We start from the raw sequence: 111,604 nt of genomic DNA on the forward strand, positions 1-111,604 counted from the left end.
ATCCCCTCCGCCATCGGCGGCGCGGACTCGGCGTCGAGTTCGGTCACGGTCAGCCGGAACCGCCCGCCGCGCAGTGTTTGCAGCTGCCACCACTCCGCAAAGCCCCCGACCTCGCTCCTCACCGGATACCTCGACTGCGGCAAGGAGTACGGCACCTCGACCACGTAGGTGTCGCCGATCCGCACATCCCGCGTCCGCACGTCCTCCAGCATGCGCCGACCCCGCACCCCCGCACCAGCACGACCGCGGCCATCCCTGACCAGGAACAAACTCTTACTTTGCGGCTCGGGTCAGCTTCGGGAGTCCCGGGCCTAGACGGAGGATTCGTCGCGGCCGCCGATCTTGACGCTGGCGAATGTCACAGGTTGAGGCTTGCCGGTGGCGAAGGATGTCAGTTCGGCGACCGGGCGGACGTAGGTCGTCATCCACTCCCGAAGCGGCCGAGCCCTGCCGGTCACCGTGATGACTGGCGTCGTGGTGAACGAGAGTTTGTACAGCTGCGGTCCGGTGGACGACGCCAGGTAGTGCATCCTCAGTGTGTCGCCGTCTGCACCAGTCCATTCCTGAGCGGAATCAGCGTTCCATGTCCCGCCGAAGGATGCACCGTCGTCGAATTGCGTGATGTACCGGTAGGTCTTGAGCGGGGTTGTGCCGGACAGCTCGGTCAGGCCGCCTGCTTGAAAGGTGATCTCGTCGAAGACCAGGTCGGTATTCTCACGCAGTCTCGGCCCGACGACGGCGAGTTCGGCCAGCAGCAGGGACTGCCCCGGTGCCTGATGGGAAACGTGAGCCTCGGGAAACACGACGTCGAGGTTGTTGCGCAGTTCCCCGCGGACCACCCCGTACGGCTTGATGCTCGGCTCCCACACGGTCCACGACGGATCGATCTTCGCTGTGATGTCCGCCGAAGGCGGCTCGGCCGGCAAGCCGTAGGCCATGCCGGTGACGTTCTCCGCGCCTGCCAGCGTCAGCACGCCGGACACCGACGAGCCGTCGGCGAGTCGCCACTCAAGCGGATACTCACCGGCGGGCAGCAGCGGATGCCTGTTCACTGCGGCACCTCACTGCCAGCCGACAGCGCTTCGTCCGAGAAAAAAGACGAACGTCCACGAAGTGGCGTTTTCCCTTCCGCACGGCGTGTTTCGCCGGAGAGCGGACATCGGATCCGTTAGCGCCATCTCAAGCCTCCACTGCAGTGCGCTGGTCGTGGTCGCGCGCCGCCGCCTGGCCAGCGCGCACCTGACGACCCCGGCGCGGAGAGCGAGAAGTGCTTTGGTGGGCCGGTCGCTGGTTGCCTGAGGTGCAGGGACGGGCGACCGGCCTAGCCACCGCCAGCGAGGATGCGCGGCACAGCCACGGTCGCGCAGGCAGCACGACGACGCTAGCACAACGTGTCTCCGGGGCACCGGTTTCACGAGGCAGCGCAACCAGAACAGCGAACGAATCCCGCAGGGGCGTTCTTCTGTCCATTGAGGATGGCACGACCAGGCCGCCCGGGGGCCGTCGAGACCGCGAGCGCGTGAAACGCATGAGCCTTCCCGCCGACCTCGGCCTGCAATCGTCAGTAGGCGCGGGTCTCGGTCAGCTGCGCTGGTACAGCAGTGAGCCCATGACGGTGAGGGTGGTCGAGGTGAACTCGCCGGGCGGGTACAGACGCCCGCCGAGGACCGCGGTGTAGGCGGCCAAGGCGTGCAGGGCGACCAGATCGCCGTTCGCGCCGTCGCCGAACGCGTCGGCCGCCTGGCCGGGGTTGCCGTCGAGGAAGTGGTCCAGCGCGGCCACGACCGCGAGTTCGTGATGCGGCGGAAGGGCCATGCCCAGCTGGGACAGGACCTCGGCCCGGAGCTCGTCCACCCGCAGGCGAGCACCGACGGCTTCGCCCTGCTCGGTGAGGAACGCGGTGAACCGGATCGTCTCCTCGATCGCCTCGCCGACCAGGTCGGTCGCGGCGACCTGCCCTGCGATCCGTTCCACCCGGTCCCGCTCCTGGTCGAGGTAGCCGCCGATCAGGTCGAACACCAGCGCGCCGACCGACCCGCGCCGACCGGCACTGCGCTCGTCCGGCTCGGCACCGTCCCGCGCAACCTCGCCCTCCAGCAGGGATTCCGCGCCGACCTCGAAGTCGGCCTTCGCGTGCAGCGCCTCGATCGTGTCGCCGCGGCGCTGCGCGGCCAGCTCCAGCAGGCGTGTGTAGGCGGGTTCGAGCTCGGCGACCCTCGCGGCGAACTCGGCCACGCCGGGCGCACCGGGATGCGAGCGCTGCCAGCGGGCCGCTTGTTCGCGGCAGAAGCCGTGGTCGGCGGCACCGTCGCGGTAGACCTGCTCGACATGGTCGAGGGTGGCGCTATCGAGGCCGTACTGCGGCGCCCCGCGCAGCAGCCGTTCCTGCTCGGCGGCGCCGTCGAGCATCTCGGTCACCACGTTCGCCAGCACCGGCAGCATCTCGATCGGCTGCCAGGTCGGCTTGCCCCGCTCGCTCATGCCGCACAGCATTCCAGCCCCGTCGCCCTCGCAGGACCGTGGGCGGCGAGTGAGCCCTGGGCAAGCTTCCTCATCGAAGACGACGACCTCGACTGACCCGCCGTCACCGCGCCACAGCGGGGATTCCGAGGTCCAGTACCGCGTCCGGCGGCAGGCCGTGCTCGAGCAGGCGGAACCGGTCGGCTTCGTAGGCGTGGATCGCGGCCGCGCAGCGGGCCCGGCGCGTCACCAAGGCCCGAAACGCCTCGGTGATAGCGATCCCCAGGTAGGCCTTCCCTCCGCCGGCTCCCCAGGCCGGGTCGACCGCGACGCCGTCAGGAGTGGAACACCACGCGTGCTCCATCACCTGGAGACTCTCGCCCACTTCGGCCAGCGCGTAGCCCTCGACGTAGGCCAAGCCCCGGCGGCGGGCGAGGCGGGCGGACGCGGCGTAGCAGACCTGCATCGCGTCCGGGTCGGCTTCGCCGTCTGCGGGCGCGGCGAACCACCGGCCCTCCGCCAGCAGCAGGTCGAACAGCGTGGGGTGACGCCAGCCCCGTTGGATGCCAGCCGCACGGTACGGGGCGGCGTTGTCCTCCAGCCACGCGAGAAGACGCCGCTGGAACGGATCGGGCGTCGTCCCAGCCGTCATCGCCAGGTCGCTCCGAGCGCTGTCCATGTCCGGTGATGATCCGCCGTTGCGGGCAAATCCGCGACCTTCCCCCGGCGCCTGGCGGCCGGGGTCGGCGCGGACCGCTCAACGGCCTCCGGGCAGGTCCCGGGGATTGCCGGTGCCGCCGGGATCCTGTTCCGTCGCCGACGACGGCGCGCTCGGCCCGGCGGCGTCGGCGCGGGCGAGCACGTCGAACTCCTCGAGGAGGCGCGCGGCCTCGGCGACCCTGGCGCGGGTGGTCCGGGCCAGCTGGCGCAAGACGTCGCGTCCCGCGACCTCGGCGACGATGCCGTCCGGGGTGCAGGCCAGGCTCTCGGCTTCCCAGTTCTGGGTCGCGGTCTTCACCCCGGCGACGGTGCAGGCGGCGTGCAGTTCCCAGCGGCTGTCGTGGCGCTGGTTCGCGGTGACGGCGAAGCTCATCGGGCCGTGCGTGCAGGCGCCGCCGTAGCCGCCGAACCCTTTCCGCGATGGTCCCCACGTCCAGAACGCCGGCGGGGGAACGGGAACGGGCGGCAAACCGGGTTCGGTCATGGCGTGCGGGGCTCCTCTCCGGCGGCGGAGCCGACAGCCTGCCTCATGACGCGATCGCAACGCCACCGGCGTGCGGCGTGGCGCGTTGAAACCCGCTGTTCCGCGTGTCGTGTGTGCGGTTTGGCTTGCGGTGCAACGACAACGGGCGACACCCCCGTCGTGCGGGTCAGGACGGCGCGGGGTTCACTCGGTCGGGGAACCCGGTGGATGGTGCGTACTGTGGCCGCTCATGGACACGACCGAATCCGGCCGGTTGTCGGCGGCGCAGCTGATCGTCGGCATCGTGGGAGTGGTGCTGTCCGGCGGGGCCGCGAGCCTGTACATCGGCTGGCGGCTCACCCACGGGCAAGCGCCGATGACGCCGGTCATCGCCTACGCCGGGACGACGACGCTGCACCTGGCGTCGCTGGCGGGGTTGTGGACTCTGCGGGCGAAGGATTCGCAGCCTCCGTCGTCCCTGCGCCCGACGCTGCTGGTCGGCGCGGCGGTCATCGGCGTGTACGCGGCCCTCGGCTTCCATGCGATGCACCCGGCGAGTCCGGCGATCGGCCCGGTCTACGGCGGTGCTACCGCGGCGATCGGCCCGCTCTACGCAGGGATGCTCCTGCCCCGCGGGCACCGTCGGCCCGCCGCGCAATGACCGTTCGGCGTGCGGGAAGACACGCGCCGGTCTGCGGCGCGGGGGGTGCTGCCCGCAACGACGTCGTCTCCCGCGTCTCAACGCATCGCGGCCGCCCGCGAGGGTCAGCCGGCCCAGGTGAGGAACAGCATGGTCACTCGCACGATGTCCCGCTCGCCGATCACGTACTGGGCGTCGCCGAAGCGGCCGAAGCTCGCCCGCCACGAGCCGTCGGCCTTGTCTTCCCTGCCCGCGTTCCACGGGTTGTCGGCGAGCTGCTTCTCCAGCCCGGCCAGCGCACGCTGGCCTTCCGGGGGCAGGGTTTCCTTCTGCTCGGCGGCGCGGGTGGTGTAGCGGACTTCGTAGCTCATCGGTGCTCCGGCGCGAGATCGGACTCGTCGCCGGCGCGCAGGCGCTCGATGACGGGGCCGGTGTACTCGCCGATCTCCGGGTTGAGGTGGCGCAGCGCCTTCCCGTGCCAGAATCCGACGACCTTGTGCACGGGCTCCAGGTCGAAGCTGTCCTCGGCCTCGGTCATCGCGTTGATGAACTCGCGCTCGAACTCCGCGAGGTCGTCCGCGTCGGTGGCCCTCAGCGCCGCGCGGACCGCCGGGCCGGAGCGCTCGAACGTGACCCGGGGCCGGTGCGGGGGCCGGTCGGGCGAGTCGTCGACGACCAGGCCGGGGATGTCGCGGGCGGTGACGGTCATGGTTCCCGATTGTGCCGCACCCGCCGATGCCGGGTAAGGACCTGTCAGCGTGGTCGTGGCGGTCGCGGCGCACCGGGCGGGTAATCAGGTCCGCCAACATCCTCGCCGCGACCGACGCCGGGGGCACGGAGCAGGAGCGCCTGCTGATCGAATGGCCGCACAACACGCGGATTTGGAGCGATACCGCCGAGATCAGGCTGGCGGCAGTCTGACCACGCCGCCGAATCACAGAGGGAGAATCATTCCATGACGCAGCCTCACCCCGACTTCTTCGTCCTGCGCGGCCTGATCGCCGATCACGACAACTCGAGCGGAAACAGCCCCGACCAAGCCGGGAAGGTTGCCGGCTTCGACAATGTCGCCCTGCGGGCAGCGGCAGGCTCTCGTGCTCAGCAGATGATCGAGTGGTACGGAACGTTGAGGAAGACGCTGAAGGCGGAGCAGATCGACGAGCTGACAGAGTTTCTTACGGCGATGTGGAGGGACGGATTTGCGGTCGGTGCCCGTTCCCGGATGCCCTCCGCCTGAGCCCCCGAAGAGCACGGGATCGACGCCGTGCTCGACCTCGCGATCCCGGTCAACCTCCGCGTTGCGCACGTGCCGCTGTTCGGTCCCCGGCGGGGAACGGCGTACGGGATCCTCGAATGCGAACTGGCTGCGCTACGAGCCGGATTCCCTCTTCGTCCCCCAGGACCACGTCGAGTGCTACGCGTGCGCCTGCAGAAACTCGTCCCACGCGTCGGTCCCGTTGAGTTCGATCACGCGTCCCGCCATGTGCAGGAACGCCGCGATGACCAGCACCGTGCGCGCGTCGCAATCGGCGACCACCGCGGCCGCGGCCTGGTTGGTCGGCGAGGTGCTCAGGGGCGGAAGCGTCGGGTTGTCGGGGATCATCTGCACCTGGTCGTAGGCGTCGCCGGTTTTCGCCAGCTCCTCGTCCGCGAGCTTCCACAACTCGCGCGAGCGCTGGTCGCCAAGTATCCCCGCGACTTCCGCCCTGGTCTCGGGTGCGTCAGGCAAATACCGGCGCTGGATGGAAGCAAGCCACTGCGCGCCGAGAGTGAGGATGTCGCGCAACCCGCTGGGAGACAGCTCTTCCCACACGGTGATGTCGGCGTCGGCGGCAAGTTGCCGGGCGGTGCCGTCCAGCGACAGGTCAACGCCGCCGCCGTCGTCCGGCGGAGTTTCCGCGAGCTGCGCGGCGATCCGGCGGGCCAGGTAGACATCGGCGGCTTCGATCAACTGCTGCCGGTAGCCGACGATCGCGTTCACTGCCCCGAGGGTGTGCGCGGCCTTGCGCATTTCGGGCGGGAGCCCGCCCAGATCGGCGAAGTCGACCACGTGCACCCCCTCGTGCTCGTGTCCTGCGGCGATCTCTCGGATCAGCGCGTTCAGGTCGAAGTCGTCAGGCTCGGGCACGGAAAAGCTCCCCTGGGAGTGGTGACTCGGCGCGCCCATCCTGGCAGCCCGGTGCGATCCCGGGCCGGGAAGGTGGATCCTCCAACGCGCGCGACTCGAGAAGGGCGGCTGGATGCCCAGAACTCGTCGGCCGGGTCCGCGGCGGGCAGGGTCCAGGTTCGGGCGACGACCAGCAGCAGGGCGGCTTCAAACCTGTCCTGGCATGAACACGTCGCGCGCCGACTGCGTCCGCCGGATCCGTTGCGGCGAGGTCGCGGGTCGCCGCTGTCAGGCGTTCCACAATGGACGAAGCAGGAACCGGCGTATTCTCGCCGCCGAGCGGGTCCGGTGCCCCGGCGGCAACGCCCGCACACCGCCCTTCCCGGGCTCGGGATCGGGCAATCGCGAGCCTGGCGGCGGGGCGTGCGCTACCCGAGCGCGTCGGCGGTGGCCGGGTCGTAGGACCAGAACGTCTCGGGCGAGCGCATCCGGCGGTGCGGCGTCGGGGTTCCCGGCGGCAGCGCCCTGGTGGGCTTCGGATCGCACAGGACGGCGGCCGCAGTGGTCAGCAGCGGCGCGACCTGACGGAACGCCGCGGCGTCGAGCGGTTCGGCGGTGCCGATGCCCCGGAGCCGGACCAGGGCGTGCTCGGCATCCGCCGCCCGAGCAGCAACCCCGCCACGACCGCACCGGCACCGGCCAGCGCCCACGCCTGCCACATCACCCTGCCCCCTCGCCCCGCCGCGCACCTTGCCGCCGCGGTGATCAACCCGAACGTACCCGCGCCGCCCGACGACTCGCGGACGCAACGCCCGGGCACCTGGCGTGGGCGGAAGCCGTATGCAGTGAGCCGGACGAGACCGCTGGTTTCACAGTCCGATGTTCCTCAAACGCCGAATACGTCGCGTGAGTGTGCGCAACACCCTGACCCCTTGCCCGAGCCCGCCGGTTCCCCTCCGACCGGCCGCACCGTCGCCGACGCCGTCGACGACCTCGGCGTCACCCTGCACGAACGCTGGCCCCCGAAACGGCGGTGAGCCACCGTCGGACCGCAACGGCTCGGCCGGCCGAGCGCGGGCCGCTACAGATCCGGCTCCAAGTCGTCGTCCATACCGTTCTCCTCCTCGTCCTCCTCGCCGACGCTGGGACGCGGCCGGGGGCGCGACGGAGCCGTGTGGCCGCGGCGACGCGATCGGCTGGCGTTGCTGCGATCGCTGAAACCGGAGGTGCTGGCCGTGGAGGAAATCGTCGCTTCGGATCCGGACCCGCATGCGAACGCGCAGTTGTCCTGCGGCTGTCGTCTTCGGGCAAGACCGCCTGCTGATACTCGGAGTCCGATCATCGGAGCACCGCCAGCAGTGCGGCTGCCACGCCCAGCGCCAGGTGGTGCAGTGCCTGGTCGGCGACGTACATCCCGGAAACGCCGCCGGCGTCGAGCCGGGCGAACTGCCGTGACCCGGTCTGCTCCAGGATCCACCGCACCGGCCAGCGACGATCCAGCAGCGCATGCGTTGCGACCGACCATGCCAGCGCCGACGCTATGCTCGCCAGCGACCACTGCACCGGCAGCACCAGCCAGGCGAGAAGGCCCAGGACGAGCAGGGTGAGGTGGTACTGGCCCACGTGGGCCAGATTCGCCCGCCATCCCCGGCGTGGATTTGCTCCCGCAGCGACCTCCTCCGGGGTCGGAGCGCCCTTTTCCTTTGCCTGCCAATCGCACTGGCCGGTCACATGGTCGGCCACGTTGTGGCCCACCAGCAGCAGGAACCCGGTCGCCGCGAACGTGGTCAACGTCGTCAGCTCGTCGATGGTGGCCGTCACGCGCCGCACCGGCCTTCCGCGTCGGCCGCCACCGCGCACGGGCACTCAGGCCGCACGGCCTCCGCGGGGCCGCTCGAGTTTTCGGTCATGCGCATAACCGTGGCTCGCCGTCCGGTGCGGCACTGTCTTCGAGAAGACGTTCAGAAGTGAGGTGCCTCACGCGTCGATGCCGGCCGCGGACCGCGCCCCGGTCGGCCGGGGGCGTCGATCAGCGGGTGCCGGCCAGCACGGGGCTAGGGTCGTTGCGTCGGCGCGGTAGCCGTGCTGTCGGTAGGTCTCCGCAAGGCGTCGTTGAAGGTCGGCGGCTGCGCTCGCGCCGACGCCCGGGAGTTCGGCGTCCGGGTAGAATCCCAGCGTGCGGCAGGCGTGCAGCGCCAGCTCGCCGAAGTCCGGGAGGGGCCGGCGTTCGTAGTCTCGGATGTCCAGGGAGATGCGGGAGAGGCTGGTGGCTTCGATCGAGGAGACCAGCTCTCGCATCCGGGTCTCGTCGGGTCCCTCGGTCCAGGCCATCCGCCAGCCGCCGCCTGCGGCGGGAAGCACTTTCACCACGGTGTTGGCCTGTTGCTCGAGGTCGAGCCGCAAGAACACTGCGTGCCGTTCTGCGTCCAGTTTCGGTTCCCCGCCTCGCGTTCCGGTGGTCGTGCGGCCACTCCAGCGACAGAAGGCGTCCGCGCCGCCGGGCGCGAACGCGTCCCGGCGCGAGCCTGCGCCGAGAGCGGGAAGGGGGCGTTCAGCCGCCGAGGGATTCGAGTTGGGCGAGGCGCCGGTAGCCGTGCGCGGCGAAGTCGGACAGGTCCGTCGCGTGGGAGTACACCAGCACTCCGCAGGTGGTCCACAGCCGCACGGTCCGCATGGCCTCGGGCCAGGGAGCGATCGGCGCGGCGTGCCGTTCGTAGCCGGCGAAGAACGCGTCCCGCTGCCGCCGGTCGGGCAGCCCGTCGAGGTCGAGGAGCTTGCCGAAGTCGACGATCGGCTCTGCGGCCTGCACGTTTTCCAGGTCGAAGAGAACGGGAACGCCGCCGGTCTGCCCGACATTGCGCCAATGGAAGTCGCCGTGGATCAGCACCGGGTCGCCCGGCAGTTCGGCGGGGCCGAACCGCGCGTGCAGGGCACGGACGCGGTCGGCGGCCGCCGGGTCGGCGTCGGCGAGGTCGTCGGCGCGGCGGGCGATCTCGGCGTCGAGGTCGTGCTCGGCGAAACCCTCGGTGTCCCCGGCGGTTCCGGCGTGCAGACGGCCCAGCATCTCTCCGACGCAGGCTAGATTGCTCGCGGTCGGCGCGAACGGCTCCATGTCCAGCCATTCGTAGCTGATCCACCACCGGCCGGGCCCGAGCGATCCGTGGTCCAGCAGCCGCGGGGTGCGCACCAGCGGCTCGACCTTCGCCGACGCGGCGATCGCCCGGCTCCAGTAGCCCTTGTCGTCGAAGACTTTCACGAACAGCGGGTCGCCCGGCGGAGCCGCTGCCCGGAAGTGGACGTTGTGGTACGCGCGGGAGTCTCCGAGCAGCACGACGTCCCGGGCGAGGATCCGGCTCAGGGCGTCGGCGGCCGGCCGGTACTGCGCGGCCGGGTGCGCTTCGTCGTCGGGCACGCCAGGATTCTCTCAAGGCCGGCTTCTCCCCTTCGCCTGCCTGGCCGAGACCGACGAGCAGAACACGAGGAACCATGAACGACCCGAAGATCCAGGTCATCGATCTGAGCGGCGATCCCTGGGCACGCTGGCGCGAACCGGTGATCGCTCCCGGCCCGGCCGCACGTTTCCGCTCTGCCGCCTACCGGCTCGTGGACGCCTACCTGGACTTCCCCGACGGCATCCACGCCCGCATCCCGGAGCGGACCGCCGCCGTCATCGGCGAGGTCGACGCGCACCTCTACCGCGGCGTCATCGTCGCCGCGTCCGACCTGCTCCGCACCTGGCGCAGCATCGCCGTCGACCACGGCGGCTGGGAATTCGACGCCGAGGAGACCCACCGCGGCACCGCCGACGTGCTCGCCCGCAGCCAGCTCTCCCCGGTCCGCGAGTACGCGCTGGCCGTCCTGGAAGCCCAGCTCGCCACGGCCCGCGCGCCGCAGGACACACCTCCGGTGGTGCGCACCGCGGCCGGAGACCTCGTCGCAGACGGGGACGTGGACCTCGGCGAACTGCACACAGCCGCCGCGATGGCCGCCTGGCAAGGGTCGTGGACCCTGGTCGACCAGAACCAGCTGCGCTCGACCCTGCGCGACCAAATCCGGCTCGCCGACCAGGCCGCCAACGAGAAAGGCTGACCGCTCGCCCTTGCAAGGGCCGGCTGTCGATGTCCGAAGTGCACTGCACGGATGTCTGAATTCCCGTGCACGCCTCATGGTCTGCTTCTAGCGCACCGCATCGCAGTCGTCCGATAGCGTCATCCCGGCGTCGGTTTCGTGGCGTTCACGCGCTCGGGTCGGGGTCGACGGCGCGGATCCGGGCGACGACGCCGTTGACGATCGCCTTGAGCCGCGGCCGGCGGGCCGGGGCGATCGGGAACCACTTGCGGTCGGCTTCCAGTTGGACCTTTTCGCTGGCGCCGGTTTCGCCGTAGCGGCGGTTGGTGTAGGCCAGCAGTTGGCGGGCGACGTCGGACTCGTTCGCAACGGCGGCTGATGACAGCGTCCTTAACTCCAGGGCGTCTCCGTGGAGGTCCACAAAGGACCGGTGCGCCGGTGGAGTCGACGACGTACCCGGCCCTGGGCAGGCTCTGCGGCGTCGGAGTGCCGCGGCTGCCGGAGCGGCATCGCGCGCCTCATCGTTCGGGAGCGGCGGATTCCGAGCGCTCGAGCTGATACCCGATCTCGTAGCGGTCGGCCCGCACGATGGTTTCGTTGACCTCGCACACCTGCATGGCGGGGCTGCGGGCGATGCGGCGAAGCCGCAGCACCGGCGTGCCGGGCGGCATCGTCCGCCAGAGTTTGCGCTCCCGGTCCGACGGCGCACGGGCGCCGATGCGCTCTTCCCAGATCAGCGGGCCGTACCCGTTCTCTTCCATCCGGTCGTAGATCCCGCCCGGCCCGGTGTCGGCCTCGCCCAGCACCGGGATCCGCTCGACCAGCCACGGCGGCACGTAGCTGATCGACACGTGGTTGGGTTTTCGGGTCTCCTGGTCGCCCATCACCCGGTCGCGGTTCACCACGGGCTGTTCGGGTTCGGTGCCCAGCAGTCCGACGAGGTCGAGGGGCGGGGGCGCGGTGCGGACGAGCGGTTCCTCGACCGCTACCCAGTGCTCGGCGAGCGGGTCGAAGTAGTACCCGCGTTCGTCCCGGTAGACGAGGCGTTTGCGCACGATCAGTTTGCGGGGCAGCTGCGCGCGCACGACGGTGCCGCGCCTGCGGAACGACTCGACCAGGCCCTCGTCGGCCAGTACCTTGATCGCCTTCTGCACCGTCGCGACCGCCACGCCGAACTGCTCGGTGAGGTCGACCAGCCGCGGCAACGTGCTCCCGGGGGGATACGTGCCGTCGAGGATTCCGGTCCGCAGCACTCCCGCGATCGCTTCGTACGCAGGCTGGTCGGCCATCCACACGTCCCTTCCGAAACAAGTCCCGGCTATTTGTACTAGTAATATTGCGCACCGTCGCACATCGTGCAATCCTCGGATAGTACTAGTAATAACGTTGCGTAGTCACCGGCCGGTACGTCGCAGCTCACGTCGTGCATCACGTCTCGTGGGGAGTTTGCCGTGCGCACCATCGTGTCCTCCGGCTCCAAGCCGGCCACCGCCGTCCCTGTCCAGCGCGCCGCCGCGCGCCGGGCATGGACTCAGCCTCACCTCCGCCGGATCGGGCCCGGCACCCCGGACCCGGCCGCGCCGTCCGCGAAGTCCGACGCCGACCTGATCGCCGACGTGCGGGCCCGCGAACTCGGCTCCTACGGCGAGCTCTTCCTCCGGCACCGGAACGCGGCGGTCAACCTGGCGCGGCAGCTCGCCCGCGGCGACATCGAAGCCGACGAGCTGGTGTCCGAGGCGTTCGCCAAGGTGCTCGACGTCCTGCTCGCCGACAACGGACGGGGCCCGGACCGCGCCTTCCGCGCATACCTGCTGACCGTGCTGCGCCACATCGCCTACGACAAGACCCGCCTCGCCCGCAGGATCGAGCTCGCCGAGGACGTGGAGACCGCCGCGATCGAGTCCGGAAGCCCGGAAAGGATCTCCGAGCCGTTCCGCGACACCGCCGTCGAGGCGCTGGAGCGCACCCTGGCCGCCCGGGCGTTCGCCCGGCTGAGGGAGAGGTGGCAGGAAGTGCTGTGGCACACCGAAATCGAGAGCCTGGCCGCCAGCACGGTCGCTCCGCTGATGGACCTGTCCGCGAACGGGGTGTCCGCGCTCGCCCGCCGCGCCCGCGAAGGCCTGCGCCAGGCGTACCTCCAGGAGTGCCTCGCCGACCCGGAAGCCCGGCCGCGCGACTGTCGCCGGGCCGCGAGCAACCTCGGCGCCTGGACGCGCGACGGACTCTCGAACACGGAAACCGAGTGGATCGGCATTCATCTGGGCCACTGCCCGACGTGCCGCGGCGCGGCGGCCGAACTGCGCCAGGAGCTGCGGGCCTGACCACACGTGACCCGGGCGTCCGCCGGAGGTGTGCAGTCGTCGCTGCCCCCCGGATCCCGCCCTTGGTCACCACCTCTCGCCCGTCAGGAACACCACCGAGCCAGGGATGAATTCTGCACACAACCCATACGCCCGAAGGAGAAACGCCGGATGACAAGTCGAACTGAAGCCGTCGCCAACGCCCTGCGCTGGGCCGAGGCGGCCGAGGAACACGCCCTGCTGCAGAAGGATGCCAGCGATCTCGCCGACATTGCCCACAGGGAGAAGGAAAACTGGCTCCCTGCCGGAGTCGCTGCCGACAAGCACGGCAAGAGGAAAGACGGCGCACGCCAGATGGCAATGATGTGGGCCGCTGTCGCCCAAGCAATGGGGCCCGGCGCTGTCGAGCACGAGGAGGGTCTGCCGGAATGACCGCCGAACCGCTGCCGTACTGCGCGCGGATCGTGCGCCCCGGCCACGACACCCTGTACCTCGGGTTCGCGGACGCAACCCAGGCCAGAATGGCGGCCAACAGCCTGGACAGCCAGCTCGCGGACACCGCGCACATCCCGCACACCGCGACGGAGCACGGCCCGACCCCGGCCGGGGTCGAGGTGATTCCGCCCCTGTCCGGAGGAACGGCCGAGATCGCTGACGCGATCGTCCGGGAATCACACGTCGGCGACGTCCCGGCCCGCTTCCCGGACGTGTTTGCTCGACTGCGAGCCCAGTTCGGCTACGAGGAAGCGTGCGAAATGCAGCAGGCCGCGCTCGCCTTGCTCGACATGGAAGACGAGGAAGACGAGGAAGACAGCGAGGCGGAGCAGCTGCGCCGGCAGGTGGCGGAGCTGGACGCGCGGCTGCGGTCGGTCTATCTCGACCGGCTGGACCTCCTCGCGGTGCTCGCCGCCGACCCGGCCCTGCACCCGCGGCTCGCGCTCGACGCTGACGGCCAGCCCGGCTTCCGCACCGTGCTGTTCCTGACCGACCCCGACGTCGGCCAGATGTCGTTTCATATCGCCGACGTCGACCTCTCGCTGGTCCAGCACGTGCCCTGGGCAGCCGACGGCGACCCGTACGCGACCTGGGACGGCAGCGACAAAAACGCTGTGCGCGCCCGGCTTCGGGAGCTGGCCCAGCGCCGGGCCGTCGCCGCCTGCCTCGCGTTCCGGCGCACCGATACGACGCAGGCCGACGCTGACGCCGAAGAGACGCGTGCGTGAGCGCGGTTCACGAACTGCTGAGCCGACGCAGCGATCTCCAGCTGGAGTTCGTTCGACACCGTCGCCGCGGCCGCGTGCACGTGGTCGTCCCGCGCGACCCGGACACCAGGCAAGAACTGGTGCCGACGGCCGAGCTCGGCGAGGAGGAGAAGTTCCAGGGCGCCTTAGCCCTCGTGCGGAAGGCCACGCCGACACTCTGCGGCCGCACCGTGCTCGTGTACTTCGACGGCAAGACCGGCGACCACGAGATCGTCGACACCTTCGCCGACAACGACCTGTGCGGGAGCTGCCACCGCGTTCTCGGACCGGAGCACGCCGCCCGCGCCTTCGAACACCCGACACTGCTGCCATCCTGATGTCGGTTGGCCTGCGCAATGTTCCGGCTTTCCGCCGAAACCAACCCTCGTGGTGCTCTCGTCGGCGCCGACGGCGCGACGGCCGCCCCAAATCACCCCCGACTCGGCCCAGCGAAGAACGAGAATGCGAAAGGCAGGGAGCACGGTGACCGGCAAAGAAGGATGCTTCACTATCGTCGGACAGGACGGCGAGGTCCGCGCCGTCAAACCGATCCCGGGAGCTGAGGCGGCGGCAAACATGCAGACACCCGACCTGGACCCTGAGAGCGCGGCAGCGTTCGCGAATGTCACGCCGGCAGATCCGCCGAAGATGCTCGACGCCGCCCGACTGCTCGCTGAGCTGCGCACGCAGCACGGCATCGCAGACGACGTGCCGATCATCGTTGTCGAGGACGAGACCGCCGTGCTCCGGCGCGTCGGCCTTCCAGGCGAACGCGGCGGACCGGGCAAGGCCGCTCACGCCGCGCACGTCGACGTCCCCGACGGCGCGGTCGTCGTGGACGTCGATCCCGGCCCGCCGACCCTGCTGGTCACGTTCGCCGAGAAGACCGACAAGTCCGTGCCGAAGCCGTACTACGTGCTGCCCGGCGGCCGGATCGGGCGACAGGACAAATGGAAGGGCCGCCCGTCCCAGCTCGCGGGGTTCCAGCGCGACGCCAACGCCGCGCACGTCGACCTGACGATCGAGGACGTCTACGCCGACCTCGGCGCGGCCGCCGGCACGTACGCGGTGCTCGTCCACGCCGACGGCGAAACGGCCGTCCAGCCCGACCCGATCGAGTCCGTGCAGGTCCACAAAGGACCGGTGCAGCCGTGAGATCGGCTCTCGCCGCGGGCGTCTGCCTGCTCGCCACCTCGCCCGTCGACGTCACGTCCGACTGACCACGCTGCCCAACTCCGGCCGCCAAGGGAGCCTCCTGTGAACAAGAACAAGGCGCTGGCCAAGATCGGCGCCACGATGCTGCAGAACCCTGACGCGCGGCACTTCGGCTACCCGCTCCGCCGGGCATCCGGGGTGCGTTCCGCAGCCATGTACCGGACTTTGACGCGAATGCTCAACGACGGATGGGTCTCCGACGGCTGGGAAGACCCCCGGACCCTCGCCGAGGGGGAGAAACCGCGCCGCTACTACGTCCTGACGGCCGCAGGCCAGGAAGCGCTTGCCGACGTCGTGGCCCACCGCCTCCCCTCGTTTTGGGTTCAATTCGTCGCGGTGTTCCGCCGCCGCACTCCCGCCTTCTCCGGCGAGAGGACGCACACGGCCGACCTGATAGCACGCCGCTGGCGCGCCCTGCGCGACCGGAAACCGAGGCGGCGATAACGTCCTCTCCCCCACATCGAAACCGACGAGAAGAAGCCAGCCGCCATTCGAGCCCCCGGCCCCGCGCGCGTTGGCAGCGGCGAAGACAGCCGCCGACGGAATGCGCCGTGGTGAACCCGGCCTTCAAGAACGGAAAGGATCGTCGTGATGCAGAAACAGACCGCGCCGCGACGCTGGTGGAACGGGCTGCGGTCCCGCCAGCGCGAGGTGATCCGGGCCGGGGCGTTCTGCCTGGCATGCCTCGCGCTGTTCGCTGTCGGCCTGCTGCTGGCGCCCTTGCTCTGGCCGGGTGCGCTGCAGAACGAGGAAGCCCGCGGTGCGGCGGCGCTCGCGGGAATCGTGGTCGGCGTGGCCGCTGCCCTGGGAGGGACGCTGCTCAGCCACCGCGGCGAGAACCGCCACCAGCGCACGTACGGCACGACGTCTGTCGTCAGCCTCGCCCGCGGCGCCGATCGGAACGAGGCGCGGCATGACTGACGGACACTGACACAGCAGTACCGCGAAGTCCCGACGTCCACCGCGAACGCGCACCCCGGCTCCGAGGAGGAAGACCGTGAGCACCAGCCTCGTACTGGCCGAACCGGCGTTCGTGCAGGAATACCCGGAACTGCAGAACACCGGCGTGCCGGACTGGCTGCCATTCGCGCTGGAGCAGACCGTGAAGTGGCTGACCCTGAGCTACAAGGGCAGCCACAGCAAAGGCGGCAGCGAGAACACCACCAAGAACTACGCGATCGACCTGGGCGTGCCGCGGGCGATGCAGACTTGGCGCGAGCCGGTCACCGGCAACAAGCGCGGGCGCCCTTCACCCGGCCCGCGGCCCCAGTCGTTCCTGCGCTGGTGCGCGGCCGTCGACGTCAACCCGTTCACCGACGTCGACGTAGACCTCGCGCACGCATGGACGCGGTACAGCCGGTTCTGCGGCGACGCGGACACCACGCTGCACCGCCGGGTCGGCGCGATCAGCGCCTGGTACTCGGCCATGCGCCGCCGCGAGCACACCACGATCGTGTTCGCCGACCTGATCACCCGGCAGGACCGCGACAATCTCGGCGTCACCGCCGTCCCGGCCTCGCCGACCGTGGCCGCGCCGCTGGCCGTAGTGCAGGCAGTGCAGGTCGCCGCACTGCTGGACCCCTCGCCCCTGCGGACCCGCAACCGCGTGATCGCCGAGCTGCTGCCCGGCACCGGCCTGCGCGCGGCCGAGCTGTGCAACCTCGACCTCGACGACCTGCACCGCCCCGGACCCGGCGGCGTCCCCGCGCTCTACGTCCGCGGCAAGGGCGGCAAGTTCCGCTGGGTCGCGCTCGACGAGCACGAACTCGCGCTCATCGACGACTACCTGCCCGACCGGATTCCTCCGGACACCGGCACCGACGTCGCCCTCGCCGGACAGGTCGGCAACCGGCCCGCCGTGTCGCAGCCGCTGCTCACCTCGAGCACCGGACGGCGGCTGTCGACGCAGGCGATCACCCACCTCCTCAACCGGCTCAGCGGCCTGCTCGACCCCGCATCCGATCACCCCATCGTCGCCGAAGCCGCGCTCGTGCTGGCCGATGCCGGACGGCTGCACCCGCACCAGCTCCGGCATGCCCACGCCCAGGAGGCGAACGACGCCGGTGCCTCGCTCAACCAGATCCGGCTGCAGCTCGGGCACGCGTCGCTGGCCACGACACAGCTCTACCTCGACAACAGCATCAACCTGCGCAAATCGACCTCCGTGGTGGTCTCCCGCCTCATCCGCGAAGGGGTCGACCTCAGCACCCTTCCCGCCGACGGCATCCGGCTGCGCGACCTCCCCGACCTCGAACACCAAGAATCCTGACGAGTAGTGCTGCAAGTCGATCCGGAACGTGGAGCCCGGCATCCGTCGCGCGCGGCAGGCTCAACCGACGCAGCGCAGTACGCTGACGACAGACGACCGTGCGTCGGCTTCTGCGCACGCGCGTTCTCTTCAGGCACACCATGAACAGGAGCGTCAATGATCGACCCGATCAGCCTCGGCGTCGGGGGCGGCCTCCTCGCCGCCGGCTGGATCGTCGGCCGTTTCGCTCGTCTGCGCGCACGTCGGAACTCGCCGCAGAACACGCTCCCGACCTGCACCTGTTCCCACCCGCTGTCCAGCCACGGCAAGGACGGGCAATGCCGCGCCACCGTCACCCGTGCCAACCAGTGGAACAGTGTCGGAAAACCGGTCTCGTTCGAGCACGTGGTGTGCGACTGCCAGCAGTACGTCGGCCCGCCCTCCGAGGAAATACTGATGCTCCGACCCGCAGGCGGATGGCGTTGACAGAGGGACAACTCTCCCCGTTGCGATCATCATTGTCAGGAGGAAAGCATGGCCATGACGACCGTGGCGACACCGGCCATCTCGGTCCGGCTGGGCGAACGCCCCTGGCGTGATTCCGCATGGGTCCGGTGACTGCGGCGGTGTCGCTGATCGACGTCCGCACCGCCGAGCACGGCGACGTCCTGGACCACGTCGAACGGGCGCTGGGCGTGCGGCTGGTCCGCGATTCCGTGCGGTACGGCGAATCCGGCGCGTCCGAGGGGTTCGCGACCGACCACGGCCGGTGGGTGCGGATCGAGCGGAGGGGGATGCACCGCGAGGGCGGGCAGTCCTGGATCGGGCTGGAAGAGGCCGACACGATCAGCGGAGTCCGCAGGCCCGCGTGGTTCCAGTCCTGCACGTGGTGCGACCCCGCGCGCGGCGCGGTGTGGCGCGCGGACGAGGTCGAGCTGATCACCGCCCCGGCCGTGGCCGAGCCGCCGGCCGCGTTCGCGCTCCCCGCGCAGTGGTGGGCGGAGCTGCGCCTCTCGCTGAACGTCCTCGGCGTGCACCCCACGCGCCGGGTCGGCATGTCGCAGGAGCACGTCACACGTCGGATCGAGGAGGTGTTCGGGCGCGGCCTGGACACCGCGGTGCACGACTGGTCGACGGCGCACACCGATCTGCACTGGGGCAACGTGACGACGGACGGGACGATTCTCGACTGGGAGGACTGGGGGCGGGCTCCGCGCGGGCTGGACGCCGCGACGCTGTGGCAGTCCTCCCTGCCGGTGCCCGCGCTTGCCGACCGGGTGCGCGCCGAGTTCGCGTCCGATCTGGACACCCGGGCCGGGAAGCTGGCAATGCTTCTCCAGTGCGCGAACACGATCCGGGCCGCCACGCGGCGCGGCTCAGAGACGGCGCTGTCCGGCCCCGCGCGCGCTGCTGCCGAACGGCTACTCCCCGAGCTGCTCGAACCCGGCCCGTAGCTCGGGCGTGAGTTCCGCGCAGATTCCCCGGTCCACCAACCGCCGGGCGACGGCGCGGGCCGCACCCGTCTCGGCGTGCAACTGCTCGACGTTCACCGGGTTGCCGGACACGAGACGGCGCAGCGCGGGCTCGGCCTTCGGCTGGAAGTCGATCTGCCTCCCGGCCGCGTACACCGACACCATGTCCTCCTGGACCACGACCCTGGGCGGGAAGTCGGTCAGGCACACCACGTCGGGCACCTCCCCGAACAGCCCTCCGGTCACCACCCGCCGGCGGAGCGGTCGTTCGTCCTCGCGAGCTTGGAGGTAGACCTCCTGCGGGTACTGCGCCACCAGTTCGGCCGCGAGCGCTTCCAGCGCACCGGAATCGCCGTGCCGGTCGAGATCCTGCCGGAACCGGACGTCCTTTCTGGACTGATCGGCGATCCAGGCCAACCAGTCCGCGCCGGTCCGCTTCTGGAACCCGAACGTGGCGTGCAGCGAATACTCTGCCCCGTCGCCGGAACGGTCCGTGCGAGTCGCCTGGTGCCAGTAGCCGCGCGGGATGTGCATGACGTCGCCGGTGCGCATCGTGCCGGACCAGACGATCTCGCGCGGGCTGGCCTCGCGCCCGTCGCGATCGGCGTCGCGGTACATCGGCGCTTCCCGCGTCGGCGGCCGCACTTCCCAGGACTTCTCGCCGCCGAGCTGGACGATGATCACGTCGTGGTCGTCCCAGTGCAGGTCGAACCCGGCCGCCGTCGCCGTCGTGAGGTAGGTGTTGACCTGCACCAGCTCGCGGCTCCACCACTGCAGCGCCTGGCAGGCGATCTCCATGGCGGGATCGAACGAGTCCAGGGTGTCCAGGACGACCGTCGCGCCTTCCGTCATCAACGACGCGAGACGGTCCATGCGCGCCATCGTCCGCGCCGGCCCGCGCCGGCGCGGAACCGCCGCGGTGTAGCGGTCGGGGTGCAGTTCCTCGCCGTGCTGGAACACCCGAAGCTGGGGAAACTCCAGCGACCGGCGCATGACGAGATCCAGCAGCCTGGCCGGAGTCAGAATCCGTTGGCACAACGCGGGATCGCGCATCGCGCCGCGCGCGAACCCCGTGCCCATCGGGTCGGCGTCCTTCCATCCCAGGGCCTGTTCGACAGCGGAGACCAGAAGGTGATCCACCGGTCGCGCTCCTTTTCTCGCGTAGCAACGAAAACGGCGGCAGGCCTCCGCCTGCCGCCGTCCGATCGTCAGGCGGTCACTCCGGAATGTTCCGGCCGTCGCCGCCCTGATCGCCGTGGCCGTCGCCGCCGCCGCTTGTCGACGGGTCGCCGTGCGCCAGGTTCACCCGGTCCGACACGACCGGGAGCGGCCGATCGCCGATCACCAGTTCCTCGTCATCCATCGGGGTTTCGCTCCTTCGGATCGCGCGTTTTCCACCGCACCAGCCAGGCCATCACCCACGGTCACAGGTCAATCACCCGTCACGTACCGTACCGCGCCGAAGGGCGCCCTGAACGTGCTCGACGCAGGTTCATCCCCCTGGAGCAGCCCGCCCGGCTCAGCGCGTCATCACCGAGTCCGCCTCCGCGAACCGCGCCCTTCGGCCGGCTCGGCGGCAAGCAGGTCCAGCCCCGCGACGGTGAGGTCCCACGCGCCGTACAGTCCGTGCACGGCGAGGTGAGCCTGCACGCTGCAGCGCCAGTCCCTCTGCCCCGGCGTCGGCCGGGACGGATGTCGGGTCATGGTCCGACCCGTCCGCGCCCGGGTCCGTGACCGGGGCGGCTGTCCAGCCAGGCCAGGAGACTGCGGGGGTCGTACCAGCCTGTGCGGCCGACGTTCACCGGGACCGGCGGCTCGGGAAGCGGTCGAAGGTTGCGGGCGTTCCTCGCTATCTGTTCGGAGCGCGCTTTCCTGGCCCGGCTGAGGGCCTGGGCGACGGCGTCGCGGGTCATGCCCGCCCGCGCCGCGATCTCCTCGATGTTCTCCAGCGGGGGGAGGTCGTCGTCGGCCGCGTCGAAAGCGGCCCGGGCCGCTTCGGCGGTGGCGTGCATGGTCTGCCGCAGCGATTCGGCGATGGGGTCGGTCGACGTCCGCGAGCCCACGATCACTGTTGCTTCGCTGAGGTCCCAGACGCGGTGCTCACGCCCGTCGGAGTGGTGCACGGTGTGCTCGGTCAGGGCAAGGGTCCGCCGGGCCGTCCGGTCGGCCCCGATCGGGCGCTCGGCGCTCGCGGTCGCGACGACCTCGGCGTCGACGCGTTCGGCCCCGAGCCAGGGCATCCACACGTCCGCGCCGACGTCGTCCCGGTTGTCGGCCCTGAGGATGGAGCGCAGAAGGTGCTGCGTGGCCTCGAATTCGCGATGGCGGAACTGCCATTCGTTGACGGCGTCGCTTTTCGGGACCGAGGCCGGAGGGTCCACGCGGCCTTCGGCGAGCAGCCCGTCCGACCACGCCGCGAAGTGCATTCCGTCGCCGGCCCAGCGGGACGCGATGTGCAGCGGCCGCACTCCGGAGGCGACGCTGACCTCCCGCAGCCAATGCTCGGGGTTCCGGTCGAGGGTGTCGCGGGCCGCGACGGGGTCGACGTCGACCGACTCGGAATACACGATGCGGGTCGCGTCGTCGGGAATGACGGGCGGGCGCAGGGCGGCGATCCGGTCGATGTCGGTGATCCCGTGCCAGACGCAGCGCTGTGTCACGTCGGGCCGGACGCCGCGCGCGACGAGTTCGCCCAGTGCGCGGGCGGGCAGCGGGGGCGGCGGCTCGGGCGCGGTGAACATGAGCCATCCTCGGCTGCGCCACCAGTAGGGAGGGTGCGCGGCCAGCGCGGCGGCGTCCTCCCGCGTGGCGACGTCCCACCACAGCATCCGGAAATCGGCGGGAGCCCAGCCGCCGCGGCGCACGACCGAGGCCACCGCCCCGTCGAGCGGGTATTCGGCGGCGGGCGGCATCAGTTCCTCCAGCAGCGTTTCCGCCTCGCCGGGAGCCAGCGGGCGGCGCACGAGCAACGGCGGTTGCCGATCGGTGCTGCCGGGAGCGGCCGGGTGGTTGCGCGGCGCGGCGCGCACCCAGTCCGGGATCACGTCGGCATCGGCGGGTTCCGGAGACTCGCGGATCTGCTCGAACGTCAGCCATCCGTACTTGCGGGTCGGGACCTTCGCCCACAGCCAGCGTTCCTCGGGGTCGACGAGGACGCACAAGCCGTCGTGCGGGAGGACCCCGTGCACGTAGCGGTGAGGGATGCGGAATCCCTGAAGGCTGGGCGGGTTGTCCTCGAAGGCCCAGTAGGCGGTGACCTCCGTACGGGTCGGGACCTCCCAGCCCCGCAGGGCTTCCACGGTGATGTCCGCGAGTTGCACAGCACTCCTCCCTAAAACATGTCACAATAACTATGACATGTTTTAGGGAGGAGTGCCAGCCTGGTCGGGACACCGCGAACAGCCCCGGACAGTCCGGCAGCCCTGATGACCGGTGAACCGGCAGGCCTTCACCCGTCGCCAATCGACAGCGAGGAGAGCGCAGTGCTCAGCGACCCACAGCCCGGAGAGATCATCGTGAGCCGCGGATCGGGCCACGGCGGCAAGAAGTTCGTCGTCGGCCAGATCACCCGCGCCGCCTGGGATCCGGCCCGGCACCCGGAATTCGCAGCGCCGGAGCAAAAACCGTCCGGCGTGCGCGTGTCCGGCCTGGTGGTCCCGGTCGAAGTCGACCGGGAGCACTTCAGCGCGGACGGGCTGTCCTTCGGCGTGGGCGACGACCGCGGCCACGTCTACAGCGCACGCGTCAGGGCGGCCACGAAAGAAGAGCACGAGCAGGCCGTGCTCGCGTTGCGCGCACGCAACCAGGCGGAACTGGACCGGCGGCGCCGCAAGGCCCTCACCGACGCCCTGAGGGGGATGTGCAGCTTGCCGTGGAAGCTGCTGCCCAGCGACCGGTCCGTGCCCGAGATCCCGCAGTCCGCGACGCGCGAGCGGCTGGAGCTGGCACGCGGAGACGACACCCAGGTGTGGGTCGACGAGGCCGCCGGACTGCTGTGGACACGCGGGATCTCCAACACCCGCACGAACCGCGTCTCGATCCACGAATGCCCCCTCACCGACAGCAGGCGGGAGGCACTGGAAGAGCTGAGGGCCGCCTGGCAGTCCACGGCTCCGGACGGGGCCGCCGACGCGAACACGGTGTGAGCGCTCGAAGGCCGGGCGGGCACCGCAGCCGGACCGTCGGCGAGCCCGCCGCACGAGTGCTCACGGGAAATGGCCCAGGAACAGGGCATTGAGCCGACCGAGAGGGTCCCCGAACCGGGCTCGCAGAGTCCGCGCTTGTCCGTTGATGACGGTGCCGAGAGCGGGTAAGCTGCCAAGCGCACCGTTCCCCGCGCCAGCGGGGGTCTTTCAGCACATACTCTTGCGCGCAAGTTCGCGCGCGATTCCCCGCGCCGGCGGGGGTAGTGGCCGGAGAAGAAATCCCGGCCGGATCCGGCAACCCTCCTGGAGCGTTGATGGCCAAGCTTTCGCTGACCACCCGCTATCGCTACGGCAGCCGCACCCCTGCGCCGCGAGCGGCCCATTCGGCGAGCTCGAAACAGTGGCGCAGGAAGATCGCCGCCAGCCGGTTCGGTCCCCGCGACCAGCAGGCCCTGTTCGACGGCCTCCGCAAAGGGCTCTCGCTGGCCCAGGCCGCGAAGTCGGTCGACATGACCGCCAACGCCGTCTAGGCCGCGCGCGATGGGACGAGCAGTTCCGCGACCGCCTCGAAGCAGTCCTCGACGAGACCTGCCCCGGCGGCGACTGGTGCGGCACAGCGACCGGCGCGAAGCAAGGCGGCCACTGCCTCGCCTGCCGCCGCGCCCACCATCCTCCGCGACAGAAGCGCTGAAAAACACCCATTCCTTGCCAGAAGAGAAAGACGAAGGAGCCGCCATGCAGGGCATGAGCGTGGAAGAGGCGCTGAGCGCGCGGATCGAGGGCTGGACACGCAGCGTCGAGGTCTGCGTCGGCGACGACACGGTGACCGTCCGCTGGAACTGCCGGTGGTCCCGGCAGGACTCCCTCGACCCCAACGCCTGGCACATCCACCGCGGGACGTGCGCGTGGGCCGCGGTTCCGGGAGGCTTCCGCACGAAGGCGCCGGACGACGGGCCGGGGACCCAATGGTGGATGGCCTGGGTCGCGGACCGTGATCGCGTGCTGCGCATCGACGGGCTCGCCGACGACGATCTGGCCGCCGCCGTGACCATCCTCGCCGACACCGCACGCGCCGTCCGCATTCACGAGCGCCTGACCGCCCAGCGCCGGGAACAGACACTGCGCAGGCTCGCCGAGGCCGCGGACGCATGGGACGAAGCCGCAGGCAAGGGCCTCGTCGCCGAACACGCCTGGTCGCGCCGCGAAGCGAGGATCCGCACCGCCCTGGCGATCGGCGAATGCACACCCGAGGAGGTCCGCGACGCCGCCCGCGTCAACGCCGACCAGATCGAACTCGCCCAGGCATACGTGTTCGCCAACCCGGAGAGATTCCCGGTCCCGCCCCTCACCCCCGACGAACGGCCACCCGAACCCGCGCCAGAAGTGCCCGCTCCGGCCGGGTCGACTGCGTAGGACCGCACCGCCCTGGACCAGGGACCGACCGGCCCGGCTTGCCGAGCAGGTTGATGGAGCTCGGCGAGGTAGTCGGCCAGCAGCAGCACGGTTTCGTCGCGGTCGTGGCTCCACATCCACGCGACGATCCGGCCGAAGGTGTCGCCGGGGAGAACCTGCCGCGGTACGCCCGCAGCCACGTTGGCCTCGAGGAACCCGAGCAGGTTGCCGGCGTTTCCGGAGACGTCGGCGTGGGCACCTGCAGCTCCAGCGTCTCGATCTCCCGTTCCCATCGGTGGATCACGAAGTCGGGCTGGCGAGCTTCGGCGTTGCGCTGTACGTCGTCGACGCTGGCGTACTCCATGCTCGGCCACATCCCGTTTTGCTGCCGCCGGGTCGTGGCGATTCGCTCGCGCAGGTCGTTGACCATCGTGAGGATCTCGATGGTGCCCATGGCGGTGTTCCCCTTCCGCAGGTCGGTCAGTCCGTGCGGGCGATGCTGAGCACCGCGGCGGTGGCGTTGTCGGCTTGCTCGTCCGGGTCGCTGCGCGGCACGGCCACCGCCGCGTCGACGAGGGCGTCGGCGAGCCCCTGCGCGTCGCCGACGTGCCGCTCGGCGAATTCGGCAATCGTGTTGGCAGACAACGGTTTGTGGACGCCGTCGCTGGTCAGGATGATCGTGTCGACGTCGGCGAGTTCGCCGCGCAGCGGGGTCCAGGAGATCGTCGAGACAGTCGCGTAGACCAGGCCGTTGAGCACGTAGTCGTCCAGCGCCCTGACGACGTCGTCGCCGTGCTGGGCTAGGACGGCCCGGTCGGCGTCGGTGAGACCGGGGTTGCGCAGCATGTGCGCGACGTGCTGGCCGGCGGTTTCACCCGCGGTCCAGCGCCGCAGCCCGGCCGAACGCGACCAGGCCCAGACTGCGGCGTCGCCGACGTGGGCGATCTCGATGCGTCCGCCGCGCTCGATCGATGCGACCGCGCCGACCGCGTTCGGGCTCCCGGGGTAGTCGGGCATGGTGTCGGCCGCGGCCATGATCCCGGCTTGCGCGCCCCGGTGCGAGGCCACGACCGCGGCGGTGTCGGCGGCCCGCCGCGCGGCGGCGACCACGGCCGGGTTGGAGCCGATGCCGTCGATCACCGCCGCGCCGATCCCGAGCGGGTTGCCTTCGGTGCTGGCGGCGTCGGCGTTGGACTCGCGGCCGCCGATACGGGTCGCGCTGGCCAGCGCGACGGAGCGGGCGCCGCACTGGTGCGTGGAGGGCGCGCTGGTCTTGGTGCTGGTCACCGGGGTTCTCCTTGATCGGCCAGTAGAACGGGATCTCCGAGGGCGGCGTGCAGTGGCCGGTAGCCGGTGGGGCCGAGCTGGGCGAGCTCGCCTTCGTGACCTGACAACCTGTGGTCAGCGGCGCGGGCCGAATTCGCCAGGACGGTTCGTCGTCTGTTGATGCCGAGCTGCGGCCGTGCCCGGCAGCGCGCCCGTCATCTTGGCTTGCAACGCCGGTCCCGGGGACACCTCAACCGGAGGCAACGGAGGGAGACTCGCCAACAGATCCGCGCGAATCCGGGTGGCCACACCGTAGAACCGATCGGCACGTGCGCCCGCAGACTCCGCCGCGTCACGAAGAGTGGACGTGATGAGGCTTTCGCGGCCGGTTTCGATGCACGCCGGGTCGAGGGGGGCCAGGTCCCACCACCAGCGGTCCTGCGCGTTGACCTTCAGCTCGATCTTCAACTCATCGGGACTTCCCCGCCCGTCTGTGAATCGTCCGATCGAGAACTGCAAACCGTGCCAGTACAGAGGCCCCGAACCACCGTGACGCCCGTCAAGGATCGCGCGGACGAGCGGCGCCAGCGTCATCGCTGCGGTGTCGAACGGAATCGGCTCGGGTGCGTAGATCGCGTCGTCGGTGCTCCCGGCGTAGGCGCGCGCGATGTGTCGCAACGACCATGCCTTCTGCCGCGCCCACTCCAGGGTCTGTTGTAGCGGCGGCCCCCCGTGCGGCCCTTCCGGAATGGCAATTCTCCTGTCGTCCCCCATGGACCCAAGTATGCTCGCCACCGGTCGCGGAGTCGAAGCGCGCGGCCAGGCATGGGCCACCTCTCCCCCGGCCCGAGCGGAGAACGTCCATGCGCCGGAGCTCCGCGCAAACCGAAGGGGGAATCAGATATGCCGCAGATCGGACCGGACGAACCGGCACGGGCGACGACTGCACCGGGCTCTCGGTACAGGCGGCTGCTGGACGCGCGCGATCGCAACGACCGCCGAAGGCGGTGGGCCGTCGCGGGCTACGTGCTGGCGCAGCTCGCCGTGGTTGTCGTGGTCGTGGCCCATGGCTTGCCGCGCACCGTCGTGGTGTTCGTGGGCATAGCCGTAGTCGTCGGCCTCGCGCTGCTCGGCGCGATCGGTTTCGGGTACTTCCTCGGCGAACGAGCAGCAGTCCGCGAGTGGGATCGGTCGGAAGCTCTTGCCCTGGGCGGTGACGAGCGTTCAGGGGAGCTGACGACGTCCGCTGAGGCGGGCGGGCGGCAGCCCGAATGACCACCTGCACCGCCAAGGGGATGTCCCGCTCCCCGGACGTCCGGTGCCCGGAAGCCGGACTCACCCGGGCCAGCCCGCAACATCGTCCCCGCTAGCTGCGCCAACATCTCGACCAGGCCCGCGCCCGAGGGGCTCCTGACGGGTACGGTAGCGACTCGTCGGCACGGGGACGTTCTGTCTCCAGTGAACTCGGTTCACGATGGCGGAGGCGATTGCCACCGGGTCCGGGGGAGCCGTTCCGCTGCTACGTGTCGGCGGCGCGGTCGGGCGTGCGGATCAGCCACCCTCACCTCGAAATCGCGGCGGGGCGTTGCGGACAGCGGACCGGGCGACCTGCGCCGGGAACGCCGAGCACAGCCCGCAAAGAGGGAGGATCGACTGGTGGACACGGTGCCGATCGACTGCATTCACCCAGCCACGGCGCAGGCACGCGCGGAGCAGCTCGTCGCTGCGCTCGACCTGCCCTGGGACCAGGGTTTCTGGGCCGGAGGCGCTGAGCAGGTCCTGCGCTGCTACCTGATGGCGGCGGCGATCCGCGGCGTCGGCCTCGACGAGGTCAGGAAATGGGCCTCCGACCCGGGCGCCCGGGAACCGTTCGAGGCTCTGCGGAGCCGTCCGGACCAAGTCCCGCAGGACTGGATCTCCGGGCTCGACGCCGCACTGGGGCAAGCGCCCGCGATCGTCGAAGGGGCCATTGCCACGGTGCGCGCCGCCCTGGAGCAGGCGCCGAGCGACCCGGCCGCGCCCGGCGCTTAGAACTCATTACGGGCGGCTGGACAGTCAGTTCGCGGGCAATGTCAGCGCCGGGGCCGCGGTCGGGTCTGGTGCACCTGAGCCGGCTCGCGCACCGTGTCGGGCAGCAGGCCTTTGAGCAATTCGCCGGAGTCCATTCCCAATGCGTGCGCCGCGCCCAGCAGCTGGGGCAGTTCGGCCCGGGTGCGGGTGCCCCGCTCGAAGTCGCTCCACCAGGTGACCGACACACCCGCCTGGTAGGACGCGTCCTCCTGCGAGAGCCCGAGCAGCTCTCGTCGAGCGCGGGCTCGACGGCCGAGCTCGGCGGCGGCCCACTCGGCGGTCAAGACGATCCTCGGCACCTGGCGATGATCGAGCGGCAGGCCACGAAGAACCAGAGTTGTTCGCAGCAGGACGATCGTCTAGGTACGTACGTACTTCAACGAACGTGGTGATACTCGTCATGTCTGCGATGCTAAAGTGCTGTTCACCTACGACATTGAGGCAGACCGTGCGATTCCGTGAAGGTTTTCACATCGGCGTTGTTTCACCCCGTTCGGCGGATTGATCCTCGCTGAGCGGTCTACCACGATCGTTGGTGCCACCCAGGCGGCGAGTTCCCCCCCCCGCTCGTCTCCGACAGCCCCTCGGCCGCGTCCCCCGGCCGCCGAGGGGCTGTCCTGTCCCGGCAACGACTGGAGGCCGGCGATGACCACGGGCCAGGGTGGGCGACGCCGTCCCTGCGCATCCCGCCACGGTGCTCGCGCAGCGAGCTTCCCTGCCCGCCGGCGGGCGGAGCCGACGCTGTCGCCGCGGTTCGACCAGGTCGCAACTCCCGCCTGCGGCTGTCTGATCACCAGCACAAGCGGCGAGCCGGGCGACCAGAATCCGCAAGCGACGGCGACGATCGAGGAAGGAGATCCGTGGACATCGGCGAGGTGATCGCGCGGCTGCAAGCGAAGGCAGCGGAACTGCCGGACGGACTCAGGACCGAAGTCCGTGCGAGCATGTGCGACGGCGAGCGCATCGAAACCACCCGCGCGATCGAGGTCGACCACCTGGCCGAAACATCGCCGGACACCGGCCAGGCGGCCGTGTACTACGCGATCGTCCAGGGGCATCCCCACGACGACGACCAGTCCTTTCTCGCCACGGGTGCCGCGCATCAGGCCGACGACGCCCTGCGGCGCTGGACGGAAGACGACCGGACCTGAGACCGGGAGCCGTACGCCGCCGCAGCGGTGCTGCCGGCCTGTTGCATCGCAGGGGAAACCAGTGCGCACACGGGCTCAGACATCGTCGGCGCGGTCCCATTGCTCAAGCAGAGCGGCCCCGTGGTCGTTGAGCTGGGCTCCGAGGGAGACCACGGTCGTCGTCGCTCTCGCGAAATCGCGTTCGTCCAGTTCCTCCATGATCATGAACGCTCCTGACCACGTCGGCGGCGACGATGCGGTCGCCCGCAGGAACGCATGCCGCATTTCGGTCCGGGTCCACTCCCGGCCCGGCCGGTCCGGATCGGCAGCAGCGACGGCGGTCCTGATCGGCACAGCGCCATGATCGTGCATGCATCCGATCGGGCGGATCCCGGCTACGCCTACGTCGGTGACCATCGCCGGGCTTTTCCCCTCGCTGCCTACGCAACGCCGACCGGCGCGGTGTTCTGCCCGGTCCGGGCCCTGGACGACGAACTCCGAGAGCTGCGCGACCTTCGGCGCACAGCAGGGCAACGGTGAGAAACGGCCGTGCTTCTGCTGCGCTGGCGGACTCGGTGCCCGCGCGTGCCGGGGCGGCGCGCGTAGATCCCAGCACGGTTCCTCCGGCGAGTCGCCGGACGCGTGGCCGAGCGGCCGGTTCCGGTCAGATGTCGAGGTAGTTGGCCGCGTCTTCTTGCCGTCGTGTCATTTCCTTTCGCGCGCACTCGACATCTTCGGACTCGACCCGTTCGTCCGTTTCGGTTGCGACGGCGAGCTGTTCAAGGGAGTCGAACACGCTCAATTCGTTCGTGAGTTCGTAGTGATAGAGGACGAGTGCGAACCGCCCGCGCGCGGTTTCGGCAATCCCCACGGTCCAGGAGTCCGGGCCGCCGGGATCGAGGGCGTCGCGCGCCGCGTCGCGCGCGCTCCGCGGTTCGACCAGCCAGTGCCCGTTGAACCTCACCGTGCGCGGCCGGGGGTCCTCCACCTGGACGGAGATCAGGGTGTCCCCGCTTGCCATTTTCTGGGTCAACGCGGCGGTGGCGAACTTCGCGAGGGTCATCCCGGCGGCCTCGGCGGTCGCCGCGGCGCGTTGCCACGTCGGCAGGTCGCCGGACGCGGCGGGCACCAGCCAGTACGCGGGGAACGGATGGCCGGAAGCGGATGTGTTCGTCATGGTCTGTGCGCCTTTCGTCGACGGGGCCGGACTCGGGAGAGCGAGGACGGCTCATTCCCCCGCCGTCCCGCATCACCACGCTAGCATATTTGTCGCAGTACGCGACAAATCTGCTAAGCTCGCGGAGCGACAACGGAAAAGGAGCTTCGCATGAACGCGACGGAAATTGTGGAAAACGCCCTTCTGCTCACAGCGGACCTCGCCGGGCTGCGCGCCGGGCTGGTCGCCGGGCCGGATTCGCGCAAGGTGCTGGCCGAGCGGGTGCAGACAGGCGCCGCGCTGCTGGACCGGGCCTACTCCGGCTGGCGCGACGACCTGCGGTCCCGCCTCCTCGCCGACGGGCGCGCACTGGACTTCGGGGACCCGGACGACGGGGTACTGGCGGTGCTGTTCGGCAGCCACGAGCGCGGCGTCCGCGAGGTTTTCCGGGGCGTGCCGGTAGAAGCGGACCGCGCTGTGCTGTCGGCGGGCAGCGGGTTCGAGGGCTGCCCGATGGACATCGTCGGCGACTACGAAGAGCAGGTCGACACCCTGACGCAACTGTGGACATCGATCGCAGGGACGCGGATCCGGTGAGCTCCGGCGAAGGAAACGCCGACCGGACCGGACCGGGGCGGAGGCCGGAACCGGAAGAGAACAAGGGCTTCCGGCTGGATAGTGCAGTGAGATCGGAAATTCAGATGCGCGAAGCGCGCGAGATCCCTCCCGAAACTCTGTCGGCGGAAAACGCCTGTTACCTGGCGCTCTGGAAGTTGCCGAACGGGCGCGTCGCGGCATTCGGCAGCGGGCGGACGCCGAGCGAAGCGACGGCGCCGGGCGAGCGCGCGACAGGCGTCCCGGTCCGGCTCGCGGGCGTCGTGCCTGTGCTGCACACCCCGGAAGCGCTGCGGAGCGCGGCGGCATCCGACGCGGAAGGGGGATGACGGCCGGCCCGACACGGCGGCGGCCGACAACGAAAGGCGGCCGGGAGCCACGTGCGATGGCGCCCCGGCCGACTCCCGACAGCTCACATCTGCGACAACGGAACCCGTTCAGGAGCACACCATGTCTACCACGACACCACTCATCGACCGCGTGGCCGCGCGGGCGACGGACCAGGCGTTCTGCCTTGTCCGCAGGCGTCATCCAGACGCGATCGCGCTGCTGGCAGCGGCCCAGGCGACCGCGGCCAGCTTCGGCCCGCCGGTGATCCGGCGCAGCTGGCTCGCAGCCGCGCGCGCCACCAGCCGCTGCCTGGGCACGCGCTCGCCCGCCGCCCCGGAGCTTCGGGTGATGGGGTTCGCGCTGCAGCTTGCGGACCGGGCACTGCGGCGATCCCCGATCTGGTCGAGCACGCGCGGCACCGCCCTGGACGAGGTGGCCGACGCGCGAGCAGCCTGCGCGGCGGTGCTGAGGTGGACCGCCGTCCGCACGGCCGGACGAGGAATCGCGGCGGACGCCCCGGAGATCGCCTGGTTGCTGGCGGCGTCCGCGCTGTTCGCGGAAGCCGGTCGCCGAGCCCGCCGCGCGGCGACCACGGCAACGGTGACCGCGCAGGTCGCCGCATGGCCGACGCGAAAAGGGGCGTGAGCGTGAGCACCCTGCGCAGGGTCCACGTCCACACCCGGCCGGGCCCGCTCGTGCTCGGGGTGGTCTCGCTGGTGCCCGGGATGATCCGGGTGGAGACGATCGCCGAGACGGAGACGGCGTCAGTGGTGCTGGAGCCCCTGACGCCGGGGATCGACGAGGGCCTTGCCGACGTCATCGGCCAGGCGGAGACGACCTCCATGCCCGGACGAATGAACGTCATCGCCTCGGTGACCGACGCCCGGGGCGCGCGCGTGCAGACAGTCCTGGACGCGCTGACCTCGCCCGGCGCTCTCGACCAGGATCGGATCGCGCCGCTGCGGATCGCCGCGTTCGTGCCCGAGGGTTCGAGCATCGCCGTCGACACCGTGCACGCGTCCGTGCTGTGCACGGGAGCCGGTCTCGACATGGCGCAGGTGAGCACCATCGGCGGCGAGGTCGGCATCGAGGAGGCACAGCGGCCCGTGGTGACGACCGTGGCGGGACGAGTGACGGTGGGCGTCGCCGAGCAAGCGCGGCTCACCTCCTTTGCCAGCGACATCGTCGTCCGACAACCCCGACCACGGAAGAGGTGAGGGTCCGCAACCCGTGCGGTCGAGCGCATGGGACAACGCACCGGTCGATCTGAGACACGGAGTTCCCGGCCTCCGGGTCCGGGCGCGGGCGAGCCGCTATCGTCCGCACCCGGACCCGGCCGCCCAGGGCCCGGCGGCGAGGACGAGGACGAGGATGAGCAGTTCGGACACCGACCGGCCAGACGATCTCCGGACCGCGCTCGCCGTGGTGTGGCAGGCGATCCGGCAGAACGGCGCCGACGTGCCCGACGCCACCGTGGAGGTCGGCGCGAAGCGCACACCGGCCGAAGGCCGATACGACCCGGCCAGACGCGTGGTGTTCGTCCCGCGCGCAGCCGTGTCGGCAGGAGCCGCCGCGGTGCTCGGGGTTCTGCTGCACCAAGCAGCCCACGCGGTCGCGAAGCAACGAGGATTGCGCGACACGACCCGCGAAGGCCGCTATCACAACCACGTCTTCGTGACTCTGGCACAGGATTTGGGGTTGGACGTGGCGCAGCACGAACGGCTCGGCTTCTCCGAGACGAACCCCACGCCGAAAGCCCGGGCCAGGTACGAAACCGTCGTCGCCCGCCTCCGCGCCGCGATCGAGCACGCTGACGACGAGCACCAGCCCGAGACGCCCCGCACCGCGAAGCCCCAGCGCCAGACGATCGCCTGCGGCTGCACCCCGCCCCGCAAGGCGCTCATGTACCCGTCCGTTCTCGACGACGGACCGGTGATCTGCGGAGTGTGCCGCAAGCCGTTCGCCGCAGTCGACGGCTGAGCAGCGGCACCCGAACGCGAGACCGGCGGAGCCCCTCGGGCGCGGCCCCGGCTTCGCGTCACCCGATCCCTGATCTACCTAATCTAGATCACGTGGTTAAATAAGTCCGTGACCGACTCTTCGCCCGCCGACCCCGGAAGCCCCGACCTGCCGGTTCCGCAGCCGCCCATGTCGGCTACGGCCGCCACGATCGCCGCCGACCTGCTCGTGGCGATCCATCGCGGTTACCTGCGCTGGGGCGAAAAGGTGCCCACCCAGAAAGAGCTGATGTCCGCCTACGGCGTCTCGATGAACACCGCGGCGTCCGCGCTGTCCAAACTCGACGCAGTCGGCTTGACCCACGCCCGGCCCCGCGCGGGCCGACGCGTCGTCGACTCGCCCCCGCTGTCGCGCCGGCACGACGTGCTCGACATCCTCGACGCCGCCGCGATCTGCCGATCGCTGGCAGCCACCAGCGGCGGGTCGGCTCCGCACTACACCTACGTGGGCGGCGATCCGGACTGGGACGACCCGCATGCCGCCCCGGGGAGGAAAACGCCGCCGCGCCCCGTCGACGTGACCGTCCTGTACGGCCTGGACCGCAACTTGCTGCGGTGGCAGGCCGAGGCGTTCGTCGACGGGGCGCGGCGCATCGTCGGCCACGGCCCGACCGCCGCCGACCGGCACCTGGTGGCCGCCGCGCGCGCGATCCTGCGCGACGGCGCGACACGTCCGAAGGACCAGGCCCCCATCGCCCAGATCAGCGGGCCCGAACCGGCAGGCGAAGCCGTAGCCTCGCGCATCTGGCCCGACCGCGTGCACCCGGCCGGACCGGACGATCCGCCGTTCTAATAGGTCCGGAAGCCCGGGACACGCGCAGCGGCAAGCGACGAGGAACAGACCCCCACGACCGGAGGAGACGACGATGACCTCGCCGAGGGCTACCTCGCGGGAGGCGGGCCGCTCGGACCGGCCGCGTCCTCTGCCCCGAACGCGCCCCCGCCGCGTCCGGATCCTCGCAGGCTGGCTCATCGCGAAACCGGAGGGCACGACCCTCGGCAACGGGCAGGACCTGCACGCTCTCGCCCGAGCAGACGGAGTGAACGTGTGACCGCCCGTCGCGCCCGTCCCCCAATCCGACCGAACAGATTCCGAAGGAGCCCTTGATGAACCAGGACCAGGACGCGACCAGCCCCGTCCGCCCGCCGGGCGATCCGGAAGAATTCGCGTACCGGACGGCGCTCGCCGACTGCCAGGGCGCCGTCGAACGGGCGTGCCGTCTCGAAGACGCCCAGCACGGCCGCCCGCTGGAACTGCAAGACCCCAGCCTGTGGCCCGAGCAGGAACGAGCGCGGAAAGTCGTCGAGCAGCGGCGGCAGACCCTGATCGCGACCGCCCCGGAGGCCGCGACATCGTGGTGGCCCGGGGCCTGGCTCGGCGTATCCGACACCCGGCGGTTCGGCTACCGCGGACTGCCCGGCCAGATCGACGGCCTGAACGTCTGGCCCACGGAAAGCGCGGCCCGCGCCGGGCGGCCGGAGAAGGTGCCCGCCGAGAACTGGTCCGTCGCCTGGACACCGACCGCCCGCAACGACGTCCGCGAAGTTCCGCTGGACCAAACATTCTGGGCCGAACACCCCAAGGCACCGCGTAAGCCCGGGGACACCACGGCGACCGGATGACCAGCCCGCGAACTCGCCCGGCCTGATCGGCGGTCATCCTTTCCGCAGACCAGGTCGTCCGACCGCCCGTTCCATGAGGACTTCCCGACAAGAAAGCGTCCGATGACCATTCAGCTCACCACGTTCGTCGCCCAGACACGCTCCCTGGGCCTCGGCTACGACACTCCGACGCTGGTCGTGCACACCGATGCCGAACGCGAGATCGAGCACCTACCGTTCGTGGAACAGCTGCTGCGCGAAGGAACCGACGACATCACGCCGATCGCCCGCGGATACTCGCCGCTGGCCAACCACCGGCCTGCCGACGAGCCTCGCGACCACCGCCTCGCCCCCGTGCCGGTGGCACCGGAATGGCTGCAGGTCATGCGCGAGCAGTACGACCACCGCGCCAAAATCCTCATGGTGCTGCAACCGGTCACCGACACCGGCACGGCACCCGACGACGTTCAGGCGACCGCTCCCGCTCCGGGCCTCAGCCTGCCCAGCTGGCTGGAGCTGCTGTTCACCGAAGGCGCGCCCATCGCGTACCGCGACGTCCCCGTGCAGACCAAATTCCACATGACCATCGCAGCCTGGCCTCAGACCTTCCTCAGCGTCGAGGAATGGTCCGGTCAAGGCCAATGAACGCCCGCAGACCCGGGCGATCCCGCTCCCTGAGCCCGGCGCTCCGCGATGCCGGGACCGGTCGTCGGCGACCCGGTCGTGACGGTCAGCTCGGCGCGCGCATGTTCCGCCACGCGTCCTGGACGCGGTCGCGTTCGTCGCCGTCGAAGGCGGCGGCCAGGAGCCGCCGCTCGTTCTCGTGCATCAACGAACCCAGCAGGAGGGGGTTCGGCATGCCGCCGTGGCGGGTCAGTTCCTCCGTGTACTTCAAGCCCGCCAGGTGGAACGCGGCGACGACGTCCTCCGGTGTAAGTGTTCGGCCCGCGTGGTCGAGGATGCGGGGGTACAGCTTGTCGACCAGGTGCTGGGCGTCGTTGACGCCGCGCAGACGGTCGAGCAGTTCGTCCGCATCGGGCACGGCGATCAGCCCGCGCTCGCGTGCCGGCCGGGGTCGGCCAGTGCCTCCGATCCCGTCGCTGGTTCCGTGCTCGGGGCCGCCGAAGTCGCCACGCAGCACGCCGTCGAGGAACGCGAGAAACCCGTTCTTGTCGGAGGTCAGCGTGCCGGACCGTTCGTCTTCGGCGTTGCGGTAGGTGTAGGTGCCGTCCGGATCGCAGGCGATGGCCAGCGGCGTCTCGTTCGGACCGCCGTCGCGGGCGCTGAGTTGGTAGCGGTCGAACTGGTCCTCGGTGAACCGGATCGCGGTCGCGGCATAGGCCGGGGTGCCCTCCAGCGCGCTGGCGCGCACTTCGACATGGCCGTCGCGACGGGCCACGCGCAGGTGCTGCGAACTCGGGTAACGCTCGATCCGGCCGCCGACCCGGAAGTCGCTGTCCTGGAATGTTGCGGCGTGTTCGGCGTCCAGCCGTCGCAGCGCGGCGTCATAGGTGATGCTCTCGGCCGCGGCGAGGGCGCGGGCCGCGTCGACCGCGTGTTTGGCGGTGGTGTATTTGACCTCGTGCGCGGCCATGTACCGGCGGATGTCGGCGCGGTAGTCGCGCAGGCTGTGGTTGCCCATCTGGCGTTCCTTCTGCGGGGAGCCCACGTCGCCCCGCGAGGCTCGTCGGCAGATGGCCGTCCGATCGCAGGATGCTCTCGTGCGCTTGAAACCCGAAGGCCAGCTTGTCCTCAGCGCCGCGACCACGTGGGAGTCGATCGGCTCGGAGACGGGTCCGCGCGTTCCCCGCCGCGAATCTACCACCCTCCGGGCACGACTCCCCGATGCCTGCCTGGCCTGCTCGGCGGCGTTCGGCGCGCTCCGGCAATCGCTCGCCGGATCCGGCCGGCCTCCTCTCTCGGCTTTGGCCGGGAGACGGTCGGCGAGGCGGCGGTGGGGAAAATTCCTGTTATTGCATTTCGGATTGCGATAATCGGAACGCGTCGTGCGGATGCGGAATGCTCTATCGTGGGGAAGAGGCAGAACGTTGCCTTTCGTAGGGATTGGTCGGCCGGGCTGCGGATCGCTTCCCAGCACACACATTCGCAGCCCGGTTCCCTCCTCCGGGAGGACAGACTCGCCGGCGGCGCGGCCTCGGAAGACTGCGACCGGACCGGCCGTCCGGGAGATGTCGTCAGCCAGGGCGGTGGCATTTCCGTCGCATTCCCGTTCGGCCTCGGAATACTCGCTGGTCGGAGTTGAGGCGTCTCCGGCTCGGCGCCAGTTGTCGGCGGACATCGTGTGCGGGCCGGGTTCTCTGTCGGCGCGAAGGTCCTGCCTGCTGGCCGGAACTGTTGCGGAGGCGGGACCGGACTCCGCCGTGCTGGCGGCGACAGGGCTGAGCCGTGGCGTTCCGGGGTTGGGTTTACGCCGAAGTCCTCGTTCGCGCGAGGGTCGCGGGGCCGGTGGCATGGACGCTGGCCCATGGTCAGCGAGCCCTGGGAGCGCGCGATGGTGTCAGTGCGGACAGCCAGTCCTGTCGATTCTGCCGGTGCCGGTCGCCGGGCGCCCGCTGCCGTCTCGGTCGGCGAGACGGGGGACGCGGCATGACGGAGAAAGGGCCGACGGCCGCGCGAGACGTTGCGGTGCTTCGGGCGGACGACTACGAGGGGAATCTCCCCCCGGTGTTCTTTCTGGTCGATGCGACCGGCGATCCTTGCCCGGTGTATCTGGAGTTGCACTTGTGCCGCGGAGAGCTGCGGGTCGGCAGGGATGACGATTGCTGCCGGAATTCCTTGCAGTGGAAGCTTTCCGGCGTGCCGTCCCCGGCTGGAGCGAACCGCATCATGTCGGAGGTGCCGGCCGAGGCCGGGGAGATCTGCGCCGAGACCGGCCTCGACGCGGACGGGATCCGCAGCGGGAACGAGCTGAGCGAACGCGGACGCGAACTCGCGCATGACATGCAGATGACCGTCAACAGCCTCGACTACGAGCAGGCGGCCGACTGTTCCGCAGCGCAGTGGCTGGCCGAACGCGTCCCGAGGAGCTGACCGCGGCCAGCGGCGACCCCGAGGTCGCGCGGATCGCGGACGACTGTGTCGCGGCCGCGTTGCACGAGGTCGACGACGTGCTGGTCGTCCTGGACCGCGACGACGTCGTCGCATTCCTCGTGGAGGAGCGCGACAGGCTGCGCCGAGAACGGTGACCGGTGCCGGAAAGAACTCCGGCGAGGCGGAATCGGAGACGCCGAGTTCGGCCGATGCGGGGCGAGCGCGGTCTACTGGCGGCCTGCGGTGCCTTGCGGATGATCGTGCAGCGCTGCGCGCACGCTTTCGCCCGCCAGCCACAGCGTGACGCTGCTGCGTTGGTCCCAGCCGGAGAACTCGCTGCTGAGCTGCGCGATCAGGTCTCGGTGCCCGCCGTCGTCCGGATCGGTCCGCGCGAGTTCGGCCAGCAGCCGCCGGACCGCGGCCGCGGTCGCGGCGTCGGTCTGGCGGTAGGAGTTCAGGTGCCGCACCAGATTCCACAGGTGCTCGTCCATCCGCTCGCGGACGATGAACACCCGCCGCAGCGCGGGGTCCGGCCGGTCCGCCGGTCCGGCCCGCAGGCGGAGGAACGCCGTGGCCGCCCATCCCCGCGCCCGCTGGCACGACACCACCGCCACCGCCGTCGCCCCGGGCCGGACTGCGATCCGGATCGCGTGCGCGGACGGCACTCGCGTCGCCTGCGGCCAAGTGGTGCTCGCCGCCGGAACCGGGATCCCCGCTCTGGTGGGCGAACAAGCCCGCGACCTCGGGGTCCCGCCGGTGCTGGCCGGGCGCGGGGTCAGCCTGCTGCTGCGGACCCCGGTGCGGGTCGCGCACACCGTCCGCACCCCGAACGCCGCGTTCGCCTGCGGCACGCATCTCGTCCCCCGCGCCGACGGGACGGTGTACCTCGGCGCGACCAACCGGCTCGCCCTCGCCCCCGATCCCGCTGCCCCGGCGACGCTGGACGAGATCGCCACTCTCGCCGCCGACGCAGCCCGCGTCGTCGAGCACCGCCTCGCCGGCGCGCACCTGCTGCGCGCCCAGGTCGGCTACCGGCCCTACACCCTCGACCATCTCCCCTTGGCTGGTCCGACTGCCGACCCGCGGATCCTCCTCGCCACCGCGACCTACCGGTGCGGCGTCCTGCTTGCCCCGCTCATGGCCGATCTCGTCGCCGACGAGATCGCCGAACCGGGCTCGCTCGCCGCCCACCCCTACCGCCCCGGCCGCCCGATGCCCGCACCGCAGATCGCCGACCTGCTCACCCCCGCCGCCCTGGACGGCCTGGCCGACCACCTCGCCGCACCCGGCTCCGGACGACGGCAGCTGGCCGCGCTGCTGGCCGCCGCGCTGCCCGCCCTGCTCCACGGTTGCGACCCGGCCGGTCACGCGATGGCCCGGCTGTTCGCCGCCGCCCCCGTCGCCGAGGCGCTTCCCTCCCTGCTCGCCCTCGCCGAACGCCTGGAGACCCGCCCATGCCCGACCGACCCCTCGATCCCGAATCCGCGGTCCTCCTCGCCGCGGCCGACGCCTGCCGCCGCGACCCCGGCGACCTGACCCGCGACGACCGGCTGGACGCGCTCGGCATCGACTCCCTCGACCGCGTCGCCCTCGCCGTCGCCCTCGAACACGCCACCAGCAGGCCGCTGCCCGACCGCGTCCTCGCCACCGCCGCCACCCTCGGCCACCTCATCGACCACCTCGCCACCCCAGCGGAAGGCACCCCATGACCACCGACACCGCCGCCACCGACCCCGGAGCGGTCATCCACCCCAGCGCTCACGTCGACCCCGGCGCGCGAATCGGTGCCGGAACCCGTGTCTGGCGCCAGGCCGAGGTCGCCGACGACGTCGAGATCGGCGACGACTGCACGCTCGGCAAAGGCTGCTACATCGGACAACGGTCCCGGATCGGCGACCGCGTCAAGATCGGCAATCACGCCGACATCTTCGGCGCCCGGATCGAGGACGGCGTCATGATCTGCCCGCGGGCCGTGCTTACCGAAGACCGCGCGCCGCGCGCCATCCGCTCCGACGGACAACGCCAAGGCCCCGGCGACTGGACTCCCGCACCCGTGACCGTGCGGCACGGTGCGACTGTCGGCGCCGGGGCGGTCGTGGCCGGCGGCGTCGACATCGGGCAGTACGCCAAGATCGGGATCGGCGCCGTGGTCCACCGCGACGTCCCGCCCTACGCCGAGGTCCACGCCCACCCCGCCCGCGCCACCGGCTGGGCCTGCCACTGCGGCCACACCCTCGACAGCCAGCTGTACTGCCGCCGCTGCGCACTGGCCTACGAACTCGCCGACGACCAGCTGAGGGAGATCCCGCCCGCGTCGTAACCCGGCACTGGTCGACGCCCGGCCCGACGAGGTGAGTAGCCTCGCGGCGCATGACCGAGGAGCAGTTGCCGCCCGCCCAGCACTTCGCGCGGTTGCCCAAGCACATCGCCAGCGGTGGCGTCATCTTCCGCGACGCACGCGGCCGCGTGCTGCTCGTCGAGACCACCTACGGCACCGAGACATGGGAGATCCCCGGCGGCGGAGCGAACGAGGGCGAACCTCCTTTGGCGACCGCGTGCCGCGAGGTCAAGGAAGAACTGGGCATCGACGCGCCGCTCGTCCGGCTGCTGGCCGTCGACTGGCGACCGCCCCAGCCCAACGGCCAACCCGCGCTGCTCAACCACGTTTTCGACGGCGGCGTCCTCGACGACGCCCGGATCGCCGCGCTGCGCGTGACCGACCACCGCGAGCTCAAAAACTGGAGGCTCGCCGACCCCGACGAAGCCGCCGCCATGCTTCAATCCCAGCCGCACATGGCGCGCCGCGTCGCCGCGTGCCTCGACGCCGTGCGCACCGGCCAGACCGCCTACCTCCAGGACGGGTTCGACCCGTTCACCCGGCACACCGCCGCCTAGCGAAGCCCCCTTTGGCCGTGAGGGAGGTTCCGCCTGCCGGTGCGGTGCGCATGGAGCGGGCTTGACCATCCTGTGCTGTTCGCCCGGCAGCGGACGGGGCCCCGTGGTCCGTCAAGGAGTCATTGCGAGGAGGACCGTCCCCTCCGTGCCGGATCGGGCAGTCCTCGCGACGTCCCGCGCTCTGCATCCCGCGCGCCAGGCTGCACGACGCACGCTTTGAAAGGCAGGCTGACGATGATCGCCAACGAAACACCGGGCAGCGGCAGCGGCAACGACGACCGGCCGGGGCCGCCGCAGGCAAGCGCGGAGGTCTCCTGCATCCTTGGCTTCGTGACGGAGCTGGCCGCAGTCGTGCTGGCGGCCCGGGTGGCCAGGGCGATCTCAATCTCGGGGTGGCTGGCCCGGCCGGCGGCGCCTTTCACCAGTCGGCGGAGCCTTGATCCAATTCGGGGTTTCGTCCACCGGTGAACAGACTGGGCGTCCGTCCTCTGGTGGAGTAGTCCGCATGGGAAAGCAGACGCTGCGCGAGACCTGCAACGGTCCGGCGCTGGTGCGGAAGGTGAACGTCACGCAGGACGCGATCGTTCGAGCGGTGATGAGCTACAGCAGCACCAGGAGAATCAAGGACCCGGCCAAGCAAGTCCCGCTCAGGTACTCCGAGGTGATGCGCATGGTCGACAGCGCGTTGACGATGGCGACCTACGAGAGCCCTCATCCGATCCTGCGGAGGCTCGAGGCCGAGACCATGGACGGGGACGGCCCGGCGATCAGGCTGTATCTGTGGGTCGAAAGCGAGCTGAAGCGCCTCGGGATCTTCCCGCCGGACGCCGAATCGGCGCTGCCGGAAGCGGTCCGAGCCCACCTCGCCGCCGAAGCATCGCCGCAAGGATGACCTCGGCCCCACCAGGCGCGCGGCGTGTCCGGCTTTCGACGAGGTCCAGAGCCTCGGCCCCGCGCCGGTGACCGTAGGGCGGCACCGCCGACAACCAGGCGCGGCGCTCGAAACGATGCGCGATCCTTTCAACGCAACCTGCGCACGCGGACGCGGTCACTGTTCACGCCGCGCTCGCGAACTACGTTTCTCGCTGACCGTCCCGGCCCGCTGACTTTGCAGTCGGCGGGCCGTTCTGCGTTCGCGGCTCCGGCGGGCATCCCGGGGGACGGCATCGCCGGCCCGGATTCGCGGTGAAGTGCTGGGAGCGTCAGTCGTCGGGGTGCGGCTGAGCATCCGGAAGGCGAGTGTGGAGCGGGCCGAAACCCCGCCCGAAGACGGCGAAGGCTTGACAGGCCGATCCCGGGCCGCCCCACGCTCCAACAGATTGAACCATCCAAGGGCAGCGACCCCTGAAAGCTCAGCCCGCAGGATAGCACGGCGCCGGCCTCCCGAACCGCCCGCGCCCTCGCCCGCGGCATCGGCTCACCCGAATCCCGACGCTTTCGTTTTAGTCGGACTAAATCTGCATTCAAAAGAAAGCCGACACCTTCCTTTCCGTTGTTCTTGACGTATTTCCGCTAGATTTATTCATGTGAGGCCGGGGTGACGCCCGGCCGAGCGAAACAGATTGAATCCATTCAGCTCAAAGCGAAAGTGAGTACCCCTGTGCTCAGTTCGACCGACCTTTTCTGCGGTGCCGGTGGCGAAGCGCAAGGCGGAGCGGCGCATCCCTGGCTCCAGACCGTGTACGCCGCGAATCATTGGGAGCAGGCGATCGAGACGCATGCGGCCAATTTCCCGGACACCATTCACACCATTGTCAACATCTCCCAGGTCAATCCCCGGTTTTTCGCCACGACGGATCTGCTCTGGGCTTCTCCGGAGTGCACGAACCATTCGGGCGCCAAGGGCGTGAAACGCTCGCTGCAGCAAGACATGCTCCAGCCGGACATGTTCGGCGAGACGCTGCCGATCGAGGCCGCCGAGCGGTCGAGGGCGACGATGTGGGACGTCGTCCGGTTCACGGAATTCCACAGGTACCGGGCGATCGTCGTCGAAAACGTCGTCGAGGCCGTGCACTGGGTGATGTGGAAGGCGTGGATCTCCGCGATGCACGCCATGGGCTACAAGCACCACGTCGTCTACGCCAACAGCATGCACTTCCCGGGCGTGGTGACCGGCCGTGCGCCGCAGTCGCGGGACCGGATCTACGTCGTTTTCTGGCTCGCCGGGAACAACGCGCCGGACTTGCAGTTGCGCCCGCAGTCGTACTGCGGCTCGTGCGACGAGGTCGTGGAGGGCGTGCAGACCTTCAAGCGGCGCACGAAGGCGTGGCCGGAGGAGCGGTGGGGGCGCTTCGGCAAGCAGTACTACTACCGCTGCCCCAAGCGGTCCTGCCGCGGCGCCGAGGTGGCCCCGCTGGTCTCCCCCGCCGCCGCCGCGATCGACTGGTCGATGCCCGGCCAGCGCATCGGGGACCGGGACAAGCCGCTCAAGCCCGCGACCATGGCGCGCATCCGGCTCGGCCTGGAAAGGTTCGCCGTGGACCAGCTCGTCCCCGCCGGGGGCACCTGGAACAACGACCCGATGCCGGTCACCGACCCGATGCGGACCCGCACCACCCGCGACACCGAGGGCCTGCTCGGACTGCCCGACGGGGCCATGGTCGTCCCGACCGAAGGGCGCGAAGGCAAGCAGGCGGCGTCGGTGGGCTGGCCGATGCGCACGATGACCACCCGCGCCGAGACCGCGCTGCTGGTGCCCTACTACGGCACCGCCTCCAGCGCGACCCCGGCCAGCCAGCCGGTCGGCACTCTCACCACCCGCGACCGCTACGGCGTCGCGTTCGTGGCCACCCTGCGCGGCGGCGGCAGCAAGCGCGAGGTCCGGCCCGTGGACCATCCGCTCGCGGCGTTCTGCGCCAACGGATTCCATCACCTTTTGGTCCGCCACAACGGAACCCGAGGCGCCCGGGACGGCCAGATGTGCTCGCCGGTCTCCGAACCGGCCCGCACGCTGACCACCGGCGGCCACCAGAGCATCGTCGGGCACGAAATGCGTTCGAGGGTCGCGGTCGAGGACTGCACGTTCCGGATGCTCGAACCGCACGAGATCCAAGCCGCCATGGCTTTCCGCGAGGACTACGAGATGACCGGCAGCCGCCGCGCCAAGGCCAAACAGCTCGGGAACGCCGTCACTCCCCCGGCCGCCGAGTTCCTCTACGGCCGCATCGGCGAATCCCTGGGCTACCCGGTGTACGACCTCGCCGCGTAACCCGCCGCCCCGGGGGCGGCCGGAAACCCCGGCCGCCCCCGACTCCTATCCGCCCCCGAAAAAATGCGCACGAACAATTCCAGTGCGACGGAAAATCCCTATACAGCAACAGCTTCGCGTAAATTAATAGGTGTCGGAGCGGCCGGGAATGACACCCCAGAAATCTCCGGCGACAGATTGAACAATCCAGCAGAAAGGCCATTTACCGTGACCGTGCTCAATTTCCGCTCGTCCGCGATGGACGAGCGTCCCGACCCCGCCAACGCCGCCGTCGTACCCGGGGACGTTCCCGTCGCCCTGCTCGGCCTCCACGGCATCGAGCACCGCGCGGACGAGCCCCGGAACAGCACCGAAACCCCGGGCGACACGGTGATCCGCGACGTCCGGTTCGCACCCCGGAGCCTCACCAGGCTGCAGGTCGGCGTGGTCACCCACCCCGGCCTGGAAACGTCCCACGGGACCGGGCTGGTCGTGCTCAGCCCCGGCGAGCGCGAAACCCTGATCGCGAAACTGATCGAGCATCGAGAGTTCTGCGCAAACAAGGTGGCCGAGGGCGTGAACCGCTATCTGCCTGAGGGACCGTTGACCTGCGCGGAGGTCGCGCTCGCGCGCTACCTGGGCACGCGAGAGCTGCGGCAACACCGGGCCGCCGCTATCTACGCGGCCGGGCTGGTCTCCGGACAGGTCGAGCCCCTGACCGACTGGCTTCCCTACGAGCCGCTGGCCGCCGCGCTCGGCTGCCCCGTCGACGTCACCGTCGAGCTCGGCACCGACGAAGGCTGGGAACCCGAGTCCGGGCCGCGAGCCGCCCGGCCCGGCGCGCCCCGCGCCCTCGGCTACCACTGGTGGCGGCTGGGCATCGGCCTCGTGCACGGCCTGGCCGACGGCTTGATCTTCGACCCGACGACCGGAGCGTCCTTCGGCGAGAAGAGCACCGTGAACGAGCCCGTGGAAATTCCCGAGCGCCTGTTCGCCGACAGCGGGACGACGGTGTCGGAGTTCGCCCGCGCCTACAGCGGCGACGTGCTGGCCGCCGCCGCCGGGTTCGTGCGCGCCACCCGCGCGCGCGGACGCGCCTACCTCCCCGGCAGCTAGCCCCTCCCGGTGCTGGCCCGCCACGGCGGGCCAGCACCGGCCCCCGCTTTCTTCCCCGGCCGTGCGCGCGACGCGCCCGGCCCCCGACTCCCGCGAAGGACGACCAGCGTGACGACTGCACCCGCGACAACCTCCTGGCCCGTGACCAACGAGCACGGCGACGTGCTCGCCTTGCTGACCCGCGACGACGGAGACCTGGACGAGGCGTTCGTCTGGGCTCCGCCCGACGTCGAGCACCGCGACCCCTCGACGTTCGTCACCGTGACCCTCGACGACGGCGAACGGCGCGCCGCCCGATCCGGCAGCCTCGCGCTCTACGCCCCGCCGATCGGCGAGCACGACCGCCCGGCCGACCTGGACGAACTCGAACTGTGGGCGCCCGCCTGCGCCTACTGCGACGCCGCCCTCGACCCCGTACTGCGCTACCCCACCGCCATCGGCTCGGCCCGCGAGAGCCGGATCTGCCCGGCCCACCCGCTCGCCGACCGGCCGCGACCCCACCAGGCGAAGTTCCGGATCTGGAACGCGCGCACCGCGGCGACCCTCGCCGCGGATCCGGCCAGCGGCCTCGGCCGTCACCTGCGCTCCCGCGAACTCCGGATCGCCCGCGCAGGCGAGCACCCTGTGCCGAGCCAGGCAAGCACCACGGTTCCTGTCGCGGCCCTCTCCGCGCAGCAGCAGACGATCGCCGTGCAGCTGGCCAAGAAGAAGGTCGAGAACGCGGCCGCCGAACTCAACGGCGTCGCGGCCGCCGCGATCGCGGCGCGGCTGCGCACGATGTTCCCGCACGCCGCCACGGCCTACGTGGACCTGGGCGGCTGGTTCGAAGACCGCATGCCGGCCCTCCTGTACGCGGTCTACGGACCGGGCCGTGTTCCCGTTCCCCTGTGGCACGACCACATCCACGGCGCAGAAGCGCCGACCGGCCGGGAACCGCACGCGTGGCGGCGCTGCCGTGAGTCCGTCGAGTCCATCGTGGACCAGGTGCTTGCGGTGGCGAACCCCGAAACCGCCGGATGGCCCCACCGTGACAGGGTCGCCGACTACGCCGCCGCGTTCCCCGGCGACCGGATCTACGAGATCGCGTTCCCTCCGGAGCAGGACCGGCCGGGCCCGCAGACCTCGCCGGATCCGGTCTCCGATTCCGGCGGGCGGTACCGGTCGGCGGTCGAGCAGGCCCTGCGCGACGGGCGGCACGACCTCGCGCCCTACCTCACCGCCGTCTGCCCGGAATGCATGGACGGCAACCGTCTCACGCACGAATTCACCGACCCGGACGCCGATCCGATGGGCCGCAGCTACCTGGTGATCGGCTGCGAGGGCTACCGGGTGGTCGACCCCCGTCTCGTGGGCATCGACGCCCCCGGCTGGCACGACTGGACCACCGAACCCGGCACCTAGCACGCGTCCCCCGCGCCCGGTCGCAGCCGCCCCGGCCCGGCCGGGCGCCATCCCCGCAGCCGCATCCCGCTGGCCGAAGGAGATCGACCCATGCCCCAGCTCACTTTGCTCGACCCCGCCCGGCGGATGATCACGCCCGCCGACGAGCCGGACCTGTCCGACTACGACCTGATCCTGATAGGACTGTCCGGCAAGGACGCGCACGCCGCGATGGACGTCACCCTCGCCCGGGCGCGCGCGGCCGGGATCGGCGACCGCGTGTGGACCGTGCACGCCGACCTTGGACTGATGGAAGCCCCCGGCGCCTGGTTCGAGGGCCGCTACTACCCGAGCAACCGCGAACTGGTCGCCCGGCAGGCCGCCGCCTACGGTCTGCGCCCCGACCGGCACATCCAGACCCACCGCACCGTCCGCGACGGCGGAACCTGGCGCGAGCAGACCCTCATCGAGATGGTCGCGATGACCGGCAAGTTCCCCGACGCGGCCCGCCGCTGGTGCACCAGCGACCTGAAGTCGTCCAAGATCTCGGCCGCGCTCACCCCGCTGGTCCGCGCCCTGCGCCCCGCCCTCGGACGACCGGTGCGGATCCTCAACGTCCTGGGCATCCGCGCCGAGGAAAGCCCCCGCCGCGCGGGCCGACCGACCTACCGGTGCACCGCCTCGAACAGCCAGCGCCACGTCGACGAGCACCTCCCGGTGCACCACTTCAGCACCGCACAGGTCTGGCGGACCATCCTCGACAGCGGCGTGCCCTACCACTGGTGGTACGACAGCGCGCCCGGCCGCGGCGACCGCGCCGGCGCACGCCGCCTGTCCTGCTCCCTGTGCGTCCTGGGCAGCCGCCACGAATGCGTGCTCGCAGCGCGGCGGCGGCCGCGCCTGGCCGCGCTCTACGACGAAGTCGAACGGCGCACTGGGCACCGGTTCAAACTCGACCTGCCCATGTCGCGGGTGCTGGAACTGGCCGCAGCGCCCGGCGGACCGGAACCGGGCATCGTCCTGACCGAACAAACCCCCGAATTCGACGCGCTCGTCGCCCGCGTCCGCGCCAGCCTCGACCAGCCGGGACGGCGCCCGGGCGGCACCGCGCACACCGCCGACCCGGCCTGCCTGTCCTGCACCGGCTGCGGATAGCCGCCAGGACGCGTGCGGCCGGGCTCTGCGCCCGGAGCCCGGCCGCACGCGTGGTCGCCGCTCGTCCAGGATTCCCGGACGCTGCGGCAGCCCCAGAAACGCACACGAGAAGAACCCCGCTGGCCGTTCGCATTCCGGATCAGCTCGGGCCAATATAAATTTTGCGGAGAAATCCGTTCGGCGCATCGAAATGCGTCGCATGTCGACGTGAATAGTCCCGTCGGTGCGGACATCGAATGGCAGGGCGCGAAATCCCAGGCCGCCCAGCACGATCACAGGAGAACCTCATGGGAAGAGACATCGGATTTGCCAACCTCTCCTACGGCTACGACCTCGGCGGACAGAAATACGGCTGGCGGGTGAAGGAAGTCGAGGAGAAGAACCGGCTGACCGCAGAATGGTACGAGGAGGACCACGGCGAGGACGACGGATTCGCCACCCAGGTCGCGTGGCGCTTGCTCGCGAAGATGGCCGGGCTCGACGTCACAGGCGAGCAGACCGTCGACGAGCCGTTCGTTGCTCAGCTGTACCCCGACGGGCTGTACATGGACGAGGCACTGCAAGAGATCCTCGGCCTCGAGGTCGGCGAGTACGGCAGCGAGGCACGGCCCTCGTATGTGCTCACGGCGCGGTCGTCCCTCGCGGTCGCGCAGAACCCGGCCGTGGTGGAGCCCGCCGCTCTGGCCGACCGGGCCGACCTCGAACGCTGCGACCGCCGACTCGCGGACGCGCTGACCGCGCTGGGCCTCACCCCGCTCCAGGACCGGCCCCGCTGGCTGCTCCTGGCCAGCTGGGGCTGACCCCCGAGCCGCAGCCCGCACCCGCGCTCCGGGACGCGCTGCGCCGCAACACCGAACCCATCGATCACAAAAGGAGAACCCATGGGAAACAGAGCCAGTGCCCTGCTCGTCTACGGCTACAACCTCGGCGGCGGCGAAGACGGCTGGCAGGTGGAGCAGGTCGACGAGTACGAGGAACTGAGCATTCGCTGGCACGACGACGGAGGAGAGGACGACGGCTTCGTCGAAGCGGCCGAGAACCGCCTTCTCGCGGAACTGGCCGGGTTCACCGAAACCGACCCGCAGGCCGACGGGTACAGCGACCGCGAATGCGCGGCGCGAGAGTCCCTGAGGGTGGAGATCGAGATGCACGGGGACTACGCAGACACCGCCTATGCGCTCGCGGCGAAAGTCGTCAGGGTTGAGCCTGGCAAGGCGGTCGAACTCAGCCTCGCCGAGCTGGGCGGCCCGGCCGACCTCGCCGACTGGGACCGTCAGCTCGCCGCGGCCCTTGCCGCGCTGGGCCTGACGCCGCTCCAGGACCGGCCTCGCTGGCTGCTGCTGGCCTACTACGGCTGACAGGCGCAGGCGCCGCGGTGCTCGCGGCCGGGCTCCGCACGGCGGAGCCCGGCCGCGCATCGTTGCCGACCTTCCCTCCGGACGGGGACGGCAGCTCGCATTCCCGAAATGCTCGCGAAACAAGAAAACTCCTCTTTCTGCTTTTCCTGTTGCGTCCGGATTGTCTAAGTTGGTCTTGACGGCGAAATGAGGGTGACGCCTCGGACGCCGCGACAGATTGAGCCAATCCAGCAGTTCGGAAGGCGAACTCCAGTGAACGATGAACCAGGCCGCGCGCAGCGTCCGGCGCGGCTCTTGACCCAGAACAGCCAGCTGAAAGCCATCGGCGTGTGGAATTGGACGATTCCCGCGTGGGCCGGTCGTTTCGAGGACGGCCAAACCTACAACACGTGTCCCAGTGCGGGCATTTGCAGCAAGGTCTGCTACGCCCGTTCCGGGGCATATTTGTGGCCGCAAGTGCGCGCAAAACACCAGGCGAACCTGCGATTCGTTCTGGACGACCCGGACGGCTTCGAAGAAGCGATGATAGCCGAACTCGGCGCGCGCCGCTTCCACGGGAAATGGGTCCGCGTGCATGACGCGGGCGACTTTTTTTCCGACGGCTACACGCTCCGCTGGATGCGGATCATGCGCGCCCGCCCCGACACCTACTTCTATTGCTACACCAAGGAACTCGACCGGTTCCGGCGGCTCGTCGCCCCCGACCCGCCGCCGAATTTCCTGTGGACCTTCTCTCTCGGCGGCACCCAGGACGCCGACCTCGACCCGGAGACCGACCGGATGGCCGACGTCTTCCCCTCGGAGGAGGCGATCGCGGCGGCCGGGTGGCACTCGCAGCTCGGCGACGATCGCCTTGCCGTGCTCGGCGAGGCACCGGTGGGAATGTCTGCCAACCGGATCCCGAAATTCCTGAAACTCCTGGCCGGCCGCCGGTTCAGCGAATGGCAGGCACAAGAGAACGAACGCCGCGCGGCGAAGAAGAACCGAGGGCCCAAGATTGAGTAAGAAATCTGTTCCGGAATGGACATTTCCGCCCGGAGTCGTTTTTTTCTCGCGTACGCGACCGTACGGTAGGTGATGTCGGCGGAGCGAGGGTGACGCCCCGCTCCGCCGCACCGGATTGAACTTGTCCGCAATACCCGAAGGGTAATTCCTCATGACCTCGAACACCGCTGGCCCCTGGGCCGCTCCCAGGCACCTGACCGATCTGGAACGCCGAGTCGTCGCCGCGCAGGAGACGATCGACCAGGCCGGCGCCGAACGTGCCCACTGGATCCTCCAGCACGCCTACGCGACACTGCGCGAGCAGTTCCCCGCCGCGACCTCGGCGGTCGTGCACACCGGACTGCGGCGCACCCTCAGCGCCTGGATCGTCAGCGTGAACGCCGGGGCGGACCCGCTGTGGACCGCCGCCGAGGCCGCGTCCGCGATCGACGCCCCGAACGCGACCGACGAGGTCATGGAGGAGGTCGGCTGGCAGATCGACAACGCGCTCCAGTACCACGCGGCGGAAACCCTGCTCGGCTGGTCACCGAAGGCCGACGAGCCCGGGCGCTACGTCCTCGACCTGGCCGCCGTGCCGACCGTGCCCGCCCGGGACCGGCTGGACAGCATCCCCGCCGGGGTCCTCCGGGTGGTGCGGCAGACCGTGGACACGTGGCCGTGGCAGGTCGCCCTCGCAGCCCGCGAGTACTGCCGCGGCCTGGTCGAAGCCCGCTGCGTGCCGCTCGGCACGACCGCCGAGCGGGAAGAGGCGCCCGCGGTGCTCGCCAGCACCGTCGCCCCCGGCGACCGCGTCGAGTTCGCCACGCTGACCGCCGCACACTGGAAGGACGGCATCGCCTACGTGCACGGCCTCGCCTCCGGTGCGGTCGAGGACCGGGAAACCGGGGAAGGATACGGCCCCGCCTATTCCCTGGACAGTGTCGTCCCGATCCTCCCGTTTTCCCTGGAGCTGAACGGTGTCAGCCTGCACGAGGTTTCCGTGGCGTTCGGCGGCGACGTCCGCCTGGTCGCCCTGGCCATCGCGGACCCGCACGGCACCGTGTCGACGGCAGACCCCGACCGAGGACTGCCGGACTTCTATGGACTGCCGAACTTCTACGAGCGGCTCGGCCTGCCCCAATACCGCGTCCTGAACCGCGACGAGATCGACAGCGCGTACCGCGAGCTCGTGCGCTCCCTGCGCCCGGACCTCGACCCGACCGCCTGCGCCTGGCAGCACGCCGCCGTCAAGTACGACCTCGCGCAGACAGCCAAGGCGTACCAGGTCCTCAGCGATCCCGTCGCCCGCGCCCGCTACGACCGCGAAATCCGACCGTTCTGAGACCCGCGCGGCAGGTCGGACGTCGCCGACGTCCGACCTGCCGCGCAGCCGTTCCCGCCGCACGGTCCGTACCCGGGAAACGAACCGGCGATTCCTCGAAACGCGGTACGAGAATCTGCTTCCTTTTAAAATATGCGGTCCCGGAAAGCCGCTGATTCGCGGATACGGTCGTAATGTTCGAGGTGTCGGCGGGGCAGAGCGGAGACCCGCGCGATCCGGTCCCGATTCAAATCGACCCTTTTATCTCCGTCGCACAATCCGTTGGAGAACCGATGACTCACGTAATCCCGCACGAGCGGGCCGACGATTCCGATCAGCCGCCGGGCATCGACCAGTACTCGGACGACCTGCCGGACGAGGAGAGCGCCGCGCACAGGGTGAACGCCTTCATCGAGGCTTACGGCGACGGGTCCGTGCACCCGCACGTGATGCCTGAGCTCGAGGGCAAGATGCCGCCGCTGTTCACCCGCGACCTGGAGGCGCTGACCAAGGCGGTGCTGGAGTGAAGATCCGCGCCGGGCGGAGAACACGGCGCCGACGCCGCGGCGGGAAGGCCGGACCGGCGCTCTCCCGCGCGCCGAACTGTGCCGAGCGCTGGCGGCCCAAGCAGAATGATCCGTATATTCGAGAAGGGGGAAACCGCATGTCAACCACCACGATGGAACTGTCCGAAGCCGACATCGCCCTGGCAGCAGAGGCTCTGGGGGTCGCCGCCGCGATCAATGACTCCGGCGGCCGAGGCGAGGTTGCTCAGGCGATGAAGGCGCTGCGCGAGCGCTTCCTCGACCAGTCCGCCGGCAAGATCGCCCAGCACGGGAGCGGTGCCCCGGCCGACCGGTTCCCGCGCTCGTCGCCGCCCGGCGAGGTCGTCAACTACATCGGCGACGGCGTGAGCCCGGGGGCCAACGTGCTCCAGGGCCGCGACGTAAACGGCAACGTCTACTTGTAGCAGGCGAAACCAGAGTTCCGAGTTCGTCCCCGGGCCGGTGCCGCGTCGCGGCGCCGGCCCGCTGGCGTTCCCCGCAGGCGGCCGACGACGCACGCGCCCTCGGCCGCCCGGGCCGCATCGACGCGCATCCGCCATATGCGGCCGGGGGTGACGAGGCCAAAGACCGGCACATTCCCTGAAAAGGAAAATCTGTTTTCAGTTTTATTTTCTGCGCGCGGAATTTCGTTGAGTCGCGAGATCGAATGTAGAGTATGAGGTGTCGGCAGGGCGGGAGTGACGTCCCGTTTCGCCGAAACAGATTGAACCCATCCACGAGATCGAAGGAACCGTTTCCCGTGAATTCGCCAGATATCGCCGCCTGCCGCCCGCTGGAGTCCGTCGCGGTACTCGACCAGCGTTCCTCCAGCGCGCACGCCGCAGTCCAGCAAACGGTCAAGGAACACGCCCACTGGACGCTGCAACACGCCTACGCGCTGCTGCGCGCGGAGTTCCCCGCCGCGACCCACCTGCTGGTCGAAGCGATCGACGGAACCGCCGGACCTGACTGCCGGATCATTAGCGTGAGCGCGGGCGAAGACAGCCTGGGAGCCGACCTGTGGAGCTCCGACACCAGCACCGGCCGCGACGACGCGGACGGCACGATCGCCGAGATCGACTCGCTGTTCGACGAGGTGGCGCGGTACCAGGAGCCGGATCTTCTGCCCGGTTGGCGGCTCGAGAATCGCGATGCAGCGTTCTACGTCGCGGTGCTGGACGCCCTTCCTCCCGCGCTCAACACCAGCAACGACAACGGCCTGGCGTCTGAGGTCGCGCCAGGAATTCTAGGACTGCTCGTCGAGACGTCCGAGTTATGGAGCCGGGAAACCCGCCGCGCCGCGCGCGAGTACTCGCGCGGCCTGGTCGAAGGCCGCTACCCGCCGCTTGACTCCATCGCCGAGTGGGCAACGGTTCCCGCGCAGCTGGGCCATCCCGTTCCCCAGGAAGGCTTTTTCGACTACGGCGATTACGGCCAGCTCGGCGCCGAGGACTGGCGCAGCGGCATCACCACCGTGCACGGCCTGGCCGCAGGCGTGGTCAAGTGCTGGGGAATCCCGGAGAGCTACGGAACCCACGACGACCTCCGAGCCCGCGTCCGCTTCGTCCAAGCGTCCCTGCGCGCGCACGGCGTGAGCCTGCGCGACGTCGCCGAGGCGTTCGTCGGCGACGTTCGTTTCGCCGCGGCAGCCCTCACACACGGCGCTGCGACGACAGACGGCGAACGGCCTGCAGTTCCACAGGGCCAGATTCGCCCGGGGCGGCACTCCGAAACAGACCCGGCCCCCTTCACGCCGGACGAGTTCCGTGCGGAAGAGGCGCTCGACGCCTACCTGGCTGGTTGCCCGGACGCCTGACGGGGTGGCCGGCGGGTGCCGGGGATCAAGCCCCCGGCACCCGGCAAAAGCGAAGAAGGACCAGAGCACGGCGAACGCAAAGCGGCGCACCGCACCACCGACGAGCCCTGCCCCGGGGCCGCGTGGCCCGCCCCGCGAACGCGTGCGACTCGCTCGCCGTCGGTGGCCTGAGCCGGTTGTCGCCCACGGTCTGAGCATCCCCGTTCGACCCGATCCGTGGCGGGCCGGGCCGAGTGCTGGCCCGCCACGTTCCCCGAACACGATCCCGCGAGGAGAAAGTTCCATGTCCGAGACGCTGTCGCAGAACCTGATCGCCCGGTTCGCCGCCCCCGACTGCAATCTTCTCGATCTGCTTCTCGATCTCGACGACGCCGGATGGGAGGAGTACCTCCGCTACGTTTCTCCGCCCTGCGACGTCTTTTCGGGCGCAGGGGGCCACGACGCGGCCAACCACTGGGCTCTCGCCGTGCGCTCCGCGACGCCGCGCGAGGACACGCCGCGATGCCCGGCAGACGGCGCACCGCCGCGTCCGGCCGACGAGGACAGCCCTGCGGCCGCCGAAGTGCGGGCGCGGTGGCACAGGGTCACGACGAGGACGGCCCGGCGGGCCGGAGGGTGGACCGTCGCCCCGCGTCTGGCCGAATGGTTCGCCGCACTGGGGTTCGAGGACAAGCCGCTCGGTGGTGAGCGGGCGGCCCGCGTCGCGAACCTGTTCGACGCGCGGCCCGATGACCTGCTCTGGACCTCGCCCACGCTCTGAGCATCCCCCGCTCGACCCGCCTTTGTGGCGGGCCGGATCCGGCCCGCCACAAAGGCCGAAACCCCATCCAGCAAAGGAGAAGACCCATGTCCGAGACGCCGCTGCAGAAGCTGCTCGCACTGGCCGCCGAACTCGGCCTCGACCCGATCGACCTCGACATGATCGTCCACGAACTGCACAGCCTGCCCGCCAGCGACGTCAACAACGGCGGACTCGAAACGCAGATCCCCTACATCCTGACCTGCGTCGGCTACGCCGAAGCAGAACAGATGCTCCGCGACGCGGCCCCGGACAGCGCGGATCCGTCCCCGACGGCGGACCACGCGGCCGCCGATCGCGAGCCGGTCGCTGCGGACGCCACGCAGGTGCGCGACGCCGACACCGCAGTGCCGCGTCTGGCCGACGACCACAGCCCGGCGGCCGCCGAGGTGCAGGCGCTGTGGCGCGAGATCACGACGACAATGGCCGGACCGGACGGCCGGTGGCCCGCCCAGGACGTCACCCAGCGCCTCGCCGACTGGTTCGCCGGACACGGCTTCGAGGACCAGCCGCTCGGCGGTGAGCAGGAATGACCCGGCCCGCCAACGTGTGCATCAGCTTCGGCATGGGGCTGGACAGCGCCAAGATCATCCACGAGTACATGACCGTGCCCGGCGCACGCGACTTCGACTGGTCGAGCTGCGTGGCGGTGACGGCCATGACCGGAGACGAGTACGCGGCGACCGAGGACGCCATGAACCAGGTCGTGCTGCCGTGGTTCCGCGAAGTCGGGTTGCGCTACGTCCAGATCGCCCGAGCGGGGCAGCCCAAATCGGCCGGGTATGAAATTCTCGATGATTCGACCTCGCCCCGGCGGATGTTCATGCGCGGCAACCATTGGCGACTGTCGGACGAGCTGCTGCGCGCCGGGACCGTGCCGCAGGTCGCCCACGGCAAGCGGATCTGCTCCGCCCGCGCGAAAGGCGACTCGCTCGACGCGTTCATGGCCGACGAGATCGCCGCCGGTCGCCTCGCTCCCGATTTCCGGCACGTCATCGGGTTCTCGGCCGACGAGCAGGCGCGGGCGCTGCGGGATTCCACCTACGGCACCAATTCCCGCCGCCCCGAGTACCCGCTGATCACGTGGGACTACGACCGCCAGGGGTGCGACGCGCTGCTGGAGGAGGCCCTCGGGTTCCGGTACCCGCGAAGTTGCTGCGTGTGGTGTCCGTTTCAGTTTTCGGCGACGGACCGTGCCGAGCTGGTCGCTCGGTGGCGGGCCGAGCCGGACGCCGGCGCGCGAGCGTTGGCCGTCGCCCGGCACGGGCTCGCGCTCAACTCGAGGATGCTGCTGTTCGGGTCGGTCGGCGCGCACGAGGTGGCGTACCGGGAGAATCTGCACGACGTCGCCGACCTCTACGACGAGTGGGAGCGGGCCGTGCCCGCCTGGTCGGTCTACGAGGTCCGCCGCGGCATCGACGCCCGCAAGAACGGCGCAGGCCGCGACCCCGGGCTCAAGGGCAGCCCGTGGCGCAGCGTCAAGACCGTCGCGACGGCCGCCGAGTACGGCGAAGCCCGCGAGGCGCTCGCCGAGGTGGCGCGCGAGCGCCGCGTCGACGTCGAGCGGACCGGGAAAGAAGGCATCGAACGCGCGTGGCTGCGCCGATTCCCCACCGTCAAGCGCTACCCGATGACCGAGCATTTCTACGTCATCAGCGAAGCCGGAGCCGACGACAAAAAACGGCCCGGGTTCGAGACCAAGTGGCAGTCTTTCACCCAGCCGGAACTCGTCGCCGCATAAATGCTCACGAAATCTTTTTAATGTTTCCGGACGGCCTCGATTGCCGTTCGCTGGAATAGAGTCAAGGGCAGCGGCCGAGGCCGGGGGTGACGCCCCGGAAATCGCCGCGACAGATTGAACGCATTCACTTTAGGAGACACCCCGATGGTTGAGCACGAGGACGCACCTATCACCCGCGCCTGTACCTGCGGCGCCGAACCCGGCGAGCCGTGCACTCCGCTGTGCGACGAGGTCGTCAACGACTTCAGCGCGGCCGACCTGGTGCCGGTCGCGGACGCGCACCGGACGTACGCGGTGAAGCACTGCCCGCGCTGCCTCGGCGGCGGCCGGGATCGCGCCGAGCGCGACCCAGCCGTGTTCTGCCGGTGCGTGCGGGACTGGATCGACGTCCTGGACCTGCGCGCCGACGAACTGCTGGACAGCGCCGACGAGGCGTACGGGGAAGGAGGGTTGGTCGAGCACGTGCGGGTCACCAAACTGGCCGTGCGGTGGCGGACCCTCGGGCTGGCGGCCGCCTTGCGGGAGACCGGTCACAACGCCCGCGCCGACGTCCTGGCCGGGATCGTGCGCGTCACGACCGTGTTCGGCGCCGTGCGCATCGCGCTCACCGCCAGCGGGCTCCACGTCAAGCGCACCGACGGCACCGAATGGGACTGGCACCGGGGCTACGAAGACGGCAAGGCCCGCCCGCTGGCCATGGCTGCCCGCTCAGTGATCCCCGAACTCGCGGCCCGCTCCGGAAGGATGCTGTGGATCGCCGCCGCCGTCGCGAAGCCCGGCCACGTCTTCCGGCGGCCCGAGGTGCTCGACGTCTATCCGAGCGGCGAGGCCGACGGCTCGCTTTGCCGTCACACCGCGACCGTGCCGATCGGCGACTGCTGCTCCGAGGCCCGCGCGAAACGCGCAGCGCAACGTCTGGACATCCCGGGCGCCAGGGTCGTCGTCGGGGCTTTCCCCGTCCCGGCTGAAGTTCTCCAGAGCCGGGCGCGCGTTGAAAACGCGGCACAGCAAGCGATCGGCGCCATTGCCGTGCACCTCTGGGGCGGAGAACTAGCTATCCGCGTCTAGGCAGGCCCGCAGCGACCAAGCGGGGGTTCGGCGCAGAGCCCAACCCCCGCCCCCCGCGCGCAGACGTCCGGGCCCGGCAGGTCCGCCCCGCCCGAAAGACCGCCAGAGAAGGAACCGCGAATGTTCAAGCTGTACATCACCGAGGTCATCTGGAAGAAGAAGGATCCGGACGACGAGGTCGTCCGGATCACCGACGACTACCAGTCATCCGAGGACATGATCGAAGACCTCCTCGCCATGGGTTACACCGAAGAGGACGTCAAGACGATCCGCAGCGGATGCCCGCGCGGCCGGATCACGGCCGGAAACGGCGACGACATCGAATGGTCGGACACCGAATACCGGGGCGAGACAGCCGTTTCCGAACTGACCCTCCCGGCAGGACGGCTCGACCAGATCGCCGACGCAGCCAAGCGGGACGTCGCGAAATGGATCGAATCGGGCCAGTTGCCCGACACCGTCCTCTTCTGGGGCGACGTGTGCCTCGACTACAGCCTCGGCGGTCTGGACACAGTCGAGAACAACGACGTCGAAGGCGCTGACTACTTCTACATCCGAGACCAGGTCGAGAACTGGCTGTGGGACGGTCGCCCGTCGGTCCAGGACAAGTAGCACCACGGGCGCGTCCGGGCATCCGAGGCCCGGCGTCCGCCACTGCGAATGCAGCTCGCCACCCGAGCGGGGGCACGTCGCGTCCCTCGCCCTCCCCCCGCGGTTCTTCGCCATTCCCCATTTGTCGCCGACAAGGAGACGACCTGCCATGACCGGATCCACCCATGCCGCCGCCGCGATTCACGACTGCCCGCCCTATCGGGTGCCCGCCGTGCTCGCCGCCCTGCGCGATTTCGGCTACCTCTACGGCGGCGAGGACGCCTCCACCGACCTGCACCTGGGCATGTGGTTCAAAGCTCATCCCGAGTCCTGGCTCATGGGCCGCGACTTCGCGCACTCGCTCATGAAGTCCGCCCCGGAAGCGGCGTTCACGGCATACGACGCGCCCAGGGACGGCGAACCGGGAGAGATCAACACCTACGTCCACGGCCTCGGCTTGTTCAGCGCCCCCTGCGATCGCCTCGGAGAGCCGCAGATCGCCCGGTCCGTCTGGTTGAAGCTGGCGGCACAGCCCGCCGCCGACTGGGAGCGCGCTATCGGCCTGCCGTGGTTGAGCGCGACGTCCCGCTTCCGCAGTCGCACCGTCGCCGCACCGCCGCGGCTCGCCGCGCGCTGGTCCCGCCCCGGGCCTCTCGTCGTAGTCGACGACACCGGCGAAGACCTGACCGTCCCCGGACCGGTCGAGACGAAGGAAGACGCCGAAGACGCGTTCACGCGACTGGGCCTGCTGCAAGTCGGGGACTGGCGACCGCTCGACGACACCTGCCAGGTCCTGCTGGCCGACGTCTACCGCCGCTAGGCGCCCACCGCAGGCCCGCCGCCGACGACAGGGACCCGCGAGAGATCGACAGTTCCGGGAAATATGCGCACGAATCCGGAAAGCGGTCCCGATAATCGTTTTCTCCGCGTCAGTGCGGATATTGTTTTGGCAGTGGCACGGCCCGGGGTGACGACCCGGAATCCGCCGCAACAGATTGAACCCATTCAGCACAGGAGCGACAATGCGCATCCAGCCTTCTTACCTCTCGTCCTCGAACGCCAGTGCGCTGTTCAACTCCGCGTACGCGGACCTGCCCAAAAACACCCGGACGGTGTTGGCGCTCTACGTCGAGCGTTTCCCGGGCGAGCCAGACTTCCAGGAGCGGCCTTTCGAGGTGGTCTGGATGACCGACGCGACTGCGCTCGCGCCGTGCGACCGGTGCGCCGGGCGCACCGCGAGCGTCGACCCCGGCCGCTGCTGCCCCGGAATCGAAGTCAACTTGCAGCAAGCCCACCGGCTGCTCGGCGAGCTGCTCGGCCAGCCTGTGGCGCTGCGGGAGTTCGACGTCGACGACCGGATCATCGACAACGGCATCCACGACGACAGCGCCGCCCGCCACGTCGAGAACATGCTGCGCAGCGCCTGGAATGACGGGGCGATCGGCTTCGCCGAGGACGCGATCGACTTCGCCGACCTGATGGACCGGTGGGACGGGGACCACGATCCCCTCCACGAGCGGGCGGCCCTCACGGCTCACGCCGGGGACTTGCCCCGCGAGCTCCGCCGGGCCGCCTGACCGCACCGAACAGACGGGGTTGTCCCCGGCACGCGCCGGGGGCAACCCCGTTTCCGATGTCCGGGCCCCGTGGTCGAAACAGGCCAGGCCCGCTGCGATGAGCCTCGCTCACGCAGATCGGGGCAGCGGATCCTCCGACTCGGCACCGGACCGCGACCGCGTCCCCGGCTCGGGACCGGCCGTCGCGGACGCGGCGCCGGCGTCCGGTTTCGGCGCGGGCTGCTTGTGCGCCCCCGCGCGCGGCGGCGGAGGCTGCTCGGCCTTCCGCAGGTCCTTCGGCGTCCAGCCGACTTCTCTCGCCGCGCTGTACGCCGCGCGCCAGGCTTCGGCGCGCCGGACCATCTCGTCCCGCGCCTCTTCGCGGCGCAGGCCGATCTGTTCGTCGGCCTTGGCCTGGATCTTCGCGAGCCGTTTCCTCGTTCGTTCGCGGATTTTCGCGATTTCGTTGTCCGCCTTCGCCTGGACCGACTCGTGGTCGCGGGCGGCGTCGGCGGCTCTGGCCAGTGCCACGAGTGCGTTCCGGCGCGGCGCGAGCGCCTTGTCCGCCAGCGCTTCCGCGCGTTTCTTCCGTTGTGTTTCCCCCATGCGCCCGATCGTAGGCCGAAAGCGCGCACGCTTCACCGGAGAACTGCGCCGAGCAGGCCAAACACCACCGCGACCGGTATAGTTATTGGTGTCGGGGTCGGGGGTGACGCCCCGGTTCACCGGCCAGATTGAACCGGAATCCAGCACCTGAAAGCGAGCACCGAATCATGGAACCCATTGACATGTTCTGCGGCGAACGAGGCGGGTCGTCGGAACCCCTCTTCACGACGTGGCTCGACGACATGGCCTCGCTCGGCTACAGCGTCGCCACGACGCGGCGGGCCGCTTTGACGGCGCCGTCGCGGGTCCGCGTCTTGGAGGGGCGCGCGGTCGACGAGCGCTGCCTGCGCATCGTCCGGGAGGGCCTGCGATGAGCGAGTACGTTCTCGCCGCCGAGCGCGGCGTCGACCTCTACGCCCTCTGGTCCGGCAACGACGGCGTCCCGATCGCTGTCGGCACCCGCGCGCAGATCATCGACAGCCCGGCCGCCAGCGGCGTGCCGCGGCTCGGTATCGAGCACGCGCTCGACATCGCCGCGCAGCTCGGCTCCAGCAACCTCCGCGAAGCCGGCTTCTGGGACGGCGAGGCGATCGCGGCCGACCACAACCGCGCGCTGCTGCCCCGGGACCTGGTCGGCGACTACCTCCGGGCGTGGCTGATCGGAGACCGCGATCGATGCGCCGAGCTGCTGGACTACCCCGGCGGGCCGACAGCGCGCCAGGCCCCCGCCGACGACGAACCCGGAGAAGACGAGGAGGAGCCGAGCGCATTCGAGCCGATCGTCCTCAGCGGCCCGCCGACGACGATCTCCCTGCCGGGCGCCACTGTCGAAGCTGACCTCCGCGTGCTGCGCGGCTTCCGCGAGCACGGCACCATCAACGCGATCCGCGATGCCACCGACGGCGGCCGGGCATGCATCACCCGGCACGCCGTGACCGCGCCGGTCATAGACCTCACGACCGCGACCGGGTTGCGGCTGATCCTCCGCAGCAGCAGCAACCCCTACTACCCCGGCTACGAGCTCTGGCACGTCACCTCCGTGTTCGGCAAACACGTCCCTCTCGGCCGCACCGGCACCCTGCGCATCCACGACTACCGGGACCTGCCGCTGGACGAGGCCGACGCGGCTCGCCTCGACAGCGTCCTGGACCAGCTCTGGGCGGAAGTCGCCTACGCGTGGCAGGCGGTGCTCACCGCGACGGTCCCGACGCTCGCCGCCCAATTCACCGCCGCCGCCCGCCATGCCTGAACCGCCACGCGGGCCGTCCCCCCTCCCCCGACAAGACTGAGGAGAACTCCGAGGATGACCACCGCCGACGGAGAGGCGGCCGCACCGACGCGGCTGGCCGATTACGTGCCCTTGTTCGACGTCGCCTCTGCCCTGCCGCTCGACCACGACCCGTTCATGTTCGGGGAGTGCGGCGAACGGTGCCGTTGCGCGCCGGACAGCGCCGAGGGCGAATTCCTCGTGTCCAGCTCGCAGCGGCGCGACGAGATCCGCGCGCTTCTGGCCGCAGACGGGAAAACGGCCGAGGTGTGCGGCCCGTGCAACGCCCTCGTGTTCGCCGCCTCCGACGAAGACCGGGCACGCTTCCAGGCCGAGCACGCGGACTGCGCCTGGCACTCCGTGAAGTAGCGTCCGAGACCGCGTGAAGAAAGGCCCGGCACCCCGGCGCAACGGGGTGCCGGGCCTTTCTTCACGCTCCGGCGCCCGGAAATGCACACGACTCCGATGGGCGGCGTCCGGAACGCTCTCGCCGGTAAAACCTCGCGGTAGGGTTTCATCAACGGCGATTCCGGGACTGGCTTCCCGGCCCGTTCCGAGCATCGAATAGCGCCAGGCGGCAGTGTCCGCCTTTCCGCGTTCCCAGTCTGCGCAATCCTGCGCGACCGCACCGCTTCCGACAGGGCAAAGGCATCGGGGTCGCCTGGCGGCCCCGGACGGCAAAAGGAGAATCACGATGACATCCACTCTCGCAGAGAAGGTCGCGCACTTCGGCTCGACCTCCTATGTGCTGGACGTCCCCGAATCCGTCGAGTACACGCGGCGGATGGAAACCGCCTGCAACTACGACACCTTCATGATCGATGCCGGACGGTACCCGGTGACCCTGACCCGCAACGGCAGGCCCTGGAATCCCGACCCGGACGTGCCCACCCCGGGCTACCTCGCCAACGTCGGCCCGGAGTACGCCGTGGTGACGGCGGAGGCCACCCACACCTACCAGTACATCGTGAACCGACTGTTCACCGCCTCCAGCGTGGAGCAGTCCTACCCCGACGAGCGGACCACCGTGACCGATTCGGTTTATGCCTACCTGGTCAAGGACGGGCAGCCCGGCCCGTTCACCGGTTCGGTCTTCCGGCGGCAGGCGTAGCTTTCCCGCCCGCGTCAACGCCCGGCGCCCCGGCAGACGGGGCGCCGGGCTTTCTTCATGCAGCGCGGAGCCCGGAAATGCGCACGATTTCGATCCGCTACGGCAATACCGCTCTCGGCAGGCAATTGCCGCTGTAGGGTTTCATCAGCGGCCGATGCCGGGAGGGAAATCCTGGAATAACCGCCGCGCATCGAATCCCATTACTCCTGAAAGGTGTGACCGTTGGCCAGCGCGCCTGAAAAAATCCCCATTCGCGTCCGACCGAATGAAACGCTCGTCCAGTCGGGCGGTGCCCCGTTGTTCCCCGCCCAGACCGCAGACCCCGACAGATCCCCCGGGTTCCGGCGAGCGGTAGCCGAGTGGATCGCCATCCGCCTGAACGCCACGTGGCTGCACGGCAGCAACCCGCGGCGCCGGGCCGAGTGGCACGACGACGCGCTCCGGCTCGTCGAAACCGAGTACGAGCACGACGCGGGCTACCAACCCGAGCAGATCCGCCCCGACGGGCACGGCCTGTACCGCATCTCCCACCCGTGGGAATGGGCCGAGGCCGACCTGTCCGTCCCCGCCGGCGCGGCCGCTGTCCCGCTGCCCGCCTACACCGTCACCGCCCTCGCGGCGTTTGCGTCCGACCGGGAACCCGCCGACTACACCGACGCCGAGAAACGGGCGCTGCTCGATCACGTCGCGGACGGCGACCGGGACCTGCGCTGGCGCGCGCGGCTGGCCGCCGAGGCGACCGCCGAGCAGCTGGTGCGCATCGCCCACGGCGGCCCGGGCCCGGACATCTGTCCGCACGGGTGCGACGGCCTCTACTGCCGCCCGGACGCCCGGACCGACCGCTGCGGGCTCTGACCCCGGCCGTTCCCGCCTCCATTCCCGTCAACCACCGTTCTGCCAAGGAGCAACCAGCAATGTCGTTCGCGCACCCCGCCCGCGTGGCACTGCCGCCCCGGCCCGACACGGCCGACTACGAATTCGCCCCCAACGGAACCCTGCGGGCCGTAGGCCGGACAGCCCTGCTGCGAGGCCAGAAAATCAGCGTGAGGGCACGTCCTGCGCAACCCGGCGGCTGGCCGGTCGTGTTCACCGCGGCCAGCGCCCGCGCCGCGGCGGCGCAGCTTCTCGCCTGCGTCCACCGGCTTCGCGGCATCACCGCTCCGGCGGAGATCTGGATCGAGCCGCTCGCGCCCACTGCGCGCACCGCCACCGCCTCGCGCTGGTCGCCGGAGACCGGCGACCTGGGGCTGCACTACGTCGCGCCGTTCACCGGGTTTCTCGACTTCCCCGCGACCGGGACGCCGCGCCTCCTGAGCGAGCAGGACGCCGAATGGTGGGCGCGCGCCCTGCTCGGACTCGCCCGCGAACTCGACCACTCCCACACCATCGCCGCCCACGCCGTCCTCACCGACCGGGCAGACGAAGACGTCACCGCCATCCTCCGGCGCTCGATCCTCCACGAACGCGGCTTCCTCGCCGAGGACGTCCGCAGGTACGCCGGGGAGATCCTCGAAGAGCTCGACGACATCGACAGCCGCCGCGCCGAAGAACGGCGCGTGTCTGCCCTCGGCCGCGCCCACCTGGACCTGCGCGCCAGCCTCGACGCCGCCTACCTCTACGACGCCGACACCATCGGCCACCAGGACGTCGCCCACCTCATCTACGAACTGGGCCGACGGCACGGTGTGCCCGTCACCGCTCTCACCGCCCAGTCGTTGGTCGTGCTCGACGAACTCCCGCCCGGGACCGAGCTGACCGAGGACCAATGGATCCGGGTCGCCCGGACAACGGAAATGCTCGGGTTGATCGACCGAGCCAACGTCCTGATCCGCGACCTTGCGCTGGTCAACGTGAGCGTCGCGCTCCGCCAGGCCGGAATCCTCTGCCGGGGCAACGGGAACTGCTGCGACACCGTCCTCGCCGGACCTGTTTCCCAGACGTGGGGATTCTGCGCTGAATGCAGGCCCGCGACGCTGGCTGAGGCGTTGGAGATGGGCTGCATCGACCAGGCGACGCACGATCTCCCGAGCAGCCACGACGGCGGGTGCCGCCGCTGCCAGCTTCCGCTGCGGCCAGGCGAGCGAGCCGGGCGCGACACCGCCGGGGCGACCCGGTGAACCGCCGGGCCCGCAGCCCGCAGGAGCGAGCCAACCACCGGTTTCTGGTCGCCAACGCCGTGTTCGTTCCCGTCCAAATCCTGGCGACCGCCGCCGCGTTCACGACACGCGACCGGGGCGTCCTGATCGCCCTGGGCAGCATCATGGTCCTCGTCGCCGGCCCCACGTTCGTCCTCGCCGTCCTCGCGATCCGCGAAGACCTCCGCGCCCGCCGACGACGCCGCGACTGACGACGCCGCGACTGACGACGAACAGCCCGCCAGCCCCGTCCCGGCTGGCAGGCAATGCGCACAGGGACAGAACGGCGCAGGCCACGGGAGTGACGCCCCGCGACCGGCAACAGATTGAACGCATCCGCAGGAGACCCGATATGAACAGCAAGCCCCCGCCCGACCCCGACGAGCAAGAGCAGCTGGTCCACTGGTCGCACACCGGCATCCACGCCCCGACCGTCCTGAAAGTCCGGCGGTACACGGACCAGCGGCTCCCTCGCGGCGGTGTGTCCTTCACCGCCGAGATCCACCATCCCCGGCTGAAGTTCATCGGGAAGGTGTGGAACGACGGGGTCGGCGGTCCCACCCGCTTCGAGCCCAGCGACGGCGAGCGGTTCGGCTGGCGGGAAATGCGCGACTACGTCAGCCGCTGCCGCCGGGATGGCGAGCCGCTCCCCCGCGAGGTCTTGCTCGAGGCCGTGCTGGAAGAACACGACGTCGCGGAAATGGTCCGCGCCATGCGGCGGAACAACACCACGTTGGTCCGCGAGTTCAGGCCCGCGACCCCCGACGGCGGCAAGGCGCGGCGCGGCTTCCCGATCGAACTGCACCGGATCGCAGCCTTACGGGCAGACCGGGAGCTCCGGATCCAGATCCTCGCCGAGGATCCGGGCACCCGGCTTAAGTTCGGAGGCGACTGGCAGATGTTCAACGGACGCGAGTGGACGCCCCTCCTCGCCCCGCAAACCCTCACCCAGGATCAGATCCAGGCGAAGATGGAGACGATCCGCGGCTGGGCGGGCGAGCGAGGCGCCGCCGTGGACGGGCTCGACGGCAGCACCGTCGACTCGCATCCCCGCTTTCTCTACTACGTCCTCGCCAGCGACGGGCTTCCCGTCGACAGCCGTGCCTGGTGCGCCTGCCGGATCGGCCCCCGTGCCCCGCTGGCCAGGTTCGAGTACTGGTCCGACGACGGGCTGATCGCCTCCGGGCAGGCCCACGCGGTGGAGAAGTGCCGCAAGCTCGTGGCCCTCGACTAGCCGCCCGCCCCCTGCCGTGCCCGGGCCGGGCCGCCCGTTCCACCGGGGCGGCCCGGCCCTCTTCCGTTGCGCCCCAAGGACGACAGCGGCTGGATCCCGCGTCCGGGCGGGCCCGGGGAGACCGCCGGGGCGGGCATCCCGCACCGGGCAGCCGGAAACGCACACCGTTTCGATGCGCGCCCAGCACAGCCGCCCCTATACCCGTAGCCGGTATATGGTCGTGATGTCGAAGCGGGGCCCGGATTCCGCCGGGCGAAGGAAAATCCCTCACCCGCCGCGACTGACGCCGAACAAACCACAGCCCCGTCCCGGCTGGCACGCAACACCCTCAGGGACAGAACGGCCCCGGCCACGGGTGTGACGCCCCGCGATCGGCAACAGATTGAACACATCCGAAGGAGAAACGCGTGAGCAACACGACCGTGCCCGACCGGGCCGAACCGGCCCCGCTCGTGCACTGGCCGCACTCCGGCATCGACGCCCCGACCACCCTCGAATTCCGCAACTACAAGGAATTCGAGCACGGTGACGGGTGCGCATTCACTGCCGACGTCCTGCACCCCCAGCTCGGCCACATCGGCTCGATGTCCAACGACGGAGGTCGCCGGGGCACCGAGTTCGTGCCCAGCGACCCCGACCGGTTCGGCTGGCACGAGATGCGGGCCTACGTCAAGCAGTGCCGCGAGGACGGCCGGCCGCTGAGGGAGGAAGGTGACCTGCTCGACGCGGTGCTGTACGAGCAGAACGCCGAGGAAATGGTCGCTGCCATGCGGTGCAACAACACGACGGTGGTGCGCGAATTCGTCGAGTTCCCCGGCGGCGGGGCCATTCGCGGCGACGTGATCGAACTCCACCGGATCGCGATCATGCGCGAGGACAGGAAGCTCCGGGCCGAAATCCTCGACGAAAGTCCCCGCACCCGGCGTGCGTTCGGCGGTGACTGGCAGATCTACAACGGGCGCGAGTGGAAGCCCCTCCTCGTTCCGCAATCCCTCACCCAGGACGAGATCGCCGCGAAGCTCGACACCATCAGCGCCACGTTCTGGAAGCGGGAAGCCACCGTGGACGGCCTCTACGTCAACGGCGTGCAACAGCACGACCGCCATCCCTGCTACGTCCTCGCCAGCGACGAGCTTCCCGTCAACCACCGCGCCTGGTGCACGTGCCGGATCGACCCCCGCGCCCCGCTGACCAGGTTCGAGTACTGGTGCCAGCTCGGGCTGATCGCCTCCGGCCAGGTCCACCCGCTGGAGAGGTGCCGCAAGCTCGTGACCCTCGACTAGTCGCCTGCCGTGACCGGGCCGGGTCGCCCCTTCCACCGGGGCGGCCCGGCCGTTTTCCGTTGCGTTCCAAGGGCGGCAGCGGCCGGACCCCGCGTCCCGACGCGAAGGGACTGCACGGACTCCGATCCCGCAGCCGGGCCGACGACGCTCGCCCGGGGAGACCGCCGGGGCGGGCATCGCACGCCGGGCGGCCGGAAACGCACACTCTTTCGATCCGCTCGCAGCACAGCCCCGCATATACCCCTGGTCGGTATATGGTCATGGTGTAGGAGAGAGCGCCCCGGATCCCGCCGGGCGAAGGCAGCTCCTCCTCCGCCCGCCGTCGGCGGTGCGGCCAGCGCGGCACAAACCCGTGTGGACAGTGCTTCTTCCGTCGCGACCCGGCCCCTCCGAACCGGCGCTGATCGCGGCGTTCGTCCCCCGGCTTGACGCCCGCGCACCCCCTATTCATCCGTCTTCCCAGAAAGGACGACGCCCGATGCTGGGCTACGACCCCGAATCCGAACGACACCAGTTTCGCGACGACGTGCACTACCGCCTCTACTTCGGCCGCGACGGCCGTCCGACACCGATCTGCGTCCAGGACTTCGACTATCGCGACTACAACCCGAAGCGACTGCTGACCAACGAAGCGTTCGACAGCGAAGACGAGGCCGTCGACGCGCTCCGGTTGATGCGGGACGAGGCCCGCATCTTCCTCGGGCTCGCTCCCGCCCCTGAGGAGTGGTGGTGAATCGGATGCTGATTCTCAATGGCGGCGGTCTGCCCACCCTGAAACGGTGCCGCGCGCAGTACCGCGCCGGCGCGACGCACCTGGGCAGGCTCGCCCGCCCCCGCCACATCGGACAGTTGCGCGAGACCCTCGACGCCGGTTTCAAAGTCGGCATCGACAACGAAGCCTTCTGCGAATGGGACTTGCCCGCGTTCGTGCGGATGATCGGCCGGATCGAACGTGCCCTGTACGGGCGGGTCCTGCGGCAGTGGGAACGGGTCGCGCCGCTCGCCACGATGCCGCCTCAGGCATGGGCCGCGATCGGCAAGACGCCACCGGAGCCGTTGCCGGACTGGCATCCGAACCTGCTGTGGGTCACGGTCCCGGACGTCCCGTTCGACGCGCGCGCCACGCTGCGCAAGTTCGCCGACTGGGCCGCGTTGATCCCCCATCTGCCGCTCGCGTTCTGCGTCCAAGACGGTGCCGAAGCCGCCGGAATCCCCTTTGAGTTTCCCAATGTGGCCGGACTGTTCATGGCCGGGAGCACCGACTACAAGCTCTCTTCCGAGATGGCGGAGATCTGCCGCGAGGGCAAGCGCCGGGGCCTGCTGATCCACGGCGGACGCGTGAACACCCGCAAACGGATCCGCTACATGCTCTCCCTCGGCGTCGTCGACAGCATCGACGGCACGGCCTTCGACAAGTACCGCGATGCCAATCTCCCCTGGGGGCTGGAAGAAGCGTCGGCGACCAGGTACCAGCTGTCGTTCTAGCGCCGCGTCTCTCCGGTTCGCCGCGACGACCGGACGCCTGAGCCGAAACACCGCCCTGGCGCGGTGTCCCCGGGATCGAGACCGGGCTGACGATGGCTCCCGAGAAAGGAACCGACCTCCGATGAACGCTGTGATCGAGGCTAGTGCGCACGACCCCCTTCCGCCACCGAGCGTCGGCGACATCGCCGCACACCCTCACTACTGGATCTCCGGCGCCGGCCGGGACGCCGCGCACGCCGCCGAATGCCCGCACGGCTACCGGCTCACCGCGAGCTGCCCCTGCTGTGACGACGGCGAGGACCCGCAGGAGCGCCGGTTCACTGTCGTGCGCCTGTTCGACGCGCGGGTGATGTCCACCAGGCAGCCGTGGGGGACGGCTCTGCTGGAGCGGGGAAAACCGGTCGAGAACCGGCCGCGGGCGTGTACGTGGCGCGGTCTCGTCGTGATCCACTCCGGGAAGAAGTGGGACGACCGCGGCCGCGACATCGCCGCCGAGATGCGGGTGCCGGCCGTCCCCCGGGACGCGCCGACCGGCTACCTCGGCGTCATGGACCTGGTCGGCGTCCACCGCGACAACGGCTGCTGCCGTCCCTGGGGCGAGCCCGGGTTCTACCACTGGGAATTCGAGAACCCGCGTGTATTCGACCGGCCCATCCCGGGTCCCGGGAGCCTGGGGCTGTACCGCAAGGTCCCGCTTGCGGTCGCCCACGCCCTCGCCGCCGGTGCCTGGACGGCAGTCTGACGCGGACTCCCGAACACGTCCCCGGTGACAGCCCCTGCCGTCCCCGCCGAACGGCGGGGACGGCAGGGCCCCGATTCCGTCGCACGACACCGAAATTTCGTGCCAGGCCCCGCTGTGGAGGAGATCCCCTTGTCCCTGAACCTGTTCACCGTTCTGAGTCTCTCGGCCGGTCATCTGCGCAAGGAGACGCGCTACCGGCTCGACACCTTCGACGGGGTGGTCGCCTACGAGATGGAGTGCGGCTGGCTGATGTACGTCCCGAAGGAGCGCGAAGAAAGCGGCGCAGTCGACGGGTTCCCGCCGGAGCTCCCGCCGATCATCGAACTGGCGCAGGACAATGACTGCCGCTATGTCCTGTTCGATCTCGGTCTCGATACGACGGACCGACTCGAAGCCTTCGACATCTACCGCAACGGCATTTCCTGACCGGACGAGAACCGCCCGGCCAGAGGCGATCCCAGCCTGCCGACGCCCCAGAACGCCCCGCCCGCCGGAGACGGCGAGCGGGGCGTTGCCCGTACGGGTTCGCACGGCGCGGCACGGCAATCGGCGCGTTTGCTCCGCGTTCTAGCTGCCGTCGCCAGCACGGCCCCATCGATACCCATAGGGGGTATTGTAAAACCGTCGGACCGGCGAACAAGCCCGGTCAATTCGACGCCGAAGCCCAGTCGGAATTGACGATGATCGGAGAGATCATGGCTGCCCTCATCGAACCCATCCACCGCCGCGACGGCATGCGCGAAGTGCGACTGCCTTTCGTGCATTCCACGCACTACGCCCGGATGGCGGCCCAAGACCTGCGCGACGCGCACCGCATGTTCACCACCCTGGCCGAATGTCTGGACACCTTCAGGCACGTCCTCCGCCGGTGCAAGCTCGACCCGGACGAGCTGCTGGACATCGCCTGCCGCGCGAACAACCCGGTCCGCATGGGCCGCTGCGTCAACACTGTCGCGCAGCAGGTGCGCGGCCAGATCGTCCTGCTGAACTCGACCGTGCGGTGGCAGGAGAAGGCACCGCACTGGCTGCCCGAAGACGACGAGTTCTTCCGCCGCCCCGCCCGGAACCTGACAGCGGACGCCAAGTGGCTCGACGTGATCGCCTTTCTCATCGAGCGAGGCGCCAAGCGGCCGCCCAGGCCCGCCCGGCAGGCCCGCGAAGGAGAGTTCGCCGTGCACTTCCGCAACGCGATCAACGGCATCACCGTCCGGCGCTACCGCGACAACATCGAAGACGCCCGCCAGCTCGCCGCAACCTATCGGCCGTACAACAACACCGACCCGACGATCTACGCCACGGTCCGTAACCAGGACGGCGCTCTGGAGCTGAAGAAGGTGTCGGCCGCTGACGACGCAGCCGCAGGCGAGGTGGCGACGCGGTGAACCCGCGCGCCGTGATCGCGCCCCGGCGGTTTCTTTCGCCCGGATCGCCGAGGCGGCCCAGTCCGGGAGCGCGCGGGCACCAGGCCGTGGAGAACGACCCTGGATCACCGCCGACATGTCCGACCTGCTGGCCGTTCTGCGCGGCACTACCACGACCCCGCTGGCGCCATACGACGACCACCAGCACCGCACGCTGCCACGACGGCACCGACCTGAAAGAAGACACCGACCGATGATCGAACCCGTCTCCCTCGCGGTGGGACTTGGCCTGTTTGCCGGGGGCCTGTTGGCTGGCAAGCTGACTCGCCGTCGAGCCACTCCAAAACCGGTCTGCGGCTGCTCGCACGGACTGGAACAGCACGACCCCGGCACCAAGGAATGCCACGGCGAGATCCTGCGCAAGGACGCGCGCACAAAACACGGAGACTGGATCGGAAACCAGTGGGTGCCCTGTACCTGCCGCCAGTACGTCGGCCCGAAGCCGTTCGAGGAGATGTACCTCCCACCGTTGCTGCCGCCGCAGGACACGCCGTGACTGGGCGCCTACGGCGTTGACGCGCACCTTCCTGGGGAAGGGTGCCGACCAGTGCCGAAGCGGCCGGAAACGAGGCCGCGAGGCGGCCTAACTCCGCGCCCGGCAACCGGTGCCCCCGCGGCGCACGCGCGCGGCGGGGACACCCCGCGTCCGGCAACGGCGACGACCGCAGGCGCGGCCGCCGCTGACGAGCCCGAGACGAAACCGCCCGCGACCTTCCCGCCCGGGCGCGGCGTGCCCGCTCCGCCTCACGGGTTGCGGCAGGACAACCCGACAAATCTGTTCTGCGTGCGATAAATCTTCGCCAATAAGGAATATCCACATGCCTGAGCGGCATATTATTGGCTTGTCGGGAACCGGTGACCAAGCCCGGTGAATCCGACGCCGACCCCATTGCGAAATCCCGATGATCGGAGAGATCATGGCTGCCCTCATCGAGCCCATCCACCGCCGCGACGGCATGCGCACAGTGCTGCTCGGCTTCCTGCGGTCCCCGCGCTACGCCCGGATGGCGGCCCGGGACCTGGACCACGCGCACAGGATGTTCCAGACCCTGGCCGGGCACCTGGACTTCTTCGCGAACGTCCTCCGGCGGTGCGAACTCGACCCGGACAAGCTGCTGGGAATCGCGTGCCGCGCGGACAACCCGCTCATGATGAGCGGCTGCGTCAAGCGGGTCGCGAGGGAGATCCGCGACCAGATCGTCCTGCTGAACTCGATCGTCTGGAACCAGGAGAACGCGCCGCACTGGCTGAACGACGACGAGATATGCCGCCGCCCCGCCCGGAACCTGACAGCCGACGCCAAGTGGCTCGGCATGATCGCCGCTCTCGTCGAGCGCGGTGCCGAACCGCCGTCCGAGCCCGTCCGGCAAGCCCGCGAGGGAGAGTTCGTCGTGTACTTCCGCAACGCGATCAACGGCGACACCGAACAGCACTACCGCGACAGCATCGAAGCCGCGCGCGAACTGGTGGCGACCCACCGGCCGTTCAACAATACCGACCCGACGATCTACGCCACGGTCCGCAACCAGGACGGTGTTCTGGAACTGGAGAAGGTGCCGAGCATCGCCGACGCGGCCGCAGGCGAGGCCGCGACGCGGTGAAACCGCGCGGCGTGACCGCGCCCGGCGGTTCCTTCGCCAGGACAGCCGGGGCGGCCCCGTCCGGTGGAGCACGAGCGCGAAGCCGGGAACGACCGTGCCCCGCCCGTCGCGCGGACGCCGGTCTCCCGATGTCGAACTTCGCCGGTAACCGGCGGTCAACCATGATCGGAGAAACAGATGGGCAATCTCTATTCCCGCCGGAGCGGGAAGTTGGTTTGCGAATGCTGCGGGACGTCAGGCGGTGTGCGGAAGCGGATCTGCCCGTTCAAGGTCACGTCGAGCGCTCTGCACGGGCGGGCGACGGATCCGTGGTGCAAGCCGCCGGCGGTGTGCCCGGCATGCTGGCAGGAGAAGGGCGGAAACAAAGTGTTCCACGGCGAGGAGTGCAGGGAAGGGGCAGCAGCAGCGCAGGCGGAGGCCGATGCCGAGCAGCGGCGGCTGGAGGACGGCGACGCGCGCTGCGTCTCTACCGATCGACCGACGGAGCAAGACTTGGTCAAGGCGGTCTTCCGGGCGCTGGACGGCACGGAGACGGAACTGATGGTGCCAGGCGATCGATGGGTCGACTTCAGCTGGCTGTCGGACTACCCCGACCTTCTGCCAGCGAGCTCCCAGCCCCGATGAGAGAAAAGAAGGGCCCCGGCGCGCCTCGCGCGGCGGGGCCCTTCCCCCGTGTTCCGGCTTCGGTGACGGCCCCCAGTCGCGGCCGCCGCCGAAGGCGGGGAAACCGCATGAACGGAGAGCCTCCATGCCCGAGCCGATGCGCCGAACCTCCGAGTTGCTGGCCGAAGTCCATGCCCTGGACGACGCGCGCGACCTGATCCTCGTTGCCCAGGCCGCAGCGGAACGGCTGGCCTCGGTGCACGCCAGGACGATGCGCGCGCACCACGACGATCTGGGGCGCCGCGTCGAGATAGTGGCTCTGCACAAGGATCTCGACGGTCTCTGCGGGACCGTCGTCGGTTCGAGAAAGCCGCCGCGGCGCGGCTACACGCACATCGTGGACGTCCAGCTGGACGAGCACTCGGCGGCGACGCTCGCACAGCGTCCCGCGACGTCCAGGCAGCATCTGAACCCGGAAACCCGGATCATTCCGGTGTCCCGGTCCAACCTCAGCATGATCCGGGACTGAGATCCCCGCCAGCGCCCTTTCCCTCCCGTTCGCACGGACCACCGGCCGGGCCGCACCGGTCGATGATCCGGCATCCGCGACGTCGAGCAATCGAGGCCGATCGCCGAGTGGCGCGGCGGTCGCCGGCCTCGATTCCAATCTGCACTCAACGCCTAGTGCGCGGGTACTTTTCGTATTCCGCGCGTGTATTGAACGATCAAATTGGTCAAGCCAGGAAGAGGTGCGGAAAGTTCGTGATCGGGAGGGCTCCGGGCGACCGGAGCCCTCCCGCCGGACCGCCGAGGCCGTGCCCAGACTGAGCATGACGCGAAGCATCGAGAACGCCCAGAAGGCCCACGGTCGACGAGAGCGCGATTCAGACGTGGCTTCGGACCGAGGCGCACAGCCCCGCAGAGAAGGCCGCCAACGCGGCGCGCCGACCCGCTGCCCTGCTCGCCGGTGCGGCTCTGGCGATATGACCGGAAAGTATTTGCTCACAAAGCGGCAAGCAGCGACTTTCAGACAACTTGATGATACCCCGTGGGGGTATCATCAAGTTGTTGCGGTTCAGCAAGGGAATCCCCCTGCGGCTGCGGCAATCCAACAAATCCCTAAAGCGGCCGGGAGGACCTGTGTCGACCTCTTCCAATGATGTCACCATACTGACGGTCACGATGGTGGCTGAGCGTTTCGGCGTGACCGTCTCAGCTGTCAGCAACTGGCTTAAGCGGTATGGCCCCGAGTCGTCGACACCGCTGCCGCGCCCGGACAAACCAGCGCCCCAGCCGTTGTGGCGTGCCGATCGCTGGCCCGAGTTCGAGAGGTGGAGCGAGGAGCGCAAGCTGGTCAAACGGGGACCCAAACCGAAGAACATCAGTCGTAAGCTGGTCGCCAACAGTCCCATGACGATGGACCCGGTGCTGGACTCCCTTCGCGAAGTGGTCGCCTACGCCCGGGACCGAGCGCAGCGAAACTCCGGCAACCAGGGCGAGGACGTCGCGGCCGGTCGCCTCGGCGGGCACCTGACCGTGCTCGACAACTTCCTCGCTGCCATTGGCTCGAACGCGGCCCCCGCAGACGCCTCGTCACCGCCCGGGGAACACGATGAGACCGACGAGTCGGACATGCTCACTATCTCGCAGCTGGCCGCCGAATTGGGAGTCACTGCGCCGTCCGTGCAAGGCTGGTGCGACAGGCCCACCATGCCCGTGCGGTTCCCCCGCCCTGTTGTGGACCCTCCGAAAATCGAGGGCCGGCGTCGAACCAAGCGCCTGTGGAGCAGAACTCAACTGCCTGCTGCGCGCGTATGGGTAGAGTGGTACCGCGCGTACAAGATCCGCCACTTGACGACCGGGGACGAGGTCCGCAGCGGGCCTGCTGCAGCCCGTCCGTCGAGCAACGACTCGGTGCCGCCGGTGCGCGAGTTTCTCAAGGACGCCAAGCGAGGCCCCGGCAGCGGGGTGCGACGAGGACGCATCGCCTCGCGCAGCGTCCGCAAGCGTCACGGGTGAGCGAGCCACCCGACCCGGGAGTCCCGCCACGGTTGCCCGTGGCGGGACTCGCGCATGTCCGGGCCGGAGTACGCCGCCCTGATGCGCAACGCTTCCGCCGCTGCCCGCGACCCGAACTACGAGTGCGGCACCGAACAGCCAGCGACGGGCCCGGCGGCGTCGGGCCGGGAAGCCCGTCGCGGCGCGGCCACACGCACATGGTGGACGTCCAGCGGCCCCGACACCGAACACCGCGCCAGACCCCCGCGCCCTGCCGGGCGCGGGGGTCTTTTCGCGTTCGCAGCGCACGGCCAGCCGCGTCGCACAGTGTCGACCGCGGCACGGCCGGTCCGACGGCACTCCCGCGCCTGTGCCTGTTTGCGCCGGGCCGCACCAGTGCAGCGGACCGCGCCCGGGGCGGCATCCTGGTCGTTGCGGTTTTGGAGCCGGACACCCGGTTCGCGGGCACCGTTGCGACACAGCCGGTTCCGCAGAGCAAGATATGGAAAACCTATACGGTTTTCCCCAGGTCGCTGACGCGACCTGGCACGCTGGTCCTTGCGGACCAGCGGAGAGGTGCAGGGGGTGCCTCAGGCCGGCGGGCCGCATGGGGGAACGAACGCATGCAGGACAACGAAACAGGCGTCTCCGCGGCAGGAGAGGTCGCGACGGAACCGGCGAGGACGCGCGGCCACTCGCACGACGGCCCGCGCCGGCCGCGCACCTCGCTCGCGTACAACGACGTCGAGTGGTCGATCATCGAGCAGGCCGCCGCACTCGACGGGAGAAAACCGGGCTCGTGGGCGTCGCTCGCCGCACTGGACGCGGCACGGATGCGGGTCAGCGGCGTGGTCCTGGACCGCGGCGTGCTGAGCAAGCTCTACGTCGCGGTCACGGACCTGAGCATCCAGCTCGCCAAGATCGGCGGGAATCTGAACGACGTCGCCAAGCACGCCAACTCCACCCACGAGGTCGAGACCGTGCGCGAACAGGCCCTGGCGATCCTGGAACGAGTCCGCCTCCGGGTGGTCGAGGCCCGAGGCCTGCTCGCCGGGCTGCGCCAGGCCCTGAGGTAGGGACCCGTGATCGGGAAAGCCCTCTCCGGGTGGCGCCCGTCAGGACTGGTCGCGTACCTGATGGGCCCGGGCGCGCACGAGGAGCACCGCAACCCGCGCATCGTCGCGTCCTGGGACGGCTCCCCCGGCCTGCACCAGCCGCCGAAAGCAGGTCCCGGCGAATTCGATTTCGACCTGCGCGCGTTGATCGGGTCCATGTCGGAGCTGCCGAAGGAGTTCGGGCTGCCCCTGGACAACCCGGCGCCTTCTCCCGACGGCCTTCCCGGCGCCGAGGAATGGACGCAGTGGCTGCGCACGTCGGGGAAGAAGCGGCCGCCAGCGCACGCGCCGGAGTGGGTGAAGTACTACCGGTGGGACCCGAAGGCCGAAGCGGTCGTGCTCAAGGACGGGTACGTGTGGCACTGCCCGGTGCGCCTGCATCCCGACGACCCGACGCTGAGCGACGAGCAGTGGGAACGCATCGCGCAGCGCCTGATGGAGGCCACCGGGATCCACCAGTCCGGATGCCGTTGGGTCGCCGTGCGGCACGCCGACGACCACATTCACCTCATGGCCACCTTGGTCACGGACAAGAGCGGAACGCTGCGCCGGTTCTATCCGCGAAACGACTGGTACCGGCTGCGGAAAGCGTGTCGTGAACTCGAAAGCGAACTCGGCCTCGTGCCGACCCCGGAAGCCGACTGGACGGCGACGCGGCGGCCGACGCGGCAGGAGATCGGCAAGGCCTCCCGGCACGGCCGCGCCGAGCCGGCGCGCACCGAACTGCGCCGGCTCGTTGCGCAGGCCGCAGCCGCGGCCCGCGGCCCGGAGGACTTCTTCGCGCGGCTGCGCGAATTCCAGGTGGTGTGGCGCCCCTCGTACGCGGCGGACGGCACGATCCGCGGCTGCTCCTACGCCCTCGCGGACGACCGCAACGCCGAAGGCGAGCCGGTGCCGTTCTCCGGCGGGAAACTGGGCAGGGACCTGACCTGGCCCAAACTCATGCAGCGGTGGGCGAGCGCGCCGGCCGCGGAACCGGTCGAGCGCACCGTCGACGGCAGGTGCACCGCCCCCGCGCGCCTGGACGTGCTCGACGAGGCTGCCGAGGTCGTGAACGACGCTGCGGAACGGATCCGTTCCGGCGGCGAGGACCCCGCCGGAATCGCGCACGCCACGGCGGAGGTTCTCGGCGCGCTGGCGTTGGGGACCGAGTACCGCGACCGCGGCCCGATGACGAGGGCGTTCGACCAGTACGACCGCGCCTCCCGGATCCCCGGCCGGATCCTCCCCCGCGACCACGGCCTGTCGGGGCGCGAGCTGCGCGCCGCGTCGCGCCGGATCGCGGCGGTCGGCGGCATCAGCGGCCGCGGCCAGGAAAAGCTGGCGCTCGCCGCGCTCATCCTGGCACTGGCCGGTCTGATCGCCGAGATCCGCGCATGGCAGCAGCAGGCGGGACGTCCTCACCATGCCGCGGCCGCGCAGCGGGCCGCGGCCGCGTTGCCGGTGGACCGCGCCGCGGCGAACTACGCAGGCAGCCGCTCCGCGACCAGGGCGCCGCGCAGGACCGAACGCACGGCGGCAGCCCGCCCTGTCCGGCCGGCGCGTCGGCATCACCCCGGTGCCCGGCCGCCGCGCTAGCCGCAGTCCGGCTCGGTCGTGCTCCCGTCGCGGAGCGAGTCCGCCCGACGAGGGCGGGCGACGAGCGCCGTTCGCCCTGCCGGTCGGTGCGAGCGCGGCCTGAACGACCCGCCCTTGGCCTAGCGGCCCAGCATGGCGCTCAGCCGCTCGTCCACGGTGTTCAGATCGTCGGCGGGCAGTTGCCCGAGACGTTCGGCCAGCAGCGACCGTCGCACTACGAGCAGACCGGTGAGCAGGTCGATCCACATCGTGGTGCCGTCCAGTTCTGCTGTCACGCTGAGCAGGTGCCCGGGATCGGCGTCGGTGATGTTCAACGCGGGGAAGGCACGGTAGCCCTCGGCCTCGAGAATGCCCTGCATGGCCACGAGCAGCACGGTGCGTGCGGCGAGCCCGGGAACTTGGTAACGCCAGACGTCACCCCGCTGCAGCTGCACGTCCGGGGCCTTCCTGGTCTGCGCGGGCCCCGGCGTCGCTGAGCTCCTGATCTGCGAGAGCGGCCGCGATGTCGGCCTGCCGGGCGGTCTCGGTACCGGCCACCGGCGGTGCGAAGTCCGCCACCAGGTGGCGAAGCAGCGTGCTCGACACGATTCGCGAGGCCGACGTGCCGGTCCGCGCGCTGGCTGCCTTGACCAGGGAGTCCGCCCCGCAGTCCAGGCTGTAGGTCACCTTCGTGGTTGCCATACTTGAACACCTTACCCGGTCGCCCGGTCATTTCGCCCGGCACAGCAGGCCGTTGCTGTGCTTGTCCGGCCGCGCTGCACGAGCACGGCGCGGTTGCGGGCTCGCCGGTGTCGGCGTTCGCGGACGGCGCGGTCGCTCTGCGAGGTGATGTCCGCGTGGACCTGCGGAACGGCGAGGCCGGTTTCGGCGGCCGGGAACGGGTCGTCGCTGCGCGGCGGCGACCCGGCGGTGATCGTCGCCGCGCAGCGCGATCAGGCCGGTGCGGTTCCCGTCGCCCGCAGGGTCCGCAGTTGCGCCAGGGACAGCTCCCGCGTCCGGTCCGCCGCGGGCGAGGACGTCCAGTCGATCAGGCGGCGGTTCGCGGTCACCTGGCTCGTGTCCGGGGTGACGTCGCGACCGTCGGAGGCCACGATCTTCTCGATCATCTTGGCGAACTTCCCGGGCCCGCTGCCGCCGTAGCCGACGCTGTAGCCCTCCCCGGTCTTCTCGGGGAGGAGGTGCAGCTCGCCCTGGTCGTTGCGCAGCCACATGACGCCGGCGTCCTGGTCGATGATCAACCGCTCCAGCACCTGGCCTTCGGGCAGCGACAGCGGGGAGAACGTCCAGTAGGTCCAGGTCTCGATGTTCCCGGTGACCGTGCGGTAGTGCTGTTTCACCACCGGCATCCAGGTGAGCGGGTCGTAGAAGGTGGCCAGGCACAGGCAGCCGTCGCGGGCGACCGCCGACGGCGACTCGGGGTCGTCGACGACGCAGGGATCCCACAGCCGCCGGGCCTCGTCGTCGGGGATCAGGGCCATATGCAGCGGGGACGGGCCGGTGTCCTGCAGCCGGTCGATCCATTCCTGCATGTACCGGCTGGAATCGCACAGTTTCTGGGTGGCGTTGAGCGCAGAGCCCCACAGCGTCGGCGTTTCGCTGTACAGCACGAAATGGAGCCATCCTCGCCGCGGGTCGTAGGCAAGGTCCAGTTCTCGCTCGGGCTGGTAGGTCATCGGTCGGGAATCCCTTCCGTGGTCGGTTCCGTCAGCGTCCCACCCGCCCCCGACAAAACCGTTCTGCAGCCGCCGAGGAAAACGGGAGTCCAGCCGTTCTGCGCATTCGTCTGGGACGTCGGCGATCCGCCGCCGAGGTTCGACCGTCGTGTCGCCGAGGTGGCACAGGCGCTCGCGAATCCCGATTCACGTCGAATATTCGAGTGCTCCGCCCGCAGGGGGAAGGACGACCGGCCGCTCGGGCGGCGTAGCGATGGCCTGAGGGGAACGATGGCGTCCGCCGCGCATATTCGACGGGGCGGATACAGAACCGGCAGTTCTGTGCTCGGGCGGCCCGGTCGGCTCAGCGGTCAAGGAACATGGCCGAAGAACCGCCAGGCGTCCGGGCCGGTGCCGGCGCCGACCGGTCGTCGTGATCGGGACCGCCCCGCAGGACCCCATTTGGACTGCAGCGGATTGCCGCTCTCTTCCAGCACCGCGCGTTCGACGCGGAGCGCTTCCTCCCGGGAAACGGGTTCGACGCCGAACACGACCATGTCGCAGAAATCCAGTCCATTGCCGTCGGGGTCGTGCGGGGGCAGCTGGACCGGCGTCATCACGAGCGCGGACCGGTCTCCCGGGTCCCAGAGTTTTTCGAGGATCGTGTTGGTGTGCTGGAAGGCCGTGTCGTCGGTGCCGTATGCGTCCTGCAGTTCCCGCAGGGCTTCGGCGCGGGCCGCCGCGAACGCGGCCGCGAGGTCCGCGCCAGGCTGCCACGTCCCGAACCGGTTGAAGTCCTCCATCGGCCGCCTCGTGTCCGTCGTTCGGTGTCGCCGGGGCCGGAGTCGAATGCACCGTGCCCCGGCCCTTTGCCGCCGTGCCCGGTTCTCGCCCCGACGCGCGGACGTGCCGCCAGCGCGTTCCGGGCATCAGGGCGAAGTCAGCTGGGCGGCACGTCGTCCGGCCCGAGGCCGGCCCATATCCAGACGGTGTCGGAGTTGCTGTGGGTTGCCTGGAACGGCGCCACGGGGGTCGGGGCGCCGTCGTGCCCGGCGTATTCGATGCGCAGCGAGGTCGACGGCCAGTCGATGTCGCAGTCCACCTGCAGCGCCTCGGCGACCGCGGCCGCGGTCTCGCCGCTCGGCAGCGTGTTCGAGCCGGTGCTGATCCCGCCGTGTCTCAGCTCCAGTCCGGTGCCGGTCAGGTCGACTTCGAGGTCGACGTCCAGTTCCGGTGCGTGACCGGCGTCCTCGAGGAGCCGCCAGGCCCGCAGCACGCCCGACCAGTGCGGCCCGCCCGCCCCCACCGTTCCGGCGACGATCAGGTCGTCGCCGTGCTCGGCCAGCAGCGCCGGCCAGTCAACGCGGTCCCAGACCCGCGCGAACTGCAGGGTCGGCGCCTCCGGAGGAAGAAGCAGGCCGGCGGTGACGTCCCTGAGCCACCGCGGCACCGGCGCGTCGGCGGTGAGCCGGTACCGCCCCGGCCATCCGGTCACCGGCTCCAGGCAGGCCATGATCTGTTCGTACCGGGCATGCGCTGCCGGAGACCACTGGCTCCAGTAGTCGTCGTCGGTCATCCGTTTCCCCTCGTCGCCGCAATCGATCACGTGCAGTCACACGGCGTGGGCTGTGTGTTGATCACAAAGGATTGCTCTACCTGCAGTTTCATTGAAGGGTTCCCGAATGCAACGGAATATGGTTACTCTGTGTCTTAGCTGGCGTGTCAGGTAGAGGATCTTGGCCCGCTCGGCGTCCGTCGCACATCTGAGGTTCCGGCCGGTGGGCTGGGGATAGGAGAGACCGCGGTAGCGGAACGCGCGCATCTCGTGTGGGGACACGAGGCGGGTTCGGCATCGCACACCACGGGGGGAACACCGGATGAGCGAGCCGACGCCGTCACTGCTGCCGTCGGGCCAAGAGCTGTACCAGTGGGCGACCGCGATCAACGGCTTCAGCCAGCTGCTCAGCCGCCGCATGGCGGCCGGCCGCGAACGCGCGGGCCGCATGGCCCGCAGCGACGCCGAGCAGTCCCAACTGGAACACCTTGCCCGGCAGGTGCCGCCGTTGCGGCTGATGAGCGACGACGAGCAGGAAGCCTGGACGCGGCGGGTGCCCGCCGACCTGGCCACCCAGTTCGACGGCGAACCGTTCACCGTGTGGTGGGCGAAGATGGACGACGAGGGCACCGGCTGGGGCGTCGAGGCCCACACCTACACCAAGTCCGGGGCGCCCAGCGCGTCGCTGTTCGTCGTGTGCCGCGACGCCGAGGACGCCGTGGACCTGGCCAGATGGCTGCGGGAGAACCCGACCCCGGCGGACCTCGCGCGGATCCACGAACTCGCCGGGCACTCCCCCGGCGCCTATTCCGACGAGTACGACTGGTCTGAACCCGGCGTCGACGCCGGCCCGAGGATGGGGGCCAGGGCACGGCCGCTCGCGCTCGGCGAGGACGCCTGGGCCGAGGCGCTCCACGGCAACATGCCCGCGGCGCTCGCGACCCGGCTGACCGCCGAGAGCGATCCGATGCACCCGGATTTCGCCGCCTGGCAGGAGCTGCACTCCCTGGCCAACGAGGAGGTCTCCCGCGTCGGCGCCGACCCCGACCGGCTGGCCGGGATCATCGGCCGGGCGCTGAGCAGCTGGCGCGAGGTGAAGTGGCCGTCGCGGGCGGCGTACTCGGTGCTCAACCAGGCCCGCGAGCTGCCGCGCTACGAGGACATCGTCCGCAGCCGCGGCGCAGAGCGGGAGACCGGACGAGGGACGCCGCCACCCGGCGGCGGCATGGTCGTCGACGGCGAGGTGGTCGCCACGAAGCCAGGGCGGCCGAAATCGGGCAGCTCTCCCGAGGAAGCACTGCACTGGGCGCGCAGCCTGGATCCCGAGTCCGTCGAGGACCGGATCATGGCGAAAGCCGCCTACACGCGCTGGGGCCAGAGCGTGGACATCGAACTCGAGGCGAAGTTCCCGTCGCTGGTCCCGCGCAGCAAGGCCGCCGCCCGGGCCGAAGCCCGCAGGAAGGGCGAAGCTCCCGCCGCCGCCGCGGTGACCGGGGAAACCGCGGCCGAAGTCATCGCCGCGCGGGAAACCGACGCGAACACCCAGGCCGAACTCGCCGAAACCGTGCGGAAATGGGATCCCCGCAAGCCCAACGATTGCCGCTTCGCGCTGACCATGTTCGGGCACGGCCATCCCGAGATCGACGCGATGATCGCGGAGAAATTCCCCGAAGACGCGCGGATCCAGGAACGGGTCGCCGAACTGTATCCCGACGGCATCCCCGAAGCCGCGGCATGGCGCGGTCGCGCGGACAAAGACGAGGGCCGCGCCGATGCCGACATGGCCACACCCGACGACCCGGCGACACCGGCTATCGACGAACACGCCGAAGGCCAGGCGACCGCAGCTGGCGAGCACAACGCCGCCGCCGCCGAGAACGCCGCCGGAAAGGCCGCCGCGGCACGCACGGCGACCGTGCACCGCACCGTGACGACGACGGCCACGCGGCCGCGCACGCGCTGAACCGGGCGAGCGTGCCGCGCGGGGGCGTAGCACGCGATCTGCCCTACACCACGAAGGCAGGGGGACGACCGTGGCTGACACCACGACCGAAGGCGTTGCCGAAAGGGAACGCATCAACGGGGCGGGCCGCCGCATCAGCGCCCAGTACCTGGAGGGCAACCGCGCTGCAACAGCCGCCCCGTCGCAGCCCGCACCGGCGGAGCCCGCACCGGCGGAGCCGCAGCCGGCGGAAGCCGCCGATCCCGCCGCGGGGGCGAAGGCGGAGGAACGGCCGGGGAGGCCGTTGAGCGACGCGCTCGATCGCCGTCGCGCCAACGGCGGGGCTGAGGCCGCGCCCGAACCTGCTGCGGAGGCCGCTCGCTCTGAAACCGCCGTCGAGTCGAACGGCGAGGGGCCGTCGGAGGCCGGACCGGTCGCCGAGGCGGGCGGCGTCGACCGCACCCGGATCCGCGACAGCAACCGGCCGGGAACCGCCGAGGCCGCAGGGGCGAGGCCGGAGGAACGGCCGATGGGGCGGTTGCGGCGGGGGCTCGAGCGCCGTCGCGCCAACGACGGAGCCGGGGGCGCGCCGCCTGAACCTGCTGCGGACGCGAATCCTCCTCAGACCCCCGGTGCGGCGGAGCCGGAGGAGGACAAGCCGACGCTCTACACGTACAACCCGAACCTGCTGCCCCAGCACGCGCTGCTCGGCAGCCTGCTCCACGCGCCGAATGCGATCAACGACATCGAGAAGTTCCTCGGGCCCCGCGACTTCTCCGAACCATCCCTGAGGGCGCTCTACACCACGATCCGGGGCCTGGCCCACCTCAACCTTCTGCAGGACGTGAACGCCGTCGAAGGCACCGGGGCACGCATGCAGGCGGCCAAAGACAACTACAGCGCGCTGTTCGAGGCTCTGCACGAGCAGCGGTTCACCGGCGCCGTGATCCCGAACCTCAACGGAGTCGTCGGGCAGATCAACGCCGCCGCGCCCGCGGACACCGTGGCCTACCGCGGCGTCTACGACGAAGGCGCGCAGATGCGCCTGGGCCGCATGGTCCTCGAGGACTCGGTCCGCCGGCACGTCGAGAGCCTGGGCGTCCAGATGGTCCGCCCGTCGCCGCTGATCCGGCCGTCGTTCTTCCGTCGCCGCACGGGCACGGCCGAGGACATGCTGTCCAACCTGGCCACGGTGACAGCCTCGCTGGAGAAGCTCGCCGAACGACTCGCCCGCGCGGTCGAGCGCACCGGACCGTCCGGCCAGGCCTACCGGGACCTGGACAGGGCCGTGCAGCTCGCGGCGCAGCCGTACCAGCCGTCGGGGTTGCGCGCGCTGGGCGCGCCGCTGGTCCGCCGGGCCGAACGCCACTTGATCCACCTCGCCCTGCACTCGGGCACCGGTCTGGACCTCGGCCTCACACCGGAGGACTTCTCCTCCCCCGAGCACGCCAACACCTGGGCGGCGATCCAGCGGGTCCAGGAGAGGGGCGAGCCGGTCAACTACGTGTCGGTCTTCGAGGAGCTGCGCCCCGTCCCCGGCCAGCCGCACTTGCCGGCGCTGTCGGACACGCAGCTGACCCAGATATTCAACACCAAGCCGAACAACAGCGAATCCAAAATCGAGAGGTCGCTGCGGACAGTCTTCGACGCCAGCCTGAAACGCCAGTCGCAGACAGCGCGCAACACCGTCCAGACCCTGGCCCGGAACCAGGCGCTCGACCCGCAGGCCCTGCTCGACTATGCGCAGAAAGAGGTGTCCAAGTTGGCGAAACGGGCAGACACCGTGAGCCAGCACCGGCAGAAGGCGGTTGAGCAGCTCGGCCAGCGGGGCGTCGCTCGATGATCGCTTCCGGCTTCGCTCGGCCAGCGGTCGTGTCCACCACAGGGAAAGCAGCCAAGGAGTTCGTCATGGGGGAACCGCTCAGCGACATCGCGCCCGCGCAGATGCAGACGTATGTCGACGTCGGAGAGGCCCGCCGGTTCTCCCGGTCGCTGGGAGGCGTGGTGCCGGACGCGGTCAAGTTCCGAGATCGCTGGTACGTGCGCGAAGTCGGCAAGGCGGACTACACCCCGGCGGTGGAGTCCCTTGCCGCAGTCTTCGACGACGTCGAAGACCCCCGCGGCAGGTTCGCGCTGGCCGACCAGGCCGTCGCCGACGCGGACGCCCGCGCGGGACGATGACCGTCCCGGCCCCTCGGGTGGCCGGGCGCGCCAGCCCGCCGGCCGACGGCGGCTACGCGGCAGCACCGGGGGCCGGCGGCGCCGGCCAAGGCGCGCGAGCGTCGTCGCCCAGCGACGCGACCCGGCTCGCCGAAACGGCGGTGCTCGGCGCCTTGCTGCACCGTCCGGCTCGGCTGGCCGACGTGCAGGGATGGCTGCGGCCGCACGATTTCGCGGATCCCGAGCTGGGGTCGGTCTACTCGGCGATACGGGAACTGCACGGCCGAGGCGTGCTGCAGTCGGTGCCCGAGAAAGCCTTGGTCGGCAACGACTTCTCGCCGGAGACGCGCAACGCCGTCATCCACAACGTCCTCGCGGTGCGGGACGTCCTCGCCGGAAGGCCCGGCGCGGGCACGGCACGGCAGTCCCGCTTGATGACCGATCTGTACCTGGCCGCGCCGCCGAGCACGACTCCGCACCACGCGCATTACGCCGAGCGAGTGCTGGAGAGTTCCGCACGCCGCGAGATCGAACGGTGGGCCGTGCGGACCCGGTCGGTCGCGGGCAGCGGCCGGATCTCCGGCGACCTGCGCGCGATCCAGGACCTGGACCGCGCTTTGAGCAACGGCATTCGCGGACCCGGCTCCGGCATCCCGCTCGCCGTGGACCCGGCCTCGCTCGCCCCTGCCGTCCCGCCGCCGGCTTTGCTGGTCGACCGAGCCGAGAAACGGCTGATCGGCGACGTGCTGGCGGGCAGGCGGCCGGATCTGATCACGCGGTTCATGCCGGAGGACTTCACCGGATCGCCCGCGCACGCCGCCACCTGGCGGGCGATCCGCACTCTCGCCGCAGCTTCCCCTCCGGTACCGGTCGACCCGGTTACCGTGGCCTGGGAAGGCGAGGTCCGTGCCGACGATCACGGGCAGGGCCTTCCGCCCGATGACCTCATGGACCTGGCCCGCAAGTCCGCACCGGCCAGCGAGAACGCCGTGTCCATTGTGGTCCAGGCCGCGCTCCACCACCATGCGCACCGGGCCAGCGATGCCATGCAGGCCGCGGCGCGGGACCGCAAACGGCCGCTGCACGAGGTCCGCCAGACCGTGGACGCCGTCTCGGCAGCTCTGCGCACGACCGCCGAGCGACTCGCCGGCGCCGTCCCGGAAGGACAGTCCGCGATCTCGCGCACTCTCGACGGGCCGCCTGCGGTCCGCAACCATTCCGCTCCAGGATCCGGACCCCCGTCGCGGGGACGCTCGCGCTAACGCCCGCGCGACGGCCACGGCGGCGCTGCCGCCGGGCGCTCGCCGGGCCGGGACCAGGCGCGGTGTTGCCTGTTTCCGACGCCCTTAGGACACGGGAAACCCCTGCTGTGCAACGGTTTTCGTCACGACGCTGTGAGTCGTGGAAGCCAATTCGATCACCGCCGCCTCGTTCCCCACTCCGGCCTTGGCCCTGCGCACCGCCGACCCCGCCGAGCAGAGCCGCGTCCGCGGCTTCGCGCAGGCGCAGGCCGCCGCCGCCGAAGCCGCGCGCCTCCGCCTCGCCGAGCAGTTGCCGGGAGCCCGCGACCACGCCGGTCGGGTGGAACTGCTGCGCGGCGCCTACGCCGACCTGGTGCGGTGGCGCTACGAAAAAGCACTGACCTCCGCCGGGCGGCCGGGACACGGCCTGCGCCACGACCCCGAACGGTTCCGTCTGCCCATCCGCGCGGGCGGCGTGAACTTCGACCGGATCGGCCGCGTCGGACGTCTCCGCACCGGATCGGCCTGGAACCCCCGCACCCGCACCTTCGACGGCGGCCGGCCGAGCCCGGCCAGCACGATCATGGAGGCGTACGGGGAGGCCGCGCTCGCGCGGTTCGACGCCGAGGTCCGGCGCGGCCGCGACGTTCTGGTCAACGTCGTGACGCTGCCGGGCGGTCGGCGGGTGAACGGCAACCGGCTCGTCCGCGGGGCCGCCGCCCGGCGCGTCGCCGACCGGTTGCTGGCCCGCGTCCGGGCCCGGGGCGAGGACACCGGCCAGGTCGAGGTCGGCGGGGAACTGCTCTACGCGGTGACCGCCGATCACCAGGACAGCGCCCGGATCTTCGCCGCCGCTCTCGACCAGCTCGCCGCTTTGTTCGCCCGGCGCCACGACGATCAGCTCCGGCAGTGGCAGACGGCGCGGTACCTGCTGTACCAGTCGCCCGTCACCAAGAAAGGCAGCGACGCGGTGATCCGGATGTTCGTGGTGGCCGTCGGCGCGCTTCTGTTCGGCGGGAGAACGCCGGTGATGCAATCCGACGCGGACCTCCGTTGCATGATCCTCGGCCAGGCCGCGGGCACTGCGATGCCCGCCGACTCGGTGCTGCGCTCCGCCTCGGCCCCGTGAACCGTCGCCGGAGCACGCGTCTCTGCGGGCGAGCACGCAACGACGACGCCGCCCTGCCCCGGCGATCGCGCGCCGTTCGGGCCGTGATCCGTTCGGAGGCTCAGAATCGGGCTGTGCAGCTCATGACGTCGTCGCAGCACAGGAACTCGCCGTCGCGACCGTCGACCAGCACCCGCAAGCCGTCGCGGATGGACATCCACCCGCTGTCGGTGTAGTCCCTCCCGCACAGGCAGCACACTGGCGGGTCGGTCGGGTGCTCGGCGCGCAGCGCACTCAGCGCCCGCTCCCGGTCGGCGCGGGGTTTGGCTCCGAACCCGCGCCGGCACCAGGCCCGTGCCCGACCGCCGGGCGAGGTGAACCCTTCCATGCGATGCACGACGCGCCGCTCGTGCGGCTTCGGCACAGTCCAGTCCCGATCGCCGCCCGGGCCGGGCCACGTCGCCGCCGCGCGGACGTCCGCGCGGCCCTTCTGATCGAGATCGGCGGGGACCAGCCCGTTTTTCGCCAGAAAGGCGGCGAGTCTTTTCCGCGCCATTTCAGTTTCGAACGGGCTCGGCGCCTGGTCCGCCGAGCCCGGCCGGTATTCCGCCATGCTGCGCAGAGCACGCGCGCGCTCCACCCGCCTGGCGCGATCGGCGGACGGAGAGGGGGAAGCCACGCGACGATGATAGACACGCCGCAGGCCGCCAGCGCTGTGGTCGACCTCCGGCAGAGGGGCGGGCTCGGCATCGCGGGCGCCGCGAACGACTTGCCGTTGCGCCCTTCTCACCGCCCGCGCGTGCGGCGGCTCGGGTCGACGGCGGATCCGTGGCGTGCGCCGGGCGTTCCCGGCGGCCGCGAACGGGACGCGGCCGGCCCGTCGTCCGTGCGCGACGGAGTGCTCGGTTCTTGCCGGTTCGGGGCCGCCGCGGGGCCGTCGTCTGTCGGATTGTCGACGGGATCGCGGGAGGCTTCGTGCTGTTCCTCGTGATGCGGGGCGTCGGCGCCGCTCAGCAAGGCTCCGAGCCGCTCGACGTTTTCCGGGTCGTCCATCGGATCGGGGTATTCCGGGTCCGCGTCGGAGGTCCGTTCGCGCACGCCGCCCTCCCCGTCGTGTTCGTAGACATCTCCGTCGTAGGCGACGCCGCCCACGACGATGTCGTCGCCGATGACGTCTCTCCAGAAGTCGAATTCGGGTTCTGCGGCGAGGTGCCGCCGCAAATGGTCGGTCAGGTCGGTGTCGCTCAGTCCGGACGGCACGTCGAGGGCGACGAAGTCCACGTCACCGCCGAGCCCGGTCTGCCGTTGTGTCTCCCGCAGTCGTTCAGGGCTGATCTCGCTTCGTGATGTCTCCAGGACGCGGACGGTTTCAGGCAGGAGAACGGCGTGCTGTGGCCCGATGTCGTACTTCGCCGCATACAGCAGCCACACCTTTTCGGTGCCCGCCGTTGCCGTTTGCTGTGTCTGATCGTCCTGGCGAAGGTCCGGCTGCGGGGCGGGCCTCCCGGCGAGTGGCACTGGCGTGCCGGTGGCGATGAACGTCCAGGCGTCGTCCTCGCCGGTGCGGAGCACGACGTGCCGGAAGCTGTCCTCGGAAGCAGCGGCGTGCGCTGCGGCCTCGGTGACCGCGGGCGTGACTTCCCAGCCGCCGTATGCCGGTTGGGCGTGGCCGTAGCGTCCGACGTGCCGGAGAAGTTCTTGAAGGTCAGCGACGGAGTCCGGCCAGAATTCGTGGTCCGCGTCGTCCGGGCCCGTAATCGTGACGGGGTTGTGCTGAACGGTGTTTTCTCCCGTGTCGTAGGTGAACCACGCGGTCCATTCGGGGACGGACGGACGGCTCGGGTGGTCGAAGCGCCCGTAGACCTCGACCGCGATCTCGCCGTCGGGGTGTTCTGCTCCGTTGTAGAACAGCCATTCGCCCTCCTTTGCCGGCGACCAGCCTTCCGGCCAGAGGATTGTCTCGGTGCGCCCGCCGATCTGCGGGCCGGGCGAATCTGCAGGATGTTGCTCCATCATGGCCTCCTTGAATAGGCGGAGCGGTCAGGCCGGGGATGCGCGTGCTGCATGGTGTTTTGCCGTGCCTGCGGCGCGTCCTCGCGCCGGAGCGGGGCGGTGTTCTGATGTCGCCGGGCCCATGAGGCGGAGGTCACTTGAACACTGCGCGACAGCGATCCTTCCGGGCTTCATGGACATCCGACCTCCATTTCGTGCTGCCGCGAGAAAACTGCTGTTGGTGGCTGAGCTGGTCTTTTCCGCGCTACCCGAGCAGATTCCCGCCGGATGCTCATCTATCGCGGAAAGTGTTCAAGTGGACGCGGAAACTAAATTCAAACGGAATTCGATTCGACGCGCGTCGCTCCGAAGTATCCGCGTTCGGAGGTGCGCGCCTGGGTCTCGCGCAATTTCTTGCCGGATTCGGGCGCTTCGATCATCTTGCCGTTTCCGATGTAGAGCGCGACGTGGTGAATGGATTCGGCTGTTCCGCCCCAGAAAAGCAGGTCGCCGGGCTGCAGCTGGTCGACGGGCACGCTGTGCCCCTTTGTCGCCCGGTACTGCTCCTTCGAGCTGCGCGGCAGCGTGATCTTGCCGTTGGTCCCCTGGTAGTAGGCGAACCTCACGAGAGCCGAACAGTCGAACCCGACGACGCCGACGTCCGGCGACGAGCCGCCGCTGGGCCCGTTGAGGCTTCCGCCGCCCCAGGCGTAGGGAAGGCCGATCTGGGAGCGGGCGGCGGCGATGACCGGTCCGGCCGCTCCGGCGATGCCGCCGCCGGAGCCGTCTCCTCCGCCGCTGGCGTGGGGGCGTCCGTATTTCGACGCGGCCAGTCGGTTGATCTTGGACACGTAGTTCTGCGTTTCGGCGAACGGCGGGATTCCGTTGTATTTCAGGACGTTGCCGGGTCCGGCGTTGTAGGCGGCCAGCGCCAGGTCGATCACGCCGCCGTTCAGATCGTTGTCGCTTTTGAGGAAATTGGCCAGGTAGCACATGTATCCGGCTTGCGACTTGATCGCGTCGGCCGGGTTGCGCGGATCGGCGCGGCCGTCGCCGTCGCCGTCGACGCCCCACGCGGCCCACGTGGCGGGGGTGAACTGGGTCAGCCCGTCGGCACCGGATGCGTTGTGCGCGTTGGGATTCCAGTTGCTTTCCGTTTCGATCTGCGCCGCCAGGATCGGTGCGGTGATGTCGGGGCAGGTCGTGGCCGCCGAGGCGAGCAGGTCCCTGGCCCACGGCGGGACGGCGTCGGGGTTGAAGTCCAGGCTGATGCCGCCGGTTTTCCTGATCTCGCTGTTGTGGGCTCCGGCTCCGCCGAAGAGCAGCACGATGACCAGCACGATCGCGATCAGCGGCGAGCCTGCCGCCACCGCGGCGACGGTGGTGTTCTTGCTCATCCCCCGGCTCCGGATCCGCCGGTGTCGGAGAACGTGAGCCCGGAGACCTTCCATCCGCCGCCGACCCGTCGCAGCGAGCAGTACGCGGCCAAGGGGTCGAGGTTCTGCGTCCAGCCCTCGCCGACCGCGACCCGGGACGCGGTGACCCCGGCTCCCGTTTCGTCGCCGCGGACCGGCGGCGGGTCGTCGTCGACGGGTTCGGTGCTGACCCGCACGCGCGCCCGGTGCGCGGCGAGCAAGCCCCATCCGTTGTCGCGGCCTTCGCCGCCGATCTGTTCCGCCAGGCCGGGAATGCCGAACCGGTCGGCGGCGCGTCGGCGCGCGTCCCCGGGGCCGGAATCGGCTGCGGCGTCGGCGGACAGCGCCGCGGCGACGAACTGCGCGCAGACCTGGCGGGCCTCCGCTGCCGCGGCAGGCTGCGCGGCGGCCGGCGCTGTGGTTGCGGGCCGTGGCGCGTGCTCCGGTGCGGGCGCGGCGCCGGAGCAGGCGCCGGCCGCGAACGCCGGCGCGGCCAGGAGCAGCAGTGCTCGTGCGCGAACCGGCAGGCGTCGTTGCGATGTGCCCTGAGCAGGGCGTGGCTCCCCCATGTTTCCCCCATGGCGGTCTCGACCCCCATCGAGACCTCGGTGTTGCCGCACCGCGCGGACCGCCTCCCCAGACGGTCCGCGCGGGCTGGATCAGGCTGCGGGCCCGGTGCTCACCGCCTTCCGTTCCGGCGGCCGAAGCCCAAGGCGCTGAACGCGCGGCTCATCGCCCCGCCCCGGGCGCGCGCGGCGGGCGTGCGGGCTCCGGAGGCTGCCGCGGCGCTGTCGCCGAGCCTCGTCGGGCGCTGTTTCTGGTGGCCCGCTTCGCGCTGCCGGTCCGGCTCCGCCAGCTCGGGAGCCGCCGGGGGCGGCGGAGCGGGTTGCGGTTCCGGTCGTTCGGGCTCGGCACCGGTGTCGGCGCGGTCGTGTTCTGCGTGGAGGGCGGGAGCGGGCGCCTGTGGTTCGGGCAGCGGCGGGATCTCGACGTCCCAGCCGAGTTCGGCCAGCAGCCGGTCGAACAACGGGTGATCGGACGGCACCGGGTCGGCCTGTGCTTCCTCGACCCGCTGTTGCACAGCCACACGCCCGTGCTGTGCCTCGTCCTCGGGGCCTCGCGAGTCCGCTGTGGAGATCGGACGGCGGTCCACAGCGGCGGGCTCGCGATGCACCGGGCCGCTGGGCCAGGTGTCGGGAATCGTCAGAGGAGGCTCGCTCCAGCCGAGTTCGGCCATCATCCGGTTGAACATCGGGTGGTCCGTGTCGAGTGGATCGTTGTCAGGTCCGGCGGGGGCCGACTGCACCGCGCCGTTGAGCGGATGCGGGTGCACCGGTGCGCTGTCGGCGGTGCTGTGCGGCTGCGGCTCGGCCCGGAGCGGGGCGTCCTCGGCGACGTCAGTGGCGTTCTGTTCGGGCTGCCGGGCACGGGGGACCGCGGACGCCGCGCCGCTGATCTCGCCGATTTTCAGCGCCAGGGCGACGATCCGCTCGACCGGTTGCTGGTCGACCGCGACGTGGACGACCTTGTCGTCCCAGTTCACGGCGGTGACGCCGTCGTAGGCGTTGCGCACGGCGAATCCGAGCGTGGTGGCCTGGTCGACCAGTTCTGCCCATTGCTGCCCGACCGGGTCGGCGGCGCGCTGGTGCGGTACCGGATCCTGCGGCGGTCGCCCGGCGCCGGAGTTCGGCGTGGCGTCGCGGCCGCGCCGCTCGCGCGGCCGCCGCGGTGCCGGAGTCGACTGCGGCGCGACGGCCTGTCGCGACGGCTCCGCGGGCGCAGGCCCGGCGGTCTCCTCGGCCGGTTCCGGAGCGGCGGCGTCGCCGGGTTCCGGCGCCGCGGCCGCGACTTCGGATGCGGGTTCGGGTTCGGAGAGCGGCGGCGCGGTCTCTGCCGGTGCGGGGCTCGCGGCGAGGACCGCCGCCGCGTCGTGCTCGCCGTTCTTCTCTGCCAGGTACTCCTCGTAGTCGGCGAGGTCTTCCTCGGATGCGGCGACGGGATCTCGCGTCGCGTCGGGGCCGGTCGGCGAGGCGTCCCCGGCGTCGGGGAGCGTGCTCTCGGCGGCTTCCGCCGCCTCGTCGGCCGGGGTTTCGCCGGGCGCGTCCTGCGGGACGCCGGACGGGGCCGGTTCCGGCGGTGCAGGCGGTGTTGCTTCTGCCGCAGCCGGTTCGGCTTCCTGTCCGTCGGCGGGCGGCGCCTGTGCCGCCTTCGCGGTCGGCGCGGTGTTCGGGTCGTGGCGGGCAGCACCGCCGCGATCGGCGGGGAGTGCCGTGTCGACGGGGTCCGCAGCGGTCGGTTCCGGTGCGGCGGTCTCGTCGGCCGTCGGCGGTGCGGCGGGATCCGGTGACGAGGGATAGAACTTCGCCGCCGGGGCCGCGGTTGCCTCGGGCGGCACGGCCCGCGGTTCGCGCAGCAGGGCGGCGACCTCGGCGCCGAGTTGTTCTCGCTGGCGTTCCTTGTCGGACTCCAGCGGGACGGCGATGACGCGCAGGTCGTGATCGGTGGACGGTTCGGCGAGGTGGCGCTGCCGTACGACGGTGTATCCGGCTTCCTCGGCCATTCCCGCGAGTTCGTCCCAGTCCAGATCCAGTTCGGGCAGGATCCCCGCTGTCGCACTCGCCGGGGTTTCTGCGGTTTCCGGGTTGTCGGGCGGGACGGTTTTCTCGGCGGCGGCCGCCGGTTCCGGGGCCGGCGAGGGCTGGTCGAGCGGCAGCCCGAGCCGAACGAGCAGGGCCTCGCGGGTGCGCGCGAGGGCGTCGACGAGGTGCTGGCCGCTGTCTCCCGGCAGGTCGTCGGGCAGGCCGGTCGCGGTGATCACCGCAGCCAGATGCCGGATCTGCCCTGCCGCCTCGGCCGCCTCTGCCGCGTTGGCCGCGACGTTCGACAGCCAGGTCGCGTGGGCCTCCACGTTGACGCCGCGGTTCTGGATGAGCCGGGTGGCGACGATGTAGGCCAGCCGGGAGGGTTCGTGCAGCCTGACGGGCTCGGGCATCGCGATGTCGGAGAGCTGCCTGGCTGCGCCCGGCCCGGCCGGGTCGAACCGGAGCAGGTCGAGCGGGTTGCTCGCGGCCGGGCCGGTCGGCGACACGGGCGGTGTCGGCGACGCGAGATCGGCCTCGGGTGCCGTAGCCGGAGCTGCCGGTGCGGACGGCTCCGTCGTCGGCGCAGCGGATTCGGCGACGGGAGCCGGAGCCGTCGCCGCGGCGTCCTCGGCAGTGTCGGCGAGGGGCGCGGGGCGGCCGTTCGGGTCGGCGGGGATCACGGTTGCCAGTTCGCGGATCCTGGCGAGCCCGGTGCGCTGGGCTTCGCTCAGCTCGTTGTCCGATGCGTTGCGCAGCAACGGGTCCCGGCCCCGGCCGTTCCAGGGTTTCGGGGCCTGCCCGGACTTGTGGGCGCGCAGCGCGCGATCGATGATGCTCGCCGTCGCCTGCTCGACGACGGCGTCGAGCTCGTCCAGCGCCGTGCGGTAGAGAGCGCCCTCCCCCGCCGCGGCGAAGTTCCGGGCATGGGCGGCGAAGTGCCCGCGAGTGTCGGAGGCTTCGCTCAGCATCCGCAGGTCCGTGCGGTGCAGTCCCGCGCGGAGCCACTCGTGGACCGCCTTCCAGCTCGGCCGTCCGGTGCGTTGTTCCGTCGCGGTGTCGACCCGGATCTCCAGCCCCTGCCGCTGCGCGGCGACATGCTCGGCGGCGCCGGGGTCCGGTTCGTCCTGCGCGCGGGTGACCTGGCGATCCTGGGCGTCCGCGAGCGGCAGCTTCGCGCCGTTGCTCATGGCGCGCAGGAACTCGGCCAGCCGTGTGCCGCGCAGACGGCCCAGCGCCAGGGCGATGTCGTCGGCGGTCAACGGCGCGAGCGGCAGGCCGGCGGGCTCCGCGTCAACGGCGGCCTCGGGGACGGCCTCGCCGGGCGGGGTCGGTGCGGGCGTGGCGGGCTCGGCCGAGTCCGGCGGTCCGGGCCGGGTCTCCCCCTCGCCCGGGGACGCCGCCGGCGGACGCGCGGCGGCCTCGGGCGCGGGCGGCGGCGCGAGGTCGAAGAGCCCGGGCTGTTCCGCGTCCTCGACGGCGGCCGGGGCCGACGGCGTCCCGCTCCGGGGCGGCGGCGGTTGATCGCCCGGGACGGCCGCCGGTTCGGCGGGAGCCGGATCCGGGGCCGCGGCGGCTTCCGCGTGCGGCTCGGAGTCGTTCCCGGACGCGGCCCGGGTCGCCGCTTCGAGGTCGGCGACGGCGGAAGTCGCCGCGGCGGTGCGGTCGAGCACCGACTGTTCCAGAGTGGCCATCGTGTCGTGCAATGCCGCGAGCACTCCTTCGGGAGTGAACTGCTCGGCGGTCAACGGGATGGACAGCAGCGACGACGGCAGTCCGTGGCTCTCGCACAGGACGAGTTCGAGCCGGCCGTCATGGGAGTGGGAGGTGTAGACCATGAAGCCGCGCCAGAAGATGGTCGTGCCCTCCGCGCCCGGGGTGTCCCGCACCTCCGGGGTCGCCAGGACGGCGCCGGGATCGGAGATGGGGCGTTCGCCTCTGTACTCCTCGAACGCGTCCGCGTCGTCGGCCGCGCCGCCGAACTGCAGGGCGTCCAGCCGGCCGCGCGCGAGGGTCATCACGGCTTCCTGGGCGTGCTTGAGGTCCTGCAGTTCGTAGTGGGTGTCGTTGCGGCGCTCTCCTGCCGCCGACGACGGCAGGGTGCCGTGCAGGGCGTCCAGCCGCGCCGACGCGGCCTCCCGGGCAGAGCGGCCGTAGCTGTCCAGGGACTCGGTCGCGAATCCCCGGGCGAGCACGGCGCGGGAAGCGGCGCCCTCGGTGGCGACGCGCAGCTCGTGCCCGATCCCGTCCAGCTGGTCAGGGTCGGACCCGCCCGCGACGAACGGAATGCGGTCGACCACGTCGACGTAGCCGGACTCGAGGTCGGCGACCGCGATCACCGCGACGAGCCGGTGGCGGCCTCGCTCGACGGTGAACCGGATCTGCCCCCAGGACACCTCTCCGTAGGAGTCCGGGTCCGCCGCCAAGGCCTCCAGGACGGAGTCCCACGACTCGTGGCCGTCCGAGGACCTCTGCGGAAGACCGCGGTCGTCGGACCTGCTCGTGTAGAGCTGCTGCGAGGTGTCGTGCGCCCTGCGGACGGCCGCGGCGAGCAGGTCGTACCGGTAGGAGGCCTGCACCTGGTCCGCGATGAAGCGGCGGGAAGAGTCGTCGAGCGCGGCGATCGTGCCGGGGGTCAGCAGGTCGATCAGGTGGTTGTGCGCCCGTGCGGCGTGGTCGGGCACCCCGGGGCCTTCGGCGCCGGGGCGGTGGTGATGGCGCCACCGGTCCAGGTCCAGGAACATCGGTTCGACATCGAGGTCCGCCAGGTCCGGCGGCAGGTTCTCGTCCTCGCGGTCCTCCGGTTCGGGCGGCAGCGGGATGTCCTCGCCGATCGGCTCCGCCGCCGTCTGCGGAGCGGTCTGTTCCAGGCGCTCGGCGAGGGCGGCCCCGGTCGCTGCGAGTTCGCCGCTGATCCGGCGGTGGGTGCCCGGAACGGCGTCGGGGAGCCCGCTGGCCCTGATCACCGCGGAGAGTTCGCGCAACTGGCGGGGAATCTCCGTCAGTTGCGCGAACTGGTCGCGGCCGTGATCGAGCAGCCAGCGGACGTTCTGCTCGGGCGAGACGGAGAGGAGCACGCGCCGGACGACGGTCGTCACCAGCGACGCGGGCCTGTACGACTGGACGGCGTCGGGCCATTCCATGTGCTCCAGCTGGCGGGCGGCGTCGCCCCAGTCCGGGATGAACGTGATGGAGGCGAAGGGGCCGGACAGTCCCGGCACGGGTTCGGGCGGTGTCTCCAGGAGCTGTTCCAGCGGAGCGAGGCGTCGTTGCGCGGCGGCCAGCGCGCCTTCGGCGGTGGGGTGCACGGAGACTCGCGGTGCGATGCCGATGCCCGCGATCGCGCCGTCGGCATCGATCCGGTGCAGCGCCCACCACCACGAACCCCCGCCGTAGGCCTCGCGGCCGACGACGAGCCTGAACCGTCCGGGCTCGGTGCGCTGAAACGCCTCGCCGGCGATGCCGGCGTACAGCGGCAGTTCCTCGCGTCCCGGGTTCGGCAGGTACTCGAGTTCGCGCCCGTCGGGCAGCCGCAGGACCGGTGCCTCGGGATCCGGTGCCTCGGGATCCAGCGCCTCGGGATCCAGCGCCTCGGCATCCGGCACTGCGGGATCCGGCACGGCGGTCTCCCGCTCGCCGACGGGAACGGCGTCGCGTGCCTCGCCGGAGTCGTCGGCGACAGGCTCCTCGGCGTCTGCGGCGGGTTCGGCGGCCGTCGACGGCGCGGCGTGATCGACGATCCCCAGTGCGCGCTTGCGGGCCTCGATCGCCTCCTGCATCGCCGCGCTGGCGGTCTCCCGGTCCTCCGGCGACGGCCGGGCCGAGGGATCCAGCAGCGACAGCTGCCCGTCGACGTCGAGCACCTGCAATGCCCGCGGCGCTCCGTCGGCGCTGACCACGTCCCGGTCGATGAACACCGACACCCGGCCCGCGCCCGGGTACGCCGGATCCAATTCGGCCACGATCCCGCGCACCGATTGCTGCCGACTCACCGGAATCCATCCGTCGCTGTCGGCCGCCTGCGGCTCGTCCTGGGTGATCTCGACGTACTGCCCGGCCGCGTTGAGTGGCAGCGCGGGGTCGCCTTCGGCCAGGCGCACCAGCGCTTCCCGCGCTCGCGCGACGTCGAGCTTTTTCCCGTTGCGGAATCCGGCTGTCGCGGCGAAGGCGCGCCGGTAGATCTCGGTGTCCTGCTCGCGCAGCTGGCGCAGTGCGGCGATCGGCTGCGTGCCGTTGCGGGCACGGTTGCTGATCACGATCGACGCCAGGTTCCGGATCTCCTTCTCGCGGTGTCGATCGCCCAGGATGTAGTCGAGCAGGCTGGCCCGGTCGGTCACCGGCACCGCGGGCAGCGGCGGAGCCAGCCGCACTTCCTGGCCGTCGTCGGCGAACGACCACCCCGGCTGTGCCGCGTCGGCGGCGCGGGTCACCAGCCGCAGACCGGCGTCGGCCTCGACCGCTTCGCGTGCCTCGACCGCGTAGTCGGCGTTCTCGACCCGCCACAGCCCGGGAAGCCGGGCCGGGCGCGCGACCCCGTGCAGCCCGGCCTGCTCGACCAGGTCGCGCAGCTTCTGCGCCGAGCTGAACTCCGCCTCCTGCCACTCGGGCGAGTCCCACGGGCCGTGCCTGCGGAACACCGTGCCCAGGACCCGGCCGTCGGGCGTGATGCCCACGGCGACCGAGACGTCGTGCCGGAACCAGTGCTCGTTCCACATCCCGCCGATCTCGCTCGGCTGTTCCTCCTGCATGACCCAGCCGTTGGCCAGGAACAGCTCGGAGATGCCGGTCAGGCCGGGGACGAACGTGAACCCGGCTTCGTCGTACTCCGTGTCGAAGTCCGGCTCGGAGTCCACTTCGGACGCTGTCTCGTCGCGGTGGGGTTCGGACAAGTCCGCGGGATCCGGGCGGCCGGTGGCGGCGAATCCGCCGTGGACGCCCATCCGGTCGGCCACCGCGTACAGGCCGGACACGAATTCGTCGGCCCGGATGCGCGGCAGCACCTGCCCGAGCGTGTCCTCGCGGCCGCTGCGGTCGGCGAGGGCGTCGGCGAAAGCCGTGATCGCCGTCGCGGCGGCGACCCCCAGCCCGGACTCCACCGCTTGCCGGGCACACGGATCCGGCTCGAAGTCGGTGTCGCGAACGCCGTACACCGCCTCCGAGACGATCGCGGCCACCCGCGCGTCCGTCAGCGCGGCGTAACTCTCCTCGAGCGCGTGCCAGAGCAGCGTGAGCGGATGCCCGGCAGATCGATCGGCGGCGGCCAGGGTTTCGGCGTCGATGCCCTCGATCAGCGCGCGGGCTTGCGCACGCGCGGCCTCCGCCCCGTCCCCGCCGGAAGCTGAGCGGACCTGTTCGGGCCGCGACTGCGGGGATCCCTCGCCGGGAGCGGGGCGGCCGGGGACGGCGAATCCGCCGTGGACGCCCATCCGGTCGGCCGCCGCGTACAGGCGGGACACGACCTGGTCGGCTCGGGCGCGCGTCAGCACCCGTCCGAGCGGGTCGTCGACCGCGCGACGCGCGGCCAGGACGTCCGCGAGCGCGGCGTAGGACGTCGCGGCGGAGAGGCCCAGCCCGGACTCCACCGCTTGTCGCGCATGATGATCGGGGTCGAATTCGAGGTCGCGGGCTACTCCGAACACGGCCTCCGCGACGATCCGGGCCGTCGGGATGTCCGTCGCCGCGGCGTAGCTGTCGTGCACCGCTCGCCAGAGAATCTCGTCTCCGGCCATGCGTGTGATGGAGGCCAGGGTTTCGGCGTCGATTCCGTCGAGCAGGGCGCGGGCGTCCGCCCGGGCGGTCTCGCGGTCGCCGCCGGAGGTCCCGGCGGGCGCGGAGGGGCCCGGCTCGGACTTCGGTCGCGGGGATTGCTCGACGGGATCGGCGGCGGTGGAGTGCTCGGCGCCCTCGCGGGGTTGTTCGAGGCGGTCCGGTTCCGCCGTGGCGGGAGCGGGACGGTCGGAGACGGCGAAGTTGCCGTAGATGCCCATTAGCTCGACCATGTCGTGCAGGTCGGACACGACTTCGTCGATCCGGGTCCGGGCCAGCACCCGCCCGAGCGGATCGTCCAGATTCCGGCGCACGGAGAACGCATCGGCGAGCGCGGCCAGGGCCGCCGCATCCGGGACACCGAGCCCGGACCTGACCGCCAGCCTGGCACGGGCATCGGCCTCGAACCCGGTCCCGCGGGTGAGGCCGTGCACAGCGTCCATGAACACCTTGGCCACTGGCCGGGGCACGAGCGCGCGGTTGTCGAGGTCCAGTCCGGTCACGAGCAGTTCGAGCGCGCTCTCGCCCGCCTGCAATTCGTCCAGTTCCTGCGCTGCGGCCGCCAGAAACTCGGCGTCGATGCCGTCGAGCAGCGCCCGCGCCTTCGCACGCGCCGATTTCACAACGTCGTCGGCTTCGTCGGCTGGAGCCGCCGCACTGTCCGCTGAGGACAGTTGCGGCGCTGGTTCTTCGTCATCTGTCGCGACGGGCTCGTCTTCGTCCGCGATCGGCTGGGCCCGCTCCGCCTGGTCGCCGGGTTGCTCGGCGACGGCCGAGTCCGGTGGCGGCGTCCCGTCGGCGAACGCGGTTGCCGCGCGGCGGGTCAGCGCGTCGAGTTCGTCCGCCGCCTCCGGCAGGGGCGCATCGGCAGCGACGAGCGCCCAGCCCCCGGCGGCGGCGTGGTGCAGCTGGTCGTCGCTCCACACTCGATCGGCGCTGTTGTCCGGCTGGCCGCCGTCGTAGACGAACCAGACGCGCCGTGATCGCTCGCCCGGTGCGATGTGCAGCGTGCCGTGCACCGGGCCGGCCTCGTGCTGCAGGTCGACGCGCATCTCGACCTGCCAGTTGCCCGTCGACGGGATCGTCGTCCTCCGCGAGGGTCCGGTGACGATCCAGACCGGACCGATGCCGGGGCCGCCTTTCGATGCTGTGGCGACGACGCGGTCGCCCGGCGTCGCGGCCAGCAGCCGCTCGAGTTCGGTGTCGACGGGGCTGAACAGTTCCTCGACGCCGCGGACGAGGTGGCGCAGCCGGTACGAGCCGTAGAGGAAGTGGCGGGTCTCGTCGCTGGGCTCCAGCTCGTCGGCACGGTCCTGCAGCAGCCGCACGGCTGCGTGCGGGCGGCCGCTGAACGCGTACGTCGCCGCCAGGCGGACGACGGCGTAGGTGCGGTCGTCCTGCTTGCGCTTGCGCAGTTTGCGGTGCTGGCGCGTGGTGTCAAGCGCAGGACCCTCGGCGCTGAACTGGGTCGCGACATTGCTGAAGTCTTCGACGAGATCGCCGGGGATCCTCGTGCCCCACAGCGCGTTCCGATCCGGAAGGGCCGCGTAGAGAGCGCGGTTGAACGCCGGGGAGCCGCAGACCGCCTGCGGATGCAGGGCGGCGGCGTCCAGGAGCGCGGCGGCGAGCAGGTGCCGGAGCCCGACGCCGGCGGCGTCGTCGCCGGACACCACCGTCCCGTTCAGGCCGGGCATCCGCCACTCGGCGGCGGTGCGGGTCATCGAATCGTGGTCGGTCCAGTCGATCCGGTGCCCGTCCGGGTCCTGGCCGCGCTCCAGCGCGGCCAGGACCCGCGGCACGGCCACGTCGGGAAGCCCCAGCACGGTGTATCGGGTCGAAGGCCGGGGCGCACTGTGCGGCGGGATGTCGAGCTTGCCTGCGTCGATCACCGGGTGTCCGGTGGAGGTCTGGACCACCGTCCACTGCGGTGTGCGCTGGTTCCGTTTGTAGGCCAGCAGGACGCCGCCCGGCGACAACTGGGTCTTGCGCGCTCCCCGGACTTCGTCGATCAGTCTGTCGCGGTTGTATTCCCAGGTCTCGGCGCCGGCGGGGTCGTCGGGATGCGGGTTCGGCATGCCTTGCCAGTGGCCGAGCACCGCGTCCAGGTCGGGCATGCCGCCGCCGAGCGCCTCCTCGGCCAGCGTGACGCGGCTGTCCTGATCGTCGTTCCCGGGGGCCGGTGGTCCGGCTTGGGGCGGCCGGGCGGTGCTGTCGGTTGCCGGCGCTTCCCCGGGTTCGGCTTCCGACGCGGTCTCCGGTTCGGGTCCGGCCGCCGCGTCGGCGGATGTGTCGGCGAGGCGCGCTGCGGTGTCGGCCGGATCCTGGTGCGCTGCGGCGGTGTCCGGGGTCAGCAGGGCGAGCATCTCCTGGCGGGCGGCGTCGGCGCGGGCGCCGAGGTCGGCGACGCGCTGCTCGAAGGCCGAGCGGATCTGCGCGCCGCCGGATTCGGCGTCCAGCCATCGCGGGTCGACGGCGATCTCGTCGCGGTCCCGGCGGTCGGCGGTGGCGATCGACAGGACGACCGCGTTGTCGTCGTTGCGGGAGAATTCCAGGTTGAGGGTGTGCCAGGTCAGCCCGGTGGTGCGCGAGCTGACGAGAATGTTCTTGCCCTTCAACGCTTTCTCCGGGCTGATGCCTTGCTGGGCGGCGCGGGCGAACCCGTGCAGCGCGGTCTCGATCTCCCCGTCGTTGAGCTGGTGGGAAATGAACGAGTGCGTGGGCACGACGTAGCGCCGCTCGGCGCGCTTCGCGCCTGCGGCGGCTTCGGCGAGGGTGTCGAGCTGGCTGGCCAGCGAGGCCAGTTCCCCGGCGCGTGCGGCGGTCGCTTCGTCCGGCTCCGCGGTGGCCAGCGCGGTGCGCGACTGCTCGGCCAGTTGGGCGCGGTAGAACCTCATCTTGTCGGTCTGCAGGAGAAGGCAGCGGATCCTCTGCTCGGCGGGAAGGTCCGGGTCGGTGGCGACCGTGCGGGCCTCGACGTCGATGGCGCCCGGCACGCCGATGCCCGGTTCCTGGACGTGGGTGAAGCTCGCCGCGGCCAGCAGGTCGTGCAGGCCGCTGTAGGTCCCGTGCAGATCTGTCTTCTGCCCGGCGGTGAGCTCGGGCAGGACGTCACGGGCTTCGCCCTCTGGAGCCTCGTGCCCCTCGCCGGGGTCGCCGGACGACGTCTCCGGTTCGGCGGTCTCGTCCGGTTCGGCAGGGGTCTCCGTCGGCGGGGTGGTGTCCTCGGCTCCGCGGTCACCGTCGGCTGTTCCCGCGTCGGCGGAAGAGAACATGTCGAGCTGGGCTTGTCCGGGTTCCGGCGCCGGGGTGACGGCGGCGGGTTCCTCGGCGGCGGCTTCGTGGCCCGCGGCGAGGTCGGAGTCGGGGTTCTGCTCGATCAGCGCGCTCAGTCCGGCGGCGAAGCGTCCGGATCGCTCGACCAGGAGCTTGAGCCGGTCCATCATCTTCGGCGCGTTCTTGCGCTCCGCGCGCAAGTTGTCGTAGAGGATCTTCGCCGCACGGTAGAGGGCGAGGTAGCGGTCCAGGCTCTGCGCCGGATCGCCCTGGAGCCGATGCTGGGAGATCTCGTCCCGGGCCGTGCGCAGGGCCTCGGCGTCCGGCCGGCCGTTGCCGACGCCCAGCAGCCGACGGCCGGACGCGGTCTCGTGCACAGCCCAGTAAGCGGACGTGGCGGCTCGTTCGGCGTCGGTGAACTGTCTGCGCGTGGTGAACGGTTCCGCTTCCGGCAGCGGCGGCGGGGGCGTTTCGGGGGCGGCGATCTCGCTGTCCCACATCTCGTACCCGCGCCCGGCCGCTCTCAGGTCGCGGGCCAGCAGCCGGGCGTGCACGCTGCGCGTGTCGAAGTGCCACGACCTGGGCAGGTACCAGAATTCCTGGCGTTTGGAGAACCGGAACTTGTGGTCGTGGAGCAGTTTGTGCAGCGCGGTGTCCTCCTTGCTGCTGCCGTGCACCAGGGTCCCGGACGAGTTGTGCTCGATCACCAGCGTGTGGTTCTTGGCGGCGTGTTCGCGCGCGGCCGCGGTCTGCTCCTCGGCCGAGGCGGTCCGCTCGGCGGCGGCTTCGGCCCGTTCCCGGTCCTCCCGGTCCGGCGCGTCGATCGCCTCCTGCGCGGCCTGCAGTTCGCGCAGCGCGATGCGTTCGGCGTTGGCGACGGTGCGGCGCACGAACTCGACGATCCGGTCGGGGGCGTAGCCGGCGTCGGTGAACCACTCGGGTGTCATCTCGAACATCAGCGGCGTGCGCCGGTCGCTTCCCGAGCGTCCGGTCGGGGCGACGGCCAGGCACAGGAACGGTTTTTCCTGGTCGTCCGTCCATCGGGTGCTGACTTCCAGGCCCCGCCAGCGCAACACCTCGGAGTGGTGCGGGTCCTGCGGGAACGGCGAGACCTCCGCCAGCGCGGGGCCGGGGTCGGCCAGCGGCTTCCCGTCGAAGGTGAACTCGTCGGCGTCGCCGGAGGCGGGCAGCGCGCCGGCGACGGCGAACTGGCGCAGCAGGTCGACCCGCGCCAGCTGCACCCCGATCCGCTGTGCCTGTTGGGTTCCGAGCCGGTCGGCGTTGTCGGCGAGACCGGCCCGGGCCAGCGCGCCGTCGCTGAGCCCGCGCCCGGCGAGGACGGCGGTCAGCCGTCCCCGGGCCAGCGTCGCGCGGGCCCGTGCCGTGCCGATCCGGTCCTGTACGTGCTCGCGGGCCAGGCCGGCGGCGTCGGGCTGGGTCGCGGCCGCCGGCAGGCGAGCGCGGTCGGCCCACGGCTGCTGGTCCTGCGACCTCCACACCGCGGGTTCGATCGCGATGTAGGTCCCGGCGCGGTCGGTGCCGCACCGGAACGTCAGGTCCCCGCAGCGCAGCGCCAGCCGCTCGCCGGGCCGCTGCGCGAGCAGCGCGAACGCGCCGTCGATCCGGTCGGGCTCTAGCTGCTGTTCGGTGTCGCCCTTGAGGAGGGTCACGGGGGCGTGCTGGGCGCGTTCGGCGGCCTGCGCGATCGCTTCGAGGCGGTCGGCTTGCAGCAGCAGGTCCAGGGCTTCGTGGCCACCGGACTCGGTCAGGCGGTCCAGCGCGTCCCCGGTGACCGAGGCGGCGAGCGCGTCGTAGGCGTCCGCGGCGTTCTCGGTGCGGTCCAGCCGGGATAGCGGCGTCTGCTCGTCGAGTCGCCGGGCGACCGGGTCGAGCAGCCACGGCCCGTCGCCGACGGGCTCCGGGCGGTTGTCCATGGCGGTGTCCTCGTCGTGCTGGTGCGGATCCGGGATGTCCGGGCCCGGGTCGGCCGGACTGCCCGGTTGGTCGGGCGCGGTGCTCTCGTCCTGGACGACGGGGTCGTCGCGGTCCTCGGCTCCGTCGGGGGCCGCCGGACCGGGTGCGGCGGGAGCGGGCGCGGCGGCCGCCGCGGGCTGTCGCGGACGTGTGCGGTCGCGGGCCTGGCGGGCCTCGCTGACGAACTCGGCCAGGTGGACGGGATCGATGTGCAGGCGGGCGGGCAGGGCCGCTTCGAGGTCGGCGGTCCGCCCGGGCTCGACCAGGGCCAGCGCCGCGGCGGCGTCGCGTGCGGCCTTGATGCTGGCTTCGACTTCGTAGTCCTCGCCCAGCCGGTCGGCGTACGGCGCGATGCGCAGGTCGACCAGCGCTTCCATGGCCCAGCGGGTCGGCGGGGTGCCCCGGAACGCCCCGTCCGGGGCGTCGTGCAGGGCTTGCACGGCCCACTCGGCGGGGTCGCGGCCCTCGGGCAGGACCATGGCGTCGTTGTGCGGGTAGCGGACGATCGCCGTCTCGATCTGCCCGGCGAGCGCCTTGCGCCCGGCGGCGTCGTTGTCGCCGCCGAACACCCGGGGCCGATCGACCGGCACCAGGGCGTCGACGGCGGCGAGGTGGCTGTCGGTCAGCGCGGTCCCGCAGGTCGCGAGGAACATCATCGGCCGCTCCGGCGGGGCGACGGCCATCAGCGCGGCGACGTCGGTCGGGCCCTCCACGAACGCCGGGCTGGCGTGCCCGGCGAGATCGCGCTGCTCGTGGAGCCCGAACAGCAGCCGGCTCTTGACGAACAGCTCGGTGGCGCGGGTGTTCAAGTATTTGGGGGTCCGGTCGTCTCGTTCGAGGATCTCGTCGGAGAGCAGCGTGCGGCCGGTGAAGCCGGCGATCCGGCCGTGCTCGTCGCGGACGGCGAACACGATCCGGTGCCGGAACACGTCGACCAGGTTCTCGGTCTTCGCGCGGGTCGCGACCCCGGCGTCGATCAGGTCCTGCTCGGCGAATCCTTCGCCGAGCAGGTGCGAGCAGAGGCCGTCCCAGCGGTCCGGGGCGTATCCGATGGTCAGCTTGCCGCGGTCGTCGCCGTCGCGGGCCCGGACGCGGTCGACCCGCTCCCGGCCGCCGAGGCGGCTGCGCAGGTACTCCTGCGCCGGAGCGTGCTCGTCGAGTTGCTGGTCGAACCAGGCCGCGGCGGCGGCGTTGACCGCGGCGTGCAGGGCGGGCCGGTCGGCGGGAATCTGCGCCGGGGCCGCGGGCTGCTGGGTCAGGGTGTCCTCGGCGTTCTCGGCGGCGGGTTCGCGGCCCTCGCGGCGGGCGAGGGCGTCCTCGGCCCGCTGCCGGCGCAGCCGCCACCCGCGCTGCGGGTCGGGGTAGACGATCTCGCCCGTGTCGATCAGCCCGAGGGCCTTCGCGTAGTCGCCGCGCTTGAACGCCTGCTTGGCTTCGAGGTCGAACCGTTTCCCGGCGTCCTGGGCGACGGCGAGTTCCTCGGCGTCGCGGGCCCGGATCTTCTTGTGGTCGGGAAGGCCGGTGGCGAGGACGTCGGGATGCGCGGCGATGTAGGCCTCGATCCAGTCCCATTCCCGCCACGTCGTGCCGCCCTCGACGTGCGACTCGGCGATGTAGCGGCCCGGAGTCCCGGTCGAGGCGTAGCCCGCCGCGTAGTCGGTGATCGCACGGACGACCCGCAGTTCCCGTTCCGGGGTCAGCACATGCGGGCCCGCTGCGGTTTCGGCGCTGCGCAGCGCCCATTCCGCTTCCTTCGGGTCGCCTCGGTCGACCAGGGTTGTCGCGGAGGCGAAGTCCGCGGCGACTTGGTCGCGGTGGTGCTCGCCCGGGAGCAGGTGCGGCGCGAGCTGCGCGACCCGCCGCGGCCAGTCCCGGACGGTCGTGGCGACGGTGAACAGCGCCGGGTCCATCGTTTCCCGGTAGACGGCAAGGTATTCCCCCACCGAGCCCACGGCCAGGGGACGGCCCGCGCCGTCCACAACGGACGCGCGGTCGGCGGGGAACGAGAGCACCGGCGGCGTCGGCACGCCCGGTTCGTGCACGGTGACGAAGGTTTCGGTGCCGGTCCGCGCCACGGTCACGTCCAGGCCTCGTTCGGCGGCCATGGCGCGGATCTCGCTGAGGGTCGGCGGTGTTTCCGCCGGAGCGGATTCCTCGTCTGCCGCCTCCGGCCCGGTGTCCGGGGTGTCCGGCGGTGTGTCCGCTGAGGGCTCCGGATCGGCGGGGAGCGCTGTGTGCGGGGCGCGGCGGTCTTCGCTCGGCGCTGGGGAGACGGACGGGGACTCGTCCTGCCCGGCCGGAGACCGGTCGGTGTCCGCGGCGCGGGTCTGTTCCGGCTCGGCGGGGGCGTCCGGCGTGGTCTGTACGTCGTGCGCGACCGGAAGCGCGTTCGGAGCCTGCTCGGTCCGCGCCGCCGGGTCCTCGGCTTGGGCGGGGACGGGCGCGAGGGGCCGGACTCGGGCCATTTCGGCGATCGCCCGGGCGCGATGCTCGTCGGCCTTTTCCGCCGCTCCGGCGATGATCGCGGTGAGGGCGTCGAGGGAAACCGGCCCCTCGCCGCGGGGGCTGGAAGGCAGCCTGTGCCAGTAGGCGTTGTTGAGGTCCATTCCGCCGGGCTCGAAACGGCCGTGGACGCCGGTCTGGCTCGTGCGCAGCTCGATGGTCGCGTCGCCGAAGGTCAGCGGCGCGCGGTCGTAGTCGAGCCACGGCGTGAGATCGGCGTCGCCGGTCACCGGGTCGCCGTTCGGTGCGCGCAGAACCGCGTCCGGCCCGCCTGCCGCGTCACGGGCGATCGCGTAGAGCACGGCGGCGTGGCGGATCTGCGCCCCGATCCACTGGGCAGTGTCCCCTCGCGGCCCGTTCTCCGCGACCAGGCGCAGGAGAGCGCGAGGGGCCGGGTCGAGGGCGGCGTCCGCTGCGATCAGCTCGGCGATGGCGTCGGTGGCCGCAGGCAAGTTGAGGTCTTCGCGCATGCTTTCGACGTGGCTTGCCAGGGACCGTAGTTCTTGTTCGAAGGGCGCCTCCTTGTCGGTGACGACGCGTCGGCTGTCGTGGTCGACCTCCCCTTGTCCGGCCTGGACGCGACGGTCGTGGGCGTAGCCGGCGGCGGCGATCTCCTCGGTCAGCAGCGTCCACTGGCGGGCGAGGTCGTTGGTGCCCAGCGACTTGATCACGGCGGAGCCCGCCGCGAAGTCCGAGGCAATCGGCACGGCGACGATGTTGTCGGCTTTCTCGCCGCCGAGAGGACGGCCTGGTGCCGGATCCGGCGCGCCTGTCTCGGGTTTCGCGGTCGCGTCGGTCGCGGCTGCCTGTCCGGTCTGTTGCGTGTTCCGCCCGGCCTCGTTGTCGCTCGGCGCCTTCTGGGCAGTCGAATCGTCGAGACCCTCCCGCAGGAGGATGGCGGCCATGGCCTGCTCCGCTGCGGCCCTGGAGGTCACTGCGGGCAGGTCGAGTTCTGCGCGCAGGTCTTGGACCTGCCCTTCCAGGTTCTGGAACTCGGCCGCGTACGGGTTCTGCGGGATTTCGTCGGTGCCGGTCGCCGCGGGATCGTCCGGCGTGGTCGCGGTGTCGGCGCCGTCGGCGTCGGCGGCCGGTTGCGCTGCGGTGCGCGGGGCGGCGGGCAGGGGCGTGAGGCGGGTGCGGTCCCGCGATCCGGGCTGGCCGATGGTGAGCCACACGTCGAGGGACTGTTCGATCGACGGGCGGTGTTCGGCGGCGACGGTGGAGGCGATCTCGCGGTACCAGGAGCCGAAAATCGTGGCCTTGGTTTTTTCGAGGCCGACGAGCCGGGCGGTCTCGACGGCGTCGTCGAACAGCTTGGCGTATTCCCGCATGCGTGCCTCGGAGCGTTCCCGGCGGGCTTGGGCTTCCGGGGAGTCCGGGTCTTCGTCGGGGTCGCGAGACGCGTCGTCGTCTTCGCTGAGCTGGGTGATCAGTTCCGCGCGGCGGCGCACGACCTCGGCGAGGCGCTCTTCTCCGGAGAACGGCTTGCCCACGGCGCTCTCGGCCTTCTCGACGCCGGCCTGCTCGTCGACGATCTCGCGACGGGTCTTGTCGCCGGCGGCGGAGATGGCCTTCAGCTGGTTCTCCAGGCGGGTGACCAGGCCGATCCCGCCGGGCAGGTCGGTGGGGTCCACATAGAAGCCCGGGGTGTTCTCGCCCGCGGCGGGAAAGGTGACGTGGATGCGGAGTTCGCGGCGTTCCAGCGGCCGGAAGTGCGCGGCGATCTCGAAGCCGCCGATCGACCCGATCGGCACTTCCGGGGCCACGCCGGCCCGGGGGGCCGCGGCCATCTCGTTGGCCAGCCGGTCGCGCAGGGCTTCGGCGGCGTCGGAGCGTTTGGCGAAGGCGCGTTTGCCGACCGTCATCGCGAACTTGTCGCCTTCGGTGCTGACGAGTTGCTTCGCGACGGCGTCCTGGCGTTCGGCGCGGGCCTGCAGCCTCGGGATGCGTTCGGTGCCGCGCGTGATGGACAGTTTCAGCGCCTGCTGGGTCCGTCCGTGGCTGGAGCGCTGCCGGTTGAGAGTCTTGTATTCGGTGTCGAGGTCGGCCTTTTCCTTGTAGCGGGGGTCGCCGGTCGCCGCGGCCATGACGTCGGCGAGGCTGTCGCCCTCGACGGTCTGGATCTCGCGGGTGCGCTCGGGCGGGGTGCTGGAGTACAGCGCCGCGAACATCCGCTGCTTCTGCGCGACGATCTCCCACTTCTTGGCGTCCATGCTCGGCGCGAGGACGACCCGTTTCCAGAAATACTCCGGGTTCTGGTTCCCCTGGCGCTCGGCGCGGCCGATGGCCTGCGCGGTGATGTCGGGCCGCCAGGCGCCGGTGATCTCGTAGCCGCCGATGACGCGGGTCTGCACGTTGATCCCGGCGCCCATTTTCATGGTGGAGCCGACCAGGACCGAGATCGCGCCCTCGCGCCCGGCGGCGAGCATGTCCGCTTTCCGTTGCGGGGACGTGGCTTCGTGGATGAAGCGGATGCTCTCCTCGGCCATGCCCCGGCCGACGAGCTGCTCGCGCAACTCGTCGTAGAAGTTCCACTGCCTGTTGGAAGGCGTGCTCTCGTCGCAGAACACCAGGATGAGTCCGCCGCGCACGGGATGCTCGGTGCCGTCGTCGCGCAGGTAGACGTTGTCCTTGGCCGCGTGCCATTCGGCGTAGATGTCGGCGGCGACGACGTCGACCTTCTGCGGTTCGGGGGTGGTGAGGCCCACCGTGCGCAGGTCGGTCGCGCCCAGCTGCCCGTCGTGGGCGATGACCAGGTGGTTGTCGGCGCCCTTCTCCGGCGGCCCGCTGAGGATGCGTTCCCGCCGGGCCAAGTCGAGGGTGAAGATGCGGGCCTGCGCGGAGGCGGGCACCTCGATGATCTCGATGCGGCCGTCGCGCAGCATCGGGACCTTGAGATTGAGGTCCTGCTTCATCTTGACGTCGGAGGTCAGGCGCAGCGACCGCCACAGTTCCGTCTCATTGATGGGCCGGCGGGCGCGGATCTTCGCGCGCAATGCGCCGCCGGGGGACATTTCCATGAAGCTTTCGAGCGTGACGTAGGTCCGCGCCCACACGTCGAACCGGGGCATCGGGTGGCCCAGGCGGCGCTCCCACAGGTAGACCTCGCTGTACTTTCCGGTCCAGGGCGTCGCGGTCGCCAGGACGACCCGGGCCGTGCCGAACCGCTCCTGCAAGTGCCCGAGCTTCATGTCCAGGTCGATGGCCCGGTTGCTTCCCTCGATGACCAGGTCCGGGATCGCGGACACGACCAGCCCGTTTTTGTAGTTCTGAGCCTCGTCGACGACCACGAAATCGAATCCGGCGTCGACGAACGTCATCCCGGCGGTGTCGCGGTCAATCACGGCGATGCGGCTCTTCAAACGCTCTTTGGCGTTTTCCATGGCGGACTCGACGCGTTTGGTCATCGAGTCGCTCATGGTCGCGGCGTGCGCTTCTTTTTCCTCGCGCAGATCGTCCAGCTCGGCCTGGAGGAATTTCTCCTGGATCTCGGGCGGCAGCGGGATCCGCTCGAAGCTCTCCTTCGTCATGATCACCGCGTCCCAGTCGCCGGTGGCGACCCGCGCGACGAACTCTGCACGTCCGTCCTTGCCCTTTTTCTTGTCGTCGGCCAGATCCGAGCTCAGCCCGGTCAGCAGCCGGGCCCCGGGATAGGCCTGCAGCCACTCGCGTTCGAACTGCTCGACGATGCTGTCGTTGGGCACGACGATCACGGGCTTGTCCGCGAGCCCGCGGCGCTTGCGCTCCATGACCCCGACGATCATTTCCAGCGTCTTGCCCGCGCCGACCTCGTGCACCAGGCCGGTCCCGCCCTGGTAGACGACCCGGGCGACCGCGATCTTCTGGTGCTCGCGCAGCGTGAACGCCTGGGACAGGCCCGGCAGGGACAGCTCGATTCCGCTGTAGTCGACGGGGATTTCGGCGTTGAACTCGTCGTTGTAGAGCCGCATGACCCGCTGGGCGCGGTCGGTTTTCTCCCAGACCCAGTCCGCGAACCGGTCGTTGAGCTCGGCGGCTTTGTCGGTGGCCTCTTCGGTCGCCTCGGGGTCGAGGACGTCCCTTTTGACCACATCGCCGTCGGGGGTGGTGACCTCGACTGTTTTCATGACCCGGATCGGGGCGCCGACGAGCAGCCGCTCGGTGAGGTCGTAGGCGTCCAGCCCGCCGCCGCCCCAGATCTCCTCGGATGCCAACTGGGAGGCCTTGCTCAGCTCGGAGTAGTTGGTGGCGACCCTCCACAGCCCGGCGACGCTCTCAACCTGGACCTTCTCGTCTTCGAGCAGCTCGCGCAGGAACTCCGCCACGTACTCGGGGCCGATCCAGGACCCCAGCCGCACTTCGATGTCCTCGGGACCGAGGTCTTCGGGGATGACCTGTTCGAGCGCGGCGACGTTCGCCTCGAACTTCGGGTCGTCCTCGGCGGCGAGCCGGGCGCGGGCCAGCTTCCGGCGCACGTTCCCGGCCAGGTAGAACGGCGTCCACACGGGTTCGCCGGTGTCGGGGTCGTCGAACACCAGCGACCCGAGCGCGGCCCGGGCCTCGTCCTCGCCGGGCAGTCCCAGCAGCCGGGCGATCTCGGGCAGGTCGATCCGGGAGTGGGTGTCCAGGCAGATCGACAGCGCCTCTTCCGGGGTGTCGGCCCCGAGCCGCGTGCGCGGCGGGTTGACCACCCGGCGGGTGAAAATGTCGGCCTTGCGGGCGGTCTGCGTGGTCGGGTCGAACTTCTCCAGCGCCCGGGCGACGTTGGAGAACGGGTCGGTGCGGAACCCGCCCTGCGGCGGGCGGATGATCATCGTGGTGCGCAGGCCGAGCGCGTCGACGTCGACGCTCTTGGGGGTTTCTTTCGGAGCCGCATCGATGATCTGCTGGCCGGCGGCCGCGGTGCGGGCACTCACCCGCGGATCGGCGATCTCGGCGAGTGACAGCAGGCTTTCCGGACGCATCCTCTCCAGCAGCGCCTGTTCGACCGCATCTTGGTCGAGCCCCGGATCGTTGCGGAGGCGGACGGCGGATTCCTTCTTCGCCGCTTTCTTCAGCGCCTTCCG

117 protein-coding genes (1 of these 117 cut by a window edge) are annotated in these 111,604 nt (G+C 70.8%); 82 read left to right on the forward strand and 35 right to left on the reverse strand.

From position 1 onward, the window contains the following. The 5 genes from ACZ7OI_RS36620 to ACZ7OI_RS36640 all read right to left on the reverse strand — a co-directional run. Nucleotides 1-212 (reverse strand): hypothetical protein (locus ACZ7OI_RS36620; RefSeq protein WP_470268672.1); only part of this gene is annotated, 212 nt, incomplete at its 3' end. Nucleotides 213-311: 99 nt separating this feature from the next. Next, entirely contained in the window at nt 312-1,052 is a 741-nt protein-coding gene (locus ACZ7OI_RS36625; protein ID WP_470268673.1) for an ApeA N-terminal domain 1-containing protein, read from the reverse strand. A 529-nt stretch (nt 1,053-1,581) separates the two neighbouring features. Next, nucleotides 1,582-2,481 carry a hypothetical protein gene (locus ACZ7OI_RS36630; RefSeq protein WP_470268674.1) on the reverse strand — a complete coding sequence of 300 codons (900 nt, stop codon included), beginning with the start codon at nt 2,479-2,481 and terminating at the stop codon, nt 1,582-1,584. Nucleotides 2,482-2,584: 103 nt separating this feature from the next. Further along, nucleotides 2,585-3,139 (reverse strand): hypothetical protein, encoded by a 555-nt coding sequence (locus ACZ7OI_RS36635; protein WP_470268675.1) that lies wholly within the window; start codon nt 3,137-3,139, stop codon nt 2,585-2,587. Between the two features lie 78 nt (nt 3,140-3,217). Beyond that, nucleotides 3,218-3,664, reverse strand: a complete 447-nt coding sequence (locus ACZ7OI_RS36640) for a hypothetical protein (RefSeq protein WP_470268676.1) — start codon at nt 3,662-3,664, stop codon at nt 3,218-3,220. A gap of 229 nt (nt 3,665-3,893) precedes the next feature. Between ACZ7OI_RS36640 and ACZ7OI_RS36645 the strand changes: the two genes are divergently transcribed. Beyond that, nucleotides 3,894-4,304 carry a hypothetical protein gene (locus ACZ7OI_RS36645; RefSeq protein ID WP_470268677.1) on the forward strand — a complete coding sequence of 137 codons (411 nt, stop codon included), beginning with the start codon at nt 3,894-3,896 and terminating at the stop codon, nt 4,302-4,304. A 104-nt stretch (nt 4,305-4,408) separates the two neighbouring features. On the opposite strand, the gene ACZ7OI_RS36650 is transcribed toward ACZ7OI_RS36645, so the two are convergent. Both ACZ7OI_RS36650 and ACZ7OI_RS36655 read right to left on the reverse strand, forming a co-directional pair. Next, the gene (locus ACZ7OI_RS36650; RefSeq protein ID WP_470268678.1) at nt 4,409-4,654 is read right to left on the reverse strand and encodes a type II toxin-antitoxin system RelE family toxin; all 246 of its coding nucleotides are present in this window, start codon (nt 4,652-4,654) and stop codon (nt 4,409-4,411) included. Continuing rightward, complete coding sequence (locus ACZ7OI_RS36655) at nt 4,651-4,992, reverse strand: DUF6247 family protein (protein ID WP_470268679.1); 342 nt, start codon at nt 4,990-4,992, stop codon at nt 4,651-4,653. The genes ACZ7OI_RS36650 and ACZ7OI_RS36655 overlap by 4 nt, the downstream gene beginning before the upstream one ends. A gap of 246 nt (nt 4,993-5,238) precedes the next feature. Here ACZ7OI_RS36655 and ACZ7OI_RS36660 point away from each other — a divergent pair, with 246 nt between their 5' ends. Next, complete coding sequence (locus ACZ7OI_RS36660) at nt 5,239-5,520, forward strand: hypothetical protein (RefSeq protein WP_470268680.1); 282 nt, start codon at nt 5,239-5,241, stop codon at nt 5,518-5,520. Nucleotides 5,521-5,697: 177 nt separating this feature from the next. On the opposite strand, the gene ACZ7OI_RS36665 is transcribed toward ACZ7OI_RS36660, so the two are convergent. The 5 genes from ACZ7OI_RS36665 to ACZ7OI_RS36685 all read right to left on the reverse strand — a co-directional run bounded on the left by ACZ7OI_RS36665 (nt 5,698) and on the right by ACZ7OI_RS36685 (nt 9,802). Continuing rightward, entirely contained in the window at nt 5,698-6,411 is a 714-nt protein-coding gene (locus ACZ7OI_RS36665; protein WP_470268681.1) for a hypothetical protein, read from the reverse strand. A 407-nt stretch (nt 6,412-6,818) separates the two neighbouring features. Then, nucleotides 6,819-7,100 (reverse strand): hypothetical protein, encoded by a 282-nt coding sequence (locus ACZ7OI_RS36670; RefSeq protein WP_470268682.1) that lies wholly within the window; start codon nt 7,098-7,100, stop codon nt 6,819-6,821. Nucleotides 7,101-7,728: 628 nt separating this feature from the next. After that, complete coding sequence (locus tag ACZ7OI_RS36675; protein WP_470268683.1) at nt 7,729-8,211, reverse strand: hypothetical protein; 483 nt, start codon at nt 8,209-8,211, stop codon at nt 7,729-7,731. Nucleotides 8,212-8,367: 156 nt separating this feature from the next. Next, complete coding sequence (locus tag ACZ7OI_RS36680; protein WP_470268684.1) at nt 8,368-8,793, reverse strand: hypothetical protein; 426 nt, start codon at nt 8,791-8,793, stop codon at nt 8,368-8,370. A gap of 148 nt (nt 8,794-8,941) precedes the next feature. After that, entirely contained in the window at nt 8,942-9,802 is an 861-nt protein-coding gene (locus ACZ7OI_RS36685) for a phosphotransferase (protein WP_470268685.1), read from the reverse strand. A 74-nt stretch (nt 9,803-9,876) separates the two neighbouring features. Here ACZ7OI_RS36685 and ACZ7OI_RS36690 point away from each other — a divergent pair, with 74 nt between their 5' ends. Further along, complete coding sequence (locus ACZ7OI_RS36690) at nt 9,877-10,479, forward strand: hypothetical protein (protein ID WP_470268686.1); 603 nt, start codon at nt 9,877-9,879, stop codon at nt 10,477-10,479. A gap of 145 nt (nt 10,480-10,624) precedes the next feature. On the opposite strand, the gene ACZ7OI_RS36695 is transcribed toward ACZ7OI_RS36690, so the two are convergent. Both ACZ7OI_RS36695 and ACZ7OI_RS36700 read right to left on the reverse strand, forming a co-directional pair. Then, on the reverse strand, nt 10,625-10,879 hold the full coding sequence (locus ACZ7OI_RS36695; RefSeq protein WP_470268687.1) for a hypothetical protein: 255 nt from the start codon (nt 10,877-10,879) through the stop codon (nt 10,625-10,627). Nucleotides 10,880-10,976: 97 nt separating this feature from the next. Continuing rightward, on the reverse strand, nt 10,977-11,747 hold the full coding sequence (locus tag ACZ7OI_RS36700) for a GntR family transcriptional regulator (RefSeq protein WP_470268688.1): 771 nt from the start codon (nt 11,745-11,747) through the stop codon (nt 10,977-10,979). 162 nt (nt 11,748-11,909) lie between these two features. Between ACZ7OI_RS36700 and ACZ7OI_RS36705 the strand changes: the two genes are divergently transcribed. The 10 genes from ACZ7OI_RS36705 to ACZ7OI_RS36750 all read left to right on the forward strand — a co-directional run bounded on the left by ACZ7OI_RS36705 (nt 11,910) and on the right by ACZ7OI_RS36750 (nt 18,916). Next, nucleotides 11,910-12,779, forward strand: a complete 870-nt coding sequence (locus ACZ7OI_RS36705; protein WP_470268689.1) for an RNA polymerase sigma factor — start codon at nt 11,910-11,912, stop codon at nt 12,777-12,779. Nucleotides 12,780-12,929: 150 nt separating this feature from the next. Continuing rightward, nucleotides 12,930-13,190 carry a hypothetical protein gene (locus ACZ7OI_RS36710; protein WP_470268690.1) on the forward strand — a complete coding sequence of 87 codons (261 nt, stop codon included), beginning with the start codon at nt 12,930-12,932 and terminating at the stop codon, nt 13,188-13,190. Further along, a complete protein-coding gene (locus ACZ7OI_RS36715) occupies nt 13,187-13,981 on the forward strand; it encodes a hypothetical protein (protein ID WP_470268691.1) in 795 nt (264 codons plus the stop codon). Before ACZ7OI_RS36710 ends, ACZ7OI_RS36715 begins: the two co-directional genes overlap by 4 nt. After that, nucleotides 13,978-14,337: a hypothetical protein gene (locus ACZ7OI_RS36720; protein ID WP_470268692.1), complete on the forward strand. Its 360-nt coding sequence runs from the start codon at nt 13,978-13,980 to the stop codon at nt 14,335-14,337. The genes ACZ7OI_RS36715 and ACZ7OI_RS36720 overlap by 4 nt, the downstream gene beginning before the upstream one ends. A gap of 145 nt (nt 14,338-14,482) precedes the next feature. Then, nucleotides 14,483-15,154, forward strand: a complete 672-nt coding sequence (locus ACZ7OI_RS36725; protein WP_470268693.1) for a hypothetical protein — start codon at nt 14,483-14,485, stop codon at nt 15,152-15,154. 102 nt (nt 15,155-15,256) lie between these two features. Then, the gene (locus tag ACZ7OI_RS36730) at nt 15,257-15,658 is read left to right on the forward strand and encodes a PadR family transcriptional regulator (RefSeq protein WP_470268694.1); all 402 of its coding nucleotides are present in this window, start codon (nt 15,257-15,259) and stop codon (nt 15,656-15,658) included. Between the two features lie 147 nt (nt 15,659-15,805). Beyond that, on the forward strand, nt 15,806-16,135 hold the full coding sequence (locus ACZ7OI_RS36735; RefSeq protein WP_470268695.1) for a hypothetical protein: 330 nt from the start codon (nt 15,806-15,808) through the stop codon (nt 16,133-16,135). 76 nt (nt 16,136-16,211) lie between these two features. Further along, nucleotides 16,212-17,483: a tyrosine-type recombinase/integrase gene (locus ACZ7OI_RS36740; protein ID WP_470268696.1), complete on the forward strand. Its 1,272-nt coding sequence runs from the start codon at nt 16,212-16,214 to the stop codon at nt 17,481-17,483. Between the two features lie 156 nt (nt 17,484-17,639). After that, nucleotides 17,640-17,948, forward strand: coding sequence for a hypothetical protein (locus ACZ7OI_RS36745; RefSeq protein ID WP_470268697.1), 309 nt, complete (start codon nt 17,640-17,642; stop codon nt 17,946-17,948). 119 nt (nt 17,949-18,067) lie between these two features. Then, nucleotides 18,068-18,916 carry a hypothetical protein gene (locus ACZ7OI_RS36750; RefSeq protein WP_470268698.1) on the forward strand — a complete coding sequence of 283 codons (849 nt, stop codon included), beginning with the start codon at nt 18,068-18,070 and terminating at the stop codon, nt 18,914-18,916. Here ACZ7OI_RS36750 and ACZ7OI_RS36755 read toward each other — a convergent pair. The 3 genes from ACZ7OI_RS36755 to ACZ7OI_RS36765 all read right to left on the reverse strand — a co-directional run bounded on the left by ACZ7OI_RS36755 (nt 18,884) and on the right by ACZ7OI_RS36765 (nt 22,254). Next, entirely contained in the window at nt 18,884-20,074 is a 1,191-nt protein-coding gene (locus tag ACZ7OI_RS36755) for a JmjC domain-containing protein (protein ID WP_470268699.1), read from the reverse strand. The two genes, ACZ7OI_RS36750 and ACZ7OI_RS36755, sit on opposite strands and share 33 nt — an antisense overlap. A gap of 76 nt (nt 20,075-20,150) precedes the next feature. Further along, the gene (locus ACZ7OI_RS36760) at nt 20,151-20,297 is read right to left on the reverse strand and encodes a hypothetical protein (RefSeq protein WP_470268700.1); all 147 of its coding nucleotides are present in this window, start codon (nt 20,295-20,297) and stop codon (nt 20,151-20,153) included. A 337-nt stretch (nt 20,298-20,634) separates the two neighbouring features. Continuing rightward, complete coding sequence (locus ACZ7OI_RS36765) at nt 20,635-22,254, reverse strand: hypothetical protein (RefSeq protein ID WP_470268701.1); 1,620 nt, start codon at nt 22,252-22,254, stop codon at nt 20,635-20,637. 162 nt (nt 22,255-22,416) lie between these two features. On the opposite strand from ACZ7OI_RS36765, the gene ACZ7OI_RS36770 reads away from it, so the two are divergent. From ACZ7OI_RS36770 to ACZ7OI_RS36785, 4 genes are all read left to right on the forward strand, one after another. Continuing rightward, nucleotides 22,417-23,079 (forward strand): hypothetical protein, encoded by a 663-nt coding sequence (locus ACZ7OI_RS36770; protein ID WP_470268702.1) that lies wholly within the window; start codon nt 22,417-22,419, stop codon nt 23,077-23,079. A 314-nt stretch (nt 23,080-23,393) separates the two neighbouring features. Then, a complete protein-coding gene (locus ACZ7OI_RS36775; protein WP_470268703.1) occupies nt 23,394-23,609 on the forward strand; it encodes a hypothetical protein in 216 nt (71 codons plus the stop codon). A 205-nt stretch (nt 23,610-23,814) separates the two neighbouring features. After that, on the forward strand, nt 23,815-24,492 hold the full coding sequence (locus tag ACZ7OI_RS36780) for a hypothetical protein (RefSeq protein ID WP_470268704.1): 678 nt from the start codon (nt 23,815-23,817) through the stop codon (nt 24,490-24,492). 53 nt (nt 24,493-24,545) lie between these two features. Further along, a complete protein-coding gene (locus tag ACZ7OI_RS36785) occupies nt 24,546-24,974 on the forward strand; it encodes a hypothetical protein (protein ID WP_470268705.1) in 429 nt (142 codons plus the stop codon). Here ACZ7OI_RS36785 and ACZ7OI_RS36790 read toward each other — a convergent pair. Further along, nucleotides 24,952-25,758: a PP2C family serine/threonine-protein phosphatase gene (locus tag ACZ7OI_RS36790; protein ID WP_470268706.1), complete on the reverse strand. Its 807-nt coding sequence runs from the start codon at nt 25,756-25,758 to the stop codon at nt 24,952-24,954. The genes ACZ7OI_RS36785 and ACZ7OI_RS36790 overlap by 23 nt on opposite strands. A gap of 114 nt (nt 25,759-25,872) precedes the next feature. After that, nucleotides 25,873-26,511 carry a hypothetical protein gene (locus tag ACZ7OI_RS36795; protein ID WP_470268707.1) on the reverse strand — a complete coding sequence of 213 codons (639 nt, stop codon included), beginning with the start codon at nt 26,509-26,511 and terminating at the stop codon, nt 25,873-25,875. Between the two features lie 129 nt (nt 26,512-26,640). On the opposite strand from ACZ7OI_RS36795, the gene ACZ7OI_RS36800 reads away from it, so the two are divergent. Together ACZ7OI_RS36800 and ACZ7OI_RS36805 are read left to right on the forward strand one after the other, a co-directional pair. Next, nucleotides 26,641-27,012, forward strand: coding sequence for a hypothetical protein (locus ACZ7OI_RS36800; protein ID WP_470268708.1), 372 nt, complete (start codon nt 26,641-26,643; stop codon nt 27,010-27,012). Nucleotides 27,013-27,393: 381 nt separating this feature from the next. Then, a complete protein-coding gene (locus ACZ7OI_RS36805; protein ID WP_470268709.1) occupies nt 27,394-27,768 on the forward strand; it encodes a hypothetical protein in 375 nt (124 codons plus the stop codon). A gap of 41 nt (nt 27,769-27,809) precedes the next feature. Here ACZ7OI_RS36805 and ACZ7OI_RS36810 read toward each other — a convergent pair whose 3' ends face one another. Next, nucleotides 27,810-28,106, reverse strand: coding sequence for a helix-turn-helix domain-containing protein (locus tag ACZ7OI_RS36810; RefSeq protein WP_470268710.1), 297 nt, complete (start codon nt 28,104-28,106; stop codon nt 27,810-27,812). 561 nt (nt 28,107-28,667) lie between these two features. Between ACZ7OI_RS36810 and ACZ7OI_RS36815 the strand changes: the two genes are divergently transcribed. Then, nucleotides 28,668-28,958: a hypothetical protein gene (locus ACZ7OI_RS36815; RefSeq protein WP_470268711.1), complete on the forward strand. Its 291-nt coding sequence runs from the start codon at nt 28,668-28,670 to the stop codon at nt 28,956-28,958. 75 nt (nt 28,959-29,033) lie between these two features. Here ACZ7OI_RS36815 and ACZ7OI_RS36820 read toward each other — a convergent pair whose 3' ends face one another. Beyond that, nucleotides 29,034-29,291, reverse strand: coding sequence for a hypothetical protein (locus tag ACZ7OI_RS36820; protein WP_470268712.1), 258 nt, complete (start codon nt 29,289-29,291; stop codon nt 29,034-29,036). 6 nt (nt 29,292-29,297) lie between these two features. Between ACZ7OI_RS36820 and ACZ7OI_RS36825 the strand changes: the two genes are divergently transcribed. Next, the gene (locus ACZ7OI_RS36825) at nt 29,298-29,477 is read left to right on the forward strand and encodes a hypothetical protein (protein ID WP_470268713.1); all 180 of its coding nucleotides are present in this window, start codon (nt 29,298-29,300) and stop codon (nt 29,475-29,477) included. A 124-nt stretch (nt 29,478-29,601) separates the two neighbouring features. Here ACZ7OI_RS36825 and ACZ7OI_RS36830 read toward each other — a convergent pair whose 3' ends face one another. Continuing rightward, nucleotides 29,602-30,114 (reverse strand): hypothetical protein, encoded by a 513-nt coding sequence (locus tag ACZ7OI_RS36830; RefSeq protein ID WP_470268714.1) that lies wholly within the window; start codon nt 30,112-30,114, stop codon nt 29,602-29,604. A 150-nt stretch (nt 30,115-30,264) separates the two neighbouring features. On the opposite strand from ACZ7OI_RS36830, the gene ACZ7OI_RS36835 reads away from it, so the two are divergent. From ACZ7OI_RS36835 to ACZ7OI_RS36875, 9 genes are all read left to right on the forward strand, one after another. Continuing rightward, nucleotides 30,265-30,690, forward strand: a complete 426-nt coding sequence (locus ACZ7OI_RS36835; protein WP_470268715.1) for a hypothetical protein — start codon at nt 30,265-30,267, stop codon at nt 30,688-30,690. Between the two features lie 104 nt (nt 30,691-30,794). Further along, nucleotides 30,795-31,037, forward strand: a complete 243-nt coding sequence (locus tag ACZ7OI_RS36840; RefSeq protein ID WP_470268716.1) for a hypothetical protein — start codon at nt 30,795-30,797, stop codon at nt 31,035-31,037. Nucleotides 31,038-31,158: 121 nt separating this feature from the next. Further along, nucleotides 31,159-31,683 (forward strand): hypothetical protein, encoded by a 525-nt coding sequence (locus ACZ7OI_RS36845; protein WP_470268717.1) that lies wholly within the window; start codon nt 31,159-31,161, stop codon nt 31,681-31,683. 2 nt (nt 31,684-31,685) lie between these two features. Next, complete coding sequence (locus ACZ7OI_RS36850; protein ID WP_470268718.1) at nt 31,686-32,255, forward strand: hypothetical protein; 570 nt, start codon at nt 31,686-31,688, stop codon at nt 32,253-32,255. A gap of 154 nt (nt 32,256-32,409) precedes the next feature. Next, nucleotides 32,410-33,018, forward strand: coding sequence for a hypothetical protein (locus tag ACZ7OI_RS36855; RefSeq protein ID WP_470268719.1), 609 nt, complete (start codon nt 32,410-32,412; stop codon nt 33,016-33,018). 108 nt (nt 33,019-33,126) lie between these two features. Next, entirely contained in the window at nt 33,127-33,849 is a 723-nt protein-coding gene (locus ACZ7OI_RS36860; RefSeq protein WP_470268720.1) for a GntR family transcriptional regulator, read from the forward strand. Between the two features lie 73 nt (nt 33,850-33,922). Then, nucleotides 33,923-34,108, forward strand: a complete 186-nt coding sequence (locus tag ACZ7OI_RS36865) for a hypothetical protein (protein ID WP_470268721.1) — start codon at nt 33,923-33,925, stop codon at nt 34,106-34,108. 55 nt (nt 34,109-34,163) lie between these two features. Then, nucleotides 34,164-34,679: a hypothetical protein gene (locus ACZ7OI_RS36870; RefSeq protein WP_470268722.1), complete on the forward strand. Its 516-nt coding sequence runs from the start codon at nt 34,164-34,166 to the stop codon at nt 34,677-34,679. Between the two features lie 102 nt (nt 34,680-34,781). Then, nucleotides 34,782-35,303 carry a hypothetical protein gene (locus tag ACZ7OI_RS36875; protein WP_470268723.1) on the forward strand — a complete coding sequence of 174 codons (522 nt, stop codon included), beginning with the start codon at nt 34,782-34,784 and terminating at the stop codon, nt 35,301-35,303. Between the two features lie 85 nt (nt 35,304-35,388). Here the strand turns inward: ACZ7OI_RS36875 and ACZ7OI_RS36880 are convergent, their stop codons facing one another. Further along, on the reverse strand, nt 35,389-36,300 hold the full coding sequence (locus ACZ7OI_RS36880; protein ID WP_470268724.1) for a hypothetical protein: 912 nt from the start codon (nt 36,298-36,300) through the stop codon (nt 35,389-35,391). 965 nt (nt 36,301-37,265) lie between these two features. Here ACZ7OI_RS36880 and ACZ7OI_RS36885 point away from each other — a divergent pair. Both ACZ7OI_RS36885 and ACZ7OI_RS36890 read left to right on the forward strand, forming a co-directional pair. Beyond that, nucleotides 37,266-37,709, forward strand: coding sequence for a hypothetical protein (locus ACZ7OI_RS36885; RefSeq protein ID WP_470268725.1), 444 nt, complete (start codon nt 37,266-37,268; stop codon nt 37,707-37,709). Further along, nucleotides 37,679-37,864 carry a hypothetical protein gene (locus ACZ7OI_RS36890; RefSeq protein ID WP_470268726.1) on the forward strand — a complete coding sequence of 62 codons (186 nt, stop codon included), beginning with the start codon at nt 37,679-37,681 and terminating at the stop codon, nt 37,862-37,864. Before ACZ7OI_RS36885 ends, ACZ7OI_RS36890 begins: the two co-directional genes overlap by 31 nt. 72 nt (nt 37,865-37,936) lie before the next feature. On the opposite strand, the gene ACZ7OI_RS36895 is transcribed toward ACZ7OI_RS36890, so the two are convergent. Then, the gene (locus ACZ7OI_RS36895) at nt 37,937-38,314 is read right to left on the reverse strand and encodes a hypothetical protein (RefSeq protein ID WP_470268727.1); all 378 of its coding nucleotides are present in this window, start codon (nt 38,312-38,314) and stop codon (nt 37,937-37,939) included. Between ACZ7OI_RS36895 and ACZ7OI_RS36900 the strand changes: the two genes are divergently transcribed. The 24 genes from ACZ7OI_RS36900 to ACZ7OI_RS37015 all read left to right on the forward strand — a co-directional run bounded on the left by ACZ7OI_RS36900 (nt 38,280) and on the right by ACZ7OI_RS37015 (nt 59,242). Continuing rightward, nucleotides 38,280-39,245: an NAD(P)/FAD-dependent oxidoreductase gene (locus tag ACZ7OI_RS36900; RefSeq protein WP_470268728.1), complete on the forward strand. Its 966-nt coding sequence runs from the start codon at nt 38,280-38,282 to the stop codon at nt 39,243-39,245. The two genes, ACZ7OI_RS36895 and ACZ7OI_RS36900, sit on opposite strands and share 35 nt — an antisense overlap. Further along, nucleotides 39,164-39,418, forward strand: a complete 255-nt coding sequence (locus ACZ7OI_RS36905; protein ID WP_470268729.1) for an acyl carrier protein — start codon at nt 39,164-39,166, stop codon at nt 39,416-39,418. Before ACZ7OI_RS36900 ends, ACZ7OI_RS36905 begins: the two co-directional genes overlap by 82 nt. Then, nucleotides 39,415-40,029, forward strand: a complete 615-nt coding sequence (locus ACZ7OI_RS36910; RefSeq protein ID WP_470268730.1) for a DapH/DapD/GlmU-related protein — start codon at nt 39,415-39,417, stop codon at nt 40,027-40,029. The genes ACZ7OI_RS36905 and ACZ7OI_RS36910 overlap by 4 nt, the downstream gene beginning before the upstream one ends. Nucleotides 40,030-40,079: 50 nt before the next feature. After that, nucleotides 40,080-40,604, forward strand: coding sequence for an NUDIX domain-containing protein (locus ACZ7OI_RS36915; protein WP_470268731.1), 525 nt, complete (start codon nt 40,080-40,082; stop codon nt 40,602-40,604). A 234-nt stretch (nt 40,605-40,838) separates the two neighbouring features. After that, nucleotides 40,839-41,072, forward strand: a complete 234-nt coding sequence (locus ACZ7OI_RS36920) for a hypothetical protein (protein WP_470268732.1) — start codon at nt 40,839-40,841, stop codon at nt 41,070-41,072. 37 nt (nt 41,073-41,109) lie between these two features. Continuing rightward, nucleotides 41,110-41,496 carry a hypothetical protein gene (locus tag ACZ7OI_RS36925; protein WP_470268733.1) on the forward strand — a complete coding sequence of 129 codons (387 nt, stop codon included), beginning with the start codon at nt 41,110-41,112 and terminating at the stop codon, nt 41,494-41,496. 708 nt (nt 41,497-42,204) lie between these two features. After that, nucleotides 42,205-43,812 carry a DNA cytosine methyltransferase gene (locus ACZ7OI_RS36930; RefSeq protein ID WP_470268734.1) on the forward strand — a complete coding sequence of 536 codons (1,608 nt, stop codon included), beginning with the start codon at nt 42,205-42,207 and terminating at the stop codon, nt 43,810-43,812. A gap of 207 nt (nt 43,813-44,019) precedes the next feature. After that, the gene (locus ACZ7OI_RS36935) at nt 44,020-44,907 is read left to right on the forward strand and encodes a hypothetical protein (RefSeq protein WP_470268735.1); all 888 of its coding nucleotides are present in this window, start codon (nt 44,020-44,022) and stop codon (nt 44,905-44,907) included. 108 nt (nt 44,908-45,015) lie between these two features. Further along, complete coding sequence (locus ACZ7OI_RS36940; RefSeq protein WP_470268736.1) at nt 45,016-46,308, forward strand: hypothetical protein; 1,293 nt, start codon at nt 45,016-45,018, stop codon at nt 46,306-46,308. Between the two features lie 90 nt (nt 46,309-46,398). Further along, on the forward strand, nt 46,399-47,442 hold the full coding sequence (locus ACZ7OI_RS36945) for an adenine nucleotide alpha hydrolase family protein (protein ID WP_470268737.1): 1,044 nt from the start codon (nt 46,399-46,401) through the stop codon (nt 47,440-47,442). A 287-nt stretch (nt 47,443-47,729) separates the two neighbouring features. After that, nucleotides 47,730-48,242: a hypothetical protein gene (locus ACZ7OI_RS36950; RefSeq protein WP_470268738.1), complete on the forward strand. Its 513-nt coding sequence runs from the start codon at nt 47,730-47,732 to the stop codon at nt 48,240-48,242. Between the two features lie 81 nt (nt 48,243-48,323). After that, a complete protein-coding gene (locus ACZ7OI_RS36955) occupies nt 48,324-48,800 on the forward strand; it encodes a hypothetical protein (protein WP_470268739.1) in 477 nt (158 codons plus the stop codon). Between the two features lie 252 nt (nt 48,801-49,052). After that, nucleotides 49,053-49,805, forward strand: a complete 753-nt coding sequence (locus tag ACZ7OI_RS36960; RefSeq protein ID WP_470268740.1) for a GP88 family protein — start codon at nt 49,053-49,055, stop codon at nt 49,803-49,805. A 151-nt stretch (nt 49,806-49,956) separates the two neighbouring features. Next, a complete protein-coding gene (locus ACZ7OI_RS36965; RefSeq protein WP_470268741.1) occupies nt 49,957-51,126 on the forward strand; it encodes a DnaJ domain-containing protein in 1,170 nt (389 codons plus the stop codon). Nucleotides 51,127-51,398: 272 nt separating this feature from the next. Beyond that, nucleotides 51,399-51,632: a hypothetical protein gene (locus tag ACZ7OI_RS36970; RefSeq protein ID WP_470268742.1), complete on the forward strand. Its 234-nt coding sequence runs from the start codon at nt 51,399-51,401 to the stop codon at nt 51,630-51,632. Nucleotides 51,633-51,769: 137 nt separating this feature from the next. Further along, nucleotides 51,770-52,075, forward strand: a complete 306-nt coding sequence (locus ACZ7OI_RS36975) for a hypothetical protein (protein WP_470268743.1) — start codon at nt 51,770-51,772, stop codon at nt 52,073-52,075. Nucleotides 52,076-52,410: 335 nt separating this feature from the next. Then, on the forward strand, nt 52,411-53,466 hold the full coding sequence (locus ACZ7OI_RS36980; protein WP_470268744.1) for a hypothetical protein: 1,056 nt from the start codon (nt 52,411-52,413) through the stop codon (nt 53,464-53,466). 283 nt (nt 53,467-53,749) lie between these two features. Next, complete coding sequence (locus tag ACZ7OI_RS36985; RefSeq protein WP_470268745.1) at nt 53,750-54,226, forward strand: hypothetical protein; 477 nt, start codon at nt 53,750-53,752, stop codon at nt 54,224-54,226. Nucleotides 54,227-54,312: 86 nt separating this feature from the next. Next, the gene (locus tag ACZ7OI_RS36990; protein WP_470268746.1) at nt 54,313-54,798 is read left to right on the forward strand and encodes a hypothetical protein; all 486 of its coding nucleotides are present in this window, start codon (nt 54,313-54,315) and stop codon (nt 54,796-54,798) included. Next, the gene (locus ACZ7OI_RS36995; RefSeq protein ID WP_470268747.1) at nt 54,795-56,006 is read left to right on the forward strand and encodes a hypothetical protein; all 1,212 of its coding nucleotides are present in this window, start codon (nt 54,795-54,797) and stop codon (nt 56,004-56,006) included. The genes ACZ7OI_RS36990 and ACZ7OI_RS36995 overlap by 4 nt, the downstream gene beginning before the upstream one ends. 144 nt (nt 56,007-56,150) lie before the next feature. Further along, nucleotides 56,151-57,074 carry a hypothetical protein gene (locus ACZ7OI_RS37000; protein WP_470268748.1) on the forward strand — a complete coding sequence of 308 codons (924 nt, stop codon included), beginning with the start codon at nt 56,151-56,153 and terminating at the stop codon, nt 57,072-57,074. Between the two features lie 120 nt (nt 57,075-57,194). Next, nucleotides 57,195-57,686, forward strand: coding sequence for a hypothetical protein (locus ACZ7OI_RS37005; RefSeq protein WP_470268749.1), 492 nt, complete (start codon nt 57,195-57,197; stop codon nt 57,684-57,686). Nucleotides 57,687-57,834: 148 nt separating this feature from the next. Then, a complete protein-coding gene (locus ACZ7OI_RS37010; RefSeq protein WP_470268750.1) occupies nt 57,835-58,485 on the forward strand; it encodes a hypothetical protein in 651 nt (216 codons plus the stop codon). 202 nt (nt 58,486-58,687) lie between these two features. Further along, nucleotides 58,688-59,242 carry a hypothetical protein gene (locus ACZ7OI_RS37015; RefSeq protein ID WP_470268751.1) on the forward strand — a complete coding sequence of 185 codons (555 nt, stop codon included), beginning with the start codon at nt 58,688-58,690 and terminating at the stop codon, nt 59,240-59,242. 108 nt (nt 59,243-59,350) lie between these two features. Here the strand turns inward: ACZ7OI_RS37015 and ACZ7OI_RS37020 are convergent, their stop codons facing one another. Then, entirely contained in the window at nt 59,351-59,827 is a 477-nt protein-coding gene (locus ACZ7OI_RS37020) for a hypothetical protein (RefSeq protein ID WP_470268752.1), read from the reverse strand. A gap of 167 nt (nt 59,828-59,994) precedes the next feature. Here ACZ7OI_RS37020 and ACZ7OI_RS37025 point away from each other — a divergent pair, with 167 nt between their 5' ends. The 21 genes from ACZ7OI_RS37025 (at nt 59,995) to ACZ7OI_RS37125 (ending at nt 77,400) form a co-directional block, all read left to right on the forward strand. Beyond that, nucleotides 59,995-60,201, forward strand: a complete 207-nt coding sequence (locus ACZ7OI_RS37025) for a hypothetical protein (protein ID WP_470268753.1) — start codon at nt 59,995-59,997, stop codon at nt 60,199-60,201. Then, the gene (locus tag ACZ7OI_RS37030) at nt 60,198-61,076 is read left to right on the forward strand and encodes a hypothetical protein (RefSeq protein WP_470268754.1); all 879 of its coding nucleotides are present in this window, start codon (nt 60,198-60,200) and stop codon (nt 61,074-61,076) included. The genes ACZ7OI_RS37025 and ACZ7OI_RS37030 overlap by 4 nt, the downstream gene beginning before the upstream one ends. 54 nt (nt 61,077-61,130) lie before the next feature. Continuing rightward, the gene (locus ACZ7OI_RS37035) at nt 61,131-61,463 is read left to right on the forward strand and encodes a hypothetical protein (RefSeq protein ID WP_470268755.1); all 333 of its coding nucleotides are present in this window, start codon (nt 61,131-61,133) and stop codon (nt 61,461-61,463) included. A gap of 325 nt (nt 61,464-61,788) precedes the next feature. Continuing rightward, nucleotides 61,789-62,205 (forward strand): hypothetical protein, encoded by a 417-nt coding sequence (locus ACZ7OI_RS37040; protein WP_470268756.1) that lies wholly within the window; start codon nt 61,789-61,791, stop codon nt 62,203-62,205. 297 nt (nt 62,206-62,502) lie between these two features. Further along, entirely contained in the window at nt 62,503-63,060 is a 558-nt protein-coding gene (locus tag ACZ7OI_RS37045) for a hypothetical protein (RefSeq protein WP_470268757.1), read from the forward strand. Nucleotides 63,061-63,119: 59 nt separating this feature from the next. Next, nucleotides 63,120-64,322, forward strand: a complete 1,203-nt coding sequence (locus ACZ7OI_RS37050) for a hypothetical protein (protein WP_470268758.1) — start codon at nt 63,120-63,122, stop codon at nt 64,320-64,322. Next, nucleotides 64,319-64,552: a hypothetical protein gene (locus tag ACZ7OI_RS37055; RefSeq protein ID WP_470268759.1), complete on the forward strand. Its 234-nt coding sequence runs from the start codon at nt 64,319-64,321 to the stop codon at nt 64,550-64,552. Before ACZ7OI_RS37050 ends, ACZ7OI_RS37055 begins: the two co-directional genes overlap by 4 nt. A gap of 140 nt (nt 64,553-64,692) precedes the next feature. Continuing rightward, nucleotides 64,693-65,574 (forward strand): hypothetical protein, encoded by an 882-nt coding sequence (locus tag ACZ7OI_RS37060; protein ID WP_470268760.1) that lies wholly within the window; start codon nt 64,693-64,695, stop codon nt 65,572-65,574. Nucleotides 65,575-65,981: 407 nt separating this feature from the next. Beyond that, nucleotides 65,982-66,857 (forward strand): hypothetical protein, encoded by an 876-nt coding sequence (locus ACZ7OI_RS37065; RefSeq protein WP_470268761.1) that lies wholly within the window; start codon nt 65,982-65,984, stop codon nt 66,855-66,857. A 478-nt stretch (nt 66,858-67,335) separates the two neighbouring features. Then, entirely contained in the window at nt 67,336-67,590 is a 255-nt protein-coding gene (locus ACZ7OI_RS37070; protein WP_470268762.1) for a Sec-independent protein translocase family protein, read from the forward strand. 5 nt (nt 67,591-67,595) lie between these two features. Beyond that, nucleotides 67,596-68,342 (forward strand): hypothetical protein, encoded by a 747-nt coding sequence (locus ACZ7OI_RS37075; RefSeq protein ID WP_470268763.1) that lies wholly within the window; start codon nt 67,596-67,598, stop codon nt 68,340-68,342. Nucleotides 68,343-68,463: 121 nt separating this feature from the next. Further along, nucleotides 68,464-69,084 (forward strand): ASCH domain-containing protein, encoded by a 621-nt coding sequence (locus tag ACZ7OI_RS37080; RefSeq protein WP_470268764.1) that lies wholly within the window; start codon nt 68,464-68,466, stop codon nt 69,082-69,084. Nucleotides 69,085-69,213: 129 nt separating this feature from the next. Then, nucleotides 69,214-69,510: a DUF5983 family protein gene (locus tag ACZ7OI_RS37085; protein ID WP_470268765.1), complete on the forward strand. Its 297-nt coding sequence runs from the start codon at nt 69,214-69,216 to the stop codon at nt 69,508-69,510. Nucleotides 69,511-69,779: 269 nt separating this feature from the next. Continuing rightward, on the forward strand, nt 69,780-70,466 hold the full coding sequence (locus ACZ7OI_RS37090) for a hypothetical protein (RefSeq protein ID WP_470268766.1): 687 nt from the start codon (nt 69,780-69,782) through the stop codon (nt 70,464-70,466). 115 nt (nt 70,467-70,581) lie between these two features. Next, complete coding sequence (locus tag ACZ7OI_RS37095; RefSeq protein WP_470268767.1) at nt 70,582-71,001, forward strand: hypothetical protein; 420 nt, start codon at nt 70,582-70,584, stop codon at nt 70,999-71,001. 421 nt (nt 71,002-71,422) lie between these two features. Beyond that, a complete protein-coding gene (locus tag ACZ7OI_RS37100; RefSeq protein WP_470268768.1) occupies nt 71,423-72,106 on the forward strand; it encodes a hypothetical protein in 684 nt (227 codons plus the stop codon). 177 nt (nt 72,107-72,283) lie between these two features. Beyond that, on the forward strand, nt 72,284-72,730 hold the full coding sequence (locus tag ACZ7OI_RS37105; RefSeq protein WP_470268769.1) for a hypothetical protein: 447 nt from the start codon (nt 72,284-72,286) through the stop codon (nt 72,728-72,730). Between the two features lie 124 nt (nt 72,731-72,854). Continuing rightward, nucleotides 72,855-73,238 (forward strand): hypothetical protein, encoded by a 384-nt coding sequence (locus tag ACZ7OI_RS37110; protein ID WP_470268770.1) that lies wholly within the window; start codon nt 72,855-72,857, stop codon nt 73,236-73,238. A gap of 539 nt (nt 73,239-73,777) precedes the next feature. After that, a complete protein-coding gene (locus ACZ7OI_RS37115; RefSeq protein WP_470268771.1) occupies nt 73,778-74,728 on the forward strand; it encodes a hypothetical protein in 951 nt (316 codons plus the stop codon). 602 nt (nt 74,729-75,330) lie between these two features. Beyond that, the gene (locus tag ACZ7OI_RS37120) at nt 75,331-75,783 is read left to right on the forward strand and encodes a MobC domain-containing protein (RefSeq protein WP_470268772.1); all 453 of its coding nucleotides are present in this window, start codon (nt 75,331-75,333) and stop codon (nt 75,781-75,783) included. A gap of 6 nt (nt 75,784-75,789) precedes the next feature. After that, on the forward strand, nt 75,790-77,400 hold the full coding sequence (locus tag ACZ7OI_RS37125) for a relaxase/mobilization nuclease domain-containing protein (protein WP_470268773.1): 1,611 nt from the start codon (nt 75,790-75,792) through the stop codon (nt 77,398-77,400). A gap of 119 nt (nt 77,401-77,519) precedes the next feature. Here ACZ7OI_RS37125 and ACZ7OI_RS37130 read toward each other — a convergent pair whose 3' ends face one another. The 5 genes from ACZ7OI_RS37130 to ACZ7OI_RS37150 all read right to left on the reverse strand — a co-directional run bounded on the left by ACZ7OI_RS37130 (nt 77,520) and on the right by ACZ7OI_RS37150 (nt 80,628). Beyond that, the gene (locus ACZ7OI_RS37130) at nt 77,520-77,834 is read right to left on the reverse strand and encodes a hypothetical protein (protein WP_470268774.1); all 315 of its coding nucleotides are present in this window, start codon (nt 77,832-77,834) and stop codon (nt 77,520-77,522) included. Next, the gene (locus tag ACZ7OI_RS37135) at nt 77,815-78,081 is read right to left on the reverse strand and encodes a hypothetical protein (RefSeq protein WP_470268775.1); all 267 of its coding nucleotides are present in this window, start codon (nt 78,079-78,081) and stop codon (nt 77,815-77,817) included. The genes ACZ7OI_RS37130 and ACZ7OI_RS37135 overlap by 20 nt, the downstream gene beginning before the upstream one ends. Nucleotides 78,082-78,332: 251 nt before the next feature. Beyond that, a complete protein-coding gene (locus ACZ7OI_RS37140) occupies nt 78,333-79,073 on the reverse strand; it encodes a hypothetical protein (protein WP_470268776.1) in 741 nt (246 codons plus the stop codon). 350 nt (nt 79,074-79,423) lie between these two features. After that, nucleotides 79,424-79,855, reverse strand: a complete 432-nt coding sequence (locus ACZ7OI_RS37145; protein ID WP_470268777.1) for a hypothetical protein — start codon at nt 79,853-79,855, stop codon at nt 79,424-79,426. Between the two features lie 137 nt (nt 79,856-79,992). Then, nucleotides 79,993-80,628, reverse strand: coding sequence for a hypothetical protein (locus ACZ7OI_RS37150; RefSeq protein WP_470268778.1), 636 nt, complete (start codon nt 80,626-80,628; stop codon nt 79,993-79,995). Between the two features lie 301 nt (nt 80,629-80,929). Between ACZ7OI_RS37150 and ACZ7OI_RS37155 the strand changes: the two genes are divergently transcribed. From ACZ7OI_RS37155 to ACZ7OI_RS37175, 5 genes are all read left to right on the forward strand, one after another. Continuing rightward, on the forward strand, nt 80,930-82,570 hold the full coding sequence (locus ACZ7OI_RS37155) for a hypothetical protein (RefSeq protein ID WP_470268779.1): 1,641 nt from the start codon (nt 80,930-80,932) through the stop codon (nt 82,568-82,570). A gap of 70 nt (nt 82,571-82,640) precedes the next feature. Continuing rightward, a complete protein-coding gene (locus ACZ7OI_RS37160) occupies nt 82,641-84,392 on the forward strand; it encodes a DnaB-like helicase N-terminal domain-containing protein (protein WP_470268780.1) in 1,752 nt (583 codons plus the stop codon). A 65-nt stretch (nt 84,393-84,457) separates the two neighbouring features. Beyond that, nucleotides 84,458-84,730 carry a hypothetical protein gene (locus tag ACZ7OI_RS37165; RefSeq protein ID WP_470268781.1) on the forward strand — a complete coding sequence of 91 codons (273 nt, stop codon included), beginning with the start codon at nt 84,458-84,460 and terminating at the stop codon, nt 84,728-84,730. Further along, nucleotides 84,727-85,971, forward strand: a complete 1,245-nt coding sequence (locus ACZ7OI_RS37170; RefSeq protein WP_470268782.1) for a DnaB-like helicase N-terminal domain-containing protein — start codon at nt 84,727-84,729, stop codon at nt 85,969-85,971. Before ACZ7OI_RS37165 ends, ACZ7OI_RS37170 begins: the two co-directional genes overlap by 4 nt. A 139-nt stretch (nt 85,972-86,110) precedes the next feature. Then, nucleotides 86,111-87,079 (forward strand): hypothetical protein, encoded by a 969-nt coding sequence (locus tag ACZ7OI_RS37175; protein WP_470268783.1) that lies wholly within the window; start codon nt 86,111-86,113, stop codon nt 87,077-87,079. Between the two features lie 100 nt (nt 87,080-87,179). On the opposite strand, the gene ACZ7OI_RS37180 is transcribed toward ACZ7OI_RS37175, so the two are convergent. From ACZ7OI_RS37180 to ACZ7OI_RS37200, 5 genes are all read right to left on the reverse strand, one after another. Beyond that, nucleotides 87,180-87,737 carry a hypothetical protein gene (locus tag ACZ7OI_RS37180; protein ID WP_470268784.1) on the reverse strand — a complete coding sequence of 186 codons (558 nt, stop codon included), beginning with the start codon at nt 87,735-87,737 and terminating at the stop codon, nt 87,180-87,182. Between the two features lie 107 nt (nt 87,738-87,844). Continuing rightward, nucleotides 87,845-89,071, reverse strand: coding sequence for a hypothetical protein (locus tag ACZ7OI_RS37185; RefSeq protein WP_470268785.1), 1,227 nt, complete (start codon nt 89,069-89,071; stop codon nt 87,845-87,847). A 314-nt stretch (nt 89,072-89,385) separates the two neighbouring features. Beyond that, complete coding sequence (locus tag ACZ7OI_RS37190; RefSeq protein WP_470268786.1) at nt 89,386-90,447, reverse strand: C40 family peptidase; 1,062 nt, start codon at nt 90,445-90,447, stop codon at nt 89,386-89,388. After that, nucleotides 90,444-91,034 (reverse strand): hypothetical protein, encoded by a 591-nt coding sequence (locus ACZ7OI_RS37195; RefSeq protein WP_470268787.1) that lies wholly within the window; start codon nt 91,032-91,034, stop codon nt 90,444-90,446. The genes ACZ7OI_RS37190 and ACZ7OI_RS37195 overlap by 4 nt, the downstream gene beginning before the upstream one ends. Nucleotides 91,035-91,144: 110 nt before the next feature. Next, on the reverse strand, nt 91,145-111,604 hold the 3' portion of the coding sequence (locus ACZ7OI_RS37200) for a DEAD/DEAH box helicase family protein (RefSeq protein WP_470268788.1). It continues 1,296 nt past the right edge of the window; 20,460 of the gene's 21,756 nt are visible here — the last part of the coding sequence; its start codon lies beyond the right edge, outside the window — the gene reads right to left on this strand; it ends in the stop codon at nt 91,145-91,147.

This window comes from Amycolatopsis sp. NPDC114503 (assembly GCF_055633655.1).

Excerpts from the sequence above, each read along its gene's own strand:
- ACZ7OI_RS36630 (WP_470268674.1), bottom strand. The coding sequence starts at position 2,481 with ATGAGCGAGCGGGGCAAGCCGACCTGGCAGCCGATCGAGATGCTGCCG.
- ACZ7OI_RS36635 (WP_470268675.1), bottom strand. The coding sequence starts at position 3,139 with ATGGACAGCGCTCGGAGCGACCTGGCGATGACGGCTGGGACGACGCCC.
- ACZ7OI_RS36640 (WP_470268676.1), bottom strand. The coding sequence starts at position 3,664 with ATGACCGAACCCGGTTTGCCGCCCGTTCCCGTTCCCCCGCCGGCGTTC.
- ACZ7OI_RS36645 (WP_470268677.1), top strand. The coding sequence starts at position 3,894 with ATGGACACGACCGAATCCGGCCGGTTGTCGGCGGCGCAGCTGATCGTC.
- ACZ7OI_RS36650 (WP_470268678.1), bottom strand. The coding sequence starts at position 4,654 with ATGAGCTACGAAGTCCGCTACACCACCCGCGCCGCCGAGCAGAAGGAA.
- ACZ7OI_RS36655 (WP_470268679.1), bottom strand. The coding sequence starts at position 4,992 with ATGACCGTCACCGCCCGCGACATCCCCGGCCTGGTCGTCGACGACTCG.
- ACZ7OI_RS36660 (WP_470268680.1), top strand. The coding sequence starts at position 5,239 with ATGACGCAGCCTCACCCCGACTTCTTCGTCCTGCGCGGCCTGATCGCC.
- ACZ7OI_RS36690 (WP_470268686.1), top strand. The coding sequence starts at position 9,877 with ATGAACGACCCGAAGATCCAGGTCATCGATCTGAGCGGCGATCCCTGG.
- ACZ7OI_RS36700 (WP_470268688.1), bottom strand. The coding sequence starts at position 11,747 with ATGGCCGACCAGCCTGCGTACGAAGCGATCGCGGGAGTGCTGCGGACC.
- ACZ7OI_RS36710 (WP_470268690.1), top strand. The coding sequence starts at position 12,930 with ATGACAAGTCGAACTGAAGCCGTCGCCAACGCCCTGCGCTGGGCCGAG.
- ACZ7OI_RS36715 (WP_470268691.1), top strand. The coding sequence starts at position 13,187 with ATGACCGCCGAACCGCTGCCGTACTGCGCGCGGATCGTGCGCCCCGGC.
- ACZ7OI_RS36735 (WP_470268695.1), top strand. The coding sequence starts at position 15,806 with ATGCAGAAACAGACCGCGCCGCGACGCTGGTGGAACGGGCTGCGGTCC.
- ACZ7OI_RS36745 (WP_470268697.1), top strand. The coding sequence starts at position 17,640 with ATGATCGACCCGATCAGCCTCGGCGTCGGGGGCGGCCTCCTCGCCGCC.
- ACZ7OI_RS36750 (WP_470268698.1), top strand. The coding sequence starts at position 18,068 with ATGGGTCCGGTGACTGCGGCGGTGTCGCTGATCGACGTCCGCACCGCC.
- ACZ7OI_RS36760 (WP_470268700.1), bottom strand. The coding sequence starts at position 20,297 with ATGGATGACGAGGAACTGGTGATCGGCGATCGGCCGCTCCCGGTCGTG.
- ACZ7OI_RS36775 (WP_470268703.1), top strand. The coding sequence starts at position 23,394 with ATGGCCAAGCTTTCGCTGACCACCCGCTATCGCTACGGCAGCCGCACC.
- ACZ7OI_RS36780 (WP_470268704.1), top strand. The coding sequence starts at position 23,815 with ATGCAGGGCATGAGCGTGGAAGAGGCGCTGAGCGCGCGGATCGAGGGC.
- ACZ7OI_RS36785 (WP_470268705.1), top strand. The coding sequence starts at position 24,546 with ATGGAGCTCGGCGAGGTAGTCGGCCAGCAGCAGCACGGTTTCGTCGCG.
- ACZ7OI_RS36795 (WP_470268707.1), bottom strand. The coding sequence starts at position 26,511 with ATGGGGGACGACAGGAGAATTGCCATTCCGGAAGGGCCGCACGGGGGG.
- ACZ7OI_RS36800 (WP_470268708.1), top strand. The coding sequence starts at position 26,641 with ATGCCGCAGATCGGACCGGACGAACCGGCACGGGCGACGACTGCACCG.
- ACZ7OI_RS36825 (WP_470268713.1), top strand. The coding sequence starts at position 29,298 with ATGATCGTGCATGCATCCGATCGGGCGGATCCCGGCTACGCCTACGTC.
- ACZ7OI_RS36830 (WP_470268714.1), bottom strand. The coding sequence starts at position 30,114 with ATGACGAACACATCCGCTTCCGGCCATCCGTTCCCCGCGTACTGGCTG.
- ACZ7OI_RS36835 (WP_470268715.1), top strand. The coding sequence starts at position 30,265 with ATGAACGCGACGGAAATTGTGGAAAACGCCCTTCTGCTCACAGCGGAC.
- ACZ7OI_RS36840 (WP_470268716.1), top strand. The coding sequence starts at position 30,795 with ATGCGCGAAGCGCGCGAGATCCCTCCCGAAACTCTGTCGGCGGAAAAC.
- ACZ7OI_RS36845 (WP_470268717.1), top strand. The coding sequence starts at position 31,159 with ATGTCTACCACGACACCACTCATCGACCGCGTGGCCGCGCGGGCGACG.
- ACZ7OI_RS36855 (WP_470268719.1), top strand. The coding sequence starts at position 32,410 with ATGAGCAGTTCGGACACCGACCGGCCAGACGATCTCCGGACCGCGCTC.
- ACZ7OI_RS36865 (WP_470268721.1), top strand. The coding sequence starts at position 33,923 with ATGACCTCGCCGAGGGCTACCTCGCGGGAGGCGGGCCGCTCGGACCGG.
- ACZ7OI_RS36870 (WP_470268722.1), top strand. The coding sequence starts at position 34,164 with ATGAACCAGGACCAGGACGCGACCAGCCCCGTCCGCCCGCCGGGCGAT.
- ACZ7OI_RS36875 (WP_470268723.1), top strand. The coding sequence starts at position 34,782 with ATGACCATTCAGCTCACCACGTTCGTCGCCCAGACACGCTCCCTGGGC.
- ACZ7OI_RS36880 (WP_470268724.1), bottom strand. The coding sequence starts at position 36,300 with ATGGGCAACCACAGCCTGCGCGACTACCGCGCCGACATCCGCCGGTAC.
- ACZ7OI_RS36885 (WP_470268725.1), top strand. The coding sequence starts at position 37,266 with ATGACGGAGAAAGGGCCGACGGCCGCGCGAGACGTTGCGGTGCTTCGG.
- ACZ7OI_RS36905 (WP_470268729.1), top strand. The coding sequence starts at position 39,164 with ATGCCCGACCGACCCCTCGATCCCGAATCCGCGGTCCTCCTCGCCGCG.
- ACZ7OI_RS36910 (WP_470268730.1), top strand. The coding sequence starts at position 39,415 with ATGACCACCGACACCGCCGCCACCGACCCCGGAGCGGTCATCCACCCC.
- ACZ7OI_RS36915 (WP_470268731.1), top strand. The coding sequence starts at position 40,080 with ATGACCGAGGAGCAGTTGCCGCCCGCCCAGCACTTCGCGCGGTTGCCC.
- ACZ7OI_RS36920 (WP_470268732.1), top strand. The coding sequence starts at position 40,839 with ATGATCGCCAACGAAACACCGGGCAGCGGCAGCGGCAACGACGACCGG.
- ACZ7OI_RS36925 (WP_470268733.1), top strand. The coding sequence starts at position 41,110 with ATGGGAAAGCAGACGCTGCGCGAGACCTGCAACGGTCCGGCGCTGGTG.
- ACZ7OI_RS36945 (WP_470268737.1), top strand. The coding sequence starts at position 46,399 with ATGCCCCAGCTCACTTTGCTCGACCCCGCCCGGCGGATGATCACGCCC.
- ACZ7OI_RS36950 (WP_470268738.1), top strand. The coding sequence starts at position 47,730 with ATGGGAAGAGACATCGGATTTGCCAACCTCTCCTACGGCTACGACCTC.
- ACZ7OI_RS36955 (WP_470268739.1), top strand. The coding sequence starts at position 48,324 with ATGGGAAACAGAGCCAGTGCCCTGCTCGTCTACGGCTACAACCTCGGC.
- ACZ7OI_RS36965 (WP_470268741.1), top strand. The coding sequence starts at position 49,957 with ATGACCTCGAACACCGCTGGCCCCTGGGCCGCTCCCAGGCACCTGACC.
- ACZ7OI_RS36970 (WP_470268742.1), top strand. The coding sequence starts at position 51,399 with ATGACTCACGTAATCCCGCACGAGCGGGCCGACGATTCCGATCAGCCG.
- ACZ7OI_RS36975 (WP_470268743.1), top strand. The coding sequence starts at position 51,770 with ATGTCAACCACCACGATGGAACTGTCCGAAGCCGACATCGCCCTGGCA.
- ACZ7OI_RS36985 (WP_470268745.1), top strand. The coding sequence starts at position 53,750 with ATGTCCGAGACGCTGTCGCAGAACCTGATCGCCCGGTTCGCCGCCCCC.
- ACZ7OI_RS36990 (WP_470268746.1), top strand. The coding sequence starts at position 54,313 with ATGTCCGAGACGCCGCTGCAGAAGCTGCTCGCACTGGCCGCCGAACTC.
- ACZ7OI_RS36995 (WP_470268747.1), top strand. The coding sequence starts at position 54,795 with ATGACCCGGCCCGCCAACGTGTGCATCAGCTTCGGCATGGGGCTGGAC.
- ACZ7OI_RS37000 (WP_470268748.1), top strand. The coding sequence starts at position 56,151 with ATGGTTGAGCACGAGGACGCACCTATCACCCGCGCCTGTACCTGCGGC.
- ACZ7OI_RS37005 (WP_470268749.1), top strand. The coding sequence starts at position 57,195 with ATGTTCAAGCTGTACATCACCGAGGTCATCTGGAAGAAGAAGGATCCG.
- ACZ7OI_RS37010 (WP_470268750.1), top strand. The coding sequence starts at position 57,835 with ATGACCGGATCCACCCATGCCGCCGCCGCGATTCACGACTGCCCGCCC.
- ACZ7OI_RS37015 (WP_470268751.1), top strand. The coding sequence starts at position 58,688 with ATGCGCATCCAGCCTTCTTACCTCTCGTCCTCGAACGCCAGTGCGCTG.
- ACZ7OI_RS37020 (WP_470268752.1), bottom strand. The coding sequence starts at position 59,827 with ATGGGGGAAACACAACGGAAGAAACGCGCGGAAGCGCTGGCGGACAAG.
- ACZ7OI_RS37025 (WP_470268753.1), top strand. The coding sequence starts at position 59,995 with ATGGAACCCATTGACATGTTCTGCGGCGAACGAGGCGGGTCGTCGGAA.
- ACZ7OI_RS37030 (WP_470268754.1), top strand. The coding sequence starts at position 60,198 with ATGAGCGAGTACGTTCTCGCCGCCGAGCGCGGCGTCGACCTCTACGCC.
- ACZ7OI_RS37035 (WP_470268755.1), top strand. The coding sequence starts at position 61,131 with ATGACCACCGCCGACGGAGAGGCGGCCGCACCGACGCGGCTGGCCGAT.
- ACZ7OI_RS37040 (WP_470268756.1), top strand. The coding sequence starts at position 61,789 with ATGACATCCACTCTCGCAGAGAAGGTCGCGCACTTCGGCTCGACCTCC.
- ACZ7OI_RS37050 (WP_470268758.1), top strand. The coding sequence starts at position 63,120 with ATGTCGTTCGCGCACCCCGCCCGCGTGGCACTGCCGCCCCGGCCCGAC.
- ACZ7OI_RS37060 (WP_470268760.1), top strand. The coding sequence starts at position 64,693 with ATGAACAGCAAGCCCCCGCCCGACCCCGACGAGCAAGAGCAGCTGGTC.
- ACZ7OI_RS37070 (WP_470268762.1), top strand. The coding sequence starts at position 67,336 with ATGCTGGGCTACGACCCCGAATCCGAACGACACCAGTTTCGCGACGAC.
- ACZ7OI_RS37075 (WP_470268763.1), top strand. The coding sequence starts at position 67,596 with ATGCTGATTCTCAATGGCGGCGGTCTGCCCACCCTGAAACGGTGCCGC.
- ACZ7OI_RS37080 (WP_470268764.1), top strand. The coding sequence starts at position 68,464 with ATGAACGCTGTGATCGAGGCTAGTGCGCACGACCCCCTTCCGCCACCG.
- ACZ7OI_RS37090 (WP_470268766.1), top strand. The coding sequence starts at position 69,780 with ATGGCTGCCCTCATCGAACCCATCCACCGCCGCGACGGCATGCGCGAA.
- ACZ7OI_RS37095 (WP_470268767.1), top strand. The coding sequence starts at position 70,582 with ATGTCCGACCTGCTGGCCGTTCTGCGCGGCACTACCACGACCCCGCTG.
- ACZ7OI_RS37100 (WP_470268768.1), top strand. The coding sequence starts at position 71,423 with ATGGCTGCCCTCATCGAGCCCATCCACCGCCGCGACGGCATGCGCACA.
- ACZ7OI_RS37105 (WP_470268769.1), top strand. The coding sequence starts at position 72,284 with ATGGGCAATCTCTATTCCCGCCGGAGCGGGAAGTTGGTTTGCGAATGC.
- ACZ7OI_RS37110 (WP_470268770.1), top strand. The coding sequence starts at position 72,855 with ATGCCCGAGCCGATGCGCCGAACCTCCGAGTTGCTGGCCGAAGTCCAT.
- ACZ7OI_RS37120 (WP_470268772.1), top strand. The coding sequence starts at position 75,331 with ATGCAGGACAACGAAACAGGCGTCTCCGCGGCAGGAGAGGTCGCGACG.
- ACZ7OI_RS37135 (WP_470268775.1), bottom strand. The coding sequence starts at position 78,081 with ATGGCAACCACGAAGGTGACCTACAGCCTGGACTGCGGGGCGGACTCC.
- ACZ7OI_RS37140 (WP_470268776.1), bottom strand. The coding sequence starts at position 79,073 with ATGACCTACCAGCCCGAGCGAGAACTGGACCTTGCCTACGACCCGCGG.
- ACZ7OI_RS37145 (WP_470268777.1), bottom strand. The coding sequence starts at position 79,855 with ATGGAGGACTTCAACCGGTTCGGGACGTGGCAGCCTGGCGCGGACCTC.
- ACZ7OI_RS37150 (WP_470268778.1), bottom strand. The coding sequence starts at position 80,628 with ATGACCGACGACGACTACTGGAGCCAGTGGTCTCCGGCAGCGCATGCC.
- ACZ7OI_RS37155 (WP_470268779.1), top strand. The coding sequence starts at position 80,930 with ATGAGCGAGCCGACGCCGTCACTGCTGCCGTCGGGCCAAGAGCTGTAC.
- ACZ7OI_RS37165 (WP_470268781.1), top strand. The coding sequence starts at position 84,458 with ATGGGGGAACCGCTCAGCGACATCGCGCCCGCGCAGATGCAGACGTAT.
- ACZ7OI_RS37170 (WP_470268782.1), top strand. The coding sequence starts at position 84,727 with ATGACCGTCCCGGCCCCTCGGGTGGCCGGGCGCGCCAGCCCGCCGGCC.
- ACZ7OI_RS37185 (WP_470268785.1), bottom strand. The coding sequence starts at position 89,071 with ATGGAGCAACATCCTGCAGATTCGCCCGGCCCGCAGATCGGCGGGCGC.
- ACZ7OI_RS37190 (WP_470268786.1), bottom strand. The coding sequence starts at position 90,447 with ATGAGCAAGAACACCACCGTCGCCGCGGTGGCGGCAGGCTCGCCGCTG.
- ACZ7OI_RS37195 (WP_470268787.1), bottom strand. The coding sequence starts at position 91,034 with ATGGGGGAGCCACGCCCTGCTCAGGGCACATCGCAACGACGCCTGCCG.